Genomic DNA, 110,870 nt, shown 5'->3' with positions numbered 1-110,870 from the left:
GGGCCACCTTGTCTTGCAACAGGTGGGCAACGGCCTGAAATTGGGCCTCGGGATAGGGGGGCCAGCGGCGCTGATCGAGGGGAAGCTCCGCCTCCTCTGGCGGATAGCCCAGATTGACGATCTCGATGCCAAGCGAGCTGGCATTGAGCCCGGCCTGACTTTGCCAGCGGCTCTTGCCCGCATGCCAGGCGCGCTGGCTATCGGCGACCAGTTGCAAGATGGGGTAGGGAGAGGTGCCATCCGCCGCTGCTGGGACAAGATAGTGGGCGCTGACCTGATAGGCCGGCTCGGTGAGCAGGTGCAGGGATCGCTCATCATCCTCGTCGGTGTAGTGCAAGATGATGAACTGAATACGCTCATCCTGATTGGCGCTTGAGTAACGGCTATCGAGGCGGTAGGGGGCGGGCTGACAGGCCCCCAGCAGCAGGGTGAGCAAGAGGGCATGGCCACACTCTGGCCATCCTCGCCCTCTGCCGGCAACCAAGCGTCGGGCTAACAGTGAGCGAGGGCGCCAGCGCATGGAGGTCAGCCGCGATACTTGGCGGTGAGGCCGATGAGGAAGTTACGCAGGATCTGATCGCCGCAATCCTGGTAGTGCTTGTGCTCCCGGGAGCGGAACAGGGCACTAAGCTCTGACTTTGACAGGTTAAAGTCGGCCAGCTTGAGCGTGCCGAGCATCTCCTCTTCCTTGAAGTTAAGGGCGATGCGCAGCTTGCGCAGGATCAGGTTGTTGTTGATCCGGTTGGGGATCACTTGGGGCGGCGCATCATCGCGCACCCCGCGGCGCACGGCGATCAAGCCATCGAGGAACTGGCTGAGGGCCGCATCCGGGCAGGGGACAAAACCGGCCTCCTGCTCTTCCCCCTCGGCGGCCTCTTTCATCAGCCAGCCGTGCAGCTGGGCGTGGGTGACGGTCAGGTTGCCCTTGGCAAACATCTCGACCATCTGGTCGTTGCTGATGCTGAGGGCGTAGCGCAGGCGGCGCAAAATATCGTTATTGGTCAAGGTTGACTCCTCTGAATAGGGGGCAACTGTACCATCTGCCGGGATGCGCGTCGAAAAAGCCGGTCACCCGAGATAGCGGGGGGCCTCTTGTTGCACCTGGGCCATGGCATCTTGCAATTCGAGCAGCTCGGGCTCGAGTTCGCAGGGATCGACGCCATCACGCAGTAACTGCTCGAGCTGGGCCAGCAACCGTTGCAAGGCGGGCACGCCGCAATAGGCGCTGCCACCGTGCAGCTTGTGCAGCCGTTGCATCAACTCTTCGGGGGCGGCCTCTCCCTCGAGCGCCTGCTCGATGCAGGGGGCGGTGTCGTCGAAACTGGCCAGCAGCATGGTGAGCATTTCACGGGCCAACTCCTCCTTGCCAGCGGCCTGACGCAGGGCCAGCGACCAGTCAATGAGCTGGCTCTGGGTGCGCGGGTGGCGCTGCTCGGCGAAGGTGGTGATGAGCTGTTCGAGCACGCTCTCGTCGATGGGTTTGGCCAGGTAGTCGTCCATCCCCTGGCGGATGAGGCGCTCTCGCTCACCTGGAATGGCATGGGCGGTGACCGCGACGATGGGGGTGTCGAGGTTGCGGGAGTGGCGACGGATCTCCTGAGTGGCGCTGATGCCATCCATGATCGGCATCTGAATATCCATGAAGATGATGTCGAACACCTGCTCTTGGGCCAGCTTGACCGCTTCTTTGCCGTTCTGGCAGCGCACCACTTCGCTCACCATCTCTTCGAGCAGGGCTGCAATCAGTTTCAGGTTGGCGGGGTTGTCATCCACCGCCAGCACGCGGATGTCGTGGTGCGGGTGGGGAGAGGCCAGCAAGGGGGCTCCGGCCTCATCGCGTGTGGTCTCTTCGCTGGTGAGGGCCTGCAACAGCTTGCGGTGGTGGGCTGGCTTGGAGAGGCAGTGGCGGGCGCCATGCTCCAGCATCAGGTCATGCAGCGCCTGATCGTGGCTGCCGAGCAGTACGATAACGGGATTGTGTTGGGTGAGCGTCTCCAGCTTGATCAGCACCTGCTCGGTGGGCAGCCGGCTGCCGGCGCCGATGATGACGGTCTCTCCGGGCTCGGGGGCACTCTCGAGCTGGGCGGGCTCGACGCCCCACTCGCGCAGCTGGGATTCGAGCGCCGAGCTGGCATAGGGATCGGGTTCGAGCAGCCACACCCGTTGCCCGGCGAGGCCGGCCAGCGGCAATGGCTCTTCAAAGTGCAGGGGGGATACATCGAGCTCCAGTACGAAAGAGAAAACCGAGCCTTCACCCGGTAGGGACGCAATCTGGATCTGCCCCCCCATCTGCTGCACCAGTTTCTGGGTGATGACCAGGCCAAGACCGGTACCGCCATAACGGCGCGAGATGGAGGAGTCGGCCTGATTGAAGGCTTGGAACAGTTGCCGCTGCTGCTCAGAGGAGATGCCGATGCCGGTGTCGGTGATCTGGGCTTGCAGGCGGATTCGGCCCGTTGGGTGCGATGCCTGTAGTTCGAGACGCACGTCCACGTTGCCGCGTTCGGTGAACTTGATGGCATTGCCGGCCAGGTTGGTGAGTACCTGCTGTAGCCGCAGCGGGTCACCGGTCAGGTGATCCGGGATGGCACTGTCAATGCACAAGGTCAGCTCCAGCCCCTTGTCGTGGGCGCTGGGGCCGAGCAGGGTCATCACCTCGGCGACGGTATCGCGCAGGCTAAAAGGAATGTTTTCAAGCTGCAACTTGCCGGCTTCGAGTTTTGAAAAATCGAGGATGTCGTTGATGATGCCGAGCAGGTTACGGGCCGACTTCTCGATGGTCTGCATGTAGTCGGCCTGGTTGGGCGTCAGGTTGGTCTTGAACAGCTGACGGGTGAAACCGATGACGCCGTTGAGCGGGGTGCGCAGCTCATGGGACATGTTGGCGAGGAACTCGGATTTGACCCGGGCCGCCTCTTGGGCTCGCTTCTTGGCCATGTCGAGCTCGACGTTTTGGATCTCGATCTGCTCCAGCGTTTCGCGTAAATCCGAGGTGGCCTGATCGATGTTCTGCTGCATCTCCTCATGGTATTCCGAGAGGGCCTTGGCCATGGCGTTGATGCCGTTTTTCAGCATATCCAACTCGCCGGTGAGTTGACCGTTGACCCGGGTGTCGAGGCGTCCTTCACGGATCCGGTGCACCGCCTGCACCATCTCGGTGATGGGCTGGGTCACGCTCTTGACCAGACGAAAGCCAAACAACACGCTCACGCACAGGCCGAAGACCAGCATCATGATGGCAAAAAAGGTATCGCGGTATTGCAGCACCAGGGCGCTGTCGGTCGCCATCTGCATGGCGATGTAGCCAATGACGGGGGGCTCGCTGTCGCTCGGTAGCGGGAAGCCGTCGAGGTTGGTTTCCGCCTGGATCGGCGTGCGCAGAATGATGTCATCCCCCAGTTGTTCAACACTGGTGAGCTCGGGGGTGGCCTCTCCCTTGGGCAAGCGCAGCAGGGCGAAGTCCCGGTGATAGTTGGAGGTGACGAAGAGCTGGTTGTCTTGGGTGAAGACGGCAATCGACTTAATGAGCGGCGAGTTCTTGCGATGGGTGAGGCCGATGAGCCGCTTGAGGGATTCCCGGCTGTGCTGGGTCATGCCGTACTCGCTGGCGATGGCGAGCGGCTCAATGATATTGATGCCCTGATTGATCAGGTTGTTTTCTAACTGCTGGTAGCGGTGAAACGAGAAATAAGCGGCCATCAAGCCGCCGATCAGTAAGGTCGGTAGTATGGTAAATGCCAGTACCCGGGCGCGGAGTCCGTATTTGGTCATACTATGCTTCTTGTGGGAGAATCACCGGCTGCAAATACCCCACATGATGACATAGCCACCTATAGGCACCAAGTTTTATGGCCCAGTTTTTCACCCCAAAGAAAGTCGCAAAGCAATCCCAACATATTGAATGCACTATAGATAACCTCGATCACCATTGCGTGGGGGTGGGCCGCTTCGATGGCAAGGCCATCTTCGTCGAAGGGGCGCAGCCCGGTGAGCGGGTCAAGGTGCGCCTGACCGAGCAGAAAAAACAGTATGCCCATGGCCAACTGCTCAAGGTGGTTCAGGCCTCCCCCGAGCGGATTGAACCGTTCTGCCCCCACTATCGGGAGTGCGGCGGTTGCAGTACCCAGCACATGACGCTAGCGCACCAGCATGAGGCAAAGCAGCAAGGGTTACGCACTCTGATGGTGCGCCTTGGCGGTGTCGAAGCCCCGCCCCTCGAGCCGGTGCTGACCGGTGCCGAGCGTGGCTATCGTCGGGTGTGCCGTCTGGCCCTGCGCTTTGACAAGGGCGAGCGCCGTGCACGACTCGGTTTTCGTCGCCGCCAGTCCAGTGAGCTGGTCGAGATTGCCGCCTGCCCGGTGCTGGAGGCCTCCCTCTCCGCGCTCATCACGCCGCTGCGCGCCCTGTTCGCTCGCCTCAAGAACCAACGTGAGCTAGGCCATGTCGAGCTGTTGCAGGCGGATGAGGGAATGTTGATGCTGCTGCGCCATACCGGCCGCCCCAACGAGCATGACCGCGCCCTGCTGACCGAGTTTGCCCAAAGCCATGAGCTGGATCTCTATTTGCAAGATGGCAGTGACCGCTTCGAGCCGTTGCATCAGACAATGACCCCTTCGTATCGCCTTGGGGAGCTGTCGCTGACCTTTGCCCCTGGGGATTTCATCCAGGTCAATCGCAGTGTCAACGATGCCATGGTGACGCGGGCCCTGGCATGGCTGGATGTTCAGCCTGGCGACAAGGTTCTCGACTTATTCTGCGGCGTCGGTAATTTCACCTTGCCACTGGCGGCAATGGCCCGCGAGGTGGTCGGGGTGGAAGGGGAGCTCGCCATGGTGCGCCGTGGTCAGCAGAACGCCGAGCGTAACGGTCTGAACAATGTCCGCTTCTACAAGGCGGATCTGGCTGCCGATATCACGGATCTGCCGTGGGCACGTGAGGGGTTCGATCGGGTGTTGCTTGACCCGGCCCGTCCCGGTGCGCTGGAGGTGATGCCGCATATTGCGAAACTTGCGCCGCGCCGCGTGGTCTATGTGTCGTGCAACCCGGTTTCTCTGGCCCGTGACAGCAAGGTGCTGACCCAGGCTGGCTACCGGCTCGCCCGGCTCGGCATGTTGGACATGTTCCCCCATACCGGTCATTTGGAGTCGATCGCCCTGTTCGAAAGGGAGTAGACTGGCACTCGGCCGACCCTCTGCCTGAGGCATGCTTTGAACGGGGTCGTGCCACCCCCTTGCTGAGGGGGACTCTTCACCGGGGGCAAGGCCCCACCCAACCAGAAGAAGGATGAACAATATGGTCTCGGTGCGCGATATACACCTCAAGGAGAACTTCACTCTTGAAGAGTGGCTCTCGTCCCTGAATCTGGGCGAGAGTGAGCGTGAACAGTTGCGCACCCTGTACCAATACTGTCTCGGCTCGGCCGATGAGGTGGTGGCGCGTCGTCTGCTGGTGCGCGGCGTGGAGATGGTGGGCATCCTGCTGATGCTCAGCATGGATATCGGCACCCTCAAGGCGGCCATCCTCTACCCCTTTGTCGAAGCCGGCTATGTCTCGCTGGAGCAGGTGGAGACCGATTTTGGCCGCAAGATCGGCAAGTTGGTGGAAGGGGTGCTGGAGATGGAGGCGATCCGCTCCTTGCAGACCGCCCAACGCACTGAAACCTCCCTCGAGCAGGTAGACAACGTGCGGCGCATGCTGCTCGCCATGGTCGAGGATGTGCGGGCCGTGGTGATCAAGCTGGCGGAGCGGATTGCCTGTCTGCGTGAGGCCAAGCTGGCCGACGAAGAGACCCGGGTGCTGATGGCCCAGGAGATCTCCAACATCTATGCACCGCTCGCCAACCGGCTCGGCATCGGCCAGCTCAAGTGGGAGCTGGAGGATCTCGCCTTCCGTTACCTGCATCCGGAAACCTACCGGCAGATTGCCAAGCAGCTCGACGAGAAGCGGCTCGACCGGGAGCGCTATATCCGCGATTTTGTGCACGATCTCAAGGTGTCGCTGGCCGAGGCCGGTATTGAGGCCGAGGTGTATGGCCGCCCGAAACACATCTACAGCATCTGGCGCAAGATGCAGAAAAAGCACCTCGAGTTCACCGAGCTGTTCGACGTGCGCGCGGTGCGGGTGGTGACTAAGCGGTTGCAGGACTGCTATGCCGCCCTAGGGATAGTGCACACTCACTTTCATCACATCCCGCGTGAGTTTGATGACTACGTGGCCAACCCCAAGCCGAATGGATATCAGTCGATCCACACTGTCGTGGTCGGCCCCGAGGGCAAGACGGTCGAGATCCAGATCCGTACCGATCAGATGCACCAGGACGCCGAGCTGGGGGTCGCCGCCCACTGGCGCTACAAGGAGGGAACCAGCGCCGGCAAGGGGGGCTTCGAGGACAAGATCGAGTGGCTGCGCAAGCTGCTTGCCTGGCAGGAGGACATGTCCGAGAGCGGATCGCTGCTTGAGGATCTGCGCAGTCAGGTGTTCGAGGACAGGGTGTACGTCTTCACCCCCAAGGGGGATGTCATCGATCTGCCGGCCGGGGCCACTCCGCTCGATTTTGCCTATCACATCCACAGCATGATTGGTCACCGCTGCATTGGCGCCAAGATTGACGGTCGCATCGTGCCCTTCACCTATGCCTTGCAGACCGGCGATCAGGTCGAGGTGATCACCCAAAAAGAGCCCAACCCGAGCCGCGATTGGATGAACCCCAACGCGGGCTTCCTGCGCTCGAGCCGGGCCCGTGCCAAGGTGGCTACCTGGTTTAGGAAGCTGGATCGCGATAAAAATATCGCCGCCGGCCGTGAGCTACTCGACAAGGAGCTGGATAGGCACAACCTCACCTTCTCCAAGATCGACAAGGTGGCGCTCGAGCGCTTCAATGCCGAGGAGCTCGACGATCTGCTGGCGGGTATTGGCAGCGGCGACGTGCGCATCAACCAGTTGCTCAACTACCTGGAGTCCCGCTACAACAAGCCGAGTGTCGAAGAGGAGGAGCGTCGCCTGCTGGAAAAACTGGAGCAGAAGGCGAGCACGCCGTTCCGTCCCAAGCCCAAGGATCACATTGTGGTCGAGGGTGTCGGCAATCTGATGACCCACATCGCCCGCTGCTGCCAGCCCATTCCAGGCGACAGCATCGTCGGTTTTATCACCCAGGGGCGCGGCGTCTCCATCCACCGGGATGATTGTGAGCAGCTCAAGGAGCTGTCACGCCGCAACCCGGAGCGGATCATCGATGCCATCTGGGGTGAGAACTACTCGGGGGGCTACGGGCTGACCATCCGCATCGAGTCCAACGACCGTTCTGGCCTGCTGCGTGACATCACTACCGTGCTGGCCAACGAGAAGATCAACGTGATGGGGGTGCGCTCGCGCTCCAACGTCAAGTTGCAGACCGCCCAGATCGACATGGAGCTGGAGATCTACAACATCGACGCCTTCAACCGGGCGCTGGCCAAGCTGAGCCAGTTGCCGGACATGATCAGCGTCAAGCGCCTGTAATCTCACCTGGCCGGCCTGTGGGCCGGCTAGGTTTTCTCCCCTTTCTCATCCCAAGAGGACTGCATGAAACCGCCGTATCAACTCGCCGACCTGCTTGCCATCATGGAGACTCTGCGCGATCCCGAACGTGGCTGCCCTTGGGACAAAAAGCAGAGCTTTGCCAGCATAGTGCCCTACACCCTGGAGGAGGCCTATGAAGTGGCGGCGGCCATCGAGGCCGGCCAGTGGGATGAGCTCAAAGGAGAGCTGGGGGATCTCTTGTTCCAGGTGATCTTCTATGCCCAGCTTGGCAAGGAGCAGGGGCGGTTCGACTTTGGTGACATCGTCGATACGGTGAGCGACAAGCTCATTCGCCGCCATCCCCATGTGTTTGGCGAGGTGGATCTTGGCAATGAGCAGGCGGTGAAGGCGAACTGGGAGGCGACCAAGTCGCGTGAGCGGGCCGAGCGCGACCAGACCAGCGTGCTTGACGACATTCCGCTGGCCCTACCGGCCCTGAGCCGGGCACTCAAGATCCAAAAGCGCTGCGCCAGCGTCGGCTTTGACTGGAAGACCCTGGGCCCAGTGGTCGACAAGGTGCACGAAGAGATCGATGAGGTGATGGAAGAGGCGCTGATGGCTGACGTCAATCCGGAGCGGGTGGCCGATGAGCTCGGCGATTTGCTGTTTGCCACCGTCAATCTGGTGCGTCATTTGGGGCACGATCCGGAAACCGTACTGCGCGGGGCCAATGCCAAGTTTGAGCGGCGTTTTCGCAAGGTGGAGGAGCTGATCGCCGAACAGGGGCTTGCCGTGAGTGACTGCTCGTTGGAGAAACTCGATTCCACCTGGAACCGAGTGAAAGAAACTTACGAAAGTTGATTTGGCGCAAGACGACCGGCCTCGCAGGCTGTTAGATTTTTGTTCGTTGTTTGGGAGTGGGGGATTTGGTATACTGTTTCCCCGTCCTGCTTCATCTCCCCGAAGCACCTTTAAACATTCCCTAAACTTTCTTTCAGGTTCAGCATGACGACCAAATATATTTTTGTAACTGGTGGCGTTGTTTCATCCCTCGGCAAAGGCATTGCCGCAGCTTCTCTGGCAGCCATTCTGGAAGCCCGTGGTCTGGATGTGACCATCATGAAACTGGACCCCTATATCAACGTGGACCCGGGCACCATGAGCCCGACTCAGCATGGCGAAGTGTTCGTCACCGAGGACGGGGCTGAGACCGATCTGGACTTGGGTCACTACGAGCGTTTCATCCGTACCAAGATGACCCGCCGCAACAACTTCACCACCGGGCGTATCTATGCTGACGTACTGCGCAAGGAGCGCCGTGGTGACTATCTGGGTGCCACCATTCAGGTGATCCCGCACATCACCAATGCCATTAAAGAGCGGGTGATTGCTGGCGGTGAAGGCCATCAGGTGGCCATCGTCGAGATCGGTGGCACTGTGGGCGATATCGAATCCCTGCCGTTCCTGGAGGCCATTCGTCAGCTGGCTGCCGAAGTGGGTCGTAATAACGCCATGTTCATGCACCTGACCCTGGTGCCCTATCTGGCCGCCGCCGGCGAGGTGAAGACCAAGCCGACCCAGCACTCCGTCAAGGAGCTGCTCTCCATCGGTATCCAGCCGGATGTGCTGATCTGCCGCTCTGACCGCGCTATTCCGGCCAATGAGCGCGCCAAGATTGCCCTGTTCTGCAATGTGCCCGAGCGCGCAGTCATCTCGATGAAGGACGTCGACTCCATCTACAAGATCCCTTCGCTGCTCAAGTCTCAAGGGCTGGATCACTACATCACCGAGCGCTTCGGCATCGAGTGCAAGGAAGCCGATCTCTCCGAGTGGGATCAGGTGGTCTATGAAGAAGCCAATTCGACCGGTGAAGTGACCATCGGCATGGTGGGCAAGTATGTCTCTTTGCCGGATGCCTACAAGTCGGTGAACGAGGCGCTCAAGCACGGCGGTCTGAAGAACCGTCTCTCCGTGCAGATCAAGTACATCGACTCTCAGGACATCGAGACCCGTGGCGAAGAGCTGCTCGAAGGGCTCGACGCGATCCTGGTTCCCGGTGGTTTTGGCGAGCGCGGGGTGGAAGGCAAGATCCTGGCCGCCAAGTACGCTCGTGAGAACAAGATCCCCTATCTGGGTATCTGCCTCGGTATGCAGGTTGCCATGATTGAATTTGCCCGCAACGTTGCCGGTATGGAAGGGGCTCACTCCTCCGAGTTCAAGAAAGATTCTCCGTTCCCCGTGGTGGGTCTCATCACCGAGTGGGTGGATGAAGAGGGCAATGTCGAGACTCGTACCGAGAAATCCGATCTGGGCGGCACCATGCGTCTTGGCTCCCAGCTCTGCCATCTGGTCGATGGCTCCAAGGTTCGTGAGCTGTACGGCTCTGCGACCATCTACGAGCGCCACCGCCACCGTTATGAAGTCAACAACACCCTGCTGCCGAAGATTGAAGCGGCGGGTCTGAAGGTGACCGGTCTTTCCGCTGACAAAAAGTTGGTGGAGATCATCGAAATTCCGGATCACCCCTGGTTTGTTGCAGCCCAGTTCCACCCGGAGTTTACCTCTACTCCGCGTGATGGGCATGCCCTGTTCGCCGGCTTTGTCAAGGCGGCGGGTGAGTACCAGAAACGTAATCTGAAGTAATCGGGAGCGGTTGGGGCATTGTGCCCCAGCCGCTTTTACTTAATAATTTCTGTCGTTTTTTTACGAAACCTGAGGAAAGAAACATGTCCAAGATCGTTAAAGTGATCGGCCGTGAGATCATCGACTCCCGTGGTAACCCGACCGTAGAGGCCGAGGTTCATCTGGAAGGTGGTTTTGTGGGTATGGCTGCTGCTCCGTCCGGCGCCTCCACCGGCTCCCGTGAAGCCCTGGAACTGCGTGACGGCGACAAGAGCCGTTTCCTGGGCAAGGGTGTGCTGAAGGCTGTTGAAGCCGTTAACGGCCCGATTGCTCAAGCTCTGCTGGGCAAAGACGCCAAGGACCAGGCCACCGTTGACCAGATCATGATCGATCTGGACGGTACCGAGAACAAGTCCAAGTTTGGCGCCAACGCCATCCTGGCCGTCTCCCTGGCTAACGCCAAGGCTGCTGCTGCTGCCAAGGGCATGCCCCTGTACGCGCACATCGCCGAGCTGAACGGCACTGCCGGTGTTTACTCCATGCCGCTGCCGATGATGAACATCATCAATGGTGGTGAGCACGCCGACAACAACGTCGACATCCAAGAGTTCATGATCCAGCCGGTTGGCGCTAAGACCCTGAAAGAAGCTGTTCGCATGGGTGCTGAAGTGTTCCACAACCTGGCCAAGGTACTGAAGTCCAAGGGCTACAACACTGCCGTCGGTGACGAAGGTGGTTTCGCTCCGAACCTGAAGTCCAACGCCGAAGCGCTGGAAGTGATCGCTGAAGCCGTTGCTGCTGCCGGTTACAAGCTGGGCACTGACGTGACCCTGGCCATGGACTGCGCTGCTTCCGAGTTCTACGACGCTGAGAAGAACGAGTACAACCTGAAGGGCGAAGGTCGTATCTTCACCTCCAACGAGTTCTCCGAGTACCTGGCTGACCTGACCACCAAGTTCCCGATCGTCTCCATCGAAGACGGCCTGGACGAGTCTGACTGGGAAGGTTTTGCCTACCAGACCAAGATCCTGGGTGACAAGATCCAGCTGGTTGGTGACGACCTGTTCGTGACCAACACCAAGATCCTCAAGCGCGGTATCGAGAACGGCATCGCCAACTCCATCCTGATCAAGTTCAACCAGATCGGTTCCCTGACCGAGACCCTGGCTGCCATCAAGATGGCCAAGGACGCCGGTTACACCGCCGTTATCTCCCACCGCTCCGGTGAGACCGAAGACGCTACCATCGCCGATCTGGCCGTAGGTACCGCCGCAGGTCAAATCAAGACTGGCTCCATGAGCCGTTCTGACCGTGTTGCCAAGTACAACCAGCTGATCCGTATCGAGGAAGCGCTGGGTGCCAAGGCTCCGTTCCGCGGTCTGAAGGAAGTGAAGGGCCAGGCTTAATCGCCTCCTGACTTCGCGTCATTGAAAAGTCCCGCCTTGGCGGGGCTTTTTTTATATGTGCCTGTGAGAGGGGGGCATCTTTCAGGCATAAAAAAGCCACCCCGCAGGGTGGCTTTTTGTTACCGCGGGCCTCTTACAGGCTCTGGGTAAAGGTACGGGTGATGACGTCGCGCTGCTGCTCCGGGGTGAGGGAGTTGAAGCGAACGGCATAGCCGGATACACGAATGGTCAGCTGCGGGTACTTCTCCGGGTTGGCCACGGCGTCTTCCAGGGTTTCACGGCTCAGCACGTTGACGTTCAGGTGTTGACCACCTTCAACCTGGGGGGCCGCTTGCACCGGCACTTCGCGGTATTCGAACTGACCCAGTTCGGAGAGCTTGACCTGCTGGTCGGTCGTGAAGGCATCACCCTTGACGCAGATGCAGCGAGCTTCCTGGTTGGCTTCGTCGAGCAGCCAGAAAGAGTTCAGCAGAGCGGCGTTGTCGGCCTGGGTGATTTGAATGCCCTTGATCATGATACGACTCCTATTGAGAGCGAACGGATTGTAAGGAAGGAACCCATATTTCATGAAAAGGGGAGCTTGCCTTACACCTTTGAAACTGTGTGGGCATATATATCATGTTAGTAAACATACGCAAATTGATTTAAATCAAAAAAATGTCATTCTTGTGCATGTGTTTCACGATAAACCATTGAGTTTAATCAATAAAAGTAAAGTTTAAGTATTATTTAAGGTGTATTTTGAATATATCAAAATGATCTGTTTAGTGGTAATTTTTTTACCATTTTAGCGATTTCATCGGAGGGATTCGTCGATTTAACCTCTCTGTCGTGGTTGCGCCAAAAGAGAGCAATCCCTATGCTGGGCGCTCGATTGATGAGTTGGGGTTATGCAAGGTGCAAACGTGGAGTGATGTGCTGGGCGCAGAGAAACAGCAGGACTATTTCCAGCAGACATTGGCAGCGGTCAGGGCCGAACGTGAGGCGGGCAAGATTATTTATCCGCCTGCGACAGAGGTTTTCAATGCTTTCAAGTTCACCGAGCTGCGAGAGGTCAAGGTGGTGATTCTCGGCCAGGATCCTTATCACGGCCCCAACCAAGCGCATGGTCTCTGCTTCTCGGTACAGCATGGGGTTCGCATCCCCCCTTCGCTGGTCAACATCTATAAGGAGCTGGAGCGGGATCTGCCGGGCTTTACCGCTCCCGGGCATGGCTATCTGGAAAGTTGGGCTAGGCAGGGGGTGTTGCTCCTCAATACGGTGCTGACGGTGCAGGCCGGCATGGCGCACTCACATGCGAATTTGGGGTGGGAGACCTTCACCGACCGTGTTATCGAGGCTCTCAATACCCATCGCAGCGGGATCGTATTCCTGTTGTGGGGCTCGCATGCACAGAAGAAGGGGCGGTTTATCGATCGGGCTCGTCACCATGTTCTGACGGCCCCCCATCCCAGCCCGCTTTCAGCTCACCGCGGCTTCATTGGGTGTGGTCACTTCTCACAAGCCAACCGACTGTTGGAGCAACAGGAGATGGCGCCTATCGATTGGACCTCTGTCTGTCGATAGATTGACCAGAGGCATGGTAGCTCCTTGCTGGATGCATATAATGCGAGTAGAACTTCAATTTATATTCAGAGCAAAGGAGTGCCGCCATGTTATCCAGTCTGCACCAGGAGCATCTTAATATTGCCAAGCTGCTTGATCTGCTCAAGCGCAAGCAGAGCTTGATCGAGCATGAGCAGAAGGTCTGCTATCGCTTGATCCGTGATGTGGTTGATTATCTCAGCGAGGTATCGGATAAGCGCCATCATCCCAAAGAGGACATGATTTACGAATACTATCTGAAGTATCGGGTCGTGGACGGTGAGGTGGGGCATCGCCTGAAAGAGGAGCACGATAAGCTGGTTGAGGCGGGGGCCGAGCTCAAGGAGATGGTGGAGATGATCCTGATGGATGCGGTCATCCCGCTCGATCAGTTTACGGCCAAGCTGCAGCAATTTATCGAGCTGCAAGAAAAGCACATGGATTATGAGGAAGCGGTGATTTTCCCCCGTCTGCGCGAGGCGCTGACCGAAGATGATTGGCGTCATCTCGAGCAGAACTGGCAGATCCATTCCAATGCCGATCCTCTGTTCGGCCCCGAAGTGGCCCAGCATTTCCGTGATCTGGCAGGACGTCTGGCGTTATAGCCGTCGCCTAATATAAAGAGGCCCCGCATGCGGGGCCTCTTTATGGCTAGAAATCTAGGTTTTCATTGCCGCTGTCGTAGGCAATATCAATCGACTGCAGCTCCTTTTGCAGACGGTGCTTATCCTTAAGTGCCTCGATTTCCCTCCATTTGCGCTTTTTCCCCGGGCTGCGGCTACGTGAACCGAGCTCAACTACGTCTTCAAAATCGAAGTCAAACCTTTCCATGGTCTTCTCCCGGCATTGTTGTAGTTTTCACCACCGATATATCACAGCGTCTGCGACTTTAAAATGTTTCTGTGTCGATAGGATGACGGATAGCACAAGGGCGGCCAGAGGCCGCCCTTGTTTTCTATTGGAACCTGTTTTTGTTTACAGTTTACTGGCCAACATGGTTTCCAGTTTGCCCTGATCAACGGCAAACAGACGGATGCCTTCGGCCAGCTTCTCGACGGCCATCGCATCCTGGTTTAACTCCCAGCGGAATTCGGCCTCGTTCAACGGGGTGGGTTTGGGCTGTGTCTCACCCTGGAAACTCAGTTTATGTTCGACCAGCCCTTCTGCGTTGCTCAGCTCTTCCAGCAGGGCAGGGCCTATGGTCAGACGGTCACAGCCGGCCAGCTCAAGGATTTCACCGGTATTGCGGAAACTAGCCCCCATGACCACGGTGTCATAGCCGTGCTGCTTGTAGTAGTGGTAGATACTGGTGACGGAAACCACGCCCGGATCTTCGGCGGCGGTGTAGTCACGGTTGTGCTTGGCCTTATACCAGTCGAGGATACGCCCGACAAACGGAGAGATGAGGAAGACCCCGGCTTCGGCGCAGGCGCGCGCCTGGGCGAAGGAGAACAGCAAGGTCAGGTTGCACTGGATCCCCTCTTGCTCCAACACCTCGGCGGCGCGGATCCCTTCCCAGGTGGAGGCCAACTTGATCAGGATCCGGTCATTGCTAATACCAGCTTCGTTGTAGAGGCGCATCAGCTTGCGCGCCTTGGCGATGCTGGCTGCGGTATCAAAGGAGAGGCGGGCATCCACTTCGGTAGAGATTCGGCCAGGGACTATTTTCAGGATCTCTAGGCCGATGTTGACAGCCAGCTTGTCGCCGGCATCGATGATCTGCTGCGCCTTGTCACTGCTCTGGGCCTTGGCCCAAGTTATGGCGTCTTCGATCAGTGCGGCGTACTCAGGAATGGCTGAGGCCTTGAGTACCAACGAGGGGTTGGTCGTTGCGTCGATCGGTTGGTAGCGTTTGATCGCTTCGATGTCACCGGTATCGGCGACAACGGTTGTAAGGGCTTTGAGCTGGGTCAGTTTATCGGCCATAGCGGTATCTATCTCTTTAGGTGTGAGCGACCATGCCGGAAGGCGAGGTGGTGCTTGAAAGCCAGTTACATTTATTGAGCCCCATCCGGGGGCTCTGGAGTGCGTCCGCCTACTTAATACCTAGCGGCTGGGGCCTGCAATAGGGGGAATTGGGTGGCATTTGTACAGGAGGAGGGACGCTGGGGGCGAATGGTGTCTATCTATATGAAAAATAGTTGTTTTATCTGGCTGCGACAGTGTCTGCTTGCCGATGATTAATAACTTATTTTTTTAGTTTCAAAAACATTTGTGATTTTTGTCACAATAAATGTGATGCTGCCATCTTGAAATTTTACTACATATAAACGTTTTTTCTGTGTAACTGCACAATAGAGTGGATGGTTTAAAAACGTTTTACATGAATTCAAATCAATGGATAATCCATCAATAAAACACGTGGTCTTGCCTGCTAGCTGTGACTAAGGCCTCCTGCCTTTTGTTCGTTTTCCCGCCGTATTGCTGTGATCATTAGGAACTGATGCTGTGGTTGTGCTAAATTTCGGCGCTTTAGAAAACGTTGCCACTGCTGTGGTACTGGACAAGTTGGGACTGGGCTTAGGTTCGGGTCTTGGATGTTAATAAAAACGAGAGCCTTATGGATACATTGATTGCATTGCTCAACGATCTACTCTGGGGCGCTGTGCTGATCTATCTGCTGATTGGCGTGGGGGTCTTCTTCACCCTGAGACTGGGATTTATTCAGCTGCGTCATTTCAGACACATGTTCTCTGTGCTGAGAAACAGTCGTAAGTCGGATCAGGCGGGGATCTCCTCCTTCCAGGCGCTTTGCACCAGTCTGGCTGCTCGGGTCGGCACGGGCAATCTGGCCGGCGTTGCCGTTGCCCTCTATCTGGGGGGGCCCGGCGCCATTTTCTGGATGTGGCTGATTGCCTTCATCGGTATGTCGACCGCCTTTGTCGAGAGCGCCCTGGCGCAGCTCTACAAGGTCAAGGATGAAGACGGCAACTACCGGGGGGGCCCTGCCTATTATATGGAGCGAGGCCTCGGCATGCGCTGGATGGGGGTACTCTTCTCCCTCTGTCTGTTGCTGGCTTTTGGCCTGGTATTTAATGCGGTACAGGCGAACTCCATCAGTCTGGCGATGAATGTGGCCTTTGGTATTCCTGACTGGATCAGTGGTATAGCGCTGGTACTGCTGGCCTCGCTGATCATTTTTGGTGGGATCCGCAGTGTGGCCCGCTTTGCCGAGATGGTGGTGCCCTTCATGGCGCTGGCCTATATCGCCATGGCGCTGGTGATTGTTGCGCTCAACATCACTGAGCTGCCGGGGATTTTCGCCCTCATTATCAAGTCTGCGTTCGGCTTCGAGCAGGCCGGCTCGGGTGCATTGGGATACGCCATCTCCCAGGCGATGATTAATGGTATCAAGCGCGGCCTCTTCTCGAATGAGGCAGGGATGGGCTCAGCTCCTAATGCCGCTGCCACAGCAACGCCTTACCCTCCGCATCCCGCCTCTCAGGGATATGTACAGATGCTGGGGGTCTTTATGGATACCATCGTCATCTGTACCTGTACTGCGGCTATTATCCTGCTCTCCGGGCAGTTTGAACCGGGATCTGGTATTACGGGTGTCGAGTTGACCCAACGAGCCCTCTCCTCTCAGGTCGGAAGCTGGGGTAACAGCTTCATTGCCGCCGCGATTTTCTTTTTCGCTTTTACCTCCATTGTGGCGAATTACTCCTATGCCGAGACCAACTTGGTTTTCCTTGAGCGCAACCATAAAGTGGGCTTGATCCTGTTCCGCTTGGTGGTGTTGGGGATGGTGATGTTTGGTTCTGTGGGGGAATTGCCCACGGTATGGGCCATGGCTGATGTTTCTATGGCATTGATGGCCATTGTTAACTTGGTCGCTATATTACTGCTCTCCGGTGTAGCGATTAAACTGGCCAAAGATTATAACGACCAACTCAAATTGGGTAAGGTGCCGACGTTCGATGCCAATAAATACCCGGAAATCCGGGAGCAGCTTGAGCCCGGAATTTGGGATGATCGCAAGTCATAAATCGTGTTTATGTGACATATAAGAGGGCTGCGGCCCTCTTTTTATTTGTTTCTTTATTAGATTTAACGATTTTAGCTGTGTAGAGCGTCGCGTGTTCTTATCTTGCTCGCTGAGCCGCAACACTCTCGCCCCATTCCATCTTTTTATCGTCGAATACCCGATATGTCGATAAAAGAGTCTGGTAGACGTATCCCTCCTTTAATTCTTCCATTCCGCTTATCTTGATGGATTCAATATCGCTTAAAAATCACGGTCGTTCCTGCACGCCCATGTCCGCTTTCTCACATGGGGTGTCGAAAGGGGCCCATGCAACCTTCCTTTGACACCCCTTCCCCCTCTGTCTCCCAGACCCGTGACATGGTGTGTTCCCGACTCCGTCACTCAGGCAAGGTGTGTGTTGTGAGGCTCAATGGGGCGAGTTTTGCCTGTTTCCCCTCTAGGATGAGGCTGATAAAGATTATTGATGTGTTTTTAAGGCTTTTAACTCTCGTTTGATGTGAGTGATAAGTATCTTTTCATTCGTTTTCCATGTCTCCTTGTTGGAATTATAAGTTATAAAATCAATTTTTAACGGTGTTTTAATTTTAAAATTTATGTTTTCATGGTTTTATGTTTTGTTTTATCTGGTTTGCATGGTTTCATATCCGTGTCGCCACTACCCCGGCCAGCATGTCCGATTGAGACACCAGTCTGCATGCCATAACAGAGAGCCATCGGGTTGATGCCGGTGGAAGTGGTGGGACTGATGAATGTTGCCGTGATGGGCAGCTTCATTTCGCATTACGCACAATGTAAGACTTATTAGGAAGCTGTTATGTTCAAGAAAAGCCTGCTCGCCGCTCTGACTGTTCTGGCCGTCAACAATGCCTACGCCATCACCGATACCGGCGTTCCTGGTGGTACCATTACCTTCAATGGCTCTGTCACCGACACCACCTGTAATATCACCACCAGCAATGGTGCTGACTTCAGCGTACAACTGAGCCCGGTTACGGTCAGCAGTGTTGGTACCGACGTGGGTCTTGTTAACGAAGGCAGCAAGGCCTTCACCATGGCCGTCTCCGACTGCTCCAGCACCAATGACGAAGCGACTGCGCTGAAGATCACCTTCTCCAGCTCCAACGTTTCCGATGACGAAAAGTATCTGAAGAACTACTCCGGGACCGCGACTGGGGTGGGTATTGCTCTGACCAGCGATGGCAAGACCATGATCCCCTTCAATACCACTCACGATACCGGTCTGAAGAAGACTGATTTTGCCAATGCTGGTGAAACCAAGAGCCTGACCTACTACGCCAACTACTACAACTTTGGCGGTGCAGATGTGACTGCGGGCTCCGTCGTTACCGCTGCTACTTATACCTTCAGCTACGAGTAATAGCGATATGGCCGGAAGCGTCGTCTTCCGGCCCATTAAGGTGAATACCATGAAATATATCTTCGTCTTGATGGGCTTGCTTTTTTCCATGGCAAGTCAGGCTAGCGTGATCGTTAATGCCACCCTGGTGGTATATCCGTCAGATGCAAAATTCGTCAATGTTCAATTGGTGAATCGTGGCACAACCACTCACTTGGTGCAGTCATGGATTGATGATGGAAACGTCAGTGATACACCTGAAAAAATTAAGGTTCCGTTTGTTCTGACACCCCCGGTAGTCAAGATGAAAGGTGGTGAGGGCCAATCAGTAAAAATTGTTGGCAAAAACCTTGATTCGCTGCCGAATAATCGTGAGTCGGTATTCTGGTTGAATATCGTTGATATTCCTCCTCAGCCGGAGGGAAAAGCGAATGAAAATTACCTCCAGGTGGCGATTCGTACACGTATTAAATTGTTTTATCGCCCTGTCGGACTGTCCGATAGCGTTAATGAGGCGGTCAAACACCTCTCACTGCAACGCAATGGGGGGGCGACCTGTGTCAAGAATGATTCACCCTATTACCTGACCATAGTAAATGCGGTGACTTGGCATGGCGGTGATTTAAAAAAGAAAGTGCAGGGTAATCTACTCGATGAGGCACTTTTTATTGCTCCCTATTCTTGTCTTGCCGTCCCGGCTTCAATGAATGGTAGCGGCCAATATCGGATTAGTTATCTGGATGACTTTGGGGCACAACGTTTTGCCCTTCTCTAATTAACTCGCTGGCTACGGGCATATATTGATGAAGATGAACAAGAGTGTTGTTGTGATGAGGATGCTGTTGTTGCAGGTCATCTCATCTACACTGCCGCTTTCTACCGTATATGCCGAAACTTTTAACTCGAGCCTGTTGGTGGGCGCCTCTTCCAATGTGGATTGGAACGATGACGCGCTGATGATCGCGCCGGGGGCTTACGAGTTTGAGGTCTATGTAAACCAGCAGTGGCGCGGCAAGTTCACGCTGCGGGTGGTGGAGAACCATGCCGATGCAATCTATGTGCGTCAGGCTGATATCCCCGCCCTCGGTATTTTGGATATTCCCGCGCAAAAAATGGCTCAGGAAGAGGAAGAGATCCCCCTCGCTGAGTTGCTCCATGGTGGCACGAGTGACCTGCAGTTTGGCGAAATGAAGGCCATGCTGGAGCTGCCCCAGGCCTATGTGGAAGAGATCAGTCGTAACTGGGTCAATCCCGACAAGTGGGATCCGGGTATCAATGGTTTCTACAGCAGCTATAACGCGAGCTACTACCGCGCCAGTGCCAAAGATGGGTCATTTGATACCAACCAGAGTGCTTTTGTGTCACTGCACAGCGGGCTAAACCTGGGGGCATGGCACTTTCGTGATGTCTCTAACTTCAGTTATGAGGACATCAGTGGTCAGCGTAGCTGGCGTAGCAACTCCCGCTATCTGGAGCGGGCGCTGCCGGAGATAACCAGCGTCGCCAGTGCCGGCGATCGTTACACCACCTCCAGCTATTTTGACTCGCTGCGTTTTCGTGGTGTGACGCTGGACAAGGACGTGCGCATGCTGCCGGACAAGGATCGCACCTATATGCCGGTGGTGCGTGGGGAGGCCAGCTCCAGTGCCGTCATCACTGTCTATCAGGATGGCCACTCGATCTACCAGATGTCGGTTCCCCCTGGCCCGTTTGCCATCCGCGATCTGATGCCGACCGGTTCTCGTAGCGATCTCAAGGTGGAGGTCAAGAACTCCGGTGGGAAAACGGAGCGTTTCGTGGTGCCGTTTGCAACCATGGCCGACATGATGCGTCCCGGTAGTGATGACTATCACTTCAATATCGGTGAGGTCCACCAAGAGGGGAATGACGAGCATCCCTTGTTTGCTCAGGGGACTTACATTCGGGGCATCAATAATTACTGGACCCTGTTCGGGGGGCTCACTGGCAGTAGCGATTATCGCTCCTATTTGCTGGGCAGTGCGATTTCTCTGCCTTATATCGGGTCCGTATCGGCGAACGTGGAGCAGTCTTTTTATGACCTGAACGGCCATAAGAAGAGCGGGGAGAAGTACTCGGTCTCTTACAGTAAGTACTTTGCGACCGAGACCAACTTGACGCTGGCGAACTACTACTATCGCACCCGTAACTTTCTCTCCTTCTCCGATTTCGTGTCGGCCAAGGGAGCCAAGACGGAGGCCGTGCAGCGTAACAAGCAGGTGTTCAGCGTCTCGTTGGCGCAAAACCTGCCCGACCCATACGGTCGCTTCACTTTTGATGCCTACGTGAGTGACTACTGGAGCGATGACAAGGTCACCAAGCAGTACAGCCTGAGTTACAACAACAACATAGGTAAGGCGAGCTACACCCTGTCGCTGCGACGTTCGGACTATGACCAGAATTACGACGAGGCGCAGCAAGAGGAAGAAGGGGCGCTGAGTGCACAACTGAAGAGACATCGCCAGAGTGAAAACAGCGCTTATCTGAGTGTCACTATTCCGATGACGCTGTTCGACAGCCCCGCCAGCATGACGGCGCGCACCGCTTTCGACAAGCACGGCTACCAGTCGACCAATCTGGGGATGAGCGGCGGGCTGGAGCAGTTGGACTATAGCCTGAGCGCCGCCCATGACCACCTGGGGAACGCCAAGTCGGTCGATCTCTACGGGGCATGGAATGCCAACAAGGTGAACCTCAATGCGGGTCTGACGGAGGCGAGCGATTATCGCCAGGTCAGTCTGGGGGCCAGCGGAACCGTTCTGGCTTATGCCGATGATGTGCTGCTGACAGCCGATACCGGCAACACCTTTGTCATCGTGGATGCGCCCGGCGTGGAGAATGCGGCCATCAACGGAGATAGCCGACGCCGTACCGATAAGCATGGTCGTGCCCTGGTGTCGGGGGCGGTGGCCTATCGCATGAACGACTTCGTACTGGAGAGTGACGACAAGGCGGATAGTGAGGTTGATGTACTGGGAAATATTGCCCGCGTCGCCCCTTATGAGGGCAGTATCATCAATATCAAATATAAGACCGATACCCGCAAAAATTACCTCATGGATGTTCGTGATAGCGTCGGTAATGAATTACCTTTTGGTGCCGTAGTTTATAACGGCAATGACCAGGAAATTGGATATGTTGCGCAGGGAAGCCAGGTTTACATCAAATCGGATGAATTACCTGAGCGTATTAAAGTTAAGTATCGCAAAGCCAAGGTGGCTGAGCAGTGCATTATTTCTGATGTCCATGAGAGTGGCGTTAATACCTGTAGCTAATCGTAGATTTATGTATTGAGGGTTTTATGCCTTGCTATCGTTTTCAGCCGATTGTCAATCTGCATACCGAGCACGTGATTGGTCATGAGGTATTGCTCAAAATGCACCAGTCGGTCGACTTGGAGGCGTATTTCTCGACATTGACGACAGACAAGATGGTGGATCTGTTTTGCCGCCAGGTGGGGTTTGTGACCAGCAGTAAGCGGGGTAAGAAAACCTTCATCAATCTGCCGGTGGAGTCCTTGCTCAATGCTGCCCTGTTTGGCCGCATCATGAGTTCGCTGAGCCGTGTCGAAGAGATGCACCTGGTGATTGAAATTCAGGACCCGGAAGCGTTGCACCGTTTGCACGGAGAAGAGCTGAAACTGTTCTCTAACCATGTCCATGCCATGCGCAAGATGGGGGTGGAGGTCTGGATCGACGATATCACCGCCTTTGCCCTGATGGTGTGCATCGAGATGGGACTGAAAATCGACGGTATCAAAATCTCCCATCGCCTGTTTGCCCATTTCAAAGCCTTGGGCCAGGGGCTGACCGATTTTGTCAAAGCATGCCGCAAGGTATCGAACACCATCCTAGCCGAGGGTATCGAGACGGCAGAGGACGTGCACTTGGCCATTGATGCCGGCTGTGACCTGGGACAGGGCTTTCTCTGGCAGGAATTCTGCCTGAAGGATTCCTGATCATTCAGACATGCTCTTGGGAGGGGGGATGTTGATAAAAACATTGATGCTAACCGTGTTGCTGTGGTGGGCGGTGTCGGCTCAATCGGCTGAGGTGGCCGCTCCCCGCGGGGCATTTGCCAACACCTGTGATGTCACCGGCAAGGTGAAGGAGTCGATCAAGAGTCTCAATCTCTCCAAGGCTTTTCTCAACAGCGATACGGTCACCTATACCAACACCACGGCCTGGAACGGCCGGATGTACTGTGTGTGGGTGATCGGCGCGGATAACATGTTCTTTTTCAGCGGCTTGATGGGCCCGAAAGACAACGAGCCCTTCTATGTCGAGTTCAGTGATGATACCAGCGACACCACCTACTGGTTGAAATTCACGGTGGATTTTGACCCCTGGAAGAAGGCAGTGAGCGGGATGGCCGGCTTTCACTCGGTGGGAAGCTATCAGACCACCTACACCCTGACCATCACTCTGCTCAAGAGCAGCCCCAAGGATATCAGCAGTAGCAACAGCAAGAAGACGAGTAACGGGGTTGTCACCATCATTCCGGCGGTGGTGAGCGGTCATGGGGGGGCCGACAAGGGATCGGGCTCCAAGCAGTACGGTACGATGGCGCGTAACTACAACATCAATGACGTCGCTGCCAGCAGTTGGGATTCGGGGCGCTTCATCGCCTTTGAACGGCTCTCCATTGTCTTTAGCCCTAACCAGACCACCTGCGATGCGAAGGACACGACGGTGCAGATGCCTCCCGCGACGCTGGCTCGCCTGATCTCGCAGGGGCAGGCTCCGGGGCGCTTTTTCAACATCCCCATCACCTGTGATTCGGGCACCGTATTGGATAGATCGACCCGGCGTGTGACCTCCTGGCTGGCCAGCAACGATCTGCTCAACGAGGCGAGCAGCGGCACCATCATGGTCAATGAGGAGAGCGAGGCTGAGGGGGTGGGCATCTCGTTACGCGATCATGTGGGGCAGGATCTCGTTTTGGCTAGCCCCTCGTCCTCCGGCAGTGATGCGACCCCGTTATTTACGATCGAGAAAGGGGAGACACTCGATTCGGATTACAACGTCTACATGGAGGCCTACTACAAGGCCTATGGCACGGTGAAGGCTGGCAGCGTGATGGCTACCGCCGTGGTCATGTTTAACTACGAATAGGCGCACTTGCGCACCAATTAGAATGGATAGGCTCTGGATATCAGATTGCCGTCCTTCCTAGGTTTACGATGTCGATGTTCGCAAGGAGGTGGGATGGCGGTTTGCCATCATCGTCGGTAAGCCAGGTTATCAGGCTTGCAATCACAGTGGGTTGAGCGCTCTTGTTCACGGGATGACCACGATTGCATTGGTATTGAATCGACAACGAGAGACAGTAACGTGTCAAAAATTTTCTATACCCTTTGCATGGCATGGGCCATCTTGTTGCTGCCCATGACCGGTCATGCGGCAGGCCAGACTCGAGACCCGCGCGGCTTGCTTGGCGATACCTGTGATCCCTACAACGGGGGGCTTATCAGCGGCATCTTTCGCAAGAAACATGTCCAAGAGTCCAACAAGACCTGGAATCTCTCCCGCGCGTTTCTCAACGGCGTGGGGTCCGTCTCCAAGACCTTTACCAGCAGTTGGTCGGGCAAGATGACCTGTACCTATGGGATCACCGATAACGTTTACTTCTTCAGTGCTCTCAACGGTGCGCCTTTCTACGTGGTATTCAATGATAACGAGACGGCGCTGACCTACTGGATTAAATTCACCGTGACCGTCGAGAGCAGCAAGAAGGGGGTGAGTGGTATCGGTGGGACTCACAGCCTGTCAGGGTATCAGGGCTCCTATACCATCACGGCCACCCTGCTGACCCAGAAACCCTCGGACATTACCTCTGCCAACAGCAAGACGGTCGGCAGCGGCGTGGCCAATCTGGTGCCGGTAGTGGCCAGCGGCCATGGCGGTGCGAGCACCTCGACTGGCGGTCTTTTTAACCGCACGACGTATGGTCAGAAGGCGCTCAACTACATGATCAACGATACGGCGTCGAGCGGCTGGGATACCGCTGATTTTCTGGCGTTCGAGACGCTGAGCATCACCTATTCACCGAACCAGACTACCTGTGAGGTGACCCATGATGTCACCATCACCTTGCCACCGGCCTCTTATGCCAGATTGGTGAGCAATGGCAGTGCGCCCGGCCGACTTTTTGAGGTGCCCATTGAGTGTGGCAGCCAGACCAGTATCACCACGTCGACCCGTAATATCATGGCGTGGCTCTCCAGCCACGATCTGGTCGATGACAATGGCAGCACGGGTACCATCATGTCCAATGATGAGAGCAGCGCGGAAGGGGTGGGGATCGTATTGAGCGACGTTGTAGGAGAGATATTGACCCTCTCGAACGGCTATTCCAGAGGGACGGGCACAACGGAACTCTTCACCATCGGAAAGGCGTTGTTTCCCAAATCAGCCAGCAAGTCATGACGTTCCCAGCCCAGGGTGAGCGCTACACTCGGGGCTTTCTGACAGGTAGGCCAAGGGTATTCAGTTTGTTCATCGCACACACGTAGGCCATGACCTCTCCCACTTGACCGTTGTAGTTACGCAGACTGATTTTCCCCGTCAGCAACTGTTTGAACCGGTACATCGCCGTCTCTGCCAGCGAGCGACGGTGATACCCCGATATCTTCTTCCAGTGCGCCAACCCTTCCTTGCGCATCACCAGCACAGCCTCATTTCTTGGATGCCCCTTTTTCCAGAGCCCCGCACTCTTGCGAGGCGGGATACAGGCTATCGCCCCTTTGCGCGAGATAAGCTGATGGCTGGCCTTGCTGTCATAGGCGCCATCTGCATAAACACGCCCCAGCTTACGCCGCAGAGGGTTAAGCAAGGTGGGCAACACCTCAGCATCATGGACATTTTCCAGCGAGACTTCCGCCGCCACGATATCGTGGCTCACCGGGTCTACCGCCAGATGCAACTTGCGCCACACTCGCCGCTTCTCAGCGCCATGTTTTCTAACCTTCCACTCGCCTTCGCCAAACACCTTCAGGCCAGTCGAGTCGATAACCAGGTCGGTGATGCGCCCCTTGCTGGGCTGCCGATAGGTCACGGTCACCGTGCGGGCCCGCTTGCTGACACAGCTATAGTCCGGTGCGCACAACGGCACATTCATCAACTCGAACAGGGAGTCGAATAGTCCCTGAGTAGCCCGCAGAGTGAGGTTGAAAATTCCCTTGAGCATCAGGAAGGTACAGATGGTCTGGTCAGTGTAAAGCTGGCTGCGGCCCCGCCGCCCATGATGGTCGTGGTAGAGCCAGTTGTTCATGACTTCGGCATCAACCCAGAAGGTGAGTGAACCTCGGTTAATCAAAGACTTGTTGTATTTAGGCCAATTGGTGATGGGGTGAAGCGACTTGCCCATAATGCAGACTTGAAGAGGATGGTGGTGATCAGATCACCAAGTCCTCTGTTAGTTCCATTCAAGCTGCATCGATTTGGGAAACAACGCCCATCGGAAAAGGAGAGAAGCTAGAGAGTGATTACAACATCTATCTGATGGCCTCGTACAAGGTATACGACGCAAAGACCTTGGTGCCGGGTACCATCATCGCGACCGCCCAAGTGATGTTCAGTTACGATTAGCGCCTGCGCTAATGATTTAGAGGTCACTGTTGGCCGAAAAAAGTCGCGTCAACAGGCCATTTTCTTAATATGTGACAAGCAACGGGGTTAATATGCCCAGATAGGCAGCATCCCCTTGCTGCTTGGCTTGATTTGGTGAGGGCATTGCTGTAGCTATATCGAGTTAGTTTGCTGGCTGACTCACGGCTCTAATTAGGACGGGTATGCGTTATCTTATTGCCAATGCAGTGATTTATGATTCTGAGGCCGGGGTGTTGTCCGCTTACGATGACCCTGAAACGGAGGAGAAAAAACTCACCCCGACAGCCAATCGAATCCTGCGTCTGCTGATCGAGTCTTATGGCCGTGCAGTGACGCGTGAAGAGTTGTTGACCAACGTGTGGGAGTCGCAGGGGCAAACAGCCTCTAACAGCTCGCTGAACCAGTACGTGAGCATACTGCGCAAAACCTTCGCAACCTTCTCCAGTCTGGATGGGGTGATCGTCTCGGTTCCGCGTCTCGGCTTTACCATTTCAGGGAGCATCTCGGTCGAGACACTCCCTGAACAAGCTCCATCTTCTACGCCATCGCCTGTCCCGGAGCCAGCTCCCATGACGCTGACCTCGGGGCAGAGAAAGAAGAGGCGTGAGCGCCGTTGGGTGGAGAATCTGATGTTGATGGTGGCATGTAGTGTATTTGGCGTCTCACTCTATATTGCCATGCACCACAGCGATGCCCTGTATGAGAATACGATTGAATTTGGCAAACTGGATAAGTGCACCCTGTATGCTTACACCAAATTGCCGGTTGACGTCGCGCACAGGATTCAGCAGTCATTGGATGATATTTATCCTGAATTGCCTCGCAAATGCCAACAGCGAAATGCGAAGGTGATCTTTTCCGCACAGCGTATGGTTTATTATGGTGAGGAAGGGAAAATCTTTATGGCGTATTGCCCTCAGGAGGATGCGGAGTCAGTGTTTTATTGCTCAAACAAGTATTTTTATAATCGGGTGCTGAAGTGAAAATACTGATCTCATGTGTTCTCCTGATACTCTCTTTCCTCATCTATCAGCATCGTCTGGAGGGATTGGCCGAGTCGCAAGTTGACTATTTCTCTTGTGAGGGAAATATGGAGTACAACGACACCTCGCAGGAGCCGGATCTGCAATTTAGAGGGACCATCACCTTCAATATCGGGACGCAGCATCGTGGCTCCATGCTGATCAACGGCCACCTTGAGCGTAGCCAGGAGCACTACCGAGTCTTGCGGCTGCTGCACTTCTCCTACCGCCTGCCCAAGAGCAACGAATACCGGCTGACGCTCGACAAACCGGTGGTGATGGGCAAGGACAACATCCCCGATCCTCTGTTTGCCGAGGTGCTCAACCAAGCCAGCCTGCGCAACGAGATGTCGTTTTACATCAGCCCCATGGGGGAAAACGCGGTGGCCATCGGCTCGCTCTCCTCACCCATGATGGTATGCGTCTTTACCGAATAAGGCGGCGGTAGCAAGAGAAGGGGCCAGCATTACTGCTGGCCCCTTTGTCATGGTCGGGTGGTGCCTTTTAGTAGTTCGACTCGAACCAGGACTCCAGAATAAGCTGGGCCGAGACGGCGTCCACGCTCCCCTTGTCGAGCGCCCGGTAGCCGCCGCGCTCAAACAGACGGGCCTTGGCGTCGGTGGTGGTCAGCCGCTCGTCCTTGAACGCCACCGGTTTGCCGAAGCGGCCGTGCAGGCGGTTGCCGAACTTGCGGGCGCGCACCGTGATCTCCTGCTCGGTGCCATCCATATTGAGCGGCAGGCCGACGATCAGCAGATCTGGCTGCCACTCCTTGATGAGTTTTTCAATCTCGTCCCAGTTGGGGATCCCATCGTTGGCCTTGAGGGAGCAGAGCGGCGAGGCCGAGCCGGTCAGCTCCTGCCCAACGGCCACCCCTATGCTCTTGGTGCCGTAATCAAAACCCATCAGGCTGCGTGAACTCATGGTGTACCTCAGGCGTGGCCAATCTGGCTGGAAAGATGCAGGGTGTTGATGCCGATACTGGCGGCCGCCTTGCCCCAGCGCTCGTGCACCGGGGTGGCGAAGATGAGGCGCGTATCGACCGGCACGATGAGCCAGGCGCCATCGCTCAGCTCTTGTTCGAGCTGGCCGGCGCTCCAGCCGGCATAGCCCAGGGTCACCAGCCAGTGGCTGGGGGCCTCTGCGGTGCCGAGCGTCTCGAGGATATCGCGCGAGGTGGTCACCATCAGCTCATCGCTCAGGGTGAGGCTGGAGCCAAAACCCGGCCGGTGGCTGTGCAGCACAAAACCGCGATCGCTGGCCACCGGGCCGCCCTGCAACACCGGCTGCTTCAGTGGCTGGGTGGCGGGATGGTCGATCTTCACCTGCTCCAGCAGCTCATCGACCTGCATGTCGGTGGGGATGTTGATGACCAGGCCCATGGCCCCCTCGGCGTTATGCTCGCACAGGTAGACCAAGGAGCGCTCGAAGTAGGGATCCTGAAGGCTGGGCATGGCCAGCAGAAAGTGGTTTTGCAGTGTGTGCATGGTTCCGTGTCGCTTGTGCTGCGTGCTGCAAGTATGGCAGTTGCGTCGTCTCAATATTGAGGGGGCCGTGGCCCCCTTGCGTGGTCAGGCCTTGCCGAGTCTGCGCTCGATAGCGTCCATCAGCATGGCGCTGATGTGAACCGGGAAGGCGGCCTCAATCTCGCGGATGCAGGTGGGGCTGGTGACGTTAATCTCGGTCAGGCGATCGCCGATGATGTCGAGTCCGACGAAGATCAGTCCCTTGGCCTTCAGGGTCGGGCCCACCGCGCGGGCAATGGCCCAGTCCGATTCGCTCAGGGGGCGCGCCTCGCCACGGCCGCCGGCGGCTAGATTGCCGCGGGTCTCGCCCTGGGCCGGGATGCGGGCCAGGCAGTAGGGCACCGGCTCGCCGTCCACCACCAGCACCCGTTTGTCGCCCTCCTTGATGGCGGGCAGATAGGTCTGGGCCATGCAGTACTGGCTGCCGTGGGCGGTGAGGGTCTCGATGATGACGCCGACGTTGGCGTCATCTTCCTTCATGCGGAAGATGGAGGCGCCGCCCATGCCGTCCAGGGGCTTTAAGATGACATCCTTGTGCTCGGCGTGGAAGGCGCGCAGCTTGTCGGCCCGCCGGGTCACTAGCGTGGTCGGGGTGTGCTCGGCAAACCAAGCGGTGTAGAGCTTTTCGTTGGCGTCGCGCAGGCTCTGGGGCTTGTTGACGATAAGGGTGCCCTCATCCTCGGCCCGCTCCAGCATATAGGTGGCGTAGATGAACTCGGTGTCGAAGGGGGGGTCCTTGCGCATCAGGATCACGTCGAGGCTGGAGAGCGGCTGATCGACGACCTCACCCAGGGTGAACCAGTGGGCATAGTCATAGTTGACGGTCAGCGGGCGCATGGTGCCAAACGCTCGTCCGCCCTGCATGTAGAGATCCTTCATCTCCAGATAGAACAGCTCATAGCCGCGCTTTTGCGCCTCTTCGAGCATGGCGAAGCTGGAGTCTTTCTTGATGTTGATGGCCGAGATGGGGTCCATCACGATGCCGAGTTTGATGGTCATCGGAAATTCCTTCTGTGAGGGAGCCTGCCAGGGCAGGCTCCAGATATCAGGCCAGATCGCCGAAGCGGCACTGCAAGGCGGTGATGACGGTCAGTGCCGCTGTCTCGGTGCGCAGCACGCGCGGGCCGAGCAGCATCTCCTTGAAACCGTGCTCTACGGTAGCAGCAATCTCCTGCTCCGACAGCCCCCCCTCGGGGCCGATCAGCAGGCGCACCCCGTGCTCGGGGGCGGGCAGAGTGTTGATGCTGTATTCGGCGCGCGGATGGAGGTTGAGCTTGAGATCCTGCGTCTCTTCACGCATCCAGTCGGCCAGCTCCATCGGCATGCGCACCTCGGGCACCCGGCTGCGGCCACACTGCTCGCAGGCGCTGATGACGATCTTCTGCCACTGCTCGCGCTTTTTCTCAAGCCGATCGGCCGGCAGCTTGACGCCGCAGCGCTCGGAGAAGAGCGGGGTGATGGCGGTGACGCCGAGCTCCACGGCTTTTTGAATGGTGAAATCCATCTTGTCACCGCGGCTGATCACCTGACCGAGGTGGATGGCGAGCGGCGACTCCACCGGGTTGTCGCGCGCCCCGGTCACCTCCACCTCGACCCCTTTCTTGGTCACGGTGCGAATGACGGCGGGGTACTCCTGATCGCCGCCGTTGAACAACACCAGTTCGTGGCCGGGCTGCATGCGCAGCACCCGTCCGACGTGGTTGGCCGCCTCCTCGCCGAGGGGGAGGGTTAGGCCCGGGGCGAGCCGGGCCGCTTCATAGATTCGTGGAATTCGCATGCTTATTGGCACTGTCTGTCGATGAAGGGGTTGCTGTTGCCTTGCAGCTTGCTGATGCGCTGGTTGCGCTCGCATTCCCAGGCGTCGACCGGGTACTGCCGGTCCCAGGCTTCGAACAGTTTACGCTGTTGGCCTGCCAGACGCAGCCCGTACTGCTGGCTCATATAGAGGTAAGCGCGGGCTATCTGGCCACGCACCGGCCCCTTGGGCGGCTGTACCTGACGGCTCTTGAAGTCGACCAGCATCTGGCAGTGGCCATACTGGTTCGGTTTGCCATTCCAGTCGGAGAAGCCGTAGTTGGCGCGATCCCCGTTGACTTCACCGATGGCCGGGAAGAGGTTATGCATGTCCCCTTCCATGGTGTTGAACTCACCGCTCTTGCCGCAGTTCTTGCGCCCGCCCTCTTGCCAGCACTGCAACTGGTGACCGAACTCCCAGGCCGGCACCACATGCTCCCACTCGATGCGCGAGGCGCGAGCGGCCTGCTTGCGCGGCTGGTAGCCGCAGCTCTCCCAGTCGGGGGCCATCTGCTTGCCGTTGAACTTGATGTTGCAACCGCAATAGAAGGTGACGGGGTGGCTCTGGTAGAGCTTGACCAGATCCTGCTTGGCTTCACGGAAGGTCTGGGCCTGGGCACTGGCAAAGGTCAGGGCTCCGAGCACGAACAACATCAGACGGGACATGAGCATTCCTTGATTTGGGGGTAAACAACGAAGGGCGCCTACCATACCACAAGCCGGTGACATCCTCTGCCGTTAGGCGGGGATCAGCTCGGCGCGGCAGTGGCGACAGTGGTAGCGCGCCTCGCCGCGGCGAACCTTGTTGTGGCGGCGCACCGAGAGTTGGTGCTGCTGGCAGGCGCAGCGATAGGCAAAGGTGCGCTCGGCCAGTGGCGCGAGATCAAAGCGGTGGGTGACGCGCGGCTCGAGACCGAAGATCTCTTGCATCAGCGATTGCCACTGGCGGCCGTGGGGTAGCACTCGGCCCTTGCCGCGACCGGTTCCCCACAGGGCATAAACCAGCAGGTGCGCCACCTCGTGTGGCACCACCTCGGCGTGAAAGGCGGCCTGGTTGGCCTGGTAGAGAGCCGGGTTGAAGCGCAGCTCCCAGGTTTGCAGGCGGGCGCTGCCGGCGGCGCGGCCGCGCAGGTCGCAGCGGATCTGTGGGCGGGGGAAGGAGCGTCCGAGATGGGCTTCGGCCAGGGTAAAACAGGCGTCGACTCGCTCGCTCAGGGCGGCGTGCATGGTGGTGTGCATCGGCATAATGAAAAAGGGGAGCCGTGGCTCCCCTCTTTGCTTCTCAAGCCTTACAGACCGGCGGCGCTGCGCAGCAGCTCGGCCTTGTCGGTCTGCTCCCAGGGGAACTCGGGACGACCGAAGTGGCCATAGGCGGCGGTGGCCTGGTAGATGGGGCGCTTGAGATCCAGCATCTCGATAAGGCCATAGGGGCGCAGCTCGAAGTGCTCGCGCACCAGCTTGACCAGCAGCTCCTCGGCCACCTTGGCGGTACCGAAGGTCTCGACGCTGATGGAGGTGGGCTCGGCCACGCCGATGGCGTAGGAGACCTGCACTTCACAGCGGTCGGCCAGACCGGCAGCGACGATGTTCTTGGCCACGTAGCGGGCGGCGTAAGCCGCGGAGCGATCCACCTTGGAGGGATCCTTGCCGGAGAAGGCGCCACCACCGTGACGGGCCATGCCGCCGTAGGTGTCGACGATGATCTTGCGACCGGTCAGACCGCAGTCACCCATGGGGCCGCCGATAACAAAGCGGCCGGTCGGGTTGATGAAGTACTTGGTCTCCTTGGTGACCCACTCGGCCGGCAGCACCGGCTTGATGATCTCCTCGCGCACCGCTTCCACCAGATCCTTGTGGCTGATGTGCTCGGCGTGCTGGGTGGAGAGCACCACGGCGTCGATGCCGAGGATCTTACCTGCGTCGTCATAGGCGAAGGTGAGCTGGCTCTTGGCATCCGGACGCAGCCACGGCAGGGTGCCATTCTTGCGTACTTCGGCCTGGCGCTTCACCAGCAGGTGAGAATAGGTGATCGGGGCCGGCATCAGCACGTCGGTTTCATTGGTGGCGTAGCCGAACATCAATCCCTGGTCGCCCGCGCCCTGCTCGTAAGGATCGCTGCGGTCGACACCCTGGTTGATGTCGGGGGACTGCTTGCCGATGGCGTTGAGCACGGCGCAGGAGTCGGCGTCGAAGCCCATGTCGGAGTGGGTGTAGCCAATCTCGCGTACGGTGTCGCGCACCAGTTGTTCGATGTCGACCCAGGCAGAGGTGGTTACCTCACCGGCCACCATGACCATGCCGGTCTTGACCAGGGTTTCGCACGCCACGCGTGCCATGGTGTCCTGCTTCAGGATGGCGTCGAGTACCGCGTCGGAGATCTGATCCGCGATCTTGTCGGGATGGCCTTCGGAAACGGATTCGGAGGTAAACAGCTTTGCCATGATTGCCTTTGCCTGTGGTTGAGGGGACGCCGCCCGTGGCGACCTCCCCGATAAAACTGGATAAATTGTAGAGGTATCTACATCTGGACGTCTATTTTAGTGATGCCCCTGATCGAATGCCAGTACTATTTTTCCCGTTTGCCAGGAAACAACGGCGATCCTTTGGCTGCGGGGTCGCTATGCCGAACCAAGGCCCGTTTAGCAGAAAATCAATCGTTTGCGGTAGGTAGAAAAGCGATTGGCCTCCCAAAGCCGAGATCACCAGCCAGATAGTGTTTGCACCCGGCGGCCCCTGCTGGGAGAATACCGGCCTCGCCGTCTTGGGCAATCAAGTGAAGCAATCGCAGGAGATAGAGATGCCTTCTCGTAAAGAGCTTGCCAATGCCATCCGAGCATTGAGTATGGATGCTGTTCAAAAGGCCAATTCCGGTCACCCGGGGGCCCCCATGGGCATGGCAGACATCGCCGAGGTGCTGTGGCGCAGCCACCTGAAGCACAACCCGAGCAACCCGACCTGGGCCGATCGTGACCGCTTCATCCTCTCCAATGGTCACGGCTCCATGCTGCTGTACTCCCTGCTGCACCTTGCCGGCTACGACCTCTCCATCGACGATCTGAAGAATTTCCGCCAGCTGCATTCGCGCACCCCGGGCCACCCGGAGTACGGTTATGCACCGGGCGTAGAGACCACCACGGGTCCGCTGGGTCAGGGCATCACCAACGCGGTGGGCATGGCGATTGCCGAGAAGGCGCTGGCCGACCAGTTCAACCGTCCTGGCCATGACGTGGTCGATCACCACACCTATGTCTTCATGGGCGACGGCTGCCTGATGGAAGGCATCTCCCACGAAGCCTGCTCCTTGGCCGGAACCCTGGGTCTGGGCAAGCTCATCGCCTTCTGGGATGACAACGGCATCTCCATCGACGGTCACGTTGAGGGCTGGTTCACCGACGACACCGCCAAGCGCTTCGAAGCCTATGGCTGGCACGTCATCCCGGCCGTTGACGGCCACAACCCGGAGGCGATCAACGCCGCCATCGAGGCCGCCAAGGCTGAGAGCGACAAGCCGACCCTCATCTGCTGCCGCACCATCATCGGTTACGGCTCGCCGAACAAGTCCGGCTCCCACGACTGCCACGGCTCCCCGCTGGGTAACGATGAGATCAAGGCCGCCCGCGACTTCCTCGGCTGGCACCACGATCCGTTCGTGATCCCGAGCGAGATCTACGCCGAATGGGATGGCAAGGAGAAGGGCAGCAAGCTGGAATCCGATTGGGATGCCAAGTTCGCCGCTTACGCCGCTGCTCACCCCGAGCTGGCTGCCGAGTTCAAGCGCCGCGTCGCTGGCGAGCTGCCGGCCAACTGGGCTGCGGAGTCGACCAAGATCATCGAAGCCCTGCAAGCCAACCCGGCTAAGATTGCCACCCGCAAGGCCTCCCAGAATGCCCTGGAAGCCTTCGGTAAGTTGCTGCCGGAGTTCATGGGCGGCTCTGCGGATCTCGCGCCGTCCAACCTGACCATGTGGTCCGGCTCCAAGTCGCTGACCAACGATGACGCCGCCGGTAACTACATCCACTACGGTGTACGTGAGTTCGGCATGTCCGCCATCATGAACGGTATCGCCCTGCACGGTGGGTTTATCCCCTACGGCGCCACCTTCCTGATGTTCATGGAGTACGCTCGCAACGCCTTGCGCATGGCCGCCCTGATGAAGCAGCGCTCCATCTTCGTTTATACCCACGACTCCATCGGTCTGGGTGAAGATGGCCCGACTCACCAGCCGGTCGAGCAGATCGCCTCCCTGCGTCTGACCCCGAACATGAGCACCTGGCGCCCCTGTGACCAGGTGGAGTCCGCCGTGGCATGGAAGCACGCCATTGAGCGCGCCGACGGCCCGACCAGCCTCATCTTCTCCCGCCAGAACCTGGCCCAGATGGAGCGGACCCCCGAGCAGTTGGCCAACGTGGCCAAGGGTGGCTATGTGCTCAAAGATTGCGCCGGCACCCCGGAGCTGCTGCTGATCGCCACCGGCTCCGAAGTCGAGCTGGCCGTGGCCGCCTATGAGCAGCTGAGCGCCAAGGGCCGCGCCGTGCGCGTGGTCTCTCTGCCGGCCACCGACGTGTTCGACGCCCAGTCTGCCGAGTACAAGGAGTCGGTTCTGCCGTCCTCCGTCACCAAGCGTGTGGCCATCGAAGCCGGCATCGCCGACTACTGGTACAAGTACGTGGGCTTTGGCGGCAAGATCATCGGTATGACCACCTTCGGTGAGTCCGCCCCGGCCGAGCTCTTGTTCAAGGAATTCGGCTTTACCGTGGAAAACGTGGTTGCAACCGCAGAGTCCCTGTAATAGCCCCTGTAATTCTTGAAGATTGGGCCGTCTAGGCTCAATAGCCGGAACAATAAAACGCCCTCCATCGCAAGATGGGGGGCTTTTTTTATTTTAAAGAATTTATTGTGGATAGTGATGAATCATATTTTTTTAATTGTTAATATGTTTTTTTGAAATTAATTAAACACAAATAAACTATGTTTTGGATGTTTTATGTATATTAAAATTGGTAATGAGTATATGGATAGTGAATTAAATCTCTTATCAGATTTACTTTCTTTACTAGATGGTCAGATTCATGCCGTTAGGCTTTCCATGTTGAGATCTATTCCTCCTGAATCAGAAGGTTTGGCTGATCGTGGTGAGTATTTTGTTGGTGTTGGTTTTGCTGCAATACAACAATATTTGAATGATACTCTTACTCTCACTGGAGTGATAAAGAGACAAGCTTTTGATATTGGTCCGCGTTACTCTATGGAATTTTCATTCATCTCAGTGGTTAATGCTGCTGCAAATTGGTGGAAGCACTCATCCGAGTGGGTAGGTGAGGGTAAAAATAATAGTAAATTGGCAATGAATACTCAGCGAATTGTGATTGATATTTCTGATTCAGAAGACTATCCACTGAGCAATGTTCTATCTATGTTGTTGGGTACAACAGATATCACTCTTAGTGCATTATTGCCAAATATTATTTTATGGCGTTCAGCTATAGATAAGGAGAAAAAATGAGCTCTCATAGTAAACTGGATGCGATAGGGAGAAATCAATCTGCCTATATGTTAGAAACAGCATCAGATTATCTACGTGCTGCCAAGGTAATTTGGTTGCAACCAAATTTACAGTCTGTTGCTATGGTCAATGCTGCAATTGCGATAGAGATAATATTGAAGAGTTTTCTATCTCAACCCACTAATAACATGCGTAAAGGTACTGTTGGTGAACAGTATGAGATAAAGAAAAAAGTCCATCTCTTTAATGATATAGCGGCAAGAATTGACAGAGATATATATGACAAATTGAATTTCTCCCGTTATTGTTCGTTTTTTGAAAAGAATAAGGCTTTATTTGTTGAAAGTCGTTATCCTTATGAGCCATCATCTCGAGGTAGTTTTAATGATGAGGCAATACATGTTGGTATTGAGATATTCAATGCCACCATGAGATGGTATAAGGAAACCGGTAATGAGGACCCTTGGGTAAAAGCATATCCCGATGTGGCGGGTGGTCCTGTTTAATATATGCAACGTTCTTTAATTTGATGTCATAAAAATAATGCCCCATATGTTACATAAAAAGAGACCGGCTGATAGCCGGTCTTTAAAACAAACCTTATACCTGCGGCGGGGTGCTTTCCGCATTGGATATCACCGCATCCATCTGCACCAGGGCGCCGGCGGGCAATGCGCTTACGCCAATCACGGTGCGGGCGGGCAGATAGTCCGGGAAATAACGGGTATAGACGGCATCCACCTTCGCCAGATCCGCGCTATCGGCGAGCAGGATATTAACCTTGACGATATCGTCCATCACGTGGCCGATGCTCTCACTTTTCCCTCCCATCTTGCATGCGGCCAAGGTGAGGGGGTCTCGCTTTGCCCATGCCGACCTCTCTCTTCATCGCGACGCGGCAGGCCCATTTGATACCGCGACATGGCGCTTTATCGACTCTTTTTTGCATTTTGCACATAGATAAGAGAAATGGGATTGAGCCGGGCGCGTTGGCAGCGCAGAATTGTCCTTATGCCAACTTCAAGGATTCCCACCGTGTCGCAAGCCAACCCCCGCATCCTGCTGGTCGAAGATACCCTGAGTCTGGCCGTGGTCTATCGCCAGTCTTTACTGCAAGCCGGCTATGAGGTGACCATGGTGCACTGCGGTCAGGACGCGCTGGCCGTGCTGGAGAGCCAGCCCATTCACCTGATCCTGCTCGATCTGGAATTGCCGGATATGGACGGCATGGAGATCCTCAAGTTGGTGACCGAGCAGCAGCTTCCCTGCGCCGTGGTGGTGATCACCGCCCACGGCTCGGCCGACACGGCGGTCGAGGCGATGCGGCTGGGGGCCTTTGACTTCCTGACCAAACCGTTTGACGGCAAGCGGTTGTGCGCCACCGCCCACAATGCCTTGCAGCATCAGCAGTTGAGCTCGCTGGTAGCCCACTATCGCGAGAACTTTGAGCGCCAGAGCTTCGCCGGTTTTATCGGCGCCTCGATGCCGATGCAGGCGGTTTATCGCATCATCGAGAGCGCGGCGCCGAGCAAGGCGACCGTCTTCATCACAGGGGAGAGCGGCACCGGCAAGGAGGTGTGCGCCGAGGCCATCCACCAGAGCAGCCCGCGCCGCGAGGGGCCTTTTGTGGCCCTCAACTGCGCTGCGATTCCCCACGATCTGATGGAGAGCGAGATCTTCGGTCACATGAAGGGGGCCTTCACCGGGGCGGTGAGCGATCGCAAGGGGGCGGCCAGTCTGGCTGACGGCGGAACCCTGTTTCTCGACGAGATCTGCGAGATGGATCTCGAGCTGCAAAGTAAGTTGCTGCGTTTCATTCAAACCGGCAGTTTCCAGAAGGTGGGGAGCGGCAAGACCGAGACGGTGGACGTGCGCTTTGTCTGCGCCACCAACCGTGACCCGCTGGTCGAGGTGAAAGCGGGGCGTTTTCGCGAGGATCTCTACTACCGCCTGCACGTGATCCCGCTGACCCTGCCGCCCCTGCGCGAACGCGGGGAAGATATCCTGCTGCTGGCGCGCGAGCTACTACAGCGTTACGCCAAGGAGGAGGGGCGCCGGTTTGTCGACTTCACCCCGGAGACAGCCCGGGTGCTGCTCGATTATCCCTGGCCCGGCAATGTGCGCGAGCTGCAAAACGTCATCCGCAATACCGTGGTGCTCAACGATGGCGAGCGGGTCGAGCCGTCGATGCTGCCGCCCCCTTTAAGTGGCGCCCCCCGCGCCGTGGCGCCGCTTAGCGAGGGGCCCACCGCTTCGCCGGTGAGTGCTGAGCCTCGCCCGGTGCGCCCGCTTTGGATCGTTGAGAAAGAGGCCATCGAACACGCCATCGATGAGTGCGATGGCAACATCCCGAAAGCGGCGGCCCTGCTTGAGATCAGCCCGTCGACCATCTACCGCAAGAAGCTGGCGTGGGAGGAGTCTGGGCGCGCCTAACCCGTCAGCCCCTCACAACTTAGCGAGGCGTTTGAGGCGAGCCAGCCGCTCTGGCTCGTCACTGGCCAGCGCTTCGCTGCGCGAGAGTAAAAACCAGGCCCTGGCAAAAAACTCCTCGGCTCCCAGCTCCGGATCTTGGCGCAGCCGTGCCAGCTCGCCTAGCTCCTCAAACAGATAGCCATCGGCCGCCTCGCCGGCTTGCTCCATCGCCTCCTTGAGGGCCAGTTGCATGGCCCATGCCGGCTCAATGGCGCCTTGCTCACGCAGGATGCGTCCCACGCTCCAGCGCGCGCGAAAGGCCTGTCGCTGCCGACCGTGCGCCTCGTACCAGCCGAGGCTCTTGCGTTGCAGAGCCAGCGCTTCGTCGAGGCGCCCCAAGTCAAACAGGCTCCAAGCCAGATGGCTCCACAGGCTGGGTAGCCAGCGCTGGGCCTCTTCACGCTGACTACGCTCGGCCAAGGCGATGGCTCGCTGGTGCCAGCGCAGCGCATCGACGCTGGGGAGGGTGATGGCCAGCATGTGGGCCGCATCGATGGCAAGCGGCTCTTCGTGTTGGCGCAGCCCCTCCTGCCACGCCTGCTCGAAGCAGGGCTGGGCCTCGGCGCGGCGACCGGCGGAGTTGAAGGTGCGGCCCCGCTCGAGCAGATAACGCAGGCGGGCGCGTGGGGTGGCCTCGGTGAGGTGTTGCTCCACCTCATCGAGCAGGGCGTGAGCCTGACTGAACTGGTGGCGCAGTGTGTGGGTGCGCGCTAGCTGGGTCTTGAGTTCGAGCAGCGTCTGCCGATCGCCGCTGGCCTCCAGATGAGGCAACAGGGCGAGGAAACGCTCGGCGCTGGCGGCGGGTTGGTCATAGTCCCAGCAGGCCATGAAGTCGGATGTGCCGTTCATTGAAGGCTCCGGAGTGGGCGAGGTGCCTCACTCCAAGATGCCTTGTCATCGCTCCCGTTGGCAAGTGGCTCAAATCACCAGCGCGAGGCTCATCAACATCAGGCCGAGGGCGGCAAAGCCCCCCTCCTTGATGGCCAGACGCGGCACTAGCGCCTTGGGCAGGGCGGGGAACAGGGAGAGAGCAAAGCCCAGCCCCGGCATCAACCAGTGCAGTGCGGGGTTGCGCAACAGCGGATCGAGGGTGTTGTTGGCCACGATAAGCAGAATAAAAAGGGTGAAGGCTGGCAGCACGCACCAGCGGGCACCGCCGGCGGCCATGGCCCGCAGCGGCGCGATCCGCCACAGCAACATGGCGACCAGAAACAGGCCGAGCGGGGCCAGCAGGAAGAGGGAGGGGGTGGACATGTGCGATCTCCAAAGGGATGGTGGGGCTCCTGCCTGGGTCAGGGGAGGGAAGCGCCGGCGTCAGGGGCAAATGCCTAACCGAGCCAGTACCACAGCAGGAAGGCGCCCCAGCTGGCGGCCAGCAGCAGCCAAGGGAGCGGATGCTGGCGCGTTTCGATCAATAGCTCGCCCGCAGGCACCTCTTCATTGGTGTCGTTCTGGGCATGGCTGGTCTTGGCTTTGGCCTGCTGTTTCTTGTGGCGGGAAAGCTCGCGCGCCTTGGCCTTCTGCTGCTTTTTGAACTCTTCTATCCCCTTCTGAATCCCTTGGGCGATCAGTTGGGTCTGCTCCTTGGTCTGGCCCGGCTTCTGGTTGGCACGGGCGAGGCGCTGCGCCTCCTGTTGGCTCTCGGGGGAGGGTTTTTGGTAATTGGCCATATCGGGCTCCATCGATGGGGAGGAAATTGTGCGAAAATCCGCAGCAAAAGGCCAGATATGCTGCTCTTTTAGCTTATTGTCATATAAAACAATCAGTTGTGATGCGTGAGACAGATCACAATTATTCCGTTCAAGGGCGTGCTGATATCAGATGGTGACCGGGGACTGTTATAGTGGGTCAACTGAGTCTGGGCGGCTCGAACAATAACAAAAGGGTGCAGAGGAAGATGAAACGACGATGGAAAGGGGCAGTGGCCCTGGCGCTATTGATGCTACTTAGCGGCTGTCACGCATCGAGAAACGAGAGTGCCACAGCGTGCCGTGAGCAGGTGTGTAAGCTCACCGTGCTGCATACCAACGATACCCATGGGCGCTTTTGGCACAACAGTGACGGCGAATATGGCATGGCGGCGCAAAAGACGCTGGTGGAGCGGCTGCGGGCCGAGGCCAGGGCCGCCGGCAGCAGTGTGTTGTTGCTCTCGGGCGGTGACGTCAACACCGGGGTGCCCGAGTCTGACCTGCAAGATGCCGAGCCCGATTTCGTGGCGATGAACAGCATCCGCTACGACGCCATGGCGGTGGGCAATCACGAGTTCGACAACCCGCTCGCGGTGCTGGAGAAGCAGCGCAAGTGGGCCCAGTTCCCCATGCTGTCGGCCAACATCTACGATAAGGCCAGCGGCAAGCACTACTTCGATCCCTACAAGATCTTCACCCTGCAAGATGGCCTCAGGGTCGCCGTGGTCGGGCTGACCACGGAAGACACGGCCCAACTGGTCGACCCGGATAACGTCAAGACCCTGGCGTTTCGCGACCCCACCACAGAGGCGGCGGCCCAGATCCGGCAGATCCGCGCCGGCAAGCAGGCCGATCTGGTGCTGGCCATCACCCACATGGGCCACTATGCCGACGGCCAACATGGCAGCAATGCGCCGGGCGACGTGGAGATGGCCCGCGCCCTGCCGGCCGGTTATCTGGACGCCATCATAGGTGGCCACTCCCAGAACCCGGTGTGCATGGAGCCCACCCTAGGGAACCGGTATGCCGACTTCCAGCCGGGTGACGACTGCCTACCGGATCAGCAGAACGGCACCTGGATCATGCAGGCCCACGAGTGGGGCAAGTACGTGGGGCGTGCCCAGTTTGATTATCAAAACGGCAAGCTCACCCTCACCCGCTATGAGCTGATCCCAGTCAACCTGGTCAAGCGGGATGCCACGAACTCAGTCATCAAGGATAGGGAGGGCAAGGCCCGGTTCGTGCAAGAGGAGATCGTCAAGGACCCGGTGCTCTACCGCACTCTCGAAGCCTATCAGGCCAAGGGGGAGGAGGAGCTGGGGGGCGTGATCGCCGCCAGCGACGGGGTGCTGGTGGGGGAGCGTAGCGACGTGCGAAGCCGCCAGACCAACCTGGGGCGCCTCATCACCACCGCCAGCGTCGAGAAACTCGGGGCCGATTTTGGCATCGTCAACTCGGGTGGGGTGCGCGCCTCCATTGCGGCCGGCGACATTCGTTACCGCGACGTGCTGACCGTGCACCCGTTTGGCAACACGGTCAACAAGGCGACCATGCAAGGGAGCGAGCTGGAACACTACCTGGCCAAGATCGCGACGCGCGCGGCGACGGGCAAGGACGGAGGCTATCCGCAGTTTGGCGGCATCGAGATGCAGGTCGACTGCCAGGCCAAGCGCGTGACCATCCACGCCATCGGTGGCAAGCCCTTTGATGCCGAGGCCCGCTACAGCTTCTCTATCCCAAGCTTTAGCGCCGCAGGGGGTGACGGCTATCCGGTCATCAGTACCCTCAATGCCGGGCTGGTTGATGCCGGCGTGCTGAAAGATTACCTGCTGGCCAGAAAGCGCCTCCACGTCGCTGACTATGAGCCGGCCGGCGAGGTGAGCTTTATCCATAGCGCGAGCACAACCGGCTGCGAGTAAGCGACTCGAGCGATCAACAAAGCCCGGCATCCGCCGGGCTTTGTTTATCCGTGTAGCAGGGCGGAGAGCGTGACCAGCCCGGCGGCCAATGGCAGGAGCGGCACCTTCATCGCCCGCAGGGCAAACCATCCCAGAGCGGCGAGAGCCAGATCTGGGGCTGCGCGCACTGCGCTGGTAAAGACCGGCTGGTAGAGGGCGGCCAGCAGTAATCCGACGACCGAGGCGTTCAGTGCGGCGCTGGCAGCGCGCCAGCGTGGTCGGGACAATAGCCCGTGCCAAAGTGGCGCCAGTGCCAGCAGCAACAAAAAGCCGGGCAGGAAGACGCCGAGGGTGGCGAGCAGGGCACCAAGCCAGGGATGGACGGGGTTGGCCAGAGCGCCGAGGTAGCTGGCCAGGGTGAACATGGGGCCCGGCACCAGTTGGGCCAGGGCATAGCCGCTGAGAAACTGGGCTTCTCCCAGTTGGCTCCCCACCGTCTGCTGTAGCAGGGGCAGCACCACGTGGCCGCCGCCGAAGACCAGTGAGCCGGTGAGATAGAAGTCGGCAAACAGCTGCTGACCCAGCAGGGGCGGCAGCAGAAGCAGCAAGAAGAAGGCGGCCAGCCAGCCCCAGGCCGGTGCGCCTGGAGTGTGGGGGCCGGGTTCGGCGCTGGCCCGCCAGCCACCCACGAGGGCACAGAGCAGCAACATAGCGAACTGAGTCACAAGACCGGGCAGCAGCCAGAGCAGGGCGGCGGTCATCACCATGCAGCCCTGATGCAGAAGGGTGGTGCAGAACTGGCGTCCCATGGCGAGCACCGCATCCATCACCACCACTAAGGCCAGCAGCTTGAGGCCATGTACCAGCAGTGGAAACCAGGCCTGCTCCAGCAGCGCACCGCCCAGCAGGGCGAGGCTCACCATCAAGATAAAAGAGGGGAGGGTGAAGCCGATGAAGGCGGCCAGGGCTCCGGGCAGGCCGGCCCGCTGTCGGCCGATGGCAAAACCGAGCTGGCTCGAGGCAGGGCCGGGTAGAAACTGGCACAGGGCCAGTTGGTGGGCAAACTGCTCCTGGCTCAACCAGCCGAGGCGCTCGACGAAGGTCTGGCGAAACAGCCCGATGTGCGCTGCCGGGCCACCAAAACCGAGGCAGCCCAGCCAGAGAAAGCGAAAGAAGATGGGGAGCATGTCCGCTCCTGTGCGGGTGACGATGGGGCCCATGATAGCGATACCATATGACAAACGCAGTACAACATTTTCATATATTTACTCACCAATGCTTTCTTATTTGTTACCTTTCCGGGAGGGGAGGTAATTGGCGTTGTTGCTTAAATCTGCCCGTGAGTGACGGTGGTATCCCAATATCTTCTGCCAGTGCGCCAGTCCGTCCTTTCGCATCACCTCATTTCTTTGGGGGCCTTTTTTCCATCCTTTTTCCAGAACCCCGCGTTCTTGCGAGGTGAAATACAGGCTATCGCCTCTTTGCGTACAGCCAACAGATGGCTGGTCTTGTGGTCATCGATGCCATCGGCGTAAACCTGTCCCAGATTGCGTTACACTCGCCGTTTCTCGGCTCCGTATTTTCTGACTTTCCACTCGCCTTCACCAAACGCCTTCAGGCCGGTCGTGTCGATAACCCGGTCGGTGATTCGTCCCTTGGGGGCGGCCGATAGGCCACTGTTACCGTGCGTGCCCGCTTGTTGACACAAGGGTAATCGGGAACATAAAGCGGTACGTTCATCAATTCGAACAGGGAGTCGAGTAGCCCGAAGAGTGAGACGGACAGTTCCCTTTGGTATTAGGAAGGTAAGAGGGGCTAGCGGGTTGCGGCCCTGTGCCCATGATGACCGTGGGGGGACTCGCTGTTCATGGTGACGGCATCAACCCAGAAGGTGGGAGAGCCACGGTTAATCAGAGACGGGTTGTATTGAGGTCAGTTGGTGATGGAGTAACACGCCTTGCCCATGAATGCTGACATTAAGGGGGGAACCAGATCCCCACCACCTCAGCTCGCTTCCTTCAAGCGGCGTTGTTTCCCAAATCAGCCAGCAAGTCATGACGTTCCCAGCCCAGGGTGAGCGCTACACTCGGGGCTTTCTGACAGGTAGGCCAAGGGTATTCAGTTTGTTCATCGCACACACGTAGGCCATGACCTCTCCCACTTGACCGTTGTAGTTACGCAGACTGATTTTCCCCGTCAGCAACTGTTTGAACCGGTACATCGCCGTCTCTGCCAGCGAGCGACGGTGATACCCCGATATCTTCTTCCAGTGCGCCAACCCTTCCTTGCGCATCACCAGCACAGCCTCATTTCTTGGATGCCCCTTTTTCCAGAGCCCCGCACTCTTGCGAGGCGGGATACAGGCTATCGCCCCTTTGCGCGAGATAAGCTGATGGCTGGCCTTGCTGTCATAGGCGCCATCTGCATAAACACGCCCCAGCTTACGCCGCAGAGGGTTAAGCAAGGTGGGCAACACCTCAGCATCATGGACATTTTCCAGCGAGACTTCCGCCGCCACGATATCGTGGCTCACCGGGTCTACCGCCAGATGCAACTTGCGCCACACTCGCCGCTTCTCAGCGCCATGTTTTCTAACCTTCCACTCGCCTTCGCCAAACACCTTCAGGCCAGTCGAGTCGATAACCAGGTCGGTGATGCGCCCCTTGCTGGGCTGCCGATAGGTCACGGTCACCGTGCGGGCCCGCTTGCTGACACAGCTATAGTCCGGTGCGCACAACGGCACATTCATCAACTCGAACAGGGAGTCGAATAGTCCCTGAGTAGCCCGCAGAGTGAGGTTGAAAATTCCCTTGAGCATCAGGAAGGTACAGATGGTCTGGTCAGTGTAAAGCTGGCTGCGGCCCCGCCGCCCATGATGGTCGTGGTAGAGCCAGTTGTTCATGACTTCGGCATCAACCCAGAAGGTGAGTGAACCTCGGTTAATCAAAGACTTGTTGTATTTAGGCCAATTGGTGATGGGGTGAAGCGACTTGCCCATAATGCAGACTTGAAGAGGATGGTGGTGATCAGATCACCAAGTCCTCTGTTAGTTCCATTCAAGCTGCATCGATTTGGGAAACAACGCCCCTTCAAGCGGTATCGATTTGGGCTGCGACGTCCTCCTCATGATGAAGAGAGGTAACATGCTCCGGCGAGCCAGGCGGCTATGCCTTGACGGCTGGCATCGAAATGGGGTTCAGGAAGAGCATGTGGGCTGACCCAGTACCATCCCTCACACTTTTCCGGCTCGCATAAGCGGGGCTCACCAGTGACGCGTGCATGCAGAATGACTGAAACATAGTGCAATCCACTCTCTTGCCACGTCTCGAGGTTGTTGGTGATGGCCACGACCCTCGGCCTGTTGATGCAAAAGCCGGTCTCTTCCTCTACTTCGCGGATGGCTGCACTCTCGAAGGTTTCGCCAAGCTCCAGATGCCCACCGGCGATTGACCAGTAGGGAGCATGACTCCCTTTGCGTTTGCCCACTAGGATCTCCCCTTTGGCGTTCTCGAGTATCACTCCGACACCCACCCGTGGATAGTTCATTGCCCCCTCCTTATTGTGCGGGGAGTATCTTGGCCGAGCGGCGCAGCCATTACAAGCCAGAGATGGGGCAAGAGATAGGGGATTACTGCGGTGATGCCGAGCCCTCGTTTTATTAATGAGGCGGCGCTGCCGGATGATCTCTATCCAAAACAAGCGGCCTCTGTGCAGGAGGGACTAGGTTACCACGAGGGTGGAAAGTAAGAGGGCGTGTTCAAAGGATGAGGGGCGCTGAATAAGGGGCGAGTCGAGTCTTATTGTTGCCTATTTTGATGCAGCAGGCGGGTATGGTTATACGGGTTATATTGTGGTGAGTTAGGTGATTGGTACGTTATCGAAGAAGAGCGTCATTTTGTGCGGTGAAACTCATATTAGTGATGAGTCCGCAGGGAGAGATCAGAGAAATTGGAGGCAGCATTATTTAGGGTGTAATTGCTCAGTAGCCACTGATACATGCCTTCGGTGCTCAAAAGACCGGTGACATTTTTCCATGTGGTGCGTTTATGGTTTTCGGTGTTGGGTGCAGTGGAATAACAAATCCACTTATCGCTATTGGGGGCGGTATGTTTGGATACACAGAGTTCGGGGTCGATATTAAAAAGCATGGATTGTACCTATATGGAAATAATATGAAGGGGTAATGGTGGACGAGGAGGGAATAAAATGTGGAAAGAGGGTAAGACGTGATGCTTACCCCACTTATGATTAGTCAATGGTGCTGACGCTGACGGCGTTCTCGCCCTTTTGAGTATTCTCGATAGAGAAGCTCACACGTTGACCATCATACAAGCTGCGGTGTCCATCGCCTTGAAGGGCGCTGAAATGGACGAACAGATCTTTGCCACCCTGATCGGGAGTAATGAAACCATAGCCTTTATCGGCATTAAACCATTTAACAGAGCCAGTAATCTTAGACATATAAGAACCTTGAATAATAGGGGGGAGTGCTGCTAATGCAGCTAAAAATAACAGGTGGGAGATGCTCAGGAGGACTCACTGGGGTGTGTGAGTTCAGGGAGGGACTGCAACTTGTTACTAAGTACCTTCATGGCTGAAGGTGTCCGGCTAAGGTACGTGGTTGTTCCATGAAAAGCAATGGATATTTTAAAAATGATAGACGGCTAAATGGCTAATCCTGATTAGTCTATTTCACTGCTTTTTTATTCATTATGAAACCTAGTTGCTGGCGCGGCGTCTTTGATGTTCGTGAAATGGTTGATGGCAGTGCTGTGATTAAAATAAATCGGATAATAACCGCGTTAGAAGATAGTGGGCTCATGGTTAAAGGGGGCCGAAATCGGTGGCGCGCACCTGAGCGGCACCAAGTTCAAGCATGCGTAATAAAAGAGGCCGTTCATTGAGTCAATGGCCGAAGTGGAAAGAGATTGCCAGTGCCGCATTACTGCGCCCCGAGCGTTGCGAAGGGGGGTCAATCATCGCTCAGCTCGTAGAACCGGGTGGGGTCTGCCTTGAGCATGGCCAGCAGCTCGGCTGAGCGACCCGTAGGTCTGCGCTGATTGCTTTCCCAGCTTTTGACGGTGTTGAGACTGACTCCGATCCCAATGGAGAACTCCTGCTGAGAGAGATTGAGCGCTGCCCGTATCGCTTTGATCTCCTCTGACTCAGGCCGGCTGAGTCTGGGGTAGACCTCCTGGGGTTGGCGCTCCTCTGCGATCTCTTCTGTGGTGGGCTGGCGGCGCTGCACTGGGTTCATGATGTCAGATCTCTGTGAGGTGATGATGTCACGGCCTAGCTCTCCCCTGGGTTTAACGATGCCGATGGTGTGGATCGGCTCCGGGCGGAGAGACGCGGGTTAGTGTTCCAGGCTGCTCTTTATCATCATCGATTGAAAACCCGGTAGTTCGTCGCGATCGAGATGCAGATTGCTCTCGAGTAATTCGAGGATCTGTGCGTCGATATTTTCATCGAATTTTCTGGCAAACAAGCTGGTGCTCTTGAGCAAGCGGTTCGCATCATCGAGGGTAAAGACCCGATTGCGCAGGCGTACATTGCCATACATGATCCAGTCCACCTCCCGTTTACAGTCGTTGACGATGCCTCCTTCGTAGCTGGTGTTCATCAGTACGGTGGGGAAAAATCCCTCCTCGGCCACCAGTGTATTGCGATAGAAATTTCGAATCATTTCGACTTCGACGCTGTGCGTTACGAACTCACAGAAGTGTCTGGCCAGGATCATCCACGGAGAGCTGATGTAGGGAACGGTGGCTGGCAGGAAGGGGCGCAGTGTCTTTCGTGCCACCGGCTCCCCTGTGAGCGCCTGATGGGTGACGAAGTGATGCAGGCGGTGCAGCGTGGAGGGACGATCTTTGCGCTGATCCTCGATGCTGAGAAAGCTATCGCCCGCGTGTTGTTGCAGCAGCTCCATGATGGTGCTTTGGGTATGCAGGGGAAAATCCTGCCCACTGAGATTGATAAAGAACTGCCAGTCGCTGGATTTTTCCAGTAGCTCCTTTATTCCCCTGAGCATCACATGAACCAAGCTATAGCCGCCCCACGTGGTGACCTCGCTCTCCATCAGAAAGGCGTTGGGGTAATGCTTGATGATAAGGGCGACATCTTGCAACACGAGTGGCGAGGCGCGCTTGTCGACGTGGATCGCATAGAGGTTGTCTTGGTGGTAGATGGACTTGAACAGGCGGGCAAACTGGCTCGGCTGCTGGTGCATCATGATCAGATAGGCAATCATGGTTAACCCTCTGGGGAGCACTGGGCGACACGGCGAGGTGTTATCAGGTAGGAAGAAGCCTGGGCCTTAATCACCATCACAGAGATGCCCAATGTTCATGTGTTCGGCTGTATCAGGCTGATACAGAGGGGATTCGTTAGGGCGTCTTTACGTCCCTGCGAGGGAGTGGCGGGTTGTGAGCGATGACAAACACCCTATCACTGGGAGCGGATAATAGCCCGATAAATGGTTTTTTTTTGCGCAATATTGCCGCATGAGGCGGCGCATGTCATCGAGCCAATGTGCGCCGGTATGCACTTCGCAAGCGACTGGCATCTCCTCTGGCGGTTAGGCGTTCCATGGGCTCATCCCACGAGCTTCTTCTGTTGTCTCGGTGAGAGGGGCACGGCGTCCTCATTGAACACTCACGCTAAAGGGCTGTGACTGACCTTGTGATATCTCCATCTGTCCCGCTATCTGGCGGCGCTGATGTTGGCGCGCTTTTCCTGCCAAAGAGGTGCAATTCACGCTAAACTACGCCGCTGCGTTGGCCGGCGCGGAGAAAGAGGATGAGGGGGCTGCGGGATCTTCTCTTGGCGTACCGTGTTTTTCCGTTTGCTAGGCCCTTCATATTGCCCCTATAACCCCCACGCATTCGCAGTGGCTATGGGGGAGTCGATAGCGTTAAAACAGGTTGAAAACGGTTAAGCATGGCTCAAGAACAGAACACCGAAAAACAAGGCGAACCCCAGCAACATCACGGCCTGTCGGGGACGATGGGGACTCAGCGATTCTCGATTGCCCCCATGCTGGACTGGACTGACCGCCACTGCCGCTATTTTCACCGCCTGATGAGCAAAAACATCCTGCTCTATACCGAGATGGTGACCACGGGGGCCATCATCCACGGCAAGGGGGACTACCTTGGCTACAACGAGGAAGAGCATCCGCTGGCGCTGCAACTCGGTGGCAGCAACCCGGCCGATCTGGCCCGCTGTGCCAAGTTGGCTCAGGAGCGCGGCTACGACGAGGTGAATCTCAACGTGGGTTGCCCCTCGGATCGGGTGCAGAACGGTCGCTTCGGTGCCTGCCTGATGGGCGAGCCGGCGCTGGTGGCCGACTGCGTCAAGGCGATGCGCGATGTGGTGAGCATTCCGGTGACGGTGAAGACCCGTATCGGCATCGACGATCACGACTCCTACGAATTTCTGCAAGCCTTCATCGAGCAGGTGCGTGACGCCGGTTGCGATACCTTCATCGTGCATGCCCGCAAGGCATGGCTGAGCGGCCTGAGTCCGAAAGAGAACCGCGAGGTGCCGCCGCTCGATTATCCGCGCGTCTATCGCCTCAAGCGCGACTACCCGGCACTCACCATCGCCATCAACGGGGGGATCACCTCGCTGGAGCAGGCCCAGGCGCATCTTGCCGAGGTGGATGGGGTCATGGTGGGGCGCGAGGCCTACCAGAATCCCTACATCCTGAGCCAGGTCGATAGCCTCATCTTTGGTGAAGAGGCCGCACCACTGAGCCGTCACGAGATAGTCCGGCGCATGCTGCCCTACATAGAGCAGGAGCTGGCCAAGGGGAACTACCTCTCCCACGTCACCCGTCACATGCTGGGGCTGTTCCAGAATCTGCCGGGGGCGCGCGGCTGGCGCCGCCACCTGAGCGAGAATGCCACCAAGCCGGGGGCCGGCATTCAGGTGCTGCTCGATGCCATGGCCAAGGTGCCAGAGCACTGGCAGCCGCGTGAGGCGGTGGAGTGAGCATGAGCGGCGCGCCTTCGGGCGCGCCGTTTGTTTTTAGGGGGCGTCGCTGTCGCTGAAGTCGTGGATCTCGCCTTTGCGAGCATTAAAGCGGGGATCGCTGTCATCGAGCGTGGCGAGCTGGGCGACCAGCGCGCAGAATCCTTCGCCCTGTTCGAGTTGCTCGCGGGCAAGGTCGATGGCCCGCTCGGCCCGGCGACGCTCTATCTTATCGAGCGCCCGGTTGCTGAACTGTTGCTGCCGCTCCAGCGTCCAGGCGGCAAACTGTTGCTGGCACTGCTGCTCACTTGGGGCGTCGGCCTGAGCGCTCACCGACCACAGCAGTAAGGGCGCGACCAGTATGGAGACCCTCTTCATCAGTGGGCGACCAGATAGAGCTGGCGGCTATAGGCGACATCTTCCGGATTGTCGATGGGATAGCCGCGCAGCCAAGGTTTGATGAGGCGCGCATTGGTGTACTGGTAGATGGGGGCGATGGGCATCTGTTCGCTCAGTTGCTCCTCGGCCTGATTGAACAGGGCCGAGCGGGCGGCGCCGTGGCTCTGCTCGGCCCGGGCCAGCAGGGCGTCGTAGGCGGCGTCGGAGAAGCCGGTCATGTTGCCACTGTGGCCGCTCTGCCACAGGCCGAGGAAGGCGGAAGGATCGTTATAGTCCGCCACCCAAGAGGAGCGGATCACCTCGAAGTCACCGCTGCTGCGGCTGTCGAGGTAGCTCTTCCACTCCTGGTTGGTGAGAAGAACCTTCACCCCGAGTTTTTGCTTCCACATGCTGGCCACCGCCAGCGCCATCTTCTTGTGAACCTCGGCGGTGTTGTAGAGCAGCGACAGGGTGAGCGGCCGCTCCGGGCCGTAACCGGCCTCTTTGAGCAGCGCTTTAGCCTCGGCATCTAGGCTGGCCTGCGCCGTCTCGCTCAGGTGGTTGCCGGCCGGCACGAAGCCACGGGTCACGTCGGGGGTAAAGCGATAGGCAGGGCGCTCGCCACTGCCGAGCACCTTGTCGGCGATCAGTTGGCGATCGATGGCATAGGAGAGGGCACGGCGCACCCGAACATCATTGAGCGGGGCCCGCTTGGTGTTGAAGGCGTAGTAGTAGGTGCCAAGCTGGGGCGGAGTGAACACCTCACCCGGCAGTTGGCGCAGCAGCTTGCCGTACTGCTCTTTGGGAAATGACTCGGTGATGTGCAGATCGCCGGCCAGGTAGCGGGCGGTGGCGGCGCTCTCCTGATTGATAGGCACGAAGCTGACCTTCGTCAGCACCGTATGGGCCCGATCCCAATAGTGGGGATTAGCGCTGAGCTCGATGCGCTCGTTGACCACCCGCTTGCTCAACACGAAGGCGCCGTTGCCGACTAGCTTGCCGGGCTGGGTCCACTGATTGCCATGGCGCGTTATGCTGGCGCGGTGCAGCGGAAACAGGCTGGGGTGGGTGAGCAGGTTGAGCAGATAGGGCACTGGGCGCGCCAGGGTGAGGCGCAGGGTGTGCTCATCCAGGGCGCTGACGCCGAGCTGCTCGGGTGGCAGCTCTCCGGCCAGGATGGCGTCGGCGTTGGCGAAGGCCGCCAGTTTGGCAAACCAGGCGAAGGTGGCCGCTTCCTTGGGGTCGACCAAGCGGCGCCAAGCATAGACGAAATCCTGGGCGGTGACTGGCTCCCCCGTCGACCAGCGCGCCTCGGGGCGCAGGAAGAAGGTGTAGTGCAGCGGATCGTCCTGCTGCCAGCGCAGCGCCACGGCGGGCTCGGGCTCCCCGGCGGCATTTTGGGTCACGAGTCCCTCGAACAGATCGCGCACCACCTGAATTTCAGGCAGCCCGACCAGCTTGAGCGGATCTAGCGTTGCCGGCTCGTCCTTGAGGTGGCGCACCACCTCCTGCTGGGCCGCGAGTGGGGTGCCAGCGGGCACGTCAGCCGCCTTGGCCAGGGGCAGGGTGCAGAGCAGCAAGAGGGGGAGCCATCCTTTCATGGAGTCAGCCTTTCGGGTCGGGAAAATGGGGTCGGCTGGCATGATAGCGCACCGCTTGCGCGCGGGAAAAGCCCAGTGCCCAAGGGAGCGGCGAGCAAAGGTGACAGGCGATCGCATCGCCATTCCCGTGCAAATGGTGTTGTTGATATTTGTTCTCATTTAGGGATCAATAACGCCATTATTCAGGGAGAGACGACCATGAACCATCTGCACTGGCAGGAGTACATGCTGGAGGCTCAGTTAGCCTATGAGAAGGGGGCGTTCGGCACGGCGGTGAGCCTGTATCAGCGCGCCCTTGAGGTGGCGCTTGAGCCCGATGATCGGCTCGAGCTGGCGGAGCAGGCCACCATGCAGGTGGCCACCTGTCACCGCCTGGCGGGCTTTTGGCGTGAGATGGCAGAGCCTGCCTTTGAGCTGCGCTACCTCAAGCTTGCCTCCGAGCTGGTCACCGCGCTGGTGCCCCAGTGTCCGAACCGACAGTGCGAGGCGCTGATCGACGAGCTGGGCTGCTGCCGCGCCGCCCTGCTCGCCTTCCTCAAGCGCCATCCCAACCCCGAGATTGCCCGCCTCATCCAGACCCAGGATCGGGTGCAGGGCTGTGAGCTGATCGGCCGCTTCCGGCTGAACTAGCGGCGTCCCAGTTTGGCGGCGATGCGGGTCTGTGCCTCGTCCCCTTGCAGCGCCATGGCAAAGGCCCTGGCCTCGGTGTCGATGGTGAAGTGCACCGCCTGGCGCAGCTCCTGCTTGAGCAGCGCCTTGCTCTGTTGCAGGGCGCGCGGCGGCTTGGTGGCTAACTTGGCGGCGAGGGTGGCGGCCTCCTGGAGCAGGGCTTGGGCCGGCACGACTCGATTGGCCAGCCCCATCGCCAGCGCCTGTTGGGCATCGAAGGGCTCGCCGAGCAGCAGCAGCTCGCTGGCCCGCAGGTGCCCCACCGCCCGTGGCAGCAACAGGCTGGAGGCAAATTCAGGCACTAGGCCCAGATCGATAAAGGGCAGGCAGAGGCGGGTGTTGTCGGCCAGACAGACCAGATCGCAGTGCAGCAGCAGGGTGGTGCCGATGCCGACGGCCGCCCCCGCGGCGGCAGCCACCACCGGCTTGGGAAAGCCCGCCAGGGTGTGCAGGAAGCGCAGGACGGGGTCATCCTCGCTCAGGCTCTGCTTGCCGATGAAATCCCCCAGATCGTTGCCGGCGGTGAAGCACTCCTCGCTCCCTTGCAGCAGGACGACCCGCACCGCGTCATCATGGGCCGCTGTCGCCAGTGCCTCGGCCAGCGTCTGATACATGGCGCTGTTGAGGGCGTTACGCTTGGCCGCGCGATCCAGGGTCAGGGTCAGTACGCCATCCTGGCACTGCTGGCGGATTGCTTGCTCCATCTCTCACTCCTTGTTGTCCGGGGCTGATTCAAGATTCCAGCAGGGGTAAGCTTGGCTGGTTGAAGTCACACCATCATAAAAGGTCGTCAACCATGTTCAAACAATTGTTTTACACCCTGCTCGTGTTGCTGCTCGCCTTGCCGGCGCAGGCCAAGGTTTCGGTTGAGGAGGGGTATGTACGCCTGCTGCCGCCGGGCACGCCGAACACGGCGGCCTTCATGACCCTCAGCAATGAGGCGGACAAGCCGGTGCGGCTGGTGGCGGCCGCCTCTTCGGCGGCGGCGCGCGTCGAGCTGCATACCCATCTCAACGACAAGGGAGTCATGCGGATGCGTCAGGTCGCCCATATCGAGGTGCCGGCAGGCGGCCATGTGCAACTGCAACCGGGGGGGCTGCATGTGATGCTGTTTGACGTGATGCCGCTGAGCGCTGATGCCCGCGTTCCACTGACCCTGACCTTCGATGACGGCCACTCTTTGAGCCTCTCTTTACCCGTGCGAGAGGTTGCTCCGTCACGCGGACATTAATCGTCGTCTGTTTGGTTTTTCCTGCTGGGTATTGCCGGTAAGGTGAGTAGAATAGAGCCCTTTCCAGTCCACGTGGAGTGAACATAATAATGAAAAAGACGCTGATTGCGGGCTGTGTTCTGGCCCTTTGCAGCACCTCGGCCATGGCCGATACCTGGCGCTTTGCCGCCGGTGCCGATCTCTGGCGCGCCCAAGGGGATGGTCATGTCCAGCGCCAGAGTGCTGATTATGACAACAACTACAACTGGAGCGGTTACCTGCAACTGGAGCACGGCATTATCTTGCTGCCGAATGCCAAGTTTGAAGTGACCGATCTCAGCACCTCGGGCGGTGCCTTCGACAACGAGCTGACCGCCTACGATCTGAGCCTCTACTACCGCCTGTTCAACAACCCGCTGTTTCAGATCGATCTCGGTCTGACCGGCCGCCGTTACGACGGGGATTTCAAGACCACCCACAGCTCCTACAGCGACGAAGTGCTGATGGCTTATGCCGGTACTGAAGTCCGCTTGCCGGGTACCGGTGCCTCTTTGTTCGGTGACGCCCGCGTACACGACAGCGATCACTACGACTACCGCATTGGGGGCGCCTATCAGTTCTCCTCCGTGCCGGTTAAGGTTCGTGCCGGCTGGCGTGATGCCCAGGTCGACGTGAAGAAGGTCGATCAGGGTGTGGACGGCTGGTTCGTCGGCGCCGAGTTCTCCTTCTAAGCAGAGGCAGGGCAGCGATGGTGAGCACCGTAGTAACGGGGGCCGGCTCCGGGCTTGGGCGGGCACTGACCGCAGGTCTGGTGGCCCGTGGGCATCGGGTGGCCATGATGGGGCGCCGTCACGAGAAGTTGCAGGAGCAAGAGCTGCGCTTCGGGGAGCAGGTGATCGGCATCGCGGCCGATCTCTCCCACCTCGAAGAGGTGGAGATGGCCTTCTCGGCCGCCGTCGAGTGGGGCGGGGTGCCTGAGCTGGTGATCCACTGCGCCGGGGTCGGTGAGTTTGGCCCGGTCGGGGTCTATACCGCCGAGCAGATCCGCTCCGTGGTGGAGAACAACCTGGTCTCGACCATTCTGGTGGCCCAGCAGACGGTGCGCCTGCTGGGGCAGAAGGGGGGCGTGCTGGCTTGCGTGCTCTCTTCGGCGGCGCAGGTCGGCAAGGCTAACGAGAGCCTCTATTGCGCCTCCAAGTGGGGGATGCGCGGCTTTCTCGAATCCTTGCGTGCCGAGCTAAAGGGGAGCCCGCTACGGCTGGTTAACCTCTATCCGAGCGGCATTCGTAGTGAATTCTGGGATAGCAGTAACCATGTCGATCCGAGCCGTTTCATGACGCCGGATGATGCGGCCGCTTATATGCTCGATGCGCTGGTCTCGCGGGAGAGCTGCCACGTGACCGATCTCTTCATCGGCCGCAACGATTGATGCTGCTCTCTTATGGTAAAAAACGCCTCCCTCGGGAGGCGTTTTGCTTTTAGGGGGCCTGCCACAGGGTCAGCAGGTAGTCGTGCTCCAGATGGTCACCACCGTGCTGCTGATAGTCATGGCGCTGGGCATTGTTGGTGCGCCAGGCCAGGGGACTGGTGGCAAGCATCAGCGCCCGGCTCTCCTGATCCATGGCCACCTCGAAGTGGCAACGGCTGCGGGCTGCTTCACGTAGGCCGGGTACGCAGGGCCAGGCGGCGGGGTGCTCCCTGGCATCAGGGTTGATATGGCTGCGCAGTTGCCAGTGATGACGTGGCCCTTGGCTAAAGAGCAGCAGCCAGCCACCCGGTGTCAGCAGGGGGGGCAGCGTGTTGAGCCGGGTCTTGGGGGTCGCCTCGAGCAGCAGGGCGGCTGCGCTGCCGGGCAGCAGGGGCGGCTTGCCCGGGTCGGCCAGCACAAACTCAGCACTAGGCTGCGCCTTGGCGGCGGCAAACACGGCGTTCTTGGCGCGCTCGATGCCGATGGTCGTCCAGTCGGGGCGGCGGCCCGCCAGGGCGCGGCAGAGATAGCCCTCACCACAGCCGAGCAGGATCAGTTCACCCCCATCGGCGGGCAACTGATCGGCAATGGCTTCGGTCAGCGGTGCAAGCGCGCCGCTTTCGAGCCAGTGGCGACGGGCACGCATCAGGGCTCGGCTCTCCCCCTCTTTCGGTGAGTGCTTGCCGGGGATGAGGTCAAGGTAGCCCTCGGGGGCCTTGTCGAAGTGGTGCTTGTTATCGCAATAGGCACCGCCAGAGGCGGCATGACGGTGCAGCGGAGCGCGGCATAGGGGGCATTGGAGTTGCATGGGAATTCCGACAAAAAAGGCTGCCTGTGGGCAGCCTTGAGCAATCAGTGACGGTCAGCGGGTACCGAAAACGACAATGGTCTTGCCGTGAGCGGAGATGAGCTCCTGCTCTTCCAGCATCTTCAGGATGCGACCAACGGTCTCGCGGGAGCAGCCGACGATCTGGCCTATCTCCTGGCGGGTGATCTTGATCTGCATGCCATCCGGGTGGGTCATGGCATCCGGCTGGTGAGCCAGGTTGAGCAGGGTCTGAGCAATACGGCCGGTGACGTCGAGGAAGGCCAAGTTGCCCACCTTCTGGCTGGTATGTTGAAGACGCTTGGCCATCTGACCGGAGAGGCGCAGCAGGATTTCCGGGTTGACCTGGATCAGCTGACGGAACTTTTTGTAGGAGATCTCGGCGACTTCACACGACCCCTTGGCACGGACCCAAGCGGTACGCTCCGGGCTCTCGTTCTCCTCAAAAAGCCCCATCTCGCCGATGAAGTCTCCCTGATTGAGATAGGAGAGGATCATCTCCTTGCCTTCGTCATCCTTGATCAGCACGGCCACTGTGCCCTTGACGATGTAGTAGAGGGTCTCCGCCTTCTCGCCTGCATGGATCAGGGTACTCTTGGCCGGGTACTTGTGAATATGGCAATGCGACAGGAACCATTCGAGAGTCGGGTCGCTTTGCGGTTTGCCAATAGCCATGAATCTTCCTCTGTTGATGTTTTGTACATCCTGGTCCCGGCAAGCTTCCGACCTGCCATTCCCTGTGTGTCAGTCGCAGTAGGATAAGAGCCTTTCCCTGTGCTGACAAGGCTCGCCCCGGTCTCGGACGATCTGGCGGGACGAATACGCGGGCATCATTCTAACCTGTTGTTCCTGAATGCATGTTGATTTTGATCTAATCCCTCTCGGAAAGAGGCTCGGGAGGCCATGAGTGGTATGCTATTGCCCCGATTGATACGCAATGAGTGGAGAAGTGCATGAAAGCGGAAGTGACCTGGGTTGATGGCATGAAATTCGTTGGGCAGAGCGAGTCGGGACACAAAATTGTGCTCGATGGCGCCAATCCGGGTGAGGGCCCGAGCCCGATGGAGATGGTGCCGATGGCCATCGGCGGCTGCAGCTCCATCGACGTGGTCTCTATCCTTGAGAAGGGGCGTCAGGCGGTCACCGGTTGCCGGGTCGAGCTGACCACTGAACGCGCCGAGACCGCCCCCCGAGTGTTTAAGAAGATTCATCTGGAGTTTATCGTCACCGGCCACAACCTTGCCGAGAAGCAGGTGGCTCGGGCCGTTGATCTCTCTATGGAGAAGTACTGCTCGGTCTCGTTGATGCTGGAAAAAGCGGTGGAGATCAGCCACGGTTATCGGGTCATCGCGGCCTGATTGGCTGCGTCAGCGCAGAGATAACCGAGTGAAGGGAGTGCATGATGAACAAGGTGATGGTGGTGTTATCCGTGGTGGGGCTGGCTGCCTGTAGCGGCCCCCAGCCGACCCAGTACACGCATAGCCTGTATCAGTGTGGTGACAGGGAACTCAGTGTGACTGAGGACTCCCAGGCCGATACGGTGCAATTTGAGCTAGGCGGTGTCTGGTACAAGTTGCTGAGAGTGGAGTCGAAGGAGGGGCGTAAGTATGCCTTCGGGCTGACCAGCTTCTGGCAACATGGCGATCAGACGATCGTGGCCAATAACAATACCACTCTGCTCACCTGTCACTCCGGCAAGAGCACATAGGCTCGATGCTCCAGACACAACGGCCCGCCAATGCGGGCCGTTGTGTTATTAGCGTGGCAGGCTTTGCAGCAGCGACGCGATCCAGCGCTGGCTGAGGGGGGCGCGCTCATCTTCAGGGACGGCGCGGGCGGTTTCGAGCTGGAGCGAGGCGCTCCATACCGCGGCGCCCGATTGCCTGTCGAGCAGCACGACGGCCAATGAGCCCATCTTGTGCCCGGCCGGCGCAGCAAGGCCTGGCGCCATGCCGAGGCGTCGAAAGAGTTCCCCGTTTTGTACCTCAGTGGCATCGGCCACGCCGATGGCTACCCAGAGATCGGCCTCGGTGATGGGGGCCGCTTGCCACCCCTTGCCTTGCAAACTCTGCTCAACTGCCAGTTGCACCGGCAGAAGCCACCCCTCGGTACGGGGGCCGGCGTATTGGAACTGCTCGGCCATGGCATAGCGCACGGGAGTGGCATAGGGCCATGACGGCGCCGGCCTGACCACCATGCTGCCGCTGGTGGGGGGAGGAAGGGCTGTGCTGCTGCAAGCCGTGAGCAGCAGGGGAAACAACAACAGGGCGAAGCGGCGCATGGGAGCTCCCGGATCAGGTGATCTTGCCTGTTTCAAGTAGTTGCTGGATCAGCGGGCGCAGGATCAGCTCCATCGCAAAGCCCATCTTGCCGCCCGGTACCACTATGGTATTGAGGCGCGACATGAAGCTGCCGTCAATCATCGACAACAGATAAGGGAAGTCGACGTTCTTGATGCCACGAAAGCGGATCACCAGCATGCTCTCGTCGAGGCTCGGGATCACCTTGGCGCTGAACGGGTTGGAGGTGTCGACCGTCGGCACGCGCTGGAAGTTGATGTGAGTGCGCGAGAACTGGGGGGTGATGAAGTTGATGTAGTCATCCATGGAGCGGACGATGGAGTCGGTCACCGCTTCACGCGAGTGGCCGCGCTCCGAGGTGTCGCGGATGAGCTTTTGGATCCACTCCAGGTTGACGATGGGCACCACGCCGATAAGAAAGTCCACGTGGCGCGCCACGTTGTGCTCCTCGGTGACGACGGCGCCATGCAGTCCTTCATAAAACAGCAGATCGGTCGGCTCAGGCAGGCTCTGCCAGGGGGTGAAGGTGCCCGGCATCTGGTTGAACGGCACCGCCTCATCGAAGCTGTGCAGATAGCGGCGATACTGGCCGCTGCCACTTTGGCCGTACTCCTGGAAAAACTGCTCGAGCAGCGCGAAGTCGTTGGCCTCGGGGCCGAAGTAGCTGATGTGGCGCCCCTGCTCGCGCGCCTTACGAATGGCCACATCCATCTCAGGACGGGTGTAGCGGTGAAAGCTGTCCCCTTCCACCACGGCGGCCTGATAACCGAGCTGGTGGAACATGGAGCGAAAGGCGGTGGTCGTGGTGCTGGTGCCTGCGCCGGAGGAACCGGTCACGGCAATGATAGGGTGTTTGGCCGACATGGGGGATCCTCTTCCTTGACCCCACCGTTATACGGGGTCGGCCGGAAAATGGTCAAGCTTCCCTGGGAAAGCGATCGCTCGGCACTATGTCGACTGTCTCATGCAACTCGCTGTAGACAATCACGGCGCTACCGCTTTGCAACTGGTTGTGCACGGCGGCCACCTTTTCGGTCAGGCTGATCTCCTGCTCGCCATAGTCGGTGCCTTCGCGCAGGACAAACGCTTCGATGAGATTGTTCAGCGTCTGTGGATCAAGTGACTGCCAGGGGACTATCATGGGGGCTCCTATCGTAGTGAGCTGATAATGCGTTGGCTATTGTTGGTGTTAGCCAACGAAGTGCAACCTGTTTTTCTCTATTCAAGGTTTCAGTCCATGCTCTCTTTCGAGAAGCGGCGCGCACCGCTGCACTAGATTGGCCCCTTGAAGATCCAGACACTTCGCCCCTCTTAACTTAAGAGGTAGTCTTGGAGCTATGTTCAGTACTAGTCACAACGAGAAGATGGTCGAAGTGTTAACAGGGGCCGAGCGCCGTCGACGCCGGACTCCACAAGAAAAGATCGCCATCGTGCAGCAGACCTTTGAGCCCGGGATGACCGTCTCTCATGTTGCTCGCTTGCACGACGTCAACGCAAACCAGCTTTTCAAATGGCGTAAGCAATTCCAAGAAGGGTCTCTCACGGCGATCACCGCCGGTGAGGATGTTGTTCCTGCTTCCGAGTTGGCTGCTGCCATCAAGCAGATCCGAGAGCTTCAGCGTCTGCTCGGGAAGAAGACCATGGAGAACGAGATCCTCAAAGAAGCCGTGGAGTATGGTCGAGCAAAAAAATGGATTGCGCATGCGCCCTTGTTGCCGGGGGACGACGATTAAGTGCTGTGAGCCAGGCTCTTAATGTATCGCGTGCGCAGCTATCCGTTCGTGTTCATCGAAAACCGGGTTGGCAAGATGGTCGTCATCATCGCCAGCGTGATGATGCAGCCTTACTTGGCCGTATCATGGAGGCGATGGCAGAGCTTCCCTCCTATGGCTATCGCCGGGTCTGGGCGCTGTTACGGCGTCAGTCTGAGGCAACAGAACAACCTGTGGTAAACGCTAAGCGGGTATATCGCGTCATGCGCGAACATGGCTTGCTGCTGGAAAGAAAACCAGCTGCACCATTGGCCCAGCAGGCACATAAGGGGCGTGTTGCCGTCAAGGAGAGCAATCGACGGTGGTGCTCAGATGGCTTCGAGTTTCGCTGCGATAACGGTGAAAAACTACGTGTCACGTTCGCCATGGATTGCTGCGATAGGGAAGCGTTGGACTGGGCGGCCAGTACTGGGGGTTACGATAGTGACACTGTGCAAGATGTCATGCTGAGGTCTGTCGAACATCGCTTTGGGGATTCGTTGCCGGCATCACCGGTGGAGTGGCTGACTGATAATGGCTCGGCGTATCGAGCCCATGAGACCCGCGCGTTTGCACGAGAAATCGGGTTGGAGCCCAGAACGACAGCAGTGAGAAGCCCACAGAGTAACGGTATAGCGGAGAGCTTCGTGAAGACGATGAAGCGAGACTATATCGAGATGATGCCAAAACCGGATAGCCGAACAGCGGTAGGCAATTTGGCTATCGCGTTTGAGCATTATAACGAGCACCACCCGCACAGCGCCTTGGGATACCGTTCACCACGGGAATTTCTGCGCAGTCGGGTATCACAACCCTAAGCGGGAAAAAGTGTCTGGACCTATGGGGTCAAATCCATGCACTTCTCCTTTCACCTTGAACAGGCACAGCGCCAAGCGCTGAACCGCGGCCTTATCTGGTTGTGGTGCATCAGTCTGTTGGCCATCCTGTTTCTGGCTTGTCGTTACCATGCCTATCTGGGGGCGGGGATGATACTGACCGAGCGGCTGCCCTGGTCCTTCCCCCAGCAATTGGGCCTCACCTTGTTGCAGCAACTCTCCCTGCCCATCGGCTGGTTCGCGATCACCCGCCTGACCCACCGGCGCTGGCGTGCCTGCATATTGCTGTTGAGCGTGCTGTGGAGCCTGGGGTGGGTCGGGATTGGCTACTCCATCGGAGTGCTAGAGCTGCGTGGTGGCGCCAGCCTCACCAACAGCTATATCAATGTCATCTTGGTGATGGCGCTCATCGCTTTCTATCCCGATGGCCGTCTCTTTTATGCCTTCGTTACCCCCCTGCTGCTGTTTCAGCTCAGTGAGCACCTGTTTCACTCCTTCGCCTTTGTCTGGTTGCATCTGCTGGCCGTCAGTTTCGTGCTGGTGATATTGGAGGCCGGGCGCCGCCTGTTACACGACTGGTTTCGATTGGCTGTGCGTAACGAGGTCGAGAACCTGCGGCTGGCCCGCCGACTCGAGGTGCAGGCCAACATGGATGAGTTGACCCGGGTTGCCAATCGCCGCCACTTCAATCGCGCGTTGAACAAGGCGATGGCACTGAGCCGGCGCCATCGGTTGCCACTGAGCGTCATCCTCAGCGACGTGGATTACTTCAAACGCTACAACGACCACTATGGCCACCAAGCCGGTGATGCCTGTCTCAAGGAAGTGGCGCAGCAGCTACAAAGCTCGGTGCGAAAGGATGAGGATCTGGTGGCCCGCTATGGTGGCGAGGAGTTTGTCATCCTATTGCCAGGCATGACGGCCGATGAGGCGGGTGAGGTTGCTCGCCGAGTCCGCGAGCAGTTAGCGTGTCTGGCGCTTGAGCACGTCGGCTCCCTGGTGGCCCCAGTGGTGACCCTGAGCCAGGGGGTGGCCGAGTATCAGCCGGGGGAGGGGGAGGATGCGTTCTTGCAGCGGGCCGATGAGGCACTTTACGCCGTCAAGGAGGCGGGGCGTGATGGCTATCGACTGGCCGCTCTGCCAACCAGCGACTGACTCGCTCTTCAAGCCAGTAGCGAGGCTGCCACGGAGTGCCATGTAGAAAACCGACGTGGCCCCCGTGGCGGCTCAGTTCGAGACGAACCTGGGAGGAGATCTCCCCCGGCTGCGGGATGACGCTCTGATCCATGAAGGGATCGTCGACGGCATGGATCAGCAGGGTCGGGATGGCGATATGGCGCAGCAGTGGCAGTCCGGAGCAGCGGCGATAGTAGTCGTCGGCGTTGCGAAAGCCGTGCAGGGGGGCCGTGACCTGCTCGTCGAAATCCCGCAAGGTGCGGATGGCGCGGATCTGTTCGCGGCTCCAGTGGTCGCGGGCATGGGCAAGGGTCTCGCGTTTGACCAGTAGGTTGCCGCGCAGGCTGCGTAGCAGGTACTCCTGATAGACCCGTGAGAAACCGCGGCCCACCCGTTCACTGCAAGCCGCCAGTTGCAGCGGGGCAGAGATCACCATGGCGCCGCGCAGCGGTAAATCGGGGTGGCGGGCCAGCACATTGATCAGCATGTTACCGCCGAGGGACCAGCCGATAGCCAGCAAGGGACGAGCGGGGTAGCGTTGATGCAGGGTGCGCAGCAAGAAGGCGGCGTCTTCAGTGGCGCCCGAGTGGTAGGCTTGCAACTGGCGGTTGGGCTCACCGCTACAGCCGCGAAAGTGCATCAGTACGGCATCCTGTTCTTGGCGGGCTAGATGCGCCAGCATCCCTTTGGCGTAGTGGGAGTGGACGTTTCCCTCCAGCCCGTGAAACAGGACAAGCAGCGGAGTCATCCCCCCTTCGCTGGGTCGGCGGTTCCAGGCCAGATCGATGAAATCCCCATCCGGTAGTTCGAGACGCTCAGCCTCAAAGCAGGCCGGTGCGCGTCGCAGCCATTTTGGCAATATGGTCTGTAAGTGGGCGTTGCGGGCCCACCATGGGGCCCGGAAATCGCTCTCGACGATCACGGGGTTCCCCGCAGATTCTTGTGGTGCTCAGCGCCGCGCAGCATCGCCTGCACCAGCTCGTTGGCGGCAAACTTGGTGAGTGCCTCGTGGGCTCCGACCTGGTGGGCGCGCTCGACGCTGATCTCACTTGAAAGGGAGGTGTGCAGGATGATGTAGGCACCGGCCAGCTTAGCGTCGCTTTGCACCTCGAAGGCCAGCTCGTAGCCGTCGAGCCCCGGCATCTCAATGTCGCTGACCAGGATGTCAATGGGGGTGCCTCGTTCGGCGGCCTGCTTCATGCGCTCAAACGCATCGTTGCCGTTGCTGCACACCTGATAGGGGATGTTGATGTAATCCAACGCCGCCGTTAGCTGTTTGCGGGCCACCGCCGAGTCATCGACCAGCAGGATCTGCATGGGTTTCAAAATCTCGCGCTGCACATCGGTCAGCAGGGGGTAGAGGTGCTCGGGATCGTCGGGGAAGACGCGCGAGAGGATCAGCTCGACATCGAGTAGCTGGACCAGTTGTTCGCCAATGCGGGTGACGCCGGTCACGAAGATGTTGTGGCCGAGGCTGGGGGGCGGCGAGACGATGTCGCGCCAGTTGCACTCGCAGATGCGCTCGATACCGCGCACCAAAAATCCCACCAAGGTGCGACGGCAGTCGGTGATGATGATGAAGCAGCGTGAATACTCATCAGGGGTGATGGGGCGGTAGCCGATGGCCCGCGCCATGTCGATGATCGGCAGCGTCTGGCCGCGCAGGCTGACGGCACCGAGTACGGTATGGTGCGATTGAGGAATGGCGGTCAGTGGGGTGAAGGGCACAATTTCCTTCACCTTGAGCGTACCGATAGCAAATCGCTGTTGCTGGGTTAGGCGGAAAAGCAGCATCCCTTGCGACTGGTTAGCCTTGCTTTTCATAGTCGATACCCCGTTGAGTCATGAAAGAGGGAGAAGTCATGGCCGGATGAGATTGACGACCGACCACCCGCTTGATTATCGGCCGTTTTTTAATTTGCTAGAGAGGTTAGCAGGTGCACCAGAAATTAAGCTCGTCCTGCCAGGCTGACTCATTGCCATAGCCGAGCTGGGCCACCACCTGCGTCAGTGGATTACCCCCCTTGAGCAGGCGATCGGCGCGGATCAGCCGCCACTGCGCCGCCAGTGCGGCCAGCTCTTCGCTCACCTCCTGCGGCGCGATACCTTGCCGAAGCGCTTGCCACTCCTGTTGCAGCGCGCTGTAGGGGGGCTGTGTGCTCAGCTCATGCTGCTGCAATTCGTCGGCCAGCACCCGCAGCCGGTCGCCGTAGGCGCCTTGCCATTCGGGCTCGCGTGTCCAGTCGGTCAGCGTATCTAGCAGGGCCTTGAGCAGTGGCGTTGCATGCAACCAGCCGGATTGGCTGGGCTGGGGATGGCGCAAAGAGAGCAGGAGCTCTTGCCAGCGGCAGTCACGCAGGGGAATGAAGGTGGCCAAGCAGTCGGCCGGCAGCCAGAAGAGGGCGCCCGGCGAGAGCAGTTGTTCGTGGCTACCAAGGCGCAGCAGTGCCATGCCATGAGTGATGTGCAGTAGGCGCCCCTGCGGCAGGCGCTGGCGTTTGCCGAAATGCAGAGCAGCGACGTGATGAGCATGAAATTCGATGGCGTAATGCATGGACAAACCCTGATATGATGCTGCCGGGAGGTAATCGATATGGAAACGAAACGTAAAAAACGCTTCATCGCCGGGGCGGTGTGTCCCGCCTGTAGCCGGCAAGACACCATGATGCTGTATCTGGAGCATGGAGTCGAGAAGGTGACCTGCATCGAGTGTGGCGACACTCAGGTGCGCCCAACCGACGAGGTAACCCAGGCAACCCGTGAGGCTGAACAGGTGATCGGCGTCTTCCGTCCCTGACATTCCGTAGGCGTGGCCGGGGATTTGAGTTATCCTTGGGCCGTTTTTTAACTCTGCAGGATCCCTGACATGAAAGTTGCTCCCCTGAGCGTGGTTACGCTGGAATACACCGTCACCGACGAGCACGGTGAAGTGATCGATAGCACCGTCGGCAAAGAGCCGCTGGTCTACATGCACGGCACCCGTTATCTGGTCTCCGGTCTGGAGGCTGCACTGGAAGGCCGCGCCGTGGGTGATGCCTTTGAGGTGACCCTGGCCCCGCAGCAGGCCTATGGCGAGTACGACGAGGCGCTGGTGCAGGAAGTGCCCGGCGAGCTGTTTGACGGCATGGAAGTGTCCGAAGGTGACACCTTCGTGGCCGAAACTGACGACGGCCATCGCCCGGTGACCGTGGTGGAAGTGACCGAGAACACCGTCAAGGTGGATGGCAACCATCCGCTGGCGGGCGTGACTCTGGGCTTCAAGGTCGAGATCAAGGACGTGCGTCCGGCGACCGCTGAAGAGCTGGCTCATGGCCATGTGCACGGTGCCGGTGGCTGTGGCGGTCATCACGACCACGACCACGACCACGATCATGACCACGGCGGCTGCTGTGGCGGTGGTCATCACCATCACGACGACGACGCCGGCAACGGTGGTTGCTGTGGCGGCGGCGGTTGCGGTGGCAAGGGCCACCACCACTGATTGCCGCTTATGGCATAAAAAAAGCCCGCATCATGCGGGCTTTTTTGTGGCCGTTTCAGTAGTGGGGCGGCGGGGTCTCTTCGGCCATGCTGGCGACCTGGGTCGGTTGCATCGCCTTAAATTTATCGGCCAGTAGCAGGATCTGCTGGCGAACCTTGTCCAGTTCGCGCCCCTGTAACGTGACCTCCTCGTTGAGCTGCTCCACCGTGTATTCGGCATAGGCCAGACGGGTTTCCAGGGTTTCGATGCGTTCGAGCAACTGCTGCTTTTCCATAACCTTCCTTTACTTGATGCTCCATGTTTCGGCGTAGCCGCTGGAGCTGAGCGTGATAACCCGGCTATTGTCGCGCAAAGCGATGCCATAGACCACCGAGCTGGAGGGGCGTGCCGAGGGGCGGGGGGCTACCCGCCACTGCCGCAGTTGTGCGCCATCGCTGACCCGCCACAACGCCGCCTGGCGCGAGGGAGAGCCGGTCAGTAGCCACTGCCCTTGGTTGGCAAAGCGCGCCGCACTGTAGATCTCCTGGCGATGCTCCATTTGCAGGCGGCTTATCTCTTTGCCGCTGGTCAGATCCCAGAGGATGGCCTGCCCCATGCTGCTGGCGGTGAAGGCGCTACGCCCGGACGGATCAAGACGGACCATGGTGACCCGGCTGGCGTGGTTGAAGCGGTGGATGACCTGGCCGCTTTGGGTATCCCACAGATAGGCGCTGTAGTCGTTGCCGCCGGTCAGCGCATAGCGGCCATTGGCGGAGAGATCCACCGAGTTGATCGGCTCGGTGTGGCCGAGAAATTGCAGCCGGCGGCCGCTGTGTAAATCGACAAACTCGGCTTTGCCATCCTCGCGGCCGATCAGCACGGCGCGGGCGCTGTCGCTGACGGCGATGTCGCGCAGGCGCGACTCGGGTAGGGAATAAAAGCCGAGCGAACGGCCATTGGCCAGGCTCCAGAGGCCGAAAGTGGTCGGGGTGGCGGTGACTGCTTGTGCGCCGGATGGCGAAAAGCGTCCGACAAATGTGGCCTCATCTTCGTTTTGCGCCAGTTGCCAGCGATAGCGCTGGCGCTGGTTTTGCAAATTCCATACCGTCACCCCCTGGCTCACTCCAGAGAGCAGGGCCGTGGAGGCATCGGCCGTGATATCGGCGGTGAGCGTGCCCTCTTCGGAGAGGCGCACGGAGTGCAGGGCTGGCGAGCCATTTTCACTGCATCCTGACAACAGCAGGAGCAGTAGTAAAAAGGGAAGGGCACTTTTTCGCATTTTTCCTGTCTCATGCTTTTGTTCGCCCGAATTCGGGGGTTAGTATAAGGCGTTTGTGAACATAAACCTCTCATTTCAAGAAGGAATCGAGAGCGGGTTTTACGTTTTGGAGAAACTGATGAACAAATTTCTGAAGGTGTCCCTGCTGGCGGCAGCCGTATCTGTGGGTCTGACCGCATGCCAGAAGGACGAGAAGCCGGCTGCTGCTGCCGAAACCAAGACCGAAGCCGCCAAGCCGGCAGAAGGCACCAAGGGCGCAGCCAAGAGCTTTGAAGAGCAATCCGGCTACGCCATCGGCCTCTCCATGGGGCGCTACATCGCCAACACCTTGGAGCGTCAGCAGGAGCTGGGTATCCAGCTGGACCACGACGTTATCCTCAAGGGGGTGACCGATGGCCTGACCAAGAAGGCCGACATGAGCGATGAGGATATCCAGAAGTCCTTGCAGGCTTATGATGCCAAGATCAACGAACTCTCCAAGGCCAAGGCTGAGAAAGATGCGGCCGAAAACCTGAAGAAGGGTGAAGCCTTCCTGGCCGATAATGCCAAGAAGGAAGGGGTGAAGAGCACCGAATCTGGCCTGCAATACCAGGTTGAGAAGATGGGCGAGGGCGCCAAGCCCAAGGCCACTGACATCGTCAAGGTGCACTACACCGGTACCCTGCTCGATGGCACCAAGTTCGACAGCTCCGTCGACCGTGGCGAGCCGGCCACCTTCCCGCTCAACCAGGTGATCCCGGGTTGGACCGAAGGCGTGCAGCTGATGCCGGTCGGCTCCAAGTTCAAGTTCTTCCTGCCGTCCAAGCTGGCCTACGGTGAGCACGGTGCGGGCTCCATCCCGGCCAACTCCGTACTGGTGTTCGACGTTGAGCTGCTCTCTATCGAGAAGCCGGCCGCCGAAGAGGCCAAGGAACCCGCCAAGAAGTAAGCATTGGCGCGAGTTTTCCTAATTAAGACAGGGCCTTCGGGCCCTGTTTTGTTTGGGGCAAGGGGTGCTACACTGCCGCTCTTCGCTCCGCCGTAGCAAGGAGACAGGATGAGCTGGGATTGGGGGATCGATCTGGGCGGCACCAAGATGGAGTGTGTGGTGCTGGACGGTGACGCCGTGGTGCTGCGTGAACGCCAGCCGACACCGCGTGACACCGGTTATCAGGGCATTGTCGATGCCATCATTGCGCTGGTTGAGCGCTGCGCCGTCGCGCTGGGTCGCCGCCCCGAGCAGCTCGGCATGGGGACGCCGGGAGCCCGCGATCCGCAGACCGGGGTGATGAAAAACTGCAACACCACCGAACTCAACGGCCGCCCCCTCAAAGAGGATCTCGAGGCGCGCCTCGGCATTCCCGTTTTTATCGCCAACGATGCCAACTGCTTCGCCCTGGCCGAGACCCATCTCGGCGCGGTGCGGGCGGGCAACCCCGAGGCGCGGGTGGTGTTTGGCATCATTATGGGCACCGGGGTGGGGGCCGGCATCGTCATCAACGGCCAGATCCTCAACGGCCATCACGGCATCGCCGGGGAGTGGGGCCACAATGTGCTCTCTCCCGATGGCCCCGAGTGCTATTGCGGCAAGCGTGGCTGTGTCGAGACCTTCCTCTCCGGCCCTGCGCTTGAGGCCTGGTACCGGGACAAGAGCAAACGCCGACTCAGCCTGCCCCAGATTGCTGCCGCCGCAGCGCACGATCACACGGCGCGCCAGACCCTCGATCGCCTGCATCGGCTGTTTGGTCAGGCCATCGCTAACGTGGTCAACATCCTCGATCCTGACGTCATTGTCATCGGCGGTGGGGTCGGTAATATCGACAGCCTCTATACGGCAGGCCGCGAGAGCGTGCTCCCCTACCTGTTCAATCCCCGTTTCACCACCCCTATCATCAGGCCCGCTCTGGGCGACAGCGCCGGTGTGTTCGGCGCCGCCCTGCTGGCCCGCGGTACTTTCAAGGAGGCCCTGCTCGGATGATCCGCATCGCCATCAATGGCTATGGCCGTATTGGCCGCAACGTGCTGCGCGCGCTCTACGAGAGCGGGCGCGACAAGAACATCAAGATTGTCGCCATCAACGAGCTGGCGGCCCCTGAGGCCATGGTGCACTTGACCCGTTATGACACCAGTCACGGCCGCTTCCACCATCCGGTACAACTGGCGGGCAGCAGCATGCTGGTGGGGGAGGATCTCATCTCCCTGTTTGCCGAGCGGGATCCGGCGAACCTGCCCTGGCGCGCCCTCAAGGTGGATGTGGTGCTCGATTGCACCGGGGTATTCGGTTCGCGCGCCGATGCCGAAAAGCATCTGGCGGCGGGGGCGGGCAAGGTGCTGTTCTCCCATCCGGCCGATGCCGATGTGGATGCCACCGTGGTCTACGGGGTTAACCATCACACCCTGACCGGAGGGGAACGGATCGTCTCGAACGCCTCCTGTACCACCAATTGCGTGGTGCCTGTTATCGAAACATTGCATCGAGAATTTGAGATAAATTGTGGTACTATTACGACAATTCATTCGGCCATGCATGACCAGCAGGTGATCGACGCCTACCACAGCGATCTGCGCCGTACCCGTGCTGCCAGCCAGTCCATCATCCCGGTGGATACCAAGCTGGCCAAGGGGTTGGAGCGTATCCTGCCCCACTTCGCGGGCAAGTTCGAGGCGATCGCGGTAAGGGTGCCCACCATCAACGTCACCGCGATGGATTTGAGCATCACGGTACGAAAAAAAGTGTCGGTTTCTGACGTAAATCAAGCCCTCAAGCGGGCATCCAGAGGTACATTAGCGGGCATTCTGGACTATACCGAAGAGCCACTGGTCTCCGTCGATTTCAATCATGATGCCCACTCGTGCATCATTGACGGTACCCAGACCCGGGTGAGCGATGCCAACCTCGTCAAGATGTTGATGTGGTGTGATAACGAATGGGGCTTCGCCAACCGCATGCTGGATACCACCCGGGCCATGATGGCCGCAGGCTGAGCCTGCACCGGGCGCAAGGTTACTGTTTTGAACATTACCTGGAAAATATAGAGGACTGTATATGTCTGTTATCAAGATGACCGACCTGGATCTGGCGGGCAAACGCGTTCTGATCCGTGCTGACCTGAACGTGCCGGTAAAAGACGGCAAGGTCACTTCCGATGCACGTATTGTCGCCACCCTGCCGACCATCAAGCTGGCTCTGGAAAAGGGCGCCAAGCTGATGATCACCTCCCACCTGGGTCGTCCGACCGAAGGCGAGTACAACGAAGAGTTCTCCCTGGCTCCGGTTGTTAACTATCTGAAAGACGCGCTGTCCTGCAAGGTGACCCTGGCCAAGGATTACCTGGATGGCGTTGATGTCGCCGCCGGTGAGCTGGTCGTACTGGAAAACTGCCGCTTCAACAAGGGCGAGAAGAAGAACGCCGAAGAGCTGGCCCGTAAGTACGCCGCGCTGTGCGACGTGTTTGTAATGGACGCATTCGGTACCGCTCACCGCGCCGAAGGTTCCACCTACGGTGTGGCCCAGTTTGCTCCGATCGCCTGCGCCGGTCCTCTGCTGGCTGGTGAACTGGAAGCCCTCGGCAAGGCCATGGACAACCCGGCTCGCCCGATGGTGGCCATCGTTGGTGGTTCCAAGGTGTCCACCAAGCTGACCGTACTGGAGTCCCTCTCCAAGATTGCTGACCAGCTGGTGGTCGGTGGTGGCATCGCCAACACCTTCATCGCTGCTGCCGGTCACAACGTCGGTAAGTCCCTGTGCGAACACGACCTGCTCGATACCGCCAAGAAGCTGGCTGCCGAGACCTCCATTCCGGCTACTACCGACGTCGTGGTTGGTAAAGAGTTCTCCGAGTCCACTCCGGCCACCACCAAGTCGGTTTCTGACGTGGCTGACGACGACATGATCTTCGATATCGGCCCGGATTCTGCCAAGGCGCTGGCTGACATCATCATGAACGCCAAGACCATCCTGTGGAACGGCCCGGTCGGTGTGTTCGAGTTCGACCAGTTCGCCAAGGGTACCGAAGTGATCGCCCGTGCGATCGCCGAATCCCCGGCCTTCTCCATCGCTGGCGGTGGTGACACCCTGGCTGCTATCGACAAGTTCGGCATCGCCGACAAGGTCTCCTACATCTCCACTGGCGGCGGCGCCTTCCTGGAGTTCGTAGAAGGCAAGAAGCTGCCGGCTGTTGCCATCCTGGAAGAGCGTGCTAAAGCGTAATTCGTGACCCGAAACGGGGGGCAAAAGCCTCCCGTTTCGTTTATCATGTGGCCGCCTTGCCGGTTCATGATGAACCCCCCATTTTTTTCGGCATACGAGAATAGGACGAGAAACATGTCTAAGAAGATTTTCGACTTCGTTAAACCCGGTGTACTGACTGGTGATGACGTACAGAAGGTATTCGCAGTCGCCAAGGAAAACGGCTTTGCCCTGCCGGCCGTCAACTGCGTTGGTACCGACTCCGTCAACGCCGTACTGGAAGCTGCCGCTAAGGTGAAGGCTCCGGTCATCGTTCAGTTCTCCAACGGCGGCGCCGTGTTCTTCGCCGGTAAGGGTCTGAAGCTGGAAGGCCAACAGGCTGCTGTCCTGGGCGCCATCGCGGGTGCTAAGCACGTTCACGCCGTGGCTGAAGCCTACGGTGTTCCGGTGATCCTGCACACCGACCACGCTGCCAAGAAGCTGCTGCCGTGGATCGACGGTCTGCTGGACGCCGGTGAGAAGCACTTCGCCGAAACCGGCAAGCCGCTGTTCTCCTCCCACATGCTGGATCTCTCCGAAGAGACCCTGGAAGAGAACATCGACATCTGCTGCAAGTACCTCGAGCGCATGGCCAAGATGGGCATGACTCTGGAGCTGGAACTGGGTTGCACCGGTGGCGAGGAAGACGGTGTGGACAACAGCCACATGGATCAATCCGCCCTGTACACTCAGCCGGAAGACGTGGCCTACGCCTACGAGCGTCTGTCCAAGATCAGCCCGCGTTTCACCATCGCTGCCTCCTTCGGCAACGTACACGGTGTTTACAAGCCGGGTAACGTCAAGCTGACCCCGTCCATCCTGGATGCTTCCCAGAAGTTCGTTTCCGAGAAGTTCGGTATCCCGGCTAAGAGCCTGGACTTCGTGTTCCACGGTGGCTCCGGCTCTACCCTGGAAGAGATCCGCGAATCCATCTCCTACGGCGTGGTGAAGATGAACATCGACACCGACACCCAGTGGGCAACCTGGGAAGGCGTGCTGGACTTCTACAAGACCAACGAAGCCTACCTGCAAGGCCAGCTGGGCAACCCGGAAGGTGCCGACAAGCCGAACAAGAAGTTCTACGATCCGCGCGTATGGCTGCGTGCCGGTCAAGTGACCATGATCAAGCGTCTGGAAGGGGCTTTCTCCGACCTGAACGCCATCGACGTGCTGTAATCCAGCTCATCGAGTGAAACAGGGCGCCCTTCGGGGCGCCCTTTGTTTTTGTTTGAAGGGCATCACGGCCACAGAGGTGGGCAGCCTCCCCCTTTTCGTTTAGCTTGGTAAGCACCCACTCATAGGCAGGATGCTGATGATGACGCCAGGCTCCCTCGAGCATACCCACTCCTATTACGCCGCCACTCGCAACGATGACGCCACCTGGCCAGAGCTGGAAGGGGAGCTCAGCGCCGACGTGTGTGTCGTCGGCGGTGGGTTTACCGGCCTCAACACGGCCATCAACTTAGCCGAGCTCGGTTACTCCGTGGTACTGCTGGAGGGGCGGCGCATCGGCTGGGGGGCCTCCGGGCGCAACGGGGGCCAGCTCATTCGCGGCATCGGTCACGACACCCGCCAGTTTTCCCGCTACCTCGGCGCGGAAGGGGTTAGGGCGCTCGATCTGATGGGGATCGAGGCGGTGCAGCTGGTCAAGGATCGCATCGCCCGCTTTGGTATCGACTGTGACTTGCGGCTCGGTTACTGCGATCTGGCGACCAAGTGGCGCCATCTGGTGGAGTTTGAGCAGGAGCAGCGCCACCTTGAGGCGCTCGGCTACCCCTTCGCGCTGCGTCAGGTGGAGCGCGCCGAGATCCACCGTATCGTCGGCTCGGATCGCTACATCGGCGGTCTGGTCGACATGGGCTCAGGCCACCTGCATCCGCTCAACCTGGCGCTTGGCGAGGCGCGCGCCGCCGCCTCGCTGGGGGCTCGCATCCACGAACACTCGCTGGTGACTCGCATCGACTATGGCCGGAAAGTGGCGGTCACCACCCGCTATGGCCGGGTCGAGGCCGAGACCCTGGTGCTCGGCTGCAACGCCTATCTTGGCGAGCTGCATCCGAGGCTCGGGGCCCAGGTGCTGCCGGCGGGCTCCTACCTCCTCGCCACCGAGGTGCTGCCCAGGCGGCTGCGGGAGCGATTGTTGCCACAGAACATGGCGGTGTGTGACCAGAACGTGGCGCTCGACTACTATCGCCTGTCGGCCGATGGGCGTCTGCTGTTTGGCGGGGCGTGCAACTATTCGGGGCGCGATCCGAAGGACATCAGGGCGTTCATGCTGCCCAAGCTGCTGCGGGTGTTCCCCGAGCTGGCCGGGGTCGGTATCGAGTTTGCCTGGGGCGGCATGCTGGGGATCGGCGCCAACCGCCTGCCCCAGATCGGGCGCCTTTTGGATCACCCCAACGTCTTTTACGCCCAGGCCTACTCCGGGCACGGGCTCAATGCCACCCATCTGGCGGCCAAGCTGGTGGCCGAGGCGATCCACGGTCAGAGTCGCGGCTTTGAGCTGTTCGCTTGCGTGCCACATCGGCGTTTTCCGGGAGGGCGGCACTTGCGCTCCCCCCTGCTGGCCCTTGGCATGCTCTGGTATCGCCTCAAGGATTGGCTGTAAAAAAAAGAGGCTCCCCGCGGGGAGCCTCTTTTTCGTGATGGGCCTTACAGGCTGTACATCAGGCCGGCACTGAAGGTGCTCATCTCGGTGTCGTAGAAATTGATATCCGAGTTGGATTCGGCCCAGCCGGCGCTCAGCACGCCGCTCAGCTTGTCGACACCAAACAGCTGGTGCCAGAAGAAGGTGCCGTTGAGGCCCCACTCGTCTGCATTGGCCTTCTTGCCATAGATGGGGTTGGCTTCGTCATAGCTGCGCTTGCCGCCAAAGACGTTGCCAACCAGGCTCCACTGCGGGCCGGTCTTGGCATAGGTCAGTTGCAGGTGGGTGGTGTCGCTGCTTTCGGCCTTGCCGTCGAGATCGGCGCGCTTGTAGATGATGGCCGGGGTCAGGGTCTGATCTTGTTGCAGACGCCAGTCATAGGAGAGTTCGACCCGGTGCAGGTTGCCGTTGCGATCCAGCAAGTTGGCCTCGTCACGGGTCAGCTGACCCAGGCTGATCAGCTGCTCGCCGCTGCGCTCGCTGTCGACCTTGCTGGTGCGCCAGGTATAAGCCAGGTTGACGTGGCTGCCGCCGATGTCATCCCAGGCGAAACGGGCGCCTTGGGTCTTGTAGTCGGTCTTGCTGCGATTGCGACCGACCTGATAGGGGTCGGCCCAGGTCTTGGCGGGCATGGCGGAGAAGACATAACCGGCAGAGAGGATGCCATAGGTGCCCACCTGCTGGCGCACGCCAAACTGCTGGGCGAGGTCATAGCGCACCGCGTCTTGGATCAGGTTGCCGAGAAACAGCTGGGTGCGGGTATCGGCGAAGGTGTAACGCAGATCCGCGCCGAGCAGCGGCTGCACCGAGCTTTCATGGGAGGGGGACTGGAAGACCGAGTCAATCTTGGCTTCGCCCTTGTCGCCTTTGAAGAAGTTGGACTGGTACTCCTGGGCTGTGACGCCTGCCATGACAAAGCCGGAGAAACCGGATTCATTGGGGATGGTCAGGACATCGGCCTGGGCTGCCTGGGCGCCGAGAATGGCCAATGCGACCAGAGAATATTTGGTCATGTGATCTTGTCTCCACTGCGGGAAGAGTAGCCTGGGGCTCGCAGTCTAATCGTGCAAGCTGAACTCAGGCTGTTTGAGGGGCGTGGCCGCGCTAAACGGTGACGCCGTGACGAGCAGAGTAAACCCTAAAGTGTGCTCGCGCACAACTTGGAGACGGCAACAGGTGAGTCGCCCCCCCCAGGCTGGTATGCTGAGGCGCAATTGTGACAAGAGTGCGAATGGATGAAACAGATCAAGTCGTGGGCTCAATATTATGTCGATCTGATGACCCGACTCGGGCTGGTGCGTTTCAGCATGCTGCTGGCGGCCGGCATCATAGTGCTGGCGGTGGCCATCCAGATGGGCGTCACTCTGTTTCTGCGCGGAGCGGTCGACATGGTCGACCTGGTGCGTTCGGTTTTTTTCGGTCTGCTGGTGACGCCCTGGGCGGTCTACTTCCTCTCCATCGTGGTGGATCAGCTGGAGGATTCGCGCCAGCGCCTGAGCCGCATGGTGCGCAAGCTGCAAGAGATGCGCGAGCGCGATCTTGAGCTCAACCGCCAGTTGCAGGAGAACATCACCCAGCTCAACGCCCAGATAGCCCAGACCCAGCGCCTCGAGGCGGCGCGCCAGCAGGCCATCGAGGATCTCGAGAACGAGGTGTTCCAGCGCGAGAAGGCCCAACTCAACCTCGAGGAGCGCACCGCCCTGCTGCGCTCTTTTATCGACTGCTCCCCCGATCTGGTCTACTACCGCAACGACAAGGAGCAGTTCTCCGGCTGCAACCGGGCCATGGAGGAGCTGACCGGGCGCAGTGAGGCCGAACTTATCGGTCTGACACCCTTTGACGTTTACAAGGAAGATATCGCGGCCAAGGTGGTGGAGACCGATCGCCAGGTGTTTGCCGACAATCAGTCGCTCACCTACGAGCAGTGGCTGGAATACCCTGATGGGCGCAAGGCGTACTTCGAGCTGCGCAAGGTGCCTTTCTTCGATCGTTTCGGCAAGCGCCTCGGCCTGCTTGGCTTTGGCCGCGACATCACCGAGCGCAAGCAATATCAGGACAAAATTGAGAAGGCGAGCCGTGACAAGACCACCTTTATTTCCACTATCAGCCATGAGCTGCGCACGCCGCTCAACGGCATAGTGGGGTTAAGCCGCATTCTGCTTGATACCCCCCTCGATGAGACCCGTCAGCAGCAGCTCAAGACCATTCACTTAAGCGCCGTGACCCTCGGCAACATCTTCAACGACATCATCGATCTGGATAAGCTCGACCGCCGCCGCCTCGAGATTGCACCGGCCCAGCTCGAACTGCCTGCCTTGCTCGATGAGCTGGAGATGCTGTCGCGCATTCAAGCCGAGCAGAAGGGGCTCTATCTGCACTTTGACCGGGATGGAGAGATCCCCCAGTTTGTGCTGGCCGACGGCACCCGGCTGCGTCAGGTGTTGTGGAATCTGGTGGGCAATGCGGTCAAGTTCACCGAGAGCGGCGGCGTCACCATCCGCTGCCTGACCCATCTTGATGAGGATAAGCACCACCTGGCGCTGCACTTCGAGGTGGAGGATACCGGCGTCGGGATTGCTCGCAGCGAGCAGGAGAAGATCTTCGCCCTCTACTATCAGGTGCAGGGGCAGCAACAGCAGGCCATCGGCACCGGGATCGGGCTGGCGGTCTCCCGGCAACTGGTGCAGGCGATGGGGGGAACCCTGACGGTCGACAGCGATCTGGGCGAGGGGGCCTGTTTCACGGTGGAGCTGGAGGTCGAGCTGGCCGAGGCGCCGTCAGGCCGGGAGGCCGAACTGGTGGTTTCGCCGCTCGATATTCTGTTAGTGGAAGATGTGGAACTCAACGTCACGGTGGCGTGCGCCCTGCTGGCCAAGTTTGGCCATCGGGTGGAGGTGGCTCGCAACGGTGCTGAGGCGTTGATCCGTGCCAATCCAGATGATTTTGACTTGATCCTGCTCGACATCCAGTTGCCGGACATGACCGGCTTTGACATCGCCGAGCGGCTGCTGGCCCGTTATGGCGACAGCCTGCCGCCCATGGTGGCGCTGACGGCCAACCTGGTGACCGATCGCCACACCTATCTGGCCCGTGGCATGGCCGATGTGATCCGCAAGCCGCTGCGCTCTGCGGCGGTGCGCGATGTACTGGGGCGGCTATTTGGCGGTATCGAGAGCGAGGGCGAGGCGGCGCAGGCCTGCGTGGATGACGAGGTGCTCGATCTCTCCTTCCTCACGGATTATGCCGCGGCCGTGGGCAAACCGGTGCTGCGCTCGAGCGTCGATCTGTTTGAGAAGATGATGCCGGACTACATGGCGGTGCTCGATTCCAACATGGTGGCCCGCGACCAGCAGGGCATTGCCGAAGAGGCCCACAAGATCAAGGGCGCCGCCGGCTCCATCGGTCTGCACCGTATCCAGCAACTGGCCCAGCAAATCCAGAGCCCGGATCTGCCGGCATGGTGGGAAAACGTCGAGGACTGGATTGAGGCGATGCGCCGTGAATACCCAGGCGATCTGGCCCGCCTGCGCGACTGGCTGAGGGAGTAATAAGCGATGTACCAGAGATTGATTCCGCCCCTGCGCTGGCACCAGCGAGTTGACGAGGGGCTGCTTGAGGCCACCGAGCGCGATCGTGCTCGCATTGTGCAGGCCGCCCCGGTGCGCCGCCTGCAACAGAAGACCCAGGTCTTCCCCCTCGATGTGCAGGCCTCGGTGCGCAGCCGCCTGACTCACTCGCTTGAGGTGCAGGAGACGGGCCGGCGCATCGTGCTGGCCATCTTGGCCCGCATGCCCGATCCCGGTGTTCCGCCGATGACCCTGCTGAGCCTGGTGGAGATGTCCTGCCTGCTACACGACGTGGGCAACCCGCCGTTCGGTCACTTCGGCGAGCAGGTGATTGGGGCATGGTGCCAGCAGCACTTACCGGCGCTCTACCCACAGGCTCTGGGGCGCGCCATGAGCGCGGCATGGGAGCCCTTTTTCACCGATCTTTGCCATTTCGATGGCAATGCCCAGAGCCTGCGCCTGGTGCACCACCTGCATGAGCTGGATCTCACCCTCGGCCAGTTGGCGGCCTTGTGTAAATATCCGGGGGGGGCCGAGGCGCAGGGGTGGCGTGCCAAGCGCGGGGTCTACTTAAGCGAGGCTCCTGTGATGGAGGAGGTGGCCAGGCGTCTCGGGCTGGCCCCCGGCAGTCGCCACCCGCTGGTGTACATCATGGAGGCGGCCGACGACGTCTCTTACTGCATCGCCGATCTGGAGGATGCAGTGGATCGCCGCCTGCTCTCCCATGTCGAGCTGCTGGCGGCCCTGCACGAGGCTCAGCCAGACAACTACATGGCCACCCTCATCACCCAGGCCGAGCAGAGTTGCGATGGCTTCTTTCCGGCGTTTCGCTTTGCGCTGGAGCGCGATCTGGTGGCGCTGGCCGCCCAGACCTACCTCGCCCATCACGATGCGATTCTGGCGGGCCGCCACGATGAGCCGCTGCTGCACGGCCAGAGCCCGGCGGCCCAGGCCCTTGAGACCTTGCGCCAGGTGGCGCGCCGCCATGTGTTCAAGCGGCGCGAGGTGGAGTCGCTTGAGCTGGAGGGCTTTGCCGCGCTGCGTGGCATCCTCGGCACCTACGCCACCTTGCTGGCGCTACCGGGCTCAGAGTTCCAGGCCGTGCTTGAGGGCAATGGAGGCCCTAGCAGTTTCCTGGCTAGGCGGCTGTGTCACCGCCTCTCGGCACGCCATGTGCGGGCCTATCACAGAGCGCTGGCGCACCCTGATGCCCGCTTTGCTGACGCGCACGATCAGGAGTGGTACTACCGGGTGCGTCTGCTCATCGACTACGTGAGCGGCATGACCGACACCTATGCGCTGGCGGAGTACCGCCTGCTCTCGGCCGGCGCCTGAGCCTCTCCCCCAATCGGGGGGGCGCCATTGTCCGGCCGGGCGGCCTGATTTAGATTGCTGCAACCTGTTTCACTTTTACGCGAGGAGATCACCATGAGCCATTCCATGACTCAAGCTGCGAACCTGTGCCCCCTCTTGGGTGGCGATGTTCGTGCGTCTCTTTCGCGTGGCGTGAACGGGTAATTCCATACTCTTTCATCACCCGCGGTTCTCTCGTGGGTGATGTCCTCTTCTCCGGGAGAACCGCATGTTCAAACGGAGCATCTTATGTCGATCGAACTGATTTTATTGCGTCCCCTGACCCTGTTGCTGGCCGCTCGCGTGCGCGAGTTGGAGTGCCGTGAGCGGCAGGCGCCGCTCCCCCTTTCTGCCCATCTGCGTCAGGATATCGGGCTGAGCGTCGCCGAGCCCTTGCGTCACCACCCCCAGCCGATGGGTGTCGCACCGCCCTGGCCTGGGGAACCCATACGTTAGTGCGCAGGCCCGCGTGGCCCGTACAACAAAACGCCCGGCCAATGGCCGGGCGTTCTCATTACACTGGGCCGCTAGCTGCGGCGGAAACTCTGGTTATCGAAACTGCCCTGGGTCTGGCGGTTAAGTAGGCTGACCAGCAGGATGGATCGCTTCTCACCATCGGGCTCTTGGTAGATGGCCTCGAAGCCTTGCAGCGGCCCTGACTCGATGAAGACCTTGTCGCCCGGTTGCGGCAGATCCGTATAGAGGGCGCGGGCCTCATCGCTGTCATCCTGACTCATCAGGCGATGGATCAGCTCTTTCGGGATCGGCGTCCACTGTTCGCCGAACTGGATGATGCGGGCGATGCCACGGGTGGATTTAATACGGATCGGGGGCACCAGTTCGAGATCGACATAGATGAACAGGTAGTTGGGGAACATGGGTTCCTTTACCTTGACCCGTTTGCCCCGTCTTATCTTCTCCACCTCCACCATGGGGTAGTAGGAGTCGATACCCTGGAGCTTCAGGTGTACCTCTGCGCGAGCCTCTTCCTTGGCTTTGCAGTAGGCGAGATACCATTGGTGCATGGGGATCCAGACAAATACGCGTGCTTTGTGGCTATGATAGCGAATGCCATAAAAAAGGCCACGTTGAGCGTGGCCTTAGCGGTGTGATTGCTGGATTTGTTACCAACCCTTGACCAATCCACCCTTGAACAGCTCGTTGCCTTTCTGGAAGACCTCTTCGCTCTGGAAGGCTTGCACGAACTGCTTCACCTTCTCGTCATCCTTGTTGTTCTCGCGGGCCACGATCAGGTTCACGTAAGGGGAGTCTTTATCCTCGACGAACAGGCCGTCGCGGGTCGGGGTCAGATCGATCTGGCTGGCGAAGGTGTTGTTGATCACCGCCAGATCCACGTCTTCCAGGGAGCGCGGCAGTTGGGCGGCCTCCAGTTCGACGATCTTCAGCTTCTTCGGGTTGGCCACGATGTCGAGCACGGTGGCTTCCAGACCGGCGCCCTCCTTGAGGGTCAGCAGGCCCTGCTTGGCCAGCAGGATCAGGGAGCGGCCCAGGTTGGTCGGATCGTTCGGTACGGCGACCTGAGCGCCATCCTTGAGTTCGGTGAGCGCCTTGATCTTCTTGGAGTAGCCGGCGATCGGATAGACGAAGGTGTTGCCGACCGGCACCAGCTTGAAGCCGCGATCACGGATCTGGGCGTCCAGGTAGGGCTTGTGCTGGAAGGCGTTGAGATCGATGCTGCCGTCGTTGAGCGCCACGTTGGGGGTGACGTAGTCAGAGAAGGTGACCACTTCCACGTTCAGGCCGTATTTTTCCTTGGCGAGTTTGGCGGCAGTCTCGACCAGCTCGGACTCGGCCCCTGCGATGGCGCCGACCTTCAGATTCTTGTCAGCGTCTTTTTGGCCGCAGCCCACCAGTACCAGCGCGGCGAGCAGCGCGGCTGCAACGGATTTGATACCCAATTTCATAGCTTTACCTCCAATGTAAAAGACAGGGCTCAGCGGTGATCGACCCGCTTGACCAGATGTTCACCCAGGCTCTGAATGAGCTGGACCAGGATAACCAGGATCACCACGGTGACCAGCATGACCAGGGGGTCGAAGCGCTGATAACCGTAGCGGATCCCCACGTCACCGAGCCCGCCGCCGCCGATGGCGCCGGCCATGGCCGAATAGTTGACCAGGGTCACCAGCGTGATGGTGACGCTGTTGATGATACCGGGCAGCGCCTCGGGCAGCATCACTTTACCGATGATCTGTAGCGGTTTGGCGCCCATGGCGCGCGCCGCCTCGACCAGCCCCTCCGGGATCTCCATCAGGGCCCCTTCCACCAGGCGGGCGAAGAAGGGAATGGCCCCTATGGTGAGCGGCACCACGGCGGCTGCGGTGCCGATACTGGTGCCGACGATCAGCCGGGTGAGCGGGATGATGGCCACCAGCAGGATGATGAAGGGCACCGAGCGGCCGACGTTGACCACCAGCCCGAGGGTCTGGTTCAGCAGCGGGCTGGCCAGGATCTGGCCGCGCTTGGTCACGTGCAATGCCACGCCGAGCGGCAGGCCGAGCAGGCAGCTGAACAGGGCCGAGGCCGCCACCATGATGAGGGTGTCGCCGAGGGCGGTGATGAGCAGGTTAATCATTGCTTCGGACATAGCCCAGCACCTCCAGTTGAATATGGTGTTCGATAAAGAAGGCCTGCGCCGCGTCGCACTGCTCCGGGCTGCCGAACAGCTCGGCCAGCAGGAAGCCGAACTTGACCCCGCCGGCGTACTCGATATCGGCCGACAGGATGCTGATGTCGATGTTGAAGCGGCGGCTCACCTCGGAGATGAGCGGACTGTCGACCGTGTTGCCGGTAAAGCCGAGCTTGACCAGCGGATTGCTCTGCGCGACCCGAGTCGGGCTGAGGCGGGCCTGGTATTCGTCAGGCACCGGCAGGTGGATGGTCGAGCGGATGAAGTCGCGGGCCAGCTCGGTCTTGGCGTGGCTGAAGAACCAGGCCACTTCGCCGTGCTCGATCAGCCGGCCGTCGCTGATGATGGCCACCTCGTCGCAGATGCGCTTGACCACGTCCATCTCGTGGGTGATGAGCAGTATGGTCAGCCCCAGCTTGGCGTTGATCTCCTTGAGCAGCGCCAGGATCGAGTGGGTGGTCTGGGGATCGAGGGCCGAGGTGGCCTCGTCGCACAGCAGTACCTTGGGGGAGGGGGCCAGGGCGCGGGCGATAGCCACCCGCTGCTTCTGGCCGCCGGAGAGCTCGGCCGGGTAGGCGTGGGCGCGTTGCTCCAGCCCCACCAGAGACAGCAGCTCCTTCACCCGCGCGCCGATGCGCGCCTTGTCCCAGCCGGCCAGTTCGAGTGGCAGCGCCACGTTGCCGGCGACGGTACGCGAGGAGAGCAGGTTGAAGTGCTGGAAGATCATGCCGATCTGGCGGCGCGCCTGAGTCAGCTCGTTAGCGGAGAGGGCGGTCAGATCCTGGCTGTCGACGATCACCTGACCCGTGGTCGGGCGCTCGAGCAGGTTAACGCAGCGGATCAGGGTGCTCTTGCCGGCACCCGAGGCGCCGATCACCCCGACGATCTTTCCCTGTGGGACGTCAAGGCTCACCTCGCGCAGGGCGTACACGGCATCACTGCCATCGCCATAGACTTTGCTGAGACCTTTCAACTGAATCATGAAATCATCCGTGTTGACTGTGCTGCAGTATGGGGGGCTACAGGCTGGAATGACGGGCAGAGGAATGGCTGTCAGACCCTGCCTAGATAGTGGATGATGCTAAGATGTCTGGATGTCCATGTCAACGAGTGTTTCTACGTCTAGACGTCCAAAATAGGAAATGCTTTGCTGATCTTTGCATAAGCGATAAAAAAGACCGCTCCGGGGAGCGGTCAATAGCCACCAAGGTTGGGGCTGGGCCCGCCAGGGCGGGCCGCGCTGTGTGCGTTATTGGGCGGTGCGTTCACCGGCCCCAGCCTGCTCCTTGAGGAAGCTGATCCAGGGGGTGGCGCGACCGCTGATGTTGCCGTTCTGGGCCGCCTGGCTGAAGGCGGTGAGCGCCTCTTTCGGCTTGTCCTGCTCGAACAGGGCGACGCCGGCCAGGAACTTGAGCTCGGCGCGCTGCTCGCCGCTGGCGCCGGGGGCCGGTTTGCCCGCCAGCGCCACCAGATCCCCATAGCGCTTGGCCTGCACCATCATGCGCGCCATCTTCAGCTGCAACTCCGGATCGCCGGACTGGCGCAGGGAGGCCTGCATGGTGTCGATGGCTGGGTTAAGCTCCTTGGCCTGGTGCCAGTAGTTGGCCAGAGTCTTGAGGTTGGCGGCGCTTTGCGCCAGTTTCCCCTCCTTCATGGCACGCTCCATCACGCGGGCGGCGCGGTGGGGAATGCCGTTGAAGGCGAGGTAGTTGCAAAGGCGCATCAACTCGGCCGGCTCGGTCAGCAGCCCCAGCTTGTCGGCGTTCTCAAGGGCCGCCAGGGCCTTGAGATCGTTGCCTGCCTGCTGGTGCATGGCCGAGAGCTGGGTCCAGTACTTCTTCTTTTCCGGGAACATGCCGACCAGTATGGTGAGCACCTCGGTCGCCCCCTTGTACTGCTTGAGCTCATAGTGGGCGCCCATCTTCAGCAGATACCAGGACTCGGGGGCCTTGGCGCCGGAGAGGCGGATCGCCTGATCGGCGGCCGGGATCGCCTCCTTATATTGCTTGAGCTGGACATAGGCGTTGGCCAGGGTGATGTAGGCATGAGGCGTGGGTTTCTCATCCTTGCCGAGGTTGGCAAACCACGCCTGCATGGTCTTCACCGAGGCGCCAAAGTTGCCCTGCGCCATGTAGAGCTGGGCCAGGTTGTAGCGCACCTGCTGAGCCACCGGGGCCGGCAGGCCGCCGGTCGCGATGGCGTCGGCGAAGTACTGGGTCGCCTGGCCGTATTTCTCCTGCTGCGCGGCCACGAAGCCCAGGGTCTGCAAGATGACCCCCTTGTCGTAGATACGCTCGCCGGCGCCGGCCAGGGCCTCTTGCAGCTTGCCGTTGGCCTCACCGTACCGCTTCTCGCTGATCAGCGCCTGCGCCTTATTGACCGCCCGGTAGGCGCGATCTGAAAGTGCCGGCTGCTCGGCCGCCCGAGGGGCAGTGCTGATGAGCACCGCCAGGGCGACGGGGGCCAGGCCCCACTGTTTCCATCCTTTCATCGCCACTCCTTAGTTGACCACAAACTCGATCTCTTGCTGCATCCGGCTCGTCTGCGGCTTGCCATCGACCATGGCCGGCTTGAAGGTCCACTTGGCGATGGTCTTCCTGGCCTCCTTGCCGAGGTCATAGCTGCGCGGCTCCTCTCGCACGATACGGATATTGGTGACGGTGCCGCGCTCGGTGACGGTGAACTCCACCACCACCTTGCCCGACGCCAGCCCGGCCAGGGCTGCCTTGCGCGGCATCATGGGCTCGAAGGTGGCCAGCGCGATGGCGCCGTTGTTGCCACCGACGCCGCCGCCACCGGTGCCGGTGCTGTAGGCGCCGAGGGCATTGCCGCCCGCTATGTTGACCGGGATGTCGAGCTTGGGCATGTCCATCGGTGCGCTCTCCATCTGCGGCCGATCCGTGCTGGCCACCTCCATCTCGGGTGGCGGGGGCGGGCGGTTCAGCGGCGGCGGTTTGGGCAGCTCACGCTGCCGCTCCTGGACAGTTTCCTGGGGCTTGATGCGAATAAAGTCGGTCATGGTGACCTCCTCCTTCTCGCTCAGCTCCCGGTGATCCGGTGTGATCAGCTTGTTCATCCCGAGAAACAGGAAGAACACCACCACACAGGAGACCACCAGCGATATCAGGTATCTCATGGGGCTCCCTCCGGCCTCAACTGCTCTTGCTGGCGGCGATCGAGATGTTCTGCACGCCAGCCATGCGGATCTGATCCATCACCTCGACCACCAGCCCGGAGCGGGACTCGGTATCGGCCTGGATCACCACGGCGCTCTCGGGGTTTTCGGCCCGCAGCCGCTCGACGTTGGCGCGCACGGCCCCCACCTCGACGCTGCGCTTGTCGATCCAGACCTGGCCATTGGCGCGCACGGCGACCATGATGTTGCCCTTCTTCACCGTCTCGGCCGTGCTGGCGCTCGGACGGTTGATCTCGACCCCGGACTCCTTGACGAAGGAGGTGGTGACGATGAAGAAGATGAGCATGATGAACACGATGTCCAGCATGGGGGTGAGGTCGATGGCCGCCTCGTCTGCCCCGCTGTCGCTGTGACGTTTTCTCATAGCTAGAACTCCTTGTGCGGCCGGGGGGGCGCCCCGGCCTGTGCTTCCTGCATTAACCGTGTTTCAGGCTGTCTTCCAGCTTCTCGACCGCCAGTTTGGCTCTGTGGTCGAGGCGGTTGACGAAGAACAACCCGGAGAGGGCGGCAACCATGCCGGCCATGGTCGGTACCGTGGCCTTGGAGATGCCGGAGGCCATGGCGCGCGGCGAGCCGGTGCCGGTGATGGCCAGGGTGTCAAACACCTGCACCATGCCGACCACAGTCCCCAGCAGCCCCATCAACGGACACAGGGCGATCAGCACCTTGATGATCGGCATCCCCTTGTTGACGGCCATGGCGACCCGGGAGACCAGCTCACGGCGGATCTGCTTGGCCGACCAGGAGTGGTGATCCCCGCGCGCCAGCCAGAGCGAGCGGGTCTCCTTGACCTGTTGCGGGTAGACGGTACGGAAATAGAGCCAACGCTCCAGCAGCAGCGCCCACATCATCAGGGTCAGGAAGAAGAGGGCAACCAGCACCTCTCCTCCCAGACCAAGGAAGTAGCGCAGCGCCTCAATCTCCTCAATCAACCAGAACCACATGGACGTCTCCTTACGCTGCCTTGGCGTGCAGGCGCTCCTGATAGCGGGCCACGTAACCGGCGCTCTGCTCTTCCAGCAACTGGATCAGGCGGCGGCTCTGGGTCTGCACCATGGTGTAGAGGAACAGGATGGGCACGGCCACCACCAGACCCTGCATGGTGGTCACCAGGGCCTCGGAGATGCCGCCCGCCATCAGCTTGGGATCGCCGGTCCCGAACAGGGTGATGGCTTGGAAGGTGGCGATCATCCCCACCACGGTACCGAGCAGGCCGAGCAGCGGCGCCACCGAGGCGATCAGCTTGAGCACGCTCAGCCCCTTCTCGAGCTTGGGCACCTGCTTGAGGATGATCTCGTCGAACTTGGACTCGAGATCCTCAATGTTGTCGCCGCGGTGGGCCTGATAGGCCTCCAGCATCTCGCCGATCGGGTTGCCCTTAATGGCGCTGTCGGACTTGAGCTGCTTGCGCATGGCGCTGCCCAGCAGGGAGAGGCGGACGCCGCAGAACAGGGCTAGCAGCAGACCGAGCAGGCCGAGCACCATGATGACGTAGCCGACCTCCCCCCCTTGGTCGAGGCGCTCTTTGAGGTTGGGGGTCTGCACCAGCAGCGAGAGGATCACGCCACGGGAGGGGTCGATGTAGATGGGCTTGACGCTGCCGTCGGCCTGCTCGAAGTCGCTCACCGGCTGGAGGATGGCGCTGTCAGGCTGGCGCGGCAACTGTTCGAACTTGCCGGTCTCGGGAATGAAGGAGAGGTACTTGCCGTCGGCCAGGGTGTTGAACTCACTGATCTGGGTCACAGTGTGTTCGCCCTGGTTGCCCTCACCATAGACCACGGTGGCCGGGAACTGGGTCACCTTGCCGGCGTCGACCATGCGGCTCAGTAAGGTGGTCCAGAACTGGGCCAGCTCGTCGCTGGAGGGAAGCTCCTTGCTGTCGGCCAGCTTGGCCAGCAGCTTGCCCTGCTCGGGGTATTGTAGGCGCAGCGCCGAGTTGTTGAAGATGCCGCGAAACTCCCCGGCGAACTGGCGCAGCACCCCGAACATCTCGCCCATGTTGCCAGAGCGCTGGCGCAGGGTTTCGGTCAGCTCGGTGAGCTGCTTGTCATTGGCATCGAAGCTGGCCTTGAGCTTCTCGCCGCGGGCCAGCTCGGCGCTGAGTTCGGCTTTGGCCTTGGCCAGCAGGGCGGCCTGCTGGTTCTTGTCGGCGAGGAAGCGGGCCTCGCGCTCGGCGTTGAGCTTGGACTCGGCGGCGCTCTCGCTCTTGAGCTGGCTTAGCAGGGCGTTGAGATCGGCCGGTTTTTCGGCCGCGCTGATCGGCAGGGTGAAGAGGGCGGCGCCGGCGATCAGGGCGGCGACGGCGTGCTTGATGGCGTTCATTATGCTTTCTCCGCAGTTTGGACCGGCAGCTTGATCAGGGCGGGGGGCGCTTGTTTTTTGGCGATGCGCAGGCCCTGTTCGACGGCGCTGCGATACTCCTGAGGCAGGGTTTCCCACTGGCGGCTCTTCTTGTTCCACATGCCGGTCTCCTGACCGTCCGGAGACTGGTAGAGCAGGGCGATGCGGCCCACTCGCAGGAACTCATAGGTCTTCTCGCTGCCATCTTTTTGCTGCAAGCTGGCCTTGTAGGCCTCGATGGAGCGGCTAAACCCCTCCTCAATCTGGTAGGCCTCGAGGATCTTGCGGTACTTCTCGGAGATGGTGACGTCGGCGCGGTTCATCAGTTCGGTGAGGGACGCCACGCGCTCCTCGCGCTCGCTCTTTTGGAACGGCAGGTCGAGGGCCACGAACTGCTCGAGGGCGTCGATCATCTTGAGCATCAGGGGCACCACCTCGGTGCTGGTCTGGTCGATCTGGGCGATTTGGCGCTCCATCGAGGTCAGCTCGCTGCGCTGGGACTCGACCATCTTGGCGACCTGCTGGTTGTAGGTGGTGAGGCTGTCGAGCTGGCGCAGGGCGCTCTTGTACTGGGCCAGGGCGTTCTCGGCGGAGTCGGCGTAGTGGTCGATCTTCTGCTGGGAGGCCTTGGCGGCTTGGTCGGTGGTGGTTTGGGTGTCGACCGTCTGGGTGGCGGTGGCGGCACTCACGGCGAAGCTGGTCAACAGGGCGGCCGAAGCCAGGCTGCCCAGAAGCGCTCTCTTCATTTTATTAGTCCTTGTTTTCATAGAATTACCCTATCTCCATAACTTCCTTGGACGTTGGGCAAGGCCGGCCCGGTCAGGGCCGGCCTGGGTCACTCATCAGCCGGTCAGCCGATCAGAATTTCTGGGTGTAGTCGAGGTAGTAGATACGGCCGTCGATGCTGTAGATGTTCTCGTCGTAGGTGAAGCCGTCGCTCTCGAGGGAGGGCTCGCGGTTGAACATGTTCTTCACGCCGACCTGCACCTTGCCGTCCCACGGGGTCTGGACGCCCACGTTGATATTCCAGACGGTGTTGGAGGCGATGTGGCCCACTTCCTTGCCGGTGTCTGCGATGTAGTCCTGGCTCTGGGAGTCGATGTAGTTGGCGCTCAGATAAGCATCCATGTTCCACCACTGGGGCACGTTGACGCCGACCCCTGAGTTGAAGCGCATCTGCGGCAGGCCGTTCCAGCCGATCTTGTCCACCGAGGGACCACCGGCGTAGAGGCCCTCCTCAAACTTGAGGATATAGGTGCCGCCGAAGTCATAGCGCACGGTCGCCATCGGGAAGTCGTAACGGTAGTCGAGCTTGAAGTCGAGGCCGCTGGTCTTCAGGGTGCCGAGGTTGACCATGGGGGCGGTGGCGCCCTTGATCTTGCCCTGGCTGTTACGAACTATGTACGGCGAGCCGCCGTTGTTGAGTTCGTCATAGATGAGCGACTGCAACGAGTTGAGCTGGATCACGTCGTCGATCTTGATGGTGTAGTAGTCCAGCGAGAGGTTGAGATCCTCAAGCGGGCTGTAGCTGAAACCGAAGTTCCAGGTGTCGGCGGTCTCCTCCTTGAGATCCTCGTTGGAGGTGCGGGTGGTGTCGTACTGCTGGTTCGGGCAGTCGGCCGCGGCGATGCCGTTGGCCTGGCAGTAGACATAGTCCTTGCCCCAGTCGGCGGAGAAGGAGTCGGCCGAGTAGAGATCGCTCAGGCTCGGGGCGCGGAACGAACGGGACCAAGAGGTTCGCAGCATCAGGTTGTCGAGCGGCTGGTAGCGTACGCTGGCCTTGGGCGAGAAGGCGCTGCCAAAGTCGCTGTACTTGTCGTAGCGACCGGCGACGCTCAGCTCGACCTGCTCGGTGACCGGTACCAGGGTTTCGAGGTAGAGGGCGGTCACGTCGCGCTCGCCACCGGAGGAGTTACCGGAGGAGCCGATGACGTTGCCGGCCTCGGACTGGGCATCGTACTTGTCCTCATAGACCCAGTCGTTGTACTCGGCACCGGCATACCAGCTCACCGGCCCGGCCGGCAGCTCGCCCATGTCCCACTGAACCCCGACATACCATTGGTAGAAGTCCATGGTGGAGCGGCGGCTGGTGTCGGCGGTCATGGAGGCGGTGGTGCTGGCATCAAACTCGCCCTTAACCAGCTTGCCGTCGGCCACCGCCTGCTGGGCGGCGGACTTGAGCACGTAACCGGTGCCGTTCTCCTTGTTGTCGGTCTTGGAGTACATGTAGCCGGCATTCCACTGCATGTCGCCCACGCTCTCGGTCGGCAGCGTGCCTTCGAAGCCCAGGTTCATGGAGCCGGTGGTGTCGGTGACCAGGTTGTCGCGGGTGCCGACGTTGTTGAAGCGGTAGTAGGCGTAGGCCATCTCACCGGCGCCCAGGGTGGCGGCGGCATCCAGGCCGTTGTCGGTGAAGAACTGGGTGTTCTTCGGATTGCTCGGGTCAACGGCGAAGCTGCCGGCGGCCGGGGCGAAGCGGCCGAAGCTCTCGACGCGCGAGGCGATGAGCTGCGGCACGAAGTCGACGCTGTCGTTGATGTGATAGCGGCCGTTCACATACAGGGTGTCGCGGCTGCGCGAGGCGGTGGTGGCGGCAAACTTGCCGTAGTTGAAGTTGCACCCCCCATCGTGATTGACGAACGGCTCTTTACAGGTGCCGTCGGCATTGGTGACACCGGCCAGCGGGCCGTAGCTCCAGGTCGGCTTGCCATCGGCTCCGGTGCCGGTGATCCCTTCCACGTTGCGGCCATAGACGCTCGGCGCGTCGTTCCCCTGCTTGGAGAGGTAGTCGCGATCGCGGGCATAGATGATGTCTTTCTTGTCGTGCTCGTAGACGGCCATCAGGGAGCCCTTCTCCCCGGTGATACCGGCCAGGATGGAGCCACTCTTCTCGTCCCCCCCATCTTCGGTCGGGCTGCCGAGGCGCCCTTGGAACTCCAGCCCCTCGTACCCTTCCTTGAGCACCACGTTGACCACGCCGCCGATGGCGTCAGAGCCGTAGATGGCTGAGCCGCCGTCGAGGTTGACCTCGACCCGCTCAACCGCGGACATGGGGATGGTGTTGAGGTTGATGGCGGTGCCACCCATGGTGGGGGAGCCGGCTACCCGTTTGCCGTTGAGCAGCACCAAGGTGCGCTCCGAGCCCAGACCGCGCAGGCCGACGGTGGCCTGGGACTGGAAGGAGCTGCCGGACTGAGCGGAGTAACCCCCGAAGGAGTTGTAAGAGGCCTGCTTGAGGTAGTCGGCGACCGTCTGCTGGCCGGACTGTTCGATCTTGACCTTGGAGACGGAGACCACAGGGGTGGCGCCTTCCACGTCGACGCGAGAGATGCGCGACCCGGTCACCTTGATCTTTTGAAGCTTCTCGACATTCTGCCCCTCTTCGGCGGCAAAGACAGAGGGGGCCGCTGCTGCAGCGCTCACCAAGGCGAGCGCGATCGCAGCAGAAAGCCTGCTTTTCCTTAGCATCGCAGTATCCTTCCTGATTGTTTATTTTGTTTGCTTCCAAACGCACGCTCTATGGCGACGTTGCAATACGCTTATCAAGATTCGGAGGAAGGCGTCAATCGTGTAAGAAAATGGGGATAAAAAGAGGTGGGGTTCACAGTTTTTCTGAAAAAAGCGTTAATGGCAGCTTATTTATCTGGGTCTTGTGGGTTTTTTCTGATCATTGTCACAATATTAACGCAGCTTGGTAGGATTAAATGCCAAAGTGGAACTTTCTTAAATAATAATGGTCACATTAAGCGTTATTCTTATTTTTCCCATCCGATTAGAATATTTCTCTGAAACCAATGCACTTGCTGCGATCGATGTAAAACGTTTTTCTTTTCGCCGCTCGCCAAGCTCAGTTTTGGTGGGTGTGTTTTTTATTCTTTTGTTTTCAATAAGTTGTATTTATTGGTTGGTGGCTGTGTATATAGAAAGCATTGAGGTCGATGCGCTATGTTGGGGCGTGGTGCACCATGTCGATGCAGATGCAGAATAATGCTTCGAATTGCATGAAGTGAGATGTTTCTCTGCAAAAGGCGAGCTTGTGCCAAGGGTACTTGATTTTTGTTGCGGAGCTTTTACAGTGGCCCTGCTGATCATTTGGATTCACGTGATAGTCCAGTCAGACATGCCAGGAAGGATAGGACCAGCCACAGGAAGTGACTGGCCACAATAAAACAATAAGGACGAAGCCACCATGCTGTCGTATTTCCTACGTCGGGCGCTGCTCATCATCCCGACGTTTATCGGGATCACTCTGCTCGTCTTCACCATTACCCGCTTCGTACCCGGCGGGCCGGTCGAGCGCATGTTGTTGCAGGCCCAGGTTGCCCAGGGGGAGGGGCACCGCTCGACGGCGAGTAAGGGGGGACAGGCCCTCTCCGACGAGCAGATCGAGGAGCTCAAGGCTTTCTACGGCCTCGACAAGCCGATGCTGGTCGCCTATTGGGAGTGGTTGCAGAAGCTGGTTCGCCTCGATCTCGGTGAATCGACCCGCTACTACGAGCCGGTGTGGGATCTCATCAAGGAGCGCCTGCCGGTCACCGCCTTCTTCGGCGTGGCGACCTTTCTGCTGAGCTATCTGGTCTCACTCCCGCTCGGCATCGCCAAGGCGCTGCGCCACAACAGCCGCTTCGACTCGGCCAGCTCGATGTTCATCTACACCGCCTATGCGCTGCCGGCCTATGTGGTGGGGATCTTTCTCATCACCGTCTTCGCGTTTCACCTCGAGTGGCTGCCGATGGGGGGCTTCCCGGGGGATGACTACGAGTATCTCGAGAGCAACTGGGACAAGGTCAAGAGCGTCTTTTCCCATGCCTTGCTGCCGCTCATTGCCTATGCCATCGGCGATTTTGCCGTGCTCACCATGACCATGAAAAACAGCCTGATGGAGAACCTGTCGGCCGATTATGTGCGCACCGCCGTGGCCAAGGGGCTGCCGTTTCGTCAGGCGGTCACCCGTCACGCCATGCGTAACAGCCTCATTCCCATTGCCAGCCACTTTGGCAGCGTGCTGACCGTCTTCTTCGGCGGCTCCTTCCTCATTGAGACCATCTTCAACATCGACGGCATCGGCCTGCTCGGCTACGAGGCGATCGTCGAGCGCGATTACCCGACCGTGATGGGCATACTGGCCATCACCTCTGTGCTGATGCTGCTTGGCAACATCCTTTCGGATATCTGCGTCGCCCTGGTCGATCCACGCGTGCGCTTCGGGGAGTAAACCATGCAGCTCAGTCCCGTTACCCGCAAAAAATTCAAGCGCTTTGCCTCTATCAAGCGCGGTTACTACTCGTTTGTGCTGTTTAGTGCCTTGGTGCTGCTCTCCTGTGTGGCCGAGCTGCTGGTCAACAGCCGCGCCCTGGTGGTGCACTATCAGGGGCAGTGGCTCTTTCCCACCTATGGCGACGTGATCCCCGGCAGCCGTTTCGGCCTCGATTACGACTACGAGACCAACTATCGCCAGCTCAAGGCCAAGCTGGCCGATGAGGGGCAGGGGGATTGGGTGCTGCTGCCTCTCGTGCCGTGGAATCCCTATGAGCAGGACTTCAAGCAAGATGCCTACCCCCCTTACGCCCCGAGTGCGGCGGATCGCCACTTTCTCGGCACCGACACCAGTGGGCGCGACGTGCTGGCGCGTCTGGTGTACGGCTTTCGCATTGCCATCGCCTTTGCCGGCATAGTGCTGGTGGCCAGCTATCTCATCGGGGTGGCCATCGGTTGTCTGATGGGCTTTCTCGGTGGGCGGTTTGACCTTGTGTTACAGCGCTTTATCGAGATCTGGTCTCAGATCCCTTTTCTCTACGTCATCATGATCTTGGTGTCGCTCACCAAGCCTAACTTCGGCCTGTTTGTCGGCATCAACGTGCTGTTCGGCTGGATGGGGATCACTTGGTACATGCGCACCCTCACCTACAAGGAGCGGGCCCGCGACTATGTGATGGCGGCGCGCGCTCAGGGGGCGGGCACTGGGCGCATCATCTTCCACCATATACTGCCCAATACCTTGGTGATGGTGGTGACCTTGGCGCCGTTTGCGGTGGTGGCCAACATCTCGACCCTGACGGCGCTGGATTACCTCGGCTTTGGTCTGGCGCCGCCGACCCCAAGCTGGGGGGAGCTGCTCTCTCAGGGGATCAACAACCTCGACGCCATCTGGATCGTAAGCTCAGTGGTAGCGGCGGTGAGCGCCGTGCTGATCATGGTCTCGTTTATCGGTGAGGCGGTGCGCGAGGCGTTCGATCCGCGCAAGTTTACCCGCTACGAGTGATGCTTTTTTAAATGAGGTGCTGCGGCCGTTAAAGGGCGCTTTGGAGTGTTAGGATGAATAATAAAATCAAATGGATAGGTGGCCTGATGCTGCTGGTGAACGGCACGTTGGTATGGGCTGACGCCTTGCCGGATGGGCTCATCTGGGAGACCAACGACACAGACCCGGTGTTTGCTTCGCCGCAGGCCAAGCAGGGGGGGACGCTGAACCTCTACGTAGACAGCTTCCCGCTCACCTTTCGCACCGTGGGGCCCGACTCCAACGGGTCGTTTCGCTCCTTTATTCTCGACAACCAGTTGCGGCTGATCAGCTTTCACCCCAACACGGGCAATCCCATCCCGGCGCTCGCCACCCACTGGGCCATCGCTCCAGATAATCAGACCGTCTACTTCAAGCTCGACCCACGCGCCAAGTGGTCTGACGGTCAGCCGGTCGTGGCTGAGGACTACACCTTCGGCTATGAGATGATGCGCTCGCCCCACATCAAGGGGCCCTGGTTCAACAACTACTACACCACCGAAGTGGTCGAGGTGAGCAAGGTCGACGCGCACACCATCAAGGTCAAGGCGGGCAGCGCCAAGGGCAAACTGGACTTGCTCAACACCACCGAGCTGTGGCCCCAGCCCAAGCACTTCTACAAGCTCGGCCCGAACTGGGTCAAACAGTACAACTGGGCTATCGTGCCGACCACCGGGCCTTATGTCATCAGCGAGGTGAAAAAGGGCAAATCGGTCACCTTCAGCCGTCAGAAGGCGTGGTGGGCCAAGGACGATCGCTTCTTTAAGCACCGCTTCAACGTCGATACGGTGCACATCAAGGTGATCCGCGATCAGAACATCGCCTTTCGCCACTTCCTGAAGGGGGAGCTCGACAGCTTCGAGATGGTCCAGCCCACCTGGTGGCATGAAAAAGCCAAGGGGCCGGAGTTTGACAAGGGCTATATCCAGAAGGTGATGGCCTATACCGACACCAAGCAGGGCGGTCAGGGGCTGCACCTGAATACGGCGGTGCCGAAACTGGCCGATCTCAATGTGCGCCTAGGCATCGAGCACGCCATCAACATGGACAAGATGATCGCCACCGTGCTGCGTGGCGATTATGTGCGGGCCACCACCTTCGGCTCGGGGTTTGGCCCCTTCACCGAGATGACCTTGCCTGAACGCGGCTACGACGTGCAAAAAGCGCGCGACTACTTCGCCAAGGCCGGCTACACCAAGCAGGGGCCGGACGGCATCTTGCAAAATGCCAAGGGGGAGCGCCTCACCCTGGCGGTCACCTTCACCGTCTCCGAGCATGCCAAGCGCTTGAGTTTCTTGAAAGAGGAGGCCAAGAAGGCGGGGCTCGATCTCGAGCTCAACCTGGTGGACGGGGCCACCGGCTTCAAGGCCATGCTGGAGAAAAAGCACGAGGCGGCCTGGCTGGGTTGGGGCGGCGGTGGCCTTTATCCCCAATATTGGGAGTCATTTCATTCGGATAACGCCAACAAGCCGCAGACCAACAACTTCTTCAACGTGGCCGACAAGGCGCTCGACACGCTGATCAATGCCTACGGCAAGGAGTTCGATCTGGGTCAGCGGGCCGAGCTGTCACGCCAGATCCAGCAGCGTATCTATGATCTGGCCATCTTCGTGCCGGGTTATGAGCTCAACTATGTGCGGGCCGCCAGTTGGCGCTACGTGATGCTGCCGACGGTGCCGGCCACCAAGAGCACCCCGGACTTGCTCTACTGGCCGATGGACGGTTACCCCCACAGCTCGGGTGGCCTGCTCTGGATTGACGAGGACAAACGACAAGAGGTGCTGGCCGACAAGCGCAGTGGCAAGGCGCTGGCGCCGCTGACCCTGATCGACAAGAGCTGGCAGCGTGGCCAGGGGGGCTGATATGGAGCAGGCTCCCATCTTGGCGGTGCGCGATCTCGCCGTCGAGTTCAGCGTTGATGAAGGGGTGATGCGGGTGCTCGATGGGATGAGCTTTGCGGTGCGCCCTGGCCAGACCCTCGGTATCGTCGGCGAATCCGGCTGTGGCAAGAGTGTGACGGCACTGGCCATCATGGGCCTGCTACCAAGGCCCCATGGTCGGGTGGTGGGCGGCGCGATCCAGTTGGGCAGTCTCGATCTGCTGGGGCTACCGGCCAAGGATCTCTACCGCATCCGTGGCAACCGCATCTCGATGATCTTCCAAGAGCCGATGACGGCCCTCAACCCGGTCAAGACGGTTGGGGAGCAGTTGGCTGAAGTCTATGAGCTGCACCGCCCCGACTATGACCGGCGCCAGCGCCGCGAGGCGGCCATCGCCATGCTGCGCAAGGTGGGCATCCCCGAGCCGGAGCGGCGCTATGACACCTATCCCCATAACCTGTCGGGGGGCATGCGCCAGCGGGTGATGATCGCCATGGCGCTTGCCTGCGAGCCTGAGCTGCTCATCTGCGACGAGCCGACCACGGCGCTGGACGTGACCATACAGGCGCAGATCCTGGATTTGATGAAGTCGCTGCAAGCCCAGACCGGCATGGCGATCCTCTTTATCACTCACGATCTCGGGGTGGTGGCCGAGCTGTGCGACGAGGTGGTGGTGATGTACGCCGGGCGCGCCGTGGAGCAGGCCGACGTATTCGAGCTGTTCGAGCAGCCGCATCACCCCTATACCCATGGCCTGATGGCGTCGATCCCGCGTCTTGAGGACGAACCCAAGACGCAGCTCAAGACCATTCACGGCCAGGTGCCGGCCCTGAGCGAGATGCCGGCGGGCTGCCGCTTCAGTAACCGCTGCCCTCATGCCAGCGAACTCTGTGTGGGCACTGTGCCGCCGGTGGAGCAGTTGGCCGGGCAGCACAGCGTGGCCTGCCACCACTGGAAGGAGGTGAGAGCATGAACGAGCCTCTGCTCACCATCACGGATCTTAAGCAGCACTTCGCCGTGGGCGGTGGTTTCTTGCGGCGTGGCTACACGGTCTATGCGGTGGATGGCATCAGCCTTTCCCTGCGCCGGGGTGAGACGCTTGGGCTGGTGGGCGAATCCGGCTGCGGCAAGTCCACCCTGGGGCGCACCCTGCTCAAACTGTTTGAGCCGACCGCCGGCACCATCACCTTTGAAGGGCGCGACATCACCCACCTCTCCCCTAAGGAGATGCGCTCACTGCGCCAAGAGATGCAGATCGTCTTTCAGGACCCCGTGGAGTCGCTCAATGCCCGCCACACGGTTGGCCAGATCCTCGAGGAGCCCTTCATCATTCACGGCAAGGGCCGCAGTGAGGAGCGCCGCATCTGGGTGCGCGAGCTGCTGGATAAGGTGGGATTGCCCGCCGTGGCCGCCGATCGCTACCCGCACGAGTTCTCCGGTGGTCAGCGCCAGCGCATCGGCATTGCCCGCGCCATCGCCCTCAAGCCCAAGCTGCTGGTGTGTGATGAGGCGGTGTCGGCCCTCGATGTCTCGGTGCAATCCCAGATCCTCAACCTACTGCTGACCCTGCAACAGGAGATGAACTTGGCGATGATCTTCATCGCCCACGATCTGTCGGTGGTCAAACACATCTCGGATCGCATCGCCGTCATGTATTTAGGAAGGGTGGTGGAGTTGGCCGAGGCGAAGGATCTCTACCGGGCGCCGCGTCACCCTTACACCCAGGCGCTCATCTCGGCCATTCCGGTGCCGGATCCGCGCCGGCGCAGCCAGCGTATTTTGCTAAGCGGTGACGTGCCTTCCCCGATAGCCCCGCCACCGGGCTGTCATTTTCACCAGCGCTGTCCACGGGCGAGCGAGCGCTGCCGCAGTGAGGCGCCGCAATTGCTGGGAGAGGGTCATCAGGTGGCATGCCATCACCCCTTGCCCGAGCCGGCACAGGTGATCGTGCTAGAGCGCGCCATCTAGCCCTGATACGAGGAGCGGAGCAGGAGATGAAATAAAGATGGGGCCTTAGGCCCCATTTCATTTTTTCTGGTGTTGGAGTTTCAGGTCGGCCGTGGTTGAGTTGGCCTGGGCAGGACAGCACCCCGACATGGGGATCCTGTTGTCATTATGTGTGTATGTTCTTTTACAACATTTTTCTGAAGGGAGTCGGGCCATCAGGCACCGTAGCGGAAGTAGTAGCCGCGGGTGGAAGGAGCATAAGAGACCTTCTCTTCGCTGCGAGCTTCGTTGCTGGTGGCGCCCTTCAGGTGGAACAGCACGGCAAGATGTTCAAACATAATTCACCTCATCAATCTGATTGTGGAATGTGACTCAGGTCACAACTTCATCCTAGGTGTTTGTGTGATCCCGATCAACTTTATTTGTTGTTAAGTTACATAAATCATGGAAAGGGTTTTCAAATGCAGACCTCTTCATGGAGGCGTTTTCAGGGCCGCATTTGCGGCCCTTTTTACTCACTCCTGACGGCAGTTATCGAGCAGGATCTGCCACTCGCCATCGTCATCGAGCTGCTCGACAAAGCCACCGTCCCCCTTGTTCCACCACACTAGCTGCTGAAGATCGCTGAAGCGGGCGCCGGAGGCCGAGACCACCTGGGGCAGGGTGTGTGGCGTGCCATCGGGTAGGGTGAGCTTGACGAAATGGAGGCTGTCATCGGACAGGGAGAAGTAACGTACCGTCACCTTGGCCTGCTGATCGCAGAGGTAGGTGATGGGATCGCCGCCTTGGACGGTCAAGGCGTCTTGGGGTTGGCATCCGGCAAGCAGTGCGCTGCCCGCCAGCAGCAACAGGGCTGGTTTCATCGGTGTGGCTCCGTGGTGTGAGTTTACGGGCAGCCTAACGGGTGTTGCCCGCACTCTCAAGGAGGGCTCAGTGCCCGAAGCGGGTAGACTCGAAGCGGTTGAGCAGGCGGTGCATCAGGTAGCAGCAGGTGAGGGTGGCCACGATGGCGACGGCGATGCTACTGACCCGGTAGAGGGCGCTGAACACCAGATCGTTGCCCGGTGTCAGGTATTGACCAAACAGGATACCGAGGGTGGTGAGCGAGCCGAAACCGGCCCCCGAGCCGCCCCCTTCCTTGACGTGGGCATAGGAGAAGAGCATGGCGCCGAGCCAGAGCACAGGCGCGACCAGCAGCAGTTGTCCCGACCAGTCATAAAGCACCAGTTGCGCCGTCAGGCCGAAGCTGACCCCGAGCAGGGTGCCGATGGCCCGCTTGCGGGCATAGCCGAGGGCGCCGTTCCAGTGCATCGGGAACAGCACCAGCAGGGTGGTGGCCTGGGCCGACATGGAGTCGCGCAGGTCGAAAATCTGGAACACCAGAAACGACAAGGTGGCGATGGTGGCACCGAGCAGCGCCTCGTGGCGCATCCGATGCGGCTCCTTGGGTTGTGGGGTCGGGCGCGCTCGCGGCTCGGTATCGGGCAGCAGCACGGTGAGCAGCCAGGCCAGCAGTACCGAGCTGACGGTGGCCATCAGGTTGCTCAGGATCAGATCGTTGAGATCTGTGTTCGGGTAGCTGGCGAAGTGCAGCATGATGCTGAGGTTGAGCACGCCGTTGGCGCCGAACAGAAACAGGCTCCCCTTCGACATGCAGGCGAAGCGGTAGAGAAACAGCAAAAAGGCGATCGGTGTCATCAGCCCAGGGTGGGAGCCAAACAAGCCGCCGAGCAGCCCCACCTCGAGGCCGCACATCACCGCCGAGGCGAGCATCTGGCGACTGGCGTGGCCGTTCATCACCGGCACCATGCCAAGCAGCAACATGGGGGTGACGGTGAAGAAGACGCCGTAGTTCCAGTTCATCGTCTTGCACAGCAGAAAACCGAGGGTGGCTCCGGTGGCAATGCGCAGGCACTGGCGCAGATCATTGGTCGTCAGGGGACGATGCCACAGTTGCATGGGATCTCCTAGTTGGCCGGCGTGGGGGCCGGCCGCAGCGGGAAGGGGCTTAGTAGATGTAGTGCAGCAGGCTCAGCAGATGGATCTGGGTGCGGGCCAGCAGGCCGAGCAGCGGATTGTCCGGCAGCAGTTGCACCGTGGCGCGGGCTCCGGCGGGGAGCATGCCCTGGGCTGGCTGATCGAGGCGCAGGTGCAGGCGCAGGCGCTGGGCATCGCGCACCCAGCGATCCGATTCGGTCGGGGTCGCCAGCTTACCGTTGGCATCGAACTGGCCGGCGCTCACCCCGGCGTCCAGACTGACTACCTTGGCCGGATAGAGGGTGCCGGGCTCACCGTCGAAGGCGATCAGTGCCTGATAGCCGGGATTGACGTGGCGCAGCGCCTTTTCGCGAAAGTCGGCGATGATCTCCACCTGGTCGGCCACCAGGGCCAGCAGCGGGCTGCCGGCCGTGGCGAAGGCGCCATTTTCCAATTGCAGGTTGGTCACTATCCCATCCTGCTCGGCGCGCACCTGGCTGTAGGCCAGATTGAGACGAGCCTGTTCCAATGCGTTGTGGGCCTGACGGATGCGCAGGTTGGTCTCGCCCTGGGCGCCACGGCTGACCTTGAGCTGGGCCAGGGTCGCCTGGCTGGCTTGCAGATTGGCCTGGGCGGTGCGCAGCGCACTGCTGGCTTCATCGCGGGCCTGCTGGGAGACGAGGTTACGGGCAAACAGGGCGGTGATGCGATGCGCCTCGCGTTCGGCCAGCTCGCGGCGGGTGGTGGCGGCGTTCACGTCCGCATGGGCAGCACTGATCCTGGCGTCGAGTTCGGCGTTTTCTTGCAGCGCCTGCTCGAGTTTGAGCTCGGCTTGCTCCACGGCGAGTTTAAATGGCGCCGGATCGAGTTCAAACAGCAGGGTGCCTTTGTGCACGCTCTGGTTGTTGTGCACGTAGACGGCGGTCAGGCGGCCGCTGACCTGGGGGGCGACCTTGACCACGCCACGGGTGGCCATGGCCTGCGGGGTGAGCGGCATCTTGAGGTCGGCCAGCAGGAAATAGACGAAGATGAGGCCGAAGGCGATGGCCACGCCCTTGACCCAGCGGGCGAATTGTTGATCCGGTGTCATCTGGGGGTTACTCCTGCTCACTGCAACCCTTGGCCAACTTGGTCAGGGCATTTTCATAGATGTGGTTCATGGTCTGCTCGAAACGGGCCAGCTCGCTCTCACTGATCCCGGCGAGCAGCTCGCGGCGGGCTTGCATGATGCGGGCCTCGATATGGCCGAGCAGTTCACGGCCGGCATCGGTCAGGCTGACGACGCGGGCGCGCTTGTCGGCGCTGCAACTGTGGCGGGTCACCAGACCCTGCTCTTCAAGCTGGCCCAAGGTGCGCATGAGGGAGGCCACCTCGATCTCGAGGTGATCGGCCAGACATTTCTGGCTGACCTCGTCGCCGAGCCGCGACAGCTTCCACAGCGCTGTCCAGCGCGGGTAGGTCAGGCCGAGAGGAGCCAGTTGCTGATCGGCCACCCGGCTCCATAGGCGAAACAGCCTGCCCAGCCGCTCGGCCAGCGAGAGTTCGCGCAGACGCTCGATGTGCTTATCCATCTCATGGCTCCTATTACTTAGTCTGCTAAGTATTATATTTAGTTAGCGTGCTAAGTAAATTGTTTTGTGATGTGGGTCACGGAATAAGGTTGTCCATGGCGCTGGTCGTGACCGACCCTGATTGACCCATTCCCAGCGGGCCGCCATCATGCCCCTTTCGTCGTCGGGGCAAGGTGGCTGCCGTGAAGCTGCGTCATCAACTGGTCTTTCTCTCCCTGTGTTTCTCTTTGTTGCTGCTGCTCATCCTGGGCGGCCTGCTGGCGCTCTTTATCCGTCATCTGCTCGAGAGCAATCTGGAGGAGAAGGGGAGCGATCTGGCTCGCCTGCTGGCGGCCGACCAGCGCATCGAGCAGGCGCTGCTGCGTGGCGCCGATCCCACCCTGCGTGACTATGTTCAGGCCCTGTGCCGACGTACCGATGCCGCCTATATGGTGGTGACCGACCGCCACGCCTTGCGTCTTTCCCACCCTTCCCCCGAGCTGGTCGGTCAGCGTTTTCGTGGGGAAGACATCTGGCCGGCGCTGTTTGAGCGGCGCAGCTACTGCTCCAAGGATCAGGGGACGCTGGGGCCGGCGATTCGCTGCTTTGCCCCCGTGATCGGTGCAGACGGACAGACGCTGGGGGCGGTGGCGGTCGGTTATCTGATGAAGACGGTGGAGGGCACCTATCGGGATCGCCTTGCCCTGCTGCTGTGGGCCATTTTGGCGGTGCTGGGGGCCGGATTGTTGCTGGCGGCGGCGATGCAGCGACGGTTGCGGCGAACCTTGCTCGATCTGGAGCCCGAGACCATAGCGCGGCGCTTCGCCCAGCAAGAGCTGGTGCTCGAGAGCATCAACGAGGGGATCATCGCCCTCGACGGTGAAGGGAGGGTGAGCATGCTCAACAGCGCCGCCTGTTACCAACTGCGGCTACCGCAGCCCGGTCGCTATGCCCAGCTCGGCTGCCGACTGGAGGCGCTGGCCCCCGAGCTGGCGCGGGGGTTGGCCGACGGGGCGGTTGAGACGCACTTTAGTGTGCATGGGGATGCCTTCGTCGGGCGCTGGCAGCCCATCACTGGCGGGGCTGGCTGGCTGTTTATCTTCACCCGCCCCGAGGCGGCCGGCACCCTGGCGGTGCAGGTGACCCACCTGCGTCAATACGCCGAGTTGCTGCGCATGCAGACCCACGAGTTTGCCAACAAGCTCAGCAGCCTCTCCGGCCTGCTCCAGCTCGGCCACGTGAACGAGGCGGTGGAGCTGATCCAGCGCGAGCACGACGAGCACCAGTCATTGCTGCAATCCTTGCTGCACGCCATCCACGATAAGCCGGTGGCGGGCCTTATTCTCGGCAAGTTCAGCCGCGCCCGCGAGCTCGGGGTGCACCTTGAGCTTGACGAGGGCTCGGCGCTGGAGGAGTGCCCCCCTTGGCTGTCGGCTGATCTCATCACCTTCATCGGCAACTTGCTCGACAACGGCATCCGCGCGGCCAGGGCCAACCGGGAGCAGGTAATGCCGCGGGTCCTGCTCTCGATCAACGATGCCGGCCGCCGTTTGGTGATAGAAGTAGAGGACAGCGGCGAAGGGGTGGACGAAGCGCTCGCCGATCATCTGTTCGACTACGGGGTCAGCCGCCAGAGCGGCGACCACGGGGTTGGGCTCTATCTGGTCAAGGAGACCGCCGAGCGGCTGGGGGGCGTGATAGAATGGCGCCGCACTGCCGCCCGCACCACCCTCTTCGGCATCTATCTCGACAAAGCGCAACTGGTGTCATCATGGAACCCATCACCACACTGATCATCGAAGACGATGTCCGGATCGGCGGTATTCTCAGCGAGTTGATCCTCACCACCCCCGGCTTCCAGTTAGTGGGCTGCGCCCCCTCTTTGGCCGACGCGCAGGCTCGGCTTGAGCGTGAGCAGCCCAGGTTGCTGCTGGTGGATGTCTCCCTGCCCGATGGCTCCGGGCTGGAGTGGGTGGCCTCCCTGCGCGCGCGCGCCATCGAGACGCTAGTGATCATGGTGACCGCCGCCAGCGACGTTGAGAGCATCCAGCGGGCGCTGCATCTGGGGGTGCAGGATTACATCATCAAGCCGCTGCGCCTGTCGCGCATCCAGCAGAGCCTGGGCGAGGTACAGGCCCTGTGCCGCCGGCTGGCGGGGGCTGGCCACCTTGAGCAGGGGGATCTCGATCGCCTGCTCGGCAAGGGGCGCAGCCGCGAGGGGCGCGAGACCCCCAAGGGGATCGATGCCCTTACCCTGCGCCAAGTGCTCGATCTGCTGGCCAGTGAACGCGAGCAGTGCTTTTCAACTGATACCTTGGCGCTGCGCCTCTCCTTGAGTCGCACCACGGCGCGCCGCTACCTCGAGTACCTGGAGTCGGAAGACCACCTGGTGGTGGAGCTCAGCTATGGCCAGCGTGGCCGGCCTGAACGGCTCTACCGCTGGCGCAGCGAGGCGTGAAAGAGAAGGGAGCCATGGGCTCCCTTTTGATTTTCCCTTCGCTCAGACTGACTCGGTGGTCAGCGCCACCCGGCGCGGCCGATATTGGCTGATGGCGACGCCAGCCAGGATCAATCCGCCCCCCAGCAGGTGGTAACCGTGGATCGGCTCACCCAGGCTCACCACGGCGATGAGGGCGGTGAGCAGTGGCATCAGATTCATGAAGATGGCGGTGCGCTCCGGCCCTAGTGTGGCCAGCCCCCGCAGCCAGCAGTAAGCGGCAAACAGCGAGGAGGCGAGGCCGGCAAACAGCACCAGCCCGATAGCCTCCCCGGTGACGGCCAGCGAGTCGGCGCTGGCGGCCACCGGGATCAGCAACACTACCGCCAGTAGCACTTGCAGATAGAGGTTGAGCCAGGGGCCGAAGGGGAGCTGCCAGCGGCGCAGCAGCAGGCCATAGAGGGCGTAGCTGGTGGAGCCGGCAAGCATCATCAGATCCCCCGGGTTGACGCCACCGAGCAAGGAGGCCGGATGGCCCTTGCCAAGCAGCCAGAGCACGCCAAGCAGGGAGATGAGTACGCCGCTGATGGCTTGCCGACCGGGACGGTTGCCAAAAAACAGGGCGCCGAGCACCACGGTTAACAGGGGGATGAGGGAGCCGATCACCCCCATGTTGGTGGCCGAGGTCTGGTGGGCGGCGTAGTAGGCGAGGCATTGGTAAAGCACCATGCCAAGGGCAGCCAGCACCAGCAGCTTGCCCAGCCAGGGGCGGAGGTCGGCGCGGCGGCGCCACAGTGGCGGCAGACAGAAAGGGGAGAGGGCCAGCGCCGCGATCACCCAGCGATAGAAAGAGATGGCGGCCGGATCGATCAGGTCGGCCGCCGCCTTGGACACCACGGTGTTGGCGGCCCAGATCAGGATGGCGAGCAGGGGGAAGAGGACAGGCATAGGCACTCCTTGGGTCTATGGCAGGAGTCTAACCTTGTCTTTAACTCAGCAAGTAGCGTAAATAAGACATCGCATCATCGCTTTGAGACATTCTCTATGAGCGCGCTCACCCTAGCTGAGCAGGATCGCCTGCTGGCTCCCCCCAATCCCCTCTATTTTCGTTACAGCCAGATCCAGGGGGGCAACGCCTGCGCCGAGCACAGCCACCCCTGGGGCCAGCTCAGCCTCATCAGTCTGGGGGTCATGGTGGTGGAGATAGGGGGAGAGCGGCTGGTGGCACCACCGGATTACCTCATCTGGGTGCCCGCGGATCTGCCCCACAGCGCCTTCAACGAGCAGACCCTCGATTACACCTCGATCTACGTGAGTCACGAGCTGGCCCCGCGCCTGCCGCGCGAGCCCCAGTTGTTGGCGCTCACTCCCTTGCTGCGCGCCTTGCTAGAGGACTTCACCCAGCGCCGCGTCGGCCACATGGTGGACGAGTGGGACGCGCGGCAGGGGGCACTCTTTATCGAGAAGCTGGCGCGCACCCGCTGCCAGCCGAGCTATCTGCCCCAGAGCCGCGACCGGCTGCTCGCCCCCTTGCTGGCGGCGTTGCAGGCGGCGCCGGAGGATAACCGTACCTTGGCCGAATGGGCGCGGACACTGCATACCACGGAGCGCACCCTGGCGCGCCGTTGTCAGAAGGCGCTCGGCATGAGCCTCGGTCAGTGGCGCACCCGGCTGCGCATGGTCAAGGCGCTGGCCTGGCTGCGTGGCGACATGCCGGTGCAGGAGATCGCCTGGCGGCTCGGGTATAGCTCCACGTCGGCCTTTATCGCCATGTTCCAGCGTGAGCAGGGCTGCGCCCCCCAGCGTTATCGTCAGCAGTTGGCCCAGCCAGGGCAATGAGCCCGCGCAGGTGCCATCCACCACATGCCGCAGCACTAAGGCGTGACGCATTCCATCGCCCTCGTCTCTGACGTGTGCTCCCCGCTTCATGGCTCGGCTGGCCCTGGGGTTGGCAAGAGGATCAGCCCTGCCTCGGGCAAGGTGAAAGAGGCCAAGGGGGCGCAACTCTGTTATCGTGGCGCCCATTGCAGTTCAATCTATGTGAGTCGATGAGCGTTATTTTGGGAATCGATCCGGGGTCGCGGATCACGGGGTACGGAGTGATCCGGGTGACGGGGGGGCTGGTGGAATACCTGGGCTCGGGGTGCATTCGCACCGATCTTGGCGAGCTGCCGCAGCGCCTTAAGCAGGTGTATGACGGGGTGAGCGAGATCATCGCCCAGTTCTCACCGGATGAGTTCGCCATCGAGCGGGTCTTCATGGCACGCAATGCAGACTCAGCACTGAAGCTCGGTCAGGCACGGGGCAGTGCCATCGTGGCGGCCGTCAACGCCGGTTTGCCGGTCGGGGAGTACTCACCGACTCAGATCAAGCAGGCGGTGGTGGGGACGGGGGGCGCCGATAAGACGCAGGTTCAGCATATGGTTAAGCACCTGTTGAAACTGCCGGGCACGCCCCAGGCGGATGCTGCCGATGCGCTGGCCATCGCCCTGTGTCATCTGCACACCCGGCAGAGCCTGATCCGCATGGCCGGACGCGTCACCGGCTCTGCGTATGGGCGATTTCGCTAGCCAAACGGACAAGAACTGTCGTGGTACCGGAAAGAGCCATCAGGCTCTTTTTTTATGTGTGTATACTTTTTGTGTTATTAATCATTGGGTTGTGACTTGAGTCACAATTTCCATCCCCCGCTGGCGTACTGGTCAAATGGCGCCTAGTTTCCATAATGCGCCCGGAGCCGGTCTGCGGGCCGCTTCATGACAACAGAGGAGATCACAAATGAAATCGTATACCGCTGAATTACTTGGCACCTTCTGGCTGGTGCTGGGTGGCTGCGGCAGTGCCGTACTGGCCGCCGCTTTCCCTGATGTGGGTATCGGTCTGCTGGGCGTGTCACTTGCCTTCGGTCTGACCGTGCTGACCATGGCCTTCGCCATCGGCCACATTTCCGGTTGCCACCTCAACCCGGCCGTGACTGTCGGTCTGTTTGCCGGTGGTCGTTTCCCCGCGTCCAAGGTACTGCCTTATATCGTTGCTCAGGTGATCGGTGGCGTGCTGGCGGGTGCCGTACTCTATGTCATCGCAAGCGGCCAAGCCGGTTTTGACGTGGCGGCTGGGTTTGCCTCCAACGGTTATGGCGAACACTCCCCGGGTGGCTACAGCCTGACCGCGGCCCTGGTGTGCGAAGTGGTCATGACCGCCTTCTTCCTGTTTGTCATCATGGGTGCCACCGACAGCCGTGCGCCGGCCGGTTTTGCCCCGATTGCCATCGGCCTGTGCCTGACCCTTATCCACCTCATCTCCATCCCGGTGACCAACACCTCGGTCAACCCGGCGCGCAGTACCGGCGTGGCCCTGTTTGTGGGTGACTGGGCCGTCAGCCAACTGTGGCTGTTCTGGGTCGCTCCGATCATCGGTGGTGTGATCGGTGCCCTGGCTTACCGCATGGTGGCCGAAAAAGAGTAATGTGTATCTCCCTTGCAAAACGCACCCCTCGGGGTGCGTTTTTTTATGGGCGATTGCCGCTGCCGAGGGCATCCCGGTAGCGCTGGTGAAGCAGCGCGATGCGTTCGACATAGGCGCGGGTCTCGGCATAGGGGGGGACTCCCTTGTAGCGATCAACGGCGCCGGGCCCGGCGTTGTAGGCGGCGGTGGCGAGCTGGATATTGCCCTTGTATTGGCGCAGTAGGGCCGAGAGGTATTTGACCCCGCCGAAGATGTTCTGCTCGGCGAGAAAGGCATCGCCCACCCCGAGATCCCGGGCCGTGCCCGGCATCAGTTGGGTCAATCCCATGGCCCCCTTGCGCGAGACCGCCTGCGGATTGAAGGCCGACTCGGCGTGGATCAGGGCGCGGATCAGGGCCGGCTCAACCTGATAGGCGCGGGCCGCCGCCTGGATGGTGGCTGCGTAGTCCTGCACATAAAGGCCGGTGCGGCGCCAGTCGACGGGGGAGGCGGGATCGCAGGCATAGCAGTACTCGAACACCAGCAGCTCGTAGTGGCCGTCGCTCGGGCTCTGATCCGAGTAGCTGACCACGCCGTTGGCCTGGCGGAATTTATAGACCTCGATCCGCTCCTTGCTGCCCGCTTTGGGCGCCGTGGCGGTGAGGTTGTTGGCGGTGGGGGGGGGAACGGGAACGGGAACGGGCTCCGGCTGGCCGGCCAGGGCCAGTGAAGTGCCAAGCAGGGCAACAAGATGCAGCAGCAAGACGATGACTCCCTTCATCGTGAAGACCCCTACAGCATTGCCTTCCCGGCGCCGCAGATCCAGTCACCCCGAAAAAGAGCAGCCCCGCAGAGCGGGGCTGTTGGTTAGAGCCGGTAATCCAGTCCGGCGTAGAGGGTGCGTCCTTCAAGGATCAGGTCGGCGTCGGTGGCCACCCCATCCCGCTGAGCGTTGGTGAGGTTGGTCATGCCCGCCCGGATGTCGAGCTGGGGCATGGCTTGCCACACCAGGCCGAGATCGAAGGTGTGGTAGCCTTCGCTGCGTTCATAGGTGGCGCCGCTCATGCGCGGTACCGGAATGGTCTGACTGCCGACATAGTTCCAGCTAAGACGGGTATCAAGACTAGGTAATGCTTGCCAGGCCAGCGCAGCATTGAAGGTATGCTCTGGAGTTTTATAGAGATCCAGCCCTGTGCTCTTGTCTTCGGCATCGAGCACGGTGGCGTTGGCTGACAGGGTCAGCCCGGGTTGCAGCGTTAGCCAGCCACTGAGCTCGACCCCCTGAATTCGCGAGTCATCGACGTTGTAGTAGGTCATCACGCTCGGTCTGTGATTGGCACTCCAGGCATCGCTCTGGATCTTGTTGCGAATATCGTTGTGAAAGAGGGTGAGGGCGCCGCCGTAGTGCGGGCTGTTGTAGGCCGTGCCCGCCTCATAGCTGACCGCGGTCTCTGGCTCGAGATCCGGGTTGCCGATGATGGAGCAGCGGCCGCGACAGGCCGGAACGGCATAATCGGCGTCGGTCTGGGCGATGGTCGGTGCCTTGAAGGCGCGGCCAATGCCCCCCTTGAGTACCCAGGCATCGGTGAGTGCGTAGAGGGCATAGGCGCGCGGGCTGAACTCGCTGCCATAAGTCTGGTGATCGTCCAGCCGGCCGCTGAGGGTCAGGGTCAGATCGCCCAGGCCAATCTCGTCTTGCAGGTAGAGCGCATACTGATCGACGCTCGCTTTTTTCGTCAGGTTGACGTTGTGCTTGAGTTCGTTGATGCGGTACTCGCTGCCCGCCGTCACCTGGTGATCGCCCAACTGGGTGCTGAGCTGGCCGTCGACGGTGTGGTTGGTCTGGGTCACCTCTCCCGGCCGCTGGGTCAGTGCCGTCATCAGTTGCGAGTCATCATGGAGATCGGCCTGCTCGAAGGCATAGCCGAGCCGGCTGTCGACATGCTCCCAGCGTCCGCTGTGGGTCAGATGCAGGCCAAGACGCTCCATCTGCTGATCGTTTTGCACCGTGGTGCCGTAGTTGTTCCAGTGCGCCAGCCGGTCATCCTTGGCATAGCTGCCCCCCAGCGCCAGCTCTTGGCGTGGGTCGATGAGCCAGGTCAGGTTGGAGAGGGCGCTCCACTTTTCACGCTTCTCACTGGCATCGCTGCCGGCATTACGGCTGAGATCGCTCTGCCATGCCTGCTTGTGGTTGCCTTCGACCACCAGATTGCCGAGCAGTACCCGATCGATGAGGGCGCCTGAGAGGTAGCCGCTGCCTCGGTTGCCGTCTCCTCCGTCGCCCTCGGTCGGGTGGGTCGAGGTGTAAGAGGCTGCCCCCTCGGTGTGTTCACCGGCCTTGCGCAAGATCACGTTGACCACCCCGCCGAGGGCATCGGCGCCGTAGAGAGAGGAGATGGGGCCGCGCAGCACCTCGATGCGCTCTATGGCCGCCATGGGTATGGAGGAGAGGTCAAAATCGTTGGCGTAGGCCGAGCTCAGGGCTTCGCGCGAGTTGACGCGGCGGCCGTCGATGAGCAGCAGGGTGTAGTCGCCCTCCAGCCCGCGCAGGCGGATTTCACTGCGGCCATAAGCGCTGGCGGGAGCTATGTTGACCCCGGTCACCCCCTTGAGCGCTTCGCTAAGGGTGGTGGCGTTCATCTTCTCAAGATCGCGGCGGGTTACCACGGAGACGCTGGCCGGAGCGCTCAGCTCGGTGTGTTGGGTCTGGGTGGCGGTGATCACCAGCGTCTCATGGGCGGTGTCGTTAGCCTGAACCAGCAGGGGAAGGGTCAACAGACCCAGTGCCACGGCCAGGGGGCGAAGGGGGAAACAACCTGACTGCATTGAAAACTCCATGTCGTTGAGGGAGGGCTCTTGCTGGCCCTTGACGGCGTGCCGGCAGTCGAAGATGCCGGGCGAGGGGAGTATATTTGCAGTGAAATCTAAATGATATTTGTTTTCATTTGCGGGTGTCGCGGTCACCCATTTGGGTGGCCGCCTGCATCTTGCGGCTTCTGCGGACGATATCTAGAACCAGGCGGTGGAGGGGCTCCTAGCCTGCTCTTTGCGAGCCTAAGCACTTAGGCGGGGGAATTGACGAAAAAGACCCGCGCCATGGCGCGGGTCTTTTGCTGTGCAGGCTTACTCGATGCCGAGCAGCTCGACGTCGAAGATGAGCAGGGAGCCGGGGGGGATCTTGCCGGCAGAGCGCTCGCCATAACCGAGGCGGGCGGGGATGAAAAGGCGCATCTTCTCGCCCTGGTGCATCAGTTGTAATCCTTCGGTCCAACCCGGGATCACCTGGTTGAGGCCAAAGCTAATGGGTTCGCCACGGGCATAGGAGCTGTCAAACACGGTACCGTCGAGCAGACGTCCCTCGTAGTGCACCTTGACGCGGTTACCGGCTTGCGGCTGTGGCCCCTCGCTCTCGTGCAGCACTTCATATTGCAGCCCAGAGTCCGTCTCATTGATCCCCGGTTTGCCCCGGTTCTCTTGCAGAAACTGATCACCAATTCGCATGTTTTCCCCGGCCTGGCGGCGGGCTTGACTGCTCGAGTAGAGATAGAAGGCGAGGCCGATGGCCGCGACCAGCAATAGCAGTTTCATCTGTGGCTCCTTGCATATCGATATACCTCATCTTACTGTGCCAGCTTGGGCCATGACCACGTAATTATTTGATAGAACAGAAGATTGCGAGCCGTCTCACGGCCTGCCGCCGGTTACTTTTTGATCGCGATCAAGCGCAGGCGGGATCGACTTGCGGTAGGAGGGGGCCTTTTTACACTCAGAGGAGGCCCCACGAAGAGGAGGAATGTGATGAGCCTATTAGCCGCCCGCGCCAGCCTGTTCGACGATCTGTTTCGCGACCTGGCCTCCGGGTTTACCATCAAGCCGCTGCACGGTGAGCCCCTGCCCTCCCAGATCACCCTCGACGTGAAAGAGTCGGAGGGAGGGTACACTGTGCTGGCCGAACTGCCGGGGGTGCGTAAGGAGGATATCCATCTCGATATCCATGGCCGGGTGGTGACCATCCGGGCCGAGGTTCGTCAGCACGACAGCCAAGAGCAGGAAGAGAGGATGCTGCGCAGCGAGCGCTACTACGGCAGTGTGGCCCGTAGCTTCGAGTTGCCGATGGACGTGCAACTGGAGGGGGTCACGGCCAAGTTTGACAACGGGCTGCTGACCCTGAGCCTGCCCAAGCAGGCCGAGGCGCCGCGCGGCCAACGCATCCCCATCGAGTAATCAAGCAGAGGGGCCTTCGTGCCCCATCTTCGCATTGATGCTGACAGATAAGAGATGAACGGGGAGGCCCGGTATTTTTTGACCATAAAATAGATAAACAATGCTTTTTTTGCGTCTGTGTCAGGGTCAGTTCAGGCCTTCTCTCTCTCTATCCGCTATCATGGGCGCCTGCTTCTAGCGCTGTCGATAGGATGACGGTGGCGAAGACCAGCCTGTGGGTAATAGGCTGGTTTGGCATCAGTGATGTGTGATCCCCGCT

The 110,870-nt window shown here is 59.8% G+C and carries 109 protein-coding genes and 2 pseudogenes (1 of these 111 running past the window's edge); 52 read left to right on the top strand and 59 right to left on the bottom strand.

Annotation, left to right across the window (positions count from 1 at the left end):
* The 3 genes from FE240_RS13500 to barA all read right to left on the bottom strand — a co-directional run.
* Positions 1–520: the 5' portion of an N-acetylmuramoyl-L-alanine amidase gene (locus FE240_RS13500; RefSeq protein ID WP_193001634.1), read on the bottom strand. The gene continues 362 nt to the left of window position 1, outside the view; only the first 520 of its 882 coding nucleotides appear in the window; the start codon lies at positions 518–520; the stop codon falls past the left edge of the window.
* 5 nt (positions 521–525) lie between these two features.
* On the bottom strand, positions 526–1,005 hold the full coding sequence (locus tag FE240_RS13495) for a YehS family protein (protein ID WP_193001632.1): 480 nt from the start codon (positions 1,003–1,005) through the stop codon (positions 526–528).
* A 63-nt stretch (positions 1,006–1,068) separates the two neighbouring features.
* Positions 1,069–3,771 carry a two-component sensor histidine kinase BarA gene (gene barA / locus FE240_RS13490; RefSeq protein WP_193001629.1) on the bottom strand — a complete coding sequence of 901 codons (2,703 nt, stop codon included), beginning with the start codon at positions 3,769–3,771 and terminating at the stop codon, positions 1,069–1,071.
* Positions 3,772–3,848: 77 nt separating this feature from the next.
* Between barA and rlmD the strand changes: the two genes are divergently transcribed.
* The 5 genes from rlmD to eno all read left to right on the top strand — a co-directional run bounded on the left by rlmD (position 3,849) and on the right by eno (position 11,525).
* Positions 3,849–5,171: a 23S rRNA (uracil(1939)-C(5))-methyltransferase RlmD gene (rlmD, locus tag FE240_RS13485; RefSeq protein ID WP_193001627.1), complete on the top strand. Its 1,323-nt coding sequence runs from the start codon at positions 3,849–3,851 to the stop codon at positions 5,169–5,171.
* 121 nt (positions 5,172–5,292) lie between these two features.
* Entirely contained in the window at positions 5,293–7,497 is a 2,205-nt protein-coding gene (gene relA / locus FE240_RS13480) for a GTP diphosphokinase (protein WP_193004559.1), read from the top strand.
* A 63-nt stretch (positions 7,498–7,560) separates the two neighbouring features.
* Positions 7,561–8,358 carry a nucleoside triphosphate pyrophosphohydrolase gene (mazG, locus tag FE240_RS13475; RefSeq protein ID WP_193001625.1) on the top strand — a complete coding sequence of 266 codons (798 nt, stop codon included), beginning with the start codon at positions 7,561–7,563 and terminating at the stop codon, positions 8,356–8,358.
* 144 nt (positions 8,359–8,502) lie between these two features.
* Positions 8,503–10,140: a CTP synthase gene (locus FE240_RS13470; RefSeq protein WP_042047968.1), complete on the top strand. Its 1,638-nt coding sequence runs from the start codon at positions 8,503–8,505 to the stop codon at positions 10,138–10,140.
* Between the two features lie 83 nt (positions 10,141–10,223).
* Positions 10,224–11,525, top strand: a complete 1,302-nt coding sequence (gene eno / locus FE240_RS13465; protein WP_042047969.1) for a phosphopyruvate hydratase — start codon at positions 10,224–10,226, stop codon at positions 11,523–11,525.
* Between the two features lie 133 nt (positions 11,526–11,658).
* Here eno and grcA read toward each other — a convergent pair whose 3' ends face one another.
* The gene (grcA, locus tag FE240_RS13460) at positions 11,659–12,039 is read right to left on the bottom strand and encodes an autonomous glycyl radical cofactor GrcA (protein ID WP_193001623.1); all 381 of its coding nucleotides are present in this window, start codon (positions 12,037–12,039) and stop codon (positions 11,659–11,661) included.
* A 383-nt stretch (positions 12,040–12,422) separates the two neighbouring features.
* On the opposite strand from grcA, the gene ung reads away from it, so the two are divergent.
* Both ung and FE240_RS13450 read left to right on the top strand, forming a co-directional pair.
* On the top strand, positions 12,423–13,091 hold the full coding sequence (gene ung, locus FE240_RS13455; protein ID WP_193004558.1) for a uracil-DNA glycosylase: 669 nt from the start codon (positions 12,423–12,425) through the stop codon (positions 13,089–13,091).
* A gap of 86 nt (positions 13,092–13,177) precedes the next feature.
* A complete protein-coding gene (locus FE240_RS13450; RefSeq protein ID WP_193001621.1) occupies positions 13,178–13,714 on the top strand; it encodes a hemerythrin domain-containing protein in 537 nt (178 codons plus the stop codon).
* 46 nt (positions 13,715–13,760) lie between these two features.
* On the opposite strand, the gene FE240_RS13445 is transcribed toward FE240_RS13450, so the two are convergent.
* Together FE240_RS13445 and tal are read right to left on the bottom strand one after the other, a co-directional pair.
* Positions 13,761–13,940 carry a DUF3545 family protein gene (locus FE240_RS13445; protein WP_193001619.1) on the bottom strand — a complete coding sequence of 60 codons (180 nt, stop codon included), beginning with the start codon at positions 13,938–13,940 and terminating at the stop codon, positions 13,761–13,763.
* 144 nt (positions 13,941–14,084) lie between these two features.
* Positions 14,085–15,035: a transaldolase gene (tal, locus tag FE240_RS13440; RefSeq protein ID WP_193001617.1), complete on the bottom strand. Its 951-nt coding sequence runs from the start codon at positions 15,033–15,035 to the stop codon at positions 14,085–14,087.
* Positions 15,036–15,669: 634 nt separating this feature from the next.
* Between tal and FE240_RS13435 the strand changes: the two genes are divergently transcribed.
* The 7 genes from FE240_RS13435 (at position 15,670) to FE240_RS13405 (ending at position 24,900) form a co-directional block, all read left to right on the top strand.
* Positions 15,670–17,097, top strand: a complete 1,428-nt coding sequence (locus tag FE240_RS13435; protein WP_193004557.1) for an alanine/glycine:cation symporter family protein — start codon at positions 15,670–15,672, stop codon at positions 17,095–17,097.
* An 814-nt stretch (positions 17,098–17,911) separates the two neighbouring features.
* Positions 17,912–18,475: a fimbrial protein gene (locus tag FE240_RS13430; protein ID WP_193001615.1), complete on the top strand. Its 564-nt coding sequence runs from the start codon at positions 17,912–17,914 to the stop codon at positions 18,473–18,475.
* A gap of 49 nt (positions 18,476–18,524) precedes the next feature.
* Positions 18,525–19,229 carry a fimbrial biogenesis chaperone gene (locus FE240_RS13425; protein ID WP_193001613.1) on the top strand — a complete coding sequence of 235 codons (705 nt, stop codon included), beginning with the start codon at positions 18,525–18,527 and terminating at the stop codon, positions 19,227–19,229.
* A 55-nt stretch (positions 19,230–19,284) separates the two neighbouring features.
* Positions 19,285–21,747, top strand: coding sequence for a fimbria/pilus outer membrane usher protein (locus FE240_RS13420; protein ID WP_226799157.1), 2,463 nt, complete (start codon positions 19,285–19,287; stop codon positions 21,745–21,747).
* 26 nt (positions 21,748–21,773) lie between these two features.
* Entirely contained in the window at positions 21,774–22,430 is a 657-nt protein-coding gene (locus tag FE240_RS13415) for an EAL domain-containing protein (RefSeq protein WP_193001609.1), read from the top strand.
* A gap of 28 nt (positions 22,431–22,458) precedes the next feature.
* Positions 22,459–23,586 (top strand): fimbrial protein, encoded by a 1,128-nt coding sequence (locus FE240_RS13410; RefSeq protein WP_193001607.1) that lies wholly within the window; start codon positions 22,459–22,461, stop codon positions 23,584–23,586.
* 219 nt (positions 23,587–23,805) lie between these two features.
* Entirely contained in the window at positions 23,806–24,900 is a 1,095-nt protein-coding gene (locus tag FE240_RS13405; RefSeq protein ID WP_193001605.1) for a fimbrial protein, read from the top strand.
* 22 nt (positions 24,901–24,922) lie between these two features.
* Here the strand turns inward: FE240_RS13405 and FE240_RS13400 are convergent, their stop codons facing one another.
* Positions 24,923–25,840: an IS5 family transposase gene (locus FE240_RS13400; protein WP_193000518.1), complete on the bottom strand. Its 918-nt coding sequence runs from the start codon at positions 25,838–25,840 to the stop codon at positions 24,923–24,925.
* 424 nt (positions 25,841–26,264) lie between these two features.
* On the opposite strand from FE240_RS13400, the gene FE240_RS13395 reads away from it, so the two are divergent.
* Both FE240_RS13395 and FE240_RS13390 read left to right on the top strand, forming a co-directional pair.
* Positions 26,265–27,065 (top strand): winged helix-turn-helix domain-containing protein, encoded by an 801-nt coding sequence (locus FE240_RS13395; RefSeq protein ID WP_193001603.1) that lies wholly within the window; start codon positions 26,265–26,267, stop codon positions 27,063–27,065.
* A 107-nt stretch (positions 27,066–27,172) separates the two neighbouring features.
* Complete coding sequence (locus FE240_RS13390; protein WP_042046486.1) at positions 27,173–27,541, top strand: FidL-like protein; 369 nt, start codon at positions 27,173–27,175, stop codon at positions 27,539–27,541.
* Positions 27,542–27,608: 67 nt separating this feature from the next.
* On the opposite strand, the gene ruvX is transcribed toward FE240_RS13390, so the two are convergent.
* The 7 genes from ruvX to metK all read right to left on the bottom strand — a co-directional run bounded on the left by ruvX (position 27,609) and on the right by metK (position 32,865).
* Entirely contained in the window at positions 27,609–28,028 is a 420-nt protein-coding gene (gene ruvX / locus FE240_RS13385; protein WP_193001601.1) for a Holliday junction resolvase RuvX, read from the bottom strand.
* A gap of 8 nt (positions 28,029–28,036) precedes the next feature.
* Positions 28,037–28,591 (bottom strand): YqgE/AlgH family protein, encoded by a 555-nt coding sequence (locus tag FE240_RS13380; protein WP_193001599.1) that lies wholly within the window; start codon positions 28,589–28,591, stop codon positions 28,037–28,039.
* A gap of 84 nt (positions 28,592–28,675) precedes the next feature.
* Entirely contained in the window at positions 28,676–29,629 is a 954-nt protein-coding gene (gene gshB, locus FE240_RS13375; RefSeq protein ID WP_042046482.1) for a glutathione synthase, read from the bottom strand.
* A gap of 46 nt (positions 29,630–29,675) precedes the next feature.
* Positions 29,676–30,407 (bottom strand): 16S rRNA (uracil(1498)-N(3))-methyltransferase, encoded by a 732-nt coding sequence (gene rsmE / locus FE240_RS13370; protein ID WP_193001597.1) that lies wholly within the window; start codon positions 30,405–30,407, stop codon positions 29,676–29,678.
* Between the two features lie 2 nt (positions 30,408–30,409).
* Positions 30,410–31,090: an endonuclease gene (locus FE240_RS13365; RefSeq protein ID WP_302342577.1), complete on the bottom strand. Its 681-nt coding sequence runs from the start codon at positions 31,088–31,090 to the stop codon at positions 30,410–30,412.
* A 72-nt stretch (positions 31,091–31,162) separates the two neighbouring features.
* On the bottom strand, positions 31,163–31,669 hold the full coding sequence (locus FE240_RS13360; protein WP_226798824.1) for a SprT family zinc-dependent metalloprotease: 507 nt from the start codon (positions 31,667–31,669) through the stop codon (positions 31,163–31,165).
* A gap of 44 nt (positions 31,670–31,713) precedes the next feature.
* On the bottom strand, positions 31,714–32,865 hold the full coding sequence (gene metK, locus FE240_RS13355) for a methionine adenosyltransferase (protein WP_193001593.1): 1,152 nt from the start codon (positions 32,863–32,865) through the stop codon (positions 31,714–31,716).
* A 356-nt stretch (positions 32,866–33,221) separates the two neighbouring features.
* Here metK and tkt point away from each other — a divergent pair, with 356 nt between their 5' ends.
* From tkt to FE240_RS13340, 3 genes are all read left to right on the top strand, one after another.
* Positions 33,222–35,213 (top strand): transketolase, encoded by a 1,992-nt coding sequence (tkt, locus tag FE240_RS13350; protein WP_193001591.1) that lies wholly within the window; start codon positions 33,222–33,224, stop codon positions 35,211–35,213.
* A gap of 195 nt (positions 35,214–35,408) precedes the next feature.
* Complete coding sequence (locus FE240_RS13345) at positions 35,409–35,927, top strand: hypothetical protein (protein ID WP_193001589.1); 519 nt, start codon at positions 35,409–35,411, stop codon at positions 35,925–35,927.
* Positions 35,924–36,433, top strand: a complete 510-nt coding sequence (locus FE240_RS13340) for a hypothetical protein (protein WP_193001587.1) — start codon at positions 35,924–35,926, stop codon at positions 36,431–36,433. The genes FE240_RS13345 and FE240_RS13340 overlap by 4 nt, the downstream gene beginning before the upstream one ends.
* Before the next feature lie 94 nt (positions 36,434–36,527).
* Here the strand turns inward: FE240_RS13340 and FE240_RS13335 are convergent.
* Positions 36,528–36,743 (bottom strand): annotated as a pseudogene (locus tag FE240_RS13335) (RidA family protein); the annotation flags it as partial.
* A gap of 219 nt (positions 36,744–36,962) precedes the next feature.
* On the opposite strand from FE240_RS13335, the gene FE240_RS13330 reads away from it, so the two are divergent.
* Complete coding sequence (locus tag FE240_RS13330; protein WP_193001585.1) at positions 36,963–38,360, top strand: sigma-54-dependent transcriptional regulator; 1,398 nt, start codon at positions 36,963–36,965, stop codon at positions 38,358–38,360.
* A 12-nt stretch (positions 38,361–38,372) separates the two neighbouring features.
* Here the strand turns inward: FE240_RS13330 and FE240_RS13325 are convergent, their stop codons facing one another.
* The 3 genes from FE240_RS13325 to FE240_RS13315 form a co-directional block, all read right to left on the bottom strand.
* Complete coding sequence (locus FE240_RS13325) at positions 38,373–39,248, bottom strand: tetratricopeptide repeat protein (RefSeq protein WP_193001583.1); 876 nt, start codon at positions 39,246–39,248, stop codon at positions 38,373–38,375.
* A 69-nt stretch (positions 39,249–39,317) separates the two neighbouring features.
* Positions 39,318–39,653 (bottom strand): hypothetical protein, encoded by a 336-nt coding sequence (locus FE240_RS13320; RefSeq protein ID WP_193001581.1) that lies wholly within the window; start codon positions 39,651–39,653, stop codon positions 39,318–39,320.
* 74 nt (positions 39,654–39,727) lie between these two features.
* Positions 39,728–40,069 (bottom strand): DUF2956 domain-containing protein, encoded by a 342-nt coding sequence (locus FE240_RS13315; protein WP_193001579.1) that lies wholly within the window; start codon positions 40,067–40,069, stop codon positions 39,728–39,730.
* Between the two features lie 227 nt (positions 40,070–40,296).
* On the opposite strand from FE240_RS13315, the gene ushA reads away from it, so the two are divergent.
* Positions 40,297–42,006 (top strand): bifunctional UDP-sugar hydrolase/5'-nucleotidase UshA, encoded by a 1,710-nt coding sequence (ushA, locus tag FE240_RS13310; RefSeq protein ID WP_193001577.1) that lies wholly within the window; start codon positions 40,297–40,299, stop codon positions 42,004–42,006.
* 44 nt (positions 42,007–42,050) lie between these two features.
* Here the strand turns inward: ushA and chrA are convergent, their stop codons facing one another.
* The 7 genes and pseudogenes from chrA to FE240_RS13275 form a co-directional block, all read right to left on the bottom strand.
* Complete coding sequence (gene chrA / locus FE240_RS13305; RefSeq protein WP_193001575.1) at positions 42,051–43,172, bottom strand: chromate efflux transporter; 1,122 nt, start codon at positions 43,170–43,172, stop codon at positions 42,051–42,053.
* 144 nt (positions 43,173–43,316) lie between these two features.
* Positions 43,317–43,899, bottom strand: a pseudogene (locus FE240_RS18960) (transposase); the annotation flags it as partial.
* 166 nt (positions 43,900–44,065) lie between these two features.
* Entirely contained in the window at positions 44,066–44,983 is a 918-nt protein-coding gene (locus FE240_RS13295; protein WP_193000518.1) for an IS5 family transposase, read from the bottom strand.
* A 125-nt stretch (positions 44,984–45,108) separates the two neighbouring features.
* Positions 45,109–45,531 (bottom strand): nucleotide triphosphate diphosphatase NUDT15, encoded by a 423-nt coding sequence (locus tag FE240_RS13290; protein WP_193001571.1) that lies wholly within the window; start codon positions 45,529–45,531, stop codon positions 45,109–45,111.
* A 702-nt stretch (positions 45,532–46,233) separates the two neighbouring features.
* A complete protein-coding gene (locus FE240_RS13285) occupies positions 46,234–46,446 on the bottom strand; it encodes a cold-shock protein (protein WP_193001569.1) in 213 nt (70 codons plus the stop codon).
* A gap of 511 nt (positions 46,447–46,957) precedes the next feature.
* Positions 46,958–47,242, bottom strand: a complete 285-nt coding sequence (gene nadS, locus FE240_RS13280) for a NadS family protein (protein ID WP_193001567.1) — start codon at positions 47,240–47,242, stop codon at positions 46,958–46,960.
* A 99-nt stretch (positions 47,243–47,341) separates the two neighbouring features.
* Complete coding sequence (locus FE240_RS13275; RefSeq protein ID WP_193001565.1) at positions 47,342–48,235, bottom strand: beta-1,6-N-acetylglucosaminyltransferase; 894 nt, start codon at positions 48,233–48,235, stop codon at positions 47,342–47,344.
* Between the two features lie 755 nt (positions 48,236–48,990).
* Between FE240_RS13275 and dusA the strand changes: the two genes are divergently transcribed.
* Positions 48,991–49,980: a tRNA dihydrouridine(20/20a) synthase DusA gene (gene dusA, locus FE240_RS13270; protein WP_193004555.1), complete on the top strand. Its 990-nt coding sequence runs from the start codon at positions 48,991–48,993 to the stop codon at positions 49,978–49,980.
* A 36-nt stretch (positions 49,981–50,016) separates the two neighbouring features.
* Here dusA and FE240_RS13265 read toward each other — a convergent pair whose 3' ends face one another.
* On the bottom strand, positions 50,017–50,337 hold the full coding sequence (locus tag FE240_RS13265; RefSeq protein ID WP_193001563.1) for a hypothetical protein: 321 nt from the start codon (positions 50,335–50,337) through the stop codon (positions 50,017–50,019).
* Complete coding sequence (locus FE240_RS13260) at positions 50,337–51,938, bottom strand: peptide ABC transporter substrate-binding protein (protein ID WP_193001561.1); 1,602 nt, start codon at positions 51,936–51,938, stop codon at positions 50,337–50,339. Before FE240_RS13260 ends, FE240_RS13265 begins: the two co-directional genes overlap by 1 nt.
* 198 nt (positions 51,939–52,136) lie before the next feature.
* Between FE240_RS13260 and FE240_RS13255 the strand changes: the two genes are divergently transcribed.
* A complete protein-coding gene (locus tag FE240_RS13255) occupies positions 52,137–52,568 on the top strand; it encodes a DUF2753 family protein (RefSeq protein ID WP_193001559.1) in 432 nt (143 codons plus the stop codon).
* On the opposite strand, the gene FE240_RS13250 is transcribed toward FE240_RS13255, so the two are convergent.
* Positions 52,565–53,311 (bottom strand): enoyl-CoA hydratase-related protein, encoded by a 747-nt coding sequence (locus tag FE240_RS13250; RefSeq protein ID WP_193001557.1) that lies wholly within the window; start codon positions 53,309–53,311, stop codon positions 52,565–52,567. The two genes, FE240_RS13255 and FE240_RS13250, sit on opposite strands and share 4 nt — an antisense overlap.
* Positions 53,312–53,403: 92 nt before the next feature.
* Between FE240_RS13250 and FE240_RS13245 the strand changes: the two genes are divergently transcribed.
* From FE240_RS13245 to FE240_RS13235, 3 genes are all read left to right on the top strand, one after another.
* Positions 53,404–53,838 (top strand): copper chaperone PCu(A)C, encoded by a 435-nt coding sequence (locus tag FE240_RS13245; protein WP_193001555.1) that lies wholly within the window; start codon positions 53,404–53,406, stop codon positions 53,836–53,838.
* Between the two features lie 89 nt (positions 53,839–53,927).
* Positions 53,928–54,548, top strand: a complete 621-nt coding sequence (locus FE240_RS13240; protein ID WP_193001553.1) for a TIGR04219 family outer membrane beta-barrel protein — start codon at positions 53,928–53,930, stop codon at positions 54,546–54,548.
* A 17-nt stretch (positions 54,549–54,565) separates the two neighbouring features.
* Entirely contained in the window at positions 54,566–55,246 is a 681-nt protein-coding gene (locus FE240_RS13235) for an SDR family NAD(P)-dependent oxidoreductase (RefSeq protein ID WP_193001551.1), read from the top strand.
* A 49-nt stretch (positions 55,247–55,295) separates the two neighbouring features.
* On the opposite strand, the gene FE240_RS13230 is transcribed toward FE240_RS13235, so the two are convergent.
* Both FE240_RS13230 and crp read right to left on the bottom strand, forming a co-directional pair.
* On the bottom strand, positions 55,296–56,093 hold the full coding sequence (locus FE240_RS13230; protein ID WP_193001549.1) for a putative RNA methyltransferase: 798 nt from the start codon (positions 56,091–56,093) through the stop codon (positions 55,296–55,298).
* A gap of 54 nt (positions 56,094–56,147) precedes the next feature.
* Entirely contained in the window at positions 56,148–56,786 is a 639-nt protein-coding gene (gene crp, locus FE240_RS13225; protein WP_193001547.1) for a cAMP-activated global transcriptional regulator CRP, read from the bottom strand.
* 278 nt (positions 56,787–57,064) lie between these two features.
* Here crp and FE240_RS13220 point away from each other — a divergent pair, with 278 nt between their 5' ends.
* Positions 57,065–57,469: an OsmC family protein gene (locus tag FE240_RS13220; RefSeq protein ID WP_193001545.1), complete on the top strand. Its 405-nt coding sequence runs from the start codon at positions 57,065–57,067 to the stop codon at positions 57,467–57,469.
* A 41-nt stretch (positions 57,470–57,510) separates the two neighbouring features.
* Positions 57,511–57,819 (top strand): MliC family protein, encoded by a 309-nt coding sequence (locus FE240_RS13215; RefSeq protein WP_226798822.1) that lies wholly within the window; start codon positions 57,511–57,513, stop codon positions 57,817–57,819.
* 48 nt (positions 57,820–57,867) lie between these two features.
* On the opposite strand, the gene FE240_RS13210 is transcribed toward FE240_RS13215, so the two are convergent.
* The 3 genes from FE240_RS13210 to FE240_RS13200 are packed head-to-tail and all read right to left on the bottom strand — an operon-like array spanning position 57,868 to position 59,552.
* On the bottom strand, positions 57,868–58,392 hold the full coding sequence (locus FE240_RS13210; RefSeq protein WP_193001543.1) for a DUF4136 domain-containing protein: 525 nt from the start codon (positions 58,390–58,392) through the stop codon (positions 57,868–57,870).
* Positions 58,393–58,405: 13 nt separating this feature from the next.
* Positions 58,406–59,275, bottom strand: coding sequence for a phosphoribulokinase (locus FE240_RS13205; protein ID WP_042046431.1), 870 nt, complete (start codon positions 59,273–59,275; stop codon positions 58,406–58,408).
* A 52-nt stretch (positions 59,276–59,327) separates the two neighbouring features.
* On the bottom strand, positions 59,328–59,552 hold the full coding sequence (locus tag FE240_RS13200; RefSeq protein ID WP_193001540.1) for a YheU family protein: 225 nt from the start codon (positions 59,550–59,552) through the stop codon (positions 59,328–59,330).
* Between the two features lie 223 nt (positions 59,553–59,775).
* On the opposite strand from FE240_RS13200, the gene FE240_RS13195 reads away from it, so the two are divergent.
* Both FE240_RS13195 and FE240_RS13190 read left to right on the top strand, forming a co-directional pair.
* Positions 59,776–60,980 (top strand): IS3 family transposase gene (locus FE240_RS13195; protein WP_102948393.1). Its coding sequence is split into 2 segments (ribosomal slippage): positions 59,776–60,094 and positions 60,094–60,980, totalling 1,206 coding nucleotides; the frame shifts between segments, so codons are not numbered across the junction.
* A 36-nt stretch (positions 60,981–61,016) separates the two neighbouring features.
* On the top strand, positions 61,017–62,153 hold the full coding sequence (locus FE240_RS13190; RefSeq protein ID WP_193001538.1) for a GGDEF domain-containing protein: 1,137 nt from the start codon (positions 61,017–61,019) through the stop codon (positions 62,151–62,153).
* Here the strand turns inward: FE240_RS13190 and FE240_RS13185 are convergent.
* The 3 genes from FE240_RS13185 to FE240_RS13175 all read right to left on the bottom strand — a co-directional run bounded on the left by FE240_RS13185 (position 62,098) and on the right by FE240_RS13175 (position 64,728).
* Positions 62,098–63,096 (bottom strand): hydrolase, encoded by a 999-nt coding sequence (locus FE240_RS13185; protein ID WP_193001536.1) that lies wholly within the window; start codon positions 63,094–63,096, stop codon positions 62,098–62,100. The genes FE240_RS13190 and FE240_RS13185 overlap by 56 nt on opposite strands.
* Complete coding sequence (locus FE240_RS13180; protein ID WP_193001534.1) at positions 63,093–63,998, bottom strand: chemotaxis protein; 906 nt, start codon at positions 63,996–63,998, stop codon at positions 63,093–63,095. The genes FE240_RS13185 and FE240_RS13180 overlap by 4 nt, the downstream gene beginning before the upstream one ends.
* A 106-nt stretch (positions 63,999–64,104) precedes the next feature.
* Positions 64,105–64,728, bottom strand: a complete 624-nt coding sequence (locus FE240_RS13175) for an AraC family ligand binding domain-containing protein (protein WP_193001532.1) — start codon at positions 64,726–64,728, stop codon at positions 64,105–64,107.
* Between the two features lie 39 nt (positions 64,729–64,767).
* Between FE240_RS13175 and FE240_RS13170 the strand changes: the two genes are divergently transcribed.
* Both FE240_RS13170 and slyD read left to right on the top strand, forming a co-directional pair.
* Complete coding sequence (locus tag FE240_RS13170) at positions 64,768–64,971, top strand: YheV family putative zinc ribbon protein (RefSeq protein ID WP_042046425.1); 204 nt, start codon at positions 64,768–64,770, stop codon at positions 64,969–64,971.
* Between the two features lie 69 nt (positions 64,972–65,040).
* On the top strand, positions 65,041–65,655 hold the full coding sequence (gene slyD, locus FE240_RS13165; RefSeq protein WP_193001530.1) for a peptidylprolyl isomerase: 615 nt from the start codon (positions 65,041–65,043) through the stop codon (positions 65,653–65,655).
* 55 nt (positions 65,656–65,710) lie between these two features.
* Here the strand turns inward: slyD and FE240_RS13160 are convergent, their stop codons facing one another.
* Together FE240_RS13160 and FE240_RS13155 are read right to left on the bottom strand one after the other, a co-directional pair.
* On the bottom strand, positions 65,711–65,929 hold the full coding sequence (locus tag FE240_RS13160) for a SlyX family protein (protein WP_042046422.1): 219 nt from the start codon (positions 65,927–65,929) through the stop codon (positions 65,711–65,713).
* Positions 65,930–65,938: 9 nt separating this feature from the next.
* On the bottom strand, positions 65,939–66,913 hold the full coding sequence (locus FE240_RS13155) for a WD40 repeat domain-containing protein (RefSeq protein WP_193001528.1): 975 nt from the start codon (positions 66,911–66,913) through the stop codon (positions 65,939–65,941).
* 118 nt (positions 66,914–67,031) lie between these two features.
* Between FE240_RS13155 and fkpA the strand changes: the two genes are divergently transcribed.
* The 6 genes from fkpA (at position 67,032) to FE240_RS13125 (ending at position 73,728) form a co-directional block, all read left to right on the top strand.
* The gene (gene fkpA, locus FE240_RS13150; RefSeq protein ID WP_193001526.1) at positions 67,032–67,841 is read left to right on the top strand and encodes an FKBP-type peptidyl-prolyl cis-trans isomerase; all 810 of its coding nucleotides are present in this window, start codon (positions 67,032–67,034) and stop codon (positions 67,839–67,841) included.
* Between the two features lie 108 nt (positions 67,842–67,949).
* Positions 67,950–68,870: an ROK family protein gene (locus FE240_RS13145; protein ID WP_193001524.1), complete on the top strand. Its 921-nt coding sequence runs from the start codon at positions 67,950–67,952 to the stop codon at positions 68,868–68,870.
* A complete protein-coding gene (epd, locus tag FE240_RS13140; RefSeq protein ID WP_042046416.1) occupies positions 68,867–69,877 on the top strand; it encodes an erythrose-4-phosphate dehydrogenase in 1,011 nt (336 codons plus the stop codon). The genes FE240_RS13145 and epd overlap by 4 nt, the downstream gene beginning before the upstream one ends.
* Before the next feature lie 61 nt (positions 69,878–69,938).
* Complete coding sequence (locus FE240_RS13135) at positions 69,939–71,102, top strand: phosphoglycerate kinase (protein ID WP_042046415.1); 1,164 nt, start codon at positions 69,939–69,941, stop codon at positions 71,100–71,102.
* A 114-nt stretch (positions 71,103–71,216) separates the two neighbouring features.
* Positions 71,217–72,296 carry a class II fructose-bisphosphate aldolase gene (gene fbaA, locus FE240_RS13130; RefSeq protein ID WP_042046414.1) on the top strand — a complete coding sequence of 360 codons (1,080 nt, stop codon included), beginning with the start codon at positions 71,217–71,219 and terminating at the stop codon, positions 72,294–72,296.
* A gap of 139 nt (positions 72,297–72,435) precedes the next feature.
* Positions 72,436–73,728: an NAD(P)/FAD-dependent oxidoreductase gene (locus FE240_RS13125; protein ID WP_193004553.1), complete on the top strand. Its 1,293-nt coding sequence runs from the start codon at positions 72,436–72,438 to the stop codon at positions 73,726–73,728.
* Between the two features lie 44 nt (positions 73,729–73,772).
* On the opposite strand, the gene FE240_RS13120 is transcribed toward FE240_RS13125, so the two are convergent.
* A complete protein-coding gene (locus FE240_RS13120; protein ID WP_042046412.1) occupies positions 73,773–74,780 on the bottom strand; it encodes a DUF2860 family protein in 1,008 nt (335 codons plus the stop codon).
* Between the two features lie 222 nt (positions 74,781–75,002).
* Here FE240_RS13120 and arcB point away from each other — a divergent pair, with 222 nt between their 5' ends.
* The 3 genes from arcB (at position 75,003) to FE240_RS13105 (ending at position 79,142) form a co-directional block, all read left to right on the top strand.
* Entirely contained in the window at positions 75,003–77,315 is a 2,313-nt protein-coding gene (gene arcB, locus FE240_RS13115; RefSeq protein WP_193001522.1) for an aerobic respiration two-component sensor histidine kinase ArcB, read from the top strand.
* A 6-nt stretch (positions 77,316–77,321) separates the two neighbouring features.
* Entirely contained in the window at positions 77,322–78,668 is a 1,347-nt protein-coding gene (gene dgt, locus FE240_RS13110) for a dGTPase (RefSeq protein WP_193001520.1), read from the top strand.
* Positions 78,669–78,935: 267 nt separating this feature from the next.
* Positions 78,936–79,142 (top strand): hypothetical protein, encoded by a 207-nt coding sequence (locus FE240_RS13105; RefSeq protein ID WP_193001518.1) that lies wholly within the window; start codon positions 78,936–78,938, stop codon positions 79,140–79,142.
* Positions 79,143–79,213: 71 nt separating this feature from the next.
* On the opposite strand, the gene rfaH is transcribed toward FE240_RS13105, so the two are convergent.
* From rfaH to FE240_RS13050, 11 genes are all read right to left on the bottom strand, one after another.
* A complete protein-coding gene (gene rfaH, locus FE240_RS13100; RefSeq protein WP_193001516.1) occupies positions 79,214–79,711 on the bottom strand; it encodes a transcription/translation regulatory transformer protein RfaH in 498 nt (165 codons plus the stop codon).
* Positions 79,712–79,810: 99 nt separating this feature from the next.
* Entirely contained in the window at positions 79,811–80,611 is an 801-nt protein-coding gene (gene metQ / locus FE240_RS13095) for a methionine ABC transporter substrate-binding lipoprotein MetQ (protein ID WP_193001514.1), read from the bottom strand.
* Between the two features lie 29 nt (positions 80,612–80,640).
* Positions 80,641–81,294, bottom strand: coding sequence for a methionine ABC transporter permease (locus FE240_RS13090; protein WP_042046403.1), 654 nt, complete (start codon positions 81,292–81,294; stop codon positions 80,641–80,643).
* On the bottom strand, positions 81,275–82,318 hold the full coding sequence (gene metN / locus FE240_RS13085; RefSeq protein WP_193001512.1) for a methionine ABC transporter ATP-binding protein MetN: 1,044 nt from the start codon (positions 82,316–82,318) through the stop codon (positions 81,275–81,277). Before metN ends, FE240_RS13090 begins: the two co-directional genes overlap by 20 nt.
* Before the next feature lie 267 nt (positions 82,319–82,585).
* Entirely contained in the window at positions 82,586–83,827 is a 1,242-nt protein-coding gene (locus FE240_RS13080) for a tetratricopeptide repeat protein (protein ID WP_193001511.1), read from the bottom strand.
* A 9-nt stretch (positions 83,828–83,836) separates the two neighbouring features.
* Positions 83,837–84,472: an energy transducer TonB gene (locus FE240_RS13075; RefSeq protein ID WP_193001510.1), complete on the bottom strand. Its 636-nt coding sequence runs from the start codon at positions 84,470–84,472 to the stop codon at positions 83,837–83,839.
* A gap of 16 nt (positions 84,473–84,488) precedes the next feature.
* On the bottom strand, positions 84,489–84,896 hold the full coding sequence (locus FE240_RS13070) for an ExbD/TolR family protein (RefSeq protein ID WP_042046396.1): 408 nt from the start codon (positions 84,894–84,896) through the stop codon (positions 84,489–84,491).
* A gap of 52 nt (positions 84,897–84,948) precedes the next feature.
* Positions 84,949–85,476 carry a MotA/TolQ/ExbB proton channel family protein gene (locus FE240_RS13065; RefSeq protein WP_193001509.1) on the bottom strand — a complete coding sequence of 176 codons (528 nt, stop codon included), beginning with the start codon at positions 85,474–85,476 and terminating at the stop codon, positions 84,949–84,951.
* A 10-nt stretch (positions 85,477–85,486) separates the two neighbouring features.
* Positions 85,487–86,854, bottom strand: a complete 1,368-nt coding sequence (locus tag FE240_RS13060; RefSeq protein ID WP_193001508.1) for a MotA/TolQ/ExbB proton channel family protein — start codon at positions 86,852–86,854, stop codon at positions 85,487–85,489.
* Positions 86,854–87,618, bottom strand: coding sequence for a DUF3450 domain-containing protein (locus FE240_RS13055; protein WP_193001507.1), 765 nt, complete (start codon positions 87,616–87,618; stop codon positions 86,854–86,856). Before FE240_RS13055 ends, FE240_RS13060 begins: the two co-directional genes overlap by 1 nt.
* 112 nt (positions 87,619–87,730) lie before the next feature.
* The gene (locus FE240_RS13050) at positions 87,731–90,340 is read right to left on the bottom strand and encodes a TonB-dependent receptor plug domain-containing protein (protein WP_193001506.1); all 2,610 of its coding nucleotides are present in this window, start codon (positions 90,338–90,340) and stop codon (positions 87,731–87,733) included.
* 721 nt (positions 90,341–91,061) lie between these two features.
* Between FE240_RS13050 and FE240_RS13045 the strand changes: the two genes are divergently transcribed.
* The 5 genes from FE240_RS13045 to FE240_RS13025 are packed head-to-tail and all read left to right on the top strand — an operon-like array spanning position 91,062 to position 97,000.
* Positions 91,062–92,087 carry an ABC transporter permease subunit gene (locus tag FE240_RS13045; protein ID WP_042046390.1) on the top strand — a complete coding sequence of 342 codons (1,026 nt, stop codon included), beginning with the start codon at positions 91,062–91,064 and terminating at the stop codon, positions 92,085–92,087.
* Between the two features lie 3 nt (positions 92,088–92,090).
* A complete protein-coding gene (locus tag FE240_RS13040) occupies positions 92,091–93,134 on the top strand; it encodes an ABC transporter permease (protein ID WP_042046389.1) in 1,044 nt (347 codons plus the stop codon).
* Positions 93,135–93,187: 53 nt separating this feature from the next.
* Positions 93,188–95,014, top strand: a complete 1,827-nt coding sequence (locus FE240_RS13035) for an extracellular solute-binding protein (protein ID WP_193001505.1) — start codon at positions 93,188–93,190, stop codon at positions 95,012–95,014.
* Between the two features lies 1 nt (position 95,015).
* Entirely contained in the window at positions 95,016–96,005 is a 990-nt protein-coding gene (locus tag FE240_RS13030) for an ABC transporter ATP-binding protein (protein ID WP_193001504.1), read from the top strand.
* Entirely contained in the window at positions 96,002–97,000 is a 999-nt protein-coding gene (locus FE240_RS13025) for an ABC transporter ATP-binding protein (RefSeq protein WP_193001503.1), read from the top strand. The genes FE240_RS13030 and FE240_RS13025 overlap by 4 nt, the downstream gene beginning before the upstream one ends.
* 194 nt (positions 97,001–97,194) lie before the next feature.
* Here FE240_RS13025 and FE240_RS19010 read toward each other — a convergent pair whose 3' ends face one another.
* From FE240_RS19010 to slyA, 5 genes are all read right to left on the bottom strand, one after another.
* Positions 97,195–97,317 (bottom strand): hypothetical protein, encoded by a 123-nt coding sequence (locus tag FE240_RS19010; protein ID WP_264293144.1) that lies wholly within the window; start codon positions 97,315–97,317, stop codon positions 97,195–97,197.
* 177 nt (positions 97,318–97,494) lie between these two features.
* On the bottom strand, positions 97,495–97,842 hold the full coding sequence (locus FE240_RS13020) for an MliC family protein (RefSeq protein ID WP_193001501.1): 348 nt from the start codon (positions 97,840–97,842) through the stop codon (positions 97,495–97,497).
* Positions 97,843–97,909: 67 nt separating this feature from the next.
* On the bottom strand, positions 97,910–98,938 hold the full coding sequence (locus tag FE240_RS13015; protein ID WP_193001500.1) for a DUF2955 domain-containing protein: 1,029 nt from the start codon (positions 98,936–98,938) through the stop codon (positions 97,910–97,912).
* Between the two features lie 49 nt (positions 98,939–98,987).
* On the bottom strand, positions 98,988–100,046 hold the full coding sequence (locus FE240_RS13010; RefSeq protein WP_193001499.1) for an HlyD family secretion protein: 1,059 nt from the start codon (positions 100,044–100,046) through the stop codon (positions 98,988–98,990).
* A gap of 7 nt (positions 100,047–100,053) precedes the next feature.
* Positions 100,054–100,527 (bottom strand): transcriptional regulator SlyA, encoded by a 474-nt coding sequence (gene slyA / locus FE240_RS13005; RefSeq protein ID WP_042046380.1) that lies wholly within the window; start codon positions 100,525–100,527, stop codon positions 100,054–100,056.
* Positions 100,528–100,709: 182 nt separating this feature from the next.
* Here slyA and FE240_RS13000 point away from each other — a divergent pair, with 182 nt between their 5' ends.
* Both FE240_RS13000 and FE240_RS12995 read left to right on the top strand, forming a co-directional pair.
* Positions 100,710–102,299, top strand: a complete 1,590-nt coding sequence (locus tag FE240_RS13000; protein ID WP_193001498.1) for an ATP-binding protein — start codon at positions 100,710–100,712, stop codon at positions 102,297–102,299.
* Entirely contained in the window at positions 102,278–102,964 is a 687-nt protein-coding gene (locus tag FE240_RS12995; RefSeq protein ID WP_193001497.1) for a response regulator, read from the top strand. The genes FE240_RS13000 and FE240_RS12995 overlap by 22 nt, the downstream gene beginning before the upstream one ends.
* Positions 102,965–103,006: 42 nt before the next feature.
* On the opposite strand, the gene FE240_RS12990 is transcribed toward FE240_RS12995, so the two are convergent.
* Complete coding sequence (locus tag FE240_RS12990) at positions 103,007–103,891, bottom strand: DMT family transporter (RefSeq protein ID WP_193001496.1); 885 nt, start codon at positions 103,889–103,891, stop codon at positions 103,007–103,009.
* A 96-nt stretch (positions 103,892–103,987) separates the two neighbouring features.
* Here FE240_RS12990 and FE240_RS12985 point away from each other — a divergent pair, with 96 nt between their 5' ends.
* The 3 genes from FE240_RS12985 to aqpZ all read left to right on the top strand — a co-directional run bounded on the left by FE240_RS12985 (position 103,988) and on the right by aqpZ (position 106,408).
* Complete coding sequence (locus tag FE240_RS12985; RefSeq protein WP_193001495.1) at positions 103,988–104,782, top strand: AraC family transcriptional regulator; 795 nt, start codon at positions 103,988–103,990, stop codon at positions 104,780–104,782.
* 209 nt (positions 104,783–104,991) lie between these two features.
* Positions 104,992–105,513, top strand: coding sequence for a crossover junction endodeoxyribonuclease RuvC (ruvC, locus tag FE240_RS12980; protein WP_193001494.1), 522 nt, complete (start codon positions 104,992–104,994; stop codon positions 105,511–105,513).
* Between the two features lie 208 nt (positions 105,514–105,721).
* A complete protein-coding gene (aqpZ, locus tag FE240_RS12975) occupies positions 105,722–106,408 on the top strand; it encodes an aquaporin Z (RefSeq protein ID WP_193001492.1) in 687 nt (228 codons plus the stop codon).
* Positions 106,409–106,451: 43 nt separating this feature from the next.
* Here the strand turns inward: aqpZ and FE240_RS12970 are convergent, their stop codons facing one another.
* The 3 genes from FE240_RS12970 to FE240_RS12960 all read right to left on the bottom strand — a co-directional run bounded on the left by FE240_RS12970 (position 106,452) and on the right by FE240_RS12960 (position 109,975).
* Complete coding sequence (locus tag FE240_RS12970; RefSeq protein WP_193001490.1) at positions 106,452–107,168, bottom strand: lytic transglycosylase domain-containing protein; 717 nt, start codon at positions 107,166–107,168, stop codon at positions 106,452–106,454.
* 86 nt (positions 107,169–107,254) lie between these two features.
* Positions 107,255–109,213: a TonB-dependent receptor domain-containing protein gene (locus tag FE240_RS12965; protein WP_193001488.1), complete on the bottom strand. Its 1,959-nt coding sequence runs from the start codon at positions 109,211–109,213 to the stop codon at positions 107,255–107,257.
* 297 nt (positions 109,214–109,510) lie between these two features.
* The gene (locus tag FE240_RS12960; protein WP_193001486.1) at positions 109,511–109,975 is read right to left on the bottom strand and encodes an FKBP-type peptidyl-prolyl cis-trans isomerase; all 465 of its coding nucleotides are present in this window, start codon (positions 109,973–109,975) and stop codon (positions 109,511–109,513) included.
* Positions 109,976–110,185: 210 nt separating this feature from the next.
* On the opposite strand from FE240_RS12960, the gene FE240_RS12955 reads away from it, so the two are divergent.
* The gene (locus FE240_RS12955) at positions 110,186–110,611 is read left to right on the top strand and encodes an Hsp20/alpha crystallin family protein (protein WP_193001484.1); all 426 of its coding nucleotides are present in this window, start codon (positions 110,186–110,188) and stop codon (positions 110,609–110,611) included.
* Positions 110,612–110,870 lie beyond the last annotated feature (259 nt).

It is taken from the genome of Aeromonas simiae (assembly GCF_014892695.1).
GTDB classification, from domain to species: Bacteria; Pseudomonadota; Gammaproteobacteria; order Enterobacterales; family Aeromonadaceae; genus Aeromonas; species Aeromonas simiae.
This window is presented reverse-complemented; position numbering and strand designations above follow the sequence as displayed.

What these genes read in the sequence shown, in the direction of transcription:
- barA (WP_193001629.1), bottom strand. Translation starts at nt 3,771, where the DNA reads ATGACCAAATACGGACTCCGCGCCCGGGTACTGGCATTTACCATACTA.
- FE240_RS13035 (WP_193001505.1), top strand. Translation starts at nt 93,188, where the DNA reads ATGAATAATAAAATCAAATGGATAGGTGGCCTGATGCTGCTGGTGAAC.
- FE240_RS13380 (WP_193001599.1), bottom strand. Translation starts at nt 28,591, where the DNA reads ATGCACACACTGCAAAACCACTTTCTGCTGGCCATGCCCAGCCTTCAG.
- FE240_RS13260 (WP_193001561.1), bottom strand. Translation starts at nt 51,938, where the DNA reads ATGAAAGGATGGCTCCCCCTCTTGCTGCTCTGCACCCTGCCCCTGGCC.
- FE240_RS13240 (WP_193001553.1), top strand. Translation starts at nt 53,928, where the DNA reads ATGAAAAAGACGCTGATTGCGGGCTGTGTTCTGGCCCTTTGCAGCACC.
- gshB (WP_042046482.1), bottom strand. Translation starts at nt 29,629, where the DNA reads ATGACCATCAAACTCGGCATCGTGATGGACCCCATCTCGGCCATCAAC.
- fkpA (WP_193001526.1), top strand. Translation starts at nt 67,032, where the DNA reads ATGAACAAATTTCTGAAGGTGTCCCTGCTGGCGGCAGCCGTATCTGTG.
- FE240_RS12965 (WP_193001488.1), bottom strand. Translation starts at nt 109,213, where the DNA reads ATGCAGTCAGGTTGTTTCCCCCTTCGCCCCCTGGCCGTGGCACTGGGT.
- FE240_RS13395 (WP_193001603.1), top strand. Translation starts at nt 26,265, where the DNA reads ATGCGTTATCTTATTGCCAATGCAGTGATTTATGATTCTGAGGCCGGG.
- FE240_RS12955 (WP_193001484.1), top strand. Translation starts at nt 110,186, where the DNA reads ATGAGCCTATTAGCCGCCCGCGCCAGCCTGTTCGACGATCTGTTTCGC.
- FE240_RS13190 (WP_193001538.1), top strand. Translation starts at nt 61,017, where the DNA reads ATGCACTTCTCCTTTCACCTTGAACAGGCACAGCGCCAAGCGCTGAAC.
- FE240_RS13120 (WP_042046412.1), bottom strand. Translation starts at nt 74,780, where the DNA reads ATGACCAAATATTCTCTGGTCGCATTGGCCATTCTCGGCGCCCAGGCA.
- FE240_RS13010 (WP_193001499.1), bottom strand. Translation starts at nt 100,046, where the DNA reads ATGACACCGGATCAACAATTCGCCCGCTGGGTCAAGGGCGTGGCCATC.
- FE240_RS13055 (WP_193001507.1), bottom strand. Translation starts at nt 87,618, where the DNA reads ATGAAGAGAGCGCTTCTGGGCAGCCTGGCTTCGGCCGCCCTGTTGACC.
- slyD (WP_193001530.1), top strand. Translation starts at nt 65,041, where the DNA reads ATGAAAGTTGCTCCCCTGAGCGTGGTTACGCTGGAATACACCGTCACC.
- ruvX (WP_193001601.1), bottom strand. Translation starts at nt 28,028, where the DNA reads ATGAGTTCACGCAGCCTGATGGGTTTTGATTACGGCACCAAGAGCATA.
- FE240_RS13020 (WP_193001501.1), bottom strand. Translation starts at nt 97,842, where the DNA reads ATGAAACCAGCCCTGTTGCTGCTGGCGGGCAGCGCACTGCTTGCCGGA.
- FE240_RS13410 (WP_193001607.1), top strand. Translation starts at nt 22,459, where the DNA reads ATGTTGATAAAAACATTGATGCTAACCGTGTTGCTGTGGTGGGCGGTG.
- FE240_RS13065 (WP_193001509.1), bottom strand. Translation starts at nt 85,476, where the DNA reads ATGTGGTTCTGGTTGATTGAGGAGATTGAGGCGCTGCGCTACTTCCTT.
- FE240_RS13040 (WP_042046389.1), top strand. Translation starts at nt 92,091, where the DNA reads ATGCAGCTCAGTCCCGTTACCCGCAAAAAATTCAAGCGCTTTGCCTCT.
- tal (WP_193001617.1), bottom strand. Translation starts at nt 15,035, where the DNA reads ATGGCCGATAAACTGACCCAGCTCAAAGCCCTTACAACCGTTGTCGCC.
- chrA (WP_193001575.1), bottom strand. Translation starts at nt 43,172, where the DNA reads ATGCTCCCCATCTTCTTTCGCTTTCTCTGGCTGGGCTGCCTCGGTTTT.
- FE240_RS13325 (WP_193001583.1), bottom strand. Translation starts at nt 39,248, where the DNA reads ATGAACGGCACATCCGACTTCATGGCCTGCTGGGACTATGACCAACCC.
- fbaA (WP_042046414.1), top strand. Translation starts at nt 71,217, where the DNA reads ATGTCTAAGAAGATTTTCGACTTCGTTAAACCCGGTGTACTGACTGGT.
- aqpZ (WP_193001492.1), top strand. Translation starts at nt 105,722, where the DNA reads ATGAAATCGTATACCGCTGAATTACTTGGCACCTTCTGGCTGGTGCTG.
- FE240_RS13415 (WP_193001609.1), top strand. Translation starts at nt 21,774, where the DNA reads ATGCCTTGCTATCGTTTTCAGCCGATTGTCAATCTGCATACCGAGCAC.
- FE240_RS13125 (WP_193004553.1), top strand. Translation starts at nt 72,436, where the DNA reads ATGACGCCAGGCTCCCTCGAGCATACCCACTCCTATTACGCCGCCACT.
- FE240_RS13075 (WP_193001510.1), bottom strand. Translation starts at nt 84,472, where the DNA reads ATGAGATACCTGATATCGCTGGTGGTCTCCTGTGTGGTGGTGTTCTTC.
- FE240_RS13430 (WP_193001615.1), top strand. Translation starts at nt 17,912, where the DNA reads ATGTTCAAGAAAAGCCTGCTCGCCGCTCTGACTGTTCTGGCCGTCAAC.
- nadS (WP_193001567.1), bottom strand. Translation starts at nt 47,242, where the DNA reads ATGAACCCAGTGCAGCGCCGCCAGCCCACCACAGAAGAGATCGCAGAG.
- rlmD (WP_193001627.1), top strand. Translation starts at nt 3,849, where the DNA reads ATGGCCCAGTTTTTCACCCCAAAGAAAGTCGCAAAGCAATCCCAACAT.
- ushA (WP_193001577.1), top strand. Translation starts at nt 40,297, where the DNA reads ATGAAACGACGATGGAAAGGGGCAGTGGCCCTGGCGCTATTGATGCTA.
- FE240_RS13450 (WP_193001621.1), top strand. Translation starts at nt 13,178, where the DNA reads ATGTTATCCAGTCTGCACCAGGAGCATCTTAATATTGCCAAGCTGCTT.
- FE240_RS13060 (WP_193001508.1), bottom strand. Translation starts at nt 86,854, where the DNA reads ATGAACGCCATCAAGCACGCCGTCGCCGCCCTGATCGCCGGCGCCGCC.
- FE240_RS13340 (WP_193001587.1), top strand. Translation starts at nt 35,924, where the DNA reads ATGAGCTCTCATAGTAAACTGGATGCGATAGGGAGAAATCAATCTGCC.
- rfaH (WP_193001516.1), bottom strand. Translation starts at nt 79,711, where the DNA reads ATGCACCAATGGTATCTCGCCTACTGCAAAGCCAAGGAAGAGGCTCGC.
- FE240_RS13250 (WP_193001557.1), bottom strand. Translation starts at nt 53,311, where the DNA reads ATGGAGCAAGCAATCCGCCAGCAGTGCCAGGATGGCGTACTGACCCTG.
- FE240_RS13400 (WP_193000518.1), bottom strand. Translation starts at nt 25,840, where the DNA reads ATGGGCAAGTCGCTTCACCCCATCACCAATTGGCCTAAATACAACAAG.
- dgt (WP_193001520.1), top strand. Translation starts at nt 77,322, where the DNA reads ATGTACCAGAGATTGATTCCGCCCCTGCGCTGGCACCAGCGAGTTGAC.
- FE240_RS13315 (WP_193001579.1), bottom strand. Translation starts at nt 40,069, where the DNA reads ATGGCCAATTACCAAAAACCCTCCCCCGAGAGCCAACAGGAGGCGCAG.
- FE240_RS12985 (WP_193001495.1), top strand. Translation starts at nt 103,988, where the DNA reads ATGAGCGCGCTCACCCTAGCTGAGCAGGATCGCCTGCTGGCTCCCCCC.
- FE240_RS13030 (WP_193001504.1), top strand. Translation starts at nt 95,016, where the DNA reads ATGGAGCAGGCTCCCATCTTGGCGGTGCGCGATCTCGCCGTCGAGTTC.
- tkt (WP_193001591.1), top strand. Translation starts at nt 33,222, where the DNA reads ATGCCTTCTCGTAAAGAGCTTGCCAATGCCATCCGAGCATTGAGTATG.
- FE240_RS13155 (WP_193001528.1), bottom strand. Translation starts at nt 66,913, where the DNA reads ATGCGAAAAAGTGCCCTTCCCTTTTTACTACTGCTCCTGCTGTTGTCA.
- FE240_RS13285 (WP_193001569.1), bottom strand. Translation starts at nt 46,446, where the DNA reads ATGTCTAAGATTACTGGCTCTGTTAAATGGTTTAATGCCGATAAAGGC.
- metK (WP_193001593.1), bottom strand. Translation starts at nt 32,865, where the DNA reads ATGGCAAAGCTGTTTACCTCCGAATCCGTTTCCGAAGGCCATCCCGAC.
- slyA (WP_042046380.1), bottom strand. Translation starts at nt 100,527, where the DNA reads ATGGATAAGCACATCGAGCGTCTGCGCGAACTCTCGCTGGCCGAGCGG.
- FE240_RS13290 (WP_193001571.1), bottom strand. Translation starts at nt 45,531, where the DNA reads ATGAACTATCCACGGGTGGGTGTCGGAGTGATACTCGAGAACGCCAAA.
- eno (WP_042047969.1), top strand. Translation starts at nt 10,224, where the DNA reads ATGTCCAAGATCGTTAAAGTGATCGGCCGTGAGATCATCGACTCCCGT.
- FE240_RS13135 (WP_042046415.1), top strand. Translation starts at nt 69,939, where the DNA reads ATGTCTGTTATCAAGATGACCGACCTGGATCTGGCGGGCAAACGCGTT.
- FE240_RS13275 (WP_193001565.1), bottom strand. Translation starts at nt 48,235, where the DNA reads ATGATTGCCTATCTGATCATGATGCACCAGCAGCCGAGCCAGTTTGCC.
- FE240_RS13080 (WP_193001511.1), bottom strand. Translation starts at nt 83,827, where the DNA reads ATGAAAGGATGGAAACAGTGGGGCCTGGCCCCCGTCGCCCTGGCGGTG.
- FE240_RS13180 (WP_193001534.1), bottom strand. Translation starts at nt 63,998, where the DNA reads ATGAAAAGCAAGGCTAACCAGTCGCAAGGGATGCTGCTTTTCCGCCTA.
- FE240_RS13360 (WP_226798824.1), bottom strand. Translation starts at nt 31,669, where the DNA reads ATGCCGATGCACACCACCATGCACGCCGCCCTGAGCGAGCGAGTCGAC.
- FE240_RS13170 (WP_042046425.1), top strand. Translation starts at nt 64,768, where the DNA reads ATGGAAACGAAACGTAAAAAACGCTTCATCGCCGGGGCGGTGTGTCCC.
- FE240_RS13145 (WP_193001524.1), top strand. Translation starts at nt 67,950, where the DNA reads ATGAGCTGGGATTGGGGGATCGATCTGGGCGGCACCAAGATGGAGTGT.
- FE240_RS13160 (WP_042046422.1), bottom strand. Translation starts at nt 65,929, where the DNA reads ATGGAAAAGCAGCAGTTGCTCGAACGCATCGAAACCCTGGAAACCCGT.
- FE240_RS13245 (WP_193001555.1), top strand. Translation starts at nt 53,404, where the DNA reads ATGTTCAAACAATTGTTTTACACCCTGCTCGTGTTGCTGCTCGCCTTG.
- FE240_RS13105 (WP_193001518.1), top strand. Translation starts at nt 78,936, where the DNA reads ATGTCGATCGAACTGATTTTATTGCGTCCCCTGACCCTGTTGCTGGCC.
- FE240_RS13050 (WP_193001506.1), bottom strand. Translation starts at nt 90,340, where the DNA reads ATGCTAAGGAAAAGCAGGCTTTCTGCTGCGATCGCGCTCGCCTTGGTG.
- mazG (WP_193001625.1), top strand. Translation starts at nt 7,561, where the DNA reads ATGAAACCGCCGTATCAACTCGCCGACCTGCTTGCCATCATGGAGACT.
- FE240_RS13435 (WP_193004557.1), top strand. Translation starts at nt 15,670, where the DNA reads ATGGATACATTGATTGCATTGCTCAACGATCTACTCTGGGGCGCTGTG.
- FE240_RS13235 (WP_193001551.1), top strand. Translation starts at nt 54,566, where the DNA reads ATGGTGAGCACCGTAGTAACGGGGGCCGGCTCCGGGCTTGGGCGGGCA.
- crp (WP_193001547.1), bottom strand. Translation starts at nt 56,786, where the DNA reads ATGGCTATTGGCAAACCGCAAAGCGACCCGACTCTCGAATGGTTCCTG.
- FE240_RS13200 (WP_193001540.1), bottom strand. Translation starts at nt 59,552, where the DNA reads ATGATAGTCCCCTGGCAGTCACTTGATCCACAGACGCTGAACAATCTC.
- arcB (WP_193001522.1), top strand. Translation starts at nt 75,003, where the DNA reads ATGAAACAGATCAAGTCGTGGGCTCAATATTATGTCGATCTGATGACC.
- FE240_RS13445 (WP_193001619.1), bottom strand. Translation starts at nt 13,940, where the DNA reads ATGGAAAGGTTTGACTTCGATTTTGAAGACGTAGTTGAGCTCGGTTCA.
- rsmE (WP_193001597.1), bottom strand. Translation starts at nt 30,407, where the DNA reads ATGCGAATTCCACGAATCTATGAAGCGGCCCGGCTCGCCCCGGGCCTA.
- FE240_RS12970 (WP_193001490.1), bottom strand. Translation starts at nt 107,168, where the DNA reads ATGAAGGGAGTCATCGTCTTGCTGCTGCATCTTGTTGCCCTGCTTGGC.
- FE240_RS13215 (WP_226798822.1), top strand. Translation starts at nt 57,511, where the DNA reads ATGATGAACAAGGTGATGGTGGTGTTATCCGTGGTGGGGCTGGCTGCC.
- FE240_RS13070 (WP_042046396.1), bottom strand. Translation starts at nt 84,896, where the DNA reads ATGAGAAAACGTCACAGCGACAGCGGGGCAGACGAGGCGGCCATCGAC.
- FE240_RS13255 (WP_193001559.1), top strand. Translation starts at nt 52,137, where the DNA reads ATGAACCATCTGCACTGGCAGGAGTACATGCTGGAGGCTCAGTTAGCC.
- FE240_RS12995 (WP_193001497.1), top strand. Translation starts at nt 102,278, where the DNA reads ATGGAACCCATCACCACACTGATCATCGAAGACGATGTCCGGATCGGC.
- epd (WP_042046416.1), top strand. Translation starts at nt 68,867, where the DNA reads ATGATCCGCATCGCCATCAATGGCTATGGCCGTATTGGCCGCAACGTG.
- metQ (WP_193001514.1), bottom strand. Translation starts at nt 80,611, where the DNA reads ATGAAATTGGGTATCAAATCCGTTGCAGCCGCGCTGCTCGCCGCGCTG.
- FE240_RS19010 (WP_264293144.1), bottom strand. Translation starts at nt 97,317, where the DNA reads ATGTTTGAACATCTTGCCGTGCTGTTCCACCTGAAGGGCGCCACCAGC.
- grcA (WP_193001623.1), bottom strand. Translation starts at nt 12,039, where the DNA reads ATGATCAAGGGCATTCAAATCACCCAGGCCGACAACGCCGCTCTGCTG.
- relA (WP_193004559.1), top strand. Translation starts at nt 5,293, where the DNA reads ATGGTCTCGGTGCGCGATATACACCTCAAGGAGAACTTCACTCTTGAA.
- FE240_RS13295 (WP_193000518.1), bottom strand. Translation starts at nt 44,983, where the DNA reads ATGGGCAAGTCGCTTCACCCCATCACCAATTGGCCTAAATACAACAAG.
- FE240_RS13230 (WP_193001549.1), bottom strand. Translation starts at nt 56,093, where the DNA reads ATGCAACTCCAATGCCCCCTATGCCGCGCTCCGCTGCACCGTCATGCC.
- FE240_RS13265 (WP_193001563.1), bottom strand. Translation starts at nt 50,337, where the DNA reads ATGAAGAGGGTCTCCATACTGGTCGCGCCCTTACTGCTGTGGTCGGTG.
- FE240_RS13220 (WP_193001545.1), top strand. Translation starts at nt 57,065, where the DNA reads ATGAAAGCGGAAGTGACCTGGGTTGATGGCATGAAATTCGTTGGGCAG.
- metN (WP_193001512.1), bottom strand. Translation starts at nt 82,318, where the DNA reads ATGATTCAGTTGAAAGGTCTCAGCAAAGTCTATGGCGATGGCAGTGAT.
- FE240_RS13390 (WP_042046486.1), top strand. Translation starts at nt 27,173, where the DNA reads ATGGAGTACAACGACACCTCGCAGGAGCCGGATCTGCAATTTAGAGGG.
- FE240_RS12990 (WP_193001496.1), bottom strand. Translation starts at nt 103,891, where the DNA reads ATGCCTGTCCTCTTCCCCCTGCTCGCCATCCTGATCTGGGCCGCCAAC.
- FE240_RS13365 (WP_302342577.1), bottom strand. Translation starts at nt 31,090, where the DNA reads ATGTCCCGTCTGATGTTGTTCGTGCTCGGAGCCCTGACCTTTGCCAGT.
- FE240_RS13425 (WP_193001613.1), top strand. Translation starts at nt 18,525, where the DNA reads ATGAAATATATCTTCGTCTTGATGGGCTTGCTTTTTTCCATGGCAAGT.
- FE240_RS13045 (WP_042046390.1), top strand. Translation starts at nt 91,062, where the DNA reads ATGCTGTCGTATTTCCTACGTCGGGCGCTGCTCATCATCCCGACGTTT.
- FE240_RS12960 (WP_193001486.1), bottom strand. Translation starts at nt 109,975, where the DNA reads ATGAAACTGCTATTGCTGGTCGCGGCCATCGGCCTCGCCTTCTATCTC.
- FE240_RS13345 (WP_193001589.1), top strand. Translation starts at nt 35,409, where the DNA reads ATGTATATTAAAATTGGTAATGAGTATATGGATAGTGAATTAAATCTC.
- FE240_RS13320 (WP_193001581.1), bottom strand. Translation starts at nt 39,653, where the DNA reads ATGTCCACCCCCTCCCTCTTCCTGCTGGCCCCGCTCGGCCTGTTTCTG.
- FE240_RS13470 (WP_042047968.1), top strand. Translation starts at nt 8,503, where the DNA reads ATGACGACCAAATATATTTTTGTAACTGGTGGCGTTGTTTCATCCCTC.
- FE240_RS13025 (WP_193001503.1), top strand. Translation starts at nt 96,002, where the DNA reads ATGAACGAGCCTCTGCTCACCATCACGGATCTTAAGCAGCACTTCGCC.
- FE240_RS13015 (WP_193001500.1), bottom strand. Translation starts at nt 98,938, where the DNA reads ATGCAACTGTGGCATCGTCCCCTGACGACCAATGATCTGCGCCAGTGC.
- ruvC (WP_193001494.1), top strand. Translation starts at nt 104,992, where the DNA reads ATGAGCGTTATTTTGGGAATCGATCCGGGGTCGCGGATCACGGGGTAC.
- dusA (WP_193004555.1), top strand. Translation starts at nt 48,991, where the DNA reads ATGGGGACTCAGCGATTCTCGATTGCCCCCATGCTGGACTGGACTGAC.
- FE240_RS13210 (WP_193001543.1), bottom strand. Translation starts at nt 58,392, where the DNA reads ATGCGCCGCTTCGCCCTGTTGTTGTTTCCCCTGCTGCTCACGGCTTGC.
- FE240_RS13420 (WP_226799157.1), top strand. Translation starts at nt 19,285, where the DNA reads ATGAGGATGCTGTTGTTGCAGGTCATCTCATCTACACTGCCGCTTTCT.
- FE240_RS13090 (WP_042046403.1), bottom strand. Translation starts at nt 81,294, where the DNA reads ATGTCCGAAGCAATGATTAACCTGCTCATCACCGCCCTCGGCGACACC.
- FE240_RS13175 (WP_193001532.1), bottom strand. Translation starts at nt 64,728, where the DNA reads ATGCATTACGCCATCGAATTTCATGCTCATCACGTCGCTGCTCTGCAT.
- FE240_RS13205 (WP_042046431.1), bottom strand. Translation starts at nt 59,275, where the DNA reads ATGTCGGCCAAACACCCTATCATTGCCGTGACCGGTTCCTCCGGCGCA.